Source organism: Allobosea lupini (assembly GCF_900109525.1).
GTDB classification, from domain to species: Bacteria; Pseudomonadota; Alphaproteobacteria; order Rhizobiales; family Beijerinckiaceae; genus Allobosea; species Allobosea lupini.
On sequence record NZ_FOAN01000001.1, the window covers coordinates 779,553 to 888,567 of the forward strand.

A 109,015-nucleotide genomic window follows, 5' to 3' on the forward strand; every position below is an offset into this window, starting at 1 on the left:
CAGATGTGACCGGTCTCGATCAGATAGGGCACGACCTCGTGCAGCTTGAAGCCGACATAGGCCGATTTGGTCAGGTCCATGCAATCGACGACGCCCGTCTTCAAGGCGTTGTAGGTCTCCGGGATCGGGATCGGCGTCGGATGGGCGCCCAAGCCCGACCAGAGCTCGGTGTGCAGCGGGCTCTGGATGACGCGGATGCGCTTGCCCTTGACGCTGGCGGGGGTGGTCAGCGGCTCCTTGGCGAGGAGATGGCGGGCGCCATAATTGATGAAGCCGAGCACGACGAAGCCTTGCGCCTCGTATTTGCGCTTGAGCTCCTCGCCGAGCGGCCCGGCCAGCACGCGCTTTAGATGGGCGCGGTCACGGAAGAGGAAAGGCAGATCGAGTAGCTGGCCGTCCGGCACCCAGGATGACAGCGCCGAGATCGTGAACAGCGAGGCCTGGACCGAGCCGAGACGCAAGCCCTCGGCGACCTCCTTCTCGCCGCCGAGCGCGGCATTGGGGACGACGCGCAGGTCGAAGCGGCCGGCAGCGCTCTGCGCGAGCTTCTCGGTGACACGGCGCCAGATCTTCGTCTCCGGCTTGTCCTCGCCGAGCAGCGAGGCGACCGTGACCGGCCGGCCGGCGGCGACGGCGCGGCCCGCGAGGATGGCTGGTGCCGCGATCGAGGCGGCAGTGAAAGCGCGGCGGGTCAAAGCCATCGGAACAACTCCTTGTAGGGCAGAGGTAGCGACGGCCAGGCCGCCACCGCAAGACAGAGGACGAAGAGCGCGACGAGCAGGCTCGCCAGCAAGGGCAGCACTGCGCGGAACACCGCGGCCGGCGACAAGCGCATGATGCCGCTGACGACAAAGACGAGGATGCCGAGCGGCGGCGTCAGCCCGTGGATCATCAGATTGACCACCAGCACGACGCCGAACTGGATCGGATCGAGCCCGGCGGCGATGGCCGCCGGCAGCAGCAGGGGTGCCAGCAGCAGGATCGCGGCGCCGATATCGAGGAACAGGCCGGCGATCAGCAGGACGAGATTGGAAAGCAGCATCACCGCGAGCGGCCCACCGCCCAGCGCGGTCACCAGTCCGGCCATCTGCTCGGAGACGCGATCGACCGCGAGAAGGAAGGCGAAGGGCGCGGAGGCACCGATCAGCAAGCCGACAGCCGCCGCCTCCCCCGCCGCCTTCCGCAAGGAGGCCAGCACGGTCGCGCCGTTCAGGCTGCGCAGCAGCAGGCAGGCGACGAACGCATAGGCGACGGCGAGCGCCGAAGCCTCGGTCACCGTGACCACGCCGAAGCGGATGCCGACCACGACGACGATGCCTAGCCCGATCGCCGGCAGCGCCCCGACAAAGGACCGTGCGCGCTCCGCGCCGCTAGCGCGGGGAGCGGAATCGACGACGCCGCGCACGCTGAGATGGATGCCGATGGCGAGCGCCGCAGTCAGGACCGCGCCAGCGACGAAGCCGCCGACCAGCAAGGAGCCGACCGAGAGATTGGTCGCCGCCGCCAGGATCAGGAACGCGATCGAGGGCGGGATGATGTTGTCCAGCATCGAGACGCCCGCGACGATCGCCGCCGCATTGGCCGGCGGATAGCCGCGCGCGACCAGAGCCGGCGCCATCACCTTGGCGCCGAAGGCGGCATTGGCGACCGAAGAACCGGAGGCGCCCGAAAACAACACGCTTGCAACCAGCGCAGTCTGGGCCAATCCGGCCCGAAGGTGCCCGACCAGCGCGGCGGCAAAGCGCACCAGCCGCTCTGCGAGACCGCCCGCGGTTAGCAATTCGCCCGCGAGCAGGAAGAACGGGATCGCCAGCAGCAGAAACTTCGAGACGCCCGCCACCGTGTTCTGGACGATGGCCGGTTCCGGCAGCAGGCCGCCGAAGGCGCCCGAGAGTGAGACGCCAGCGAGGAGCGCAAAGGGCAGTGGCGCACCGAGCAGGAGGCCTGCTGCTGCGGCAAGCCCGGCAACCAGGCTCGGCGTTGCTATGAAAAGGCCGGTCGCGCTGTTCGCCAGCCCATAGAGACCTGCACCGATCACGAGCGCACCGAGCGCCGCCGGCCAGGACTGCGTCAGTGCCGCCCGCCAGAGCACGACGACGAGCGTCAGCCCCCCACCCACCGCAAAGGTCGCAAAGCGCAGGCTTTCGGGCAGTCCGAGCACGGTCGAGGTGCCGCCGACGAGCGCCGCGACGCTGGCGCCGCCCAGCGCCAGCACCAGCGCGCCATGGACGGCGATCGCTTCCGCCAGAATGGCGGCGACGCGTCGCCCCGCCGCGGGCAACAGGCTGACGACGACGTCGAGCCGCATGGCGAGCGCGCTGGTCGCCGCGAGCGGCGCGCCGACCGCGACCAGGGCGACATTGAGCCAGATCGCGAGCTCGTCCGACCAGACGAGGCCGTCTCCGAGCAGATAACGGCGCGCAACCGCGGCCATCACCACAAGGAAAAGCACGGCGAGGATCGCCGCGCCCAGCCATTCCAGCAGGGTGACGAGTACGGCCAGCCCACGCTCACTCATCAGACGAGCGGAGGATCGGGGCAGCGCAGCGGCCATGGCAGCGCCCGGCACCTTGATCAGCGCAAGGGCGAGAAATGCGTCGGCCGCAGGATCCGGCTGCGCATCTCGAGAACGTAAGGGGCTGTCTTGGCGCGGAAGACCTGCCAGCGCGGATCGGCCTCCATCGCGGCGCGTCGGCGCTCGCGATCGCCGGCATCCTCGAAGCGCCACATGTGCACGACCTCGTTGACGACGCCCGTGTCGGTGGTGAACCAGCCGATCAGATGGCCGAGATGCGAGATCTGCAGCTCCATCCCCTCGGCGACATAAAGGTCGAGATAGTCGCGCACATGGGCGGGCTTGATGGCGTAGGTGCGCTCGTCGAGGATCATCCCAATCCCTCATGGCAAACGGCAAGAACCGCATAGCGGCGAGCGATCAGTAGCCGTCTTCATGGCAAAGCCCAACCGGCGCGACTTCGGCGCAGCCTGCGATCGGCGCATGACGGCGGCGCGGCGCGCCCGGCAACGAAGGGGCTTCGCACGGCGCCCGCGTCTCGGAGAAGAATGAACTGCAAGCCGGCCACCAAGAGCAATATCTTGCTTTTTTGGGCAACCCGGGCGCTCAGCCGCCATGCAGATAAAGATCGGTCGCCACATCGCCGCGATAGCGCGCTTCGGCCAGCACGAACCCGGCTTGTCGCAGCAGGTGCACCGAGGCGCCGTTGTCCGGGTCGACAGTGGCCCTCACTGGCGTGATGCCGCGCTCCGCGGCGAAGGCGACGAGGCCAGCGAGCAGCTCCGAGCCTAGACCCCGGCGCCAGCTGGCGCGTCTCAGCCCGTATATCACCTCCTGTGTACCATCGCCCGGACGGGCGAACCCGGCCCAGCCGATCAAATCGCCACCAGCGCGCTCGACCACCGCGCCGGTGCCATAGCCGAAGCGTTCGAGATTAGCGGCCGAGCGCTCGATCCAGAGCGCAGCGACATCAGGCGCAAGCGGCTGGCGATCGTCGACGAAGCGATGAACCTCCGGGTCGGCAAAGAGGTCGACGAGCAAGGGCGCATCTGCGGCGACGAAGGGGCGCACGACGAGACGCGCCGTCACGAGCTGGGATCGATGGATCATACGCCCAACAGGACAGCCCGGCCGAGATTCTGGCGAGGATGGAAGTGCGGCATGGCTGCTTTGGGGCGACAATCCGGCCGCGAAAGTGGGAGAGCTGCGCTGTCTCGAGGAGTCAGCGGTCAGTCTTCTCGGCAGCGCTTTCGAGAATCCTGACAGTCTCTTCCAGTCTTTCCTTCACGCCGAGCTGGAAGTCCTTGCGGAAGGCGATGATCGTGTCTGGGGGCTGGCCCTTGAAGGTGTAGACGACGCTGACCTGGTCGGGATTGACGTAGACCGGCTTGCCGTCGCTGGGCGAGGTGAACTTGCAGAGTTTTGGCACGGGGTCTCTCCGGGACGACCGAACGATTCACCGGAGCCTAGCAAAAAACGGAGGCCCCGCCCCCTCGGCGGAAGCGGGGCCTGCAGTATCAGCGCGCGATGCGGGGGCGTCCGCCGCAGAACTGCTGCTCGACCGCACGCTCGTAGCCGAGCTCGCGGTCATAGACCATGACGGTGCGCGTCAGGCAGTCGCCATCCTGCACCAGCCCGGTGTTGATGAGCCGGCCGTTGGGATCGGCGACGACGGTCGGGCCGCAGGCCGCTGCTGCGGACGCGAGGCCGAGGGCGACGATGAACTTCGCGGTACGGGTCATGGCAGCCGCTCACATATAGAGGCCGCGGCCGCAGCGGCGCACGCGCCGGTTCTCGTAGTAGCCGGTGTAGCGGTTGAACACCCGCACCGTCTTGTAGAGGCAGTACTTGCCGTCGTTGCGGCCGTCGTAATAGGTCCGGCCGGTATCCAGGTCGACGCCAAGGAATTCGTCCTTGCCCTTCTTGCCCTGGGCGAAGGCCGGAGCGGCCGCGAGGCTGAGAGCAGCGAACCCTGCTGCGGCGATGGCGATCTTGAGCATGGCATTTCTCCTGTCTTGCGGCGGAAATATGTCCAGCACCGCCGGCGAGGCTTGCGTCGGTCAGTGCGGTTTTCGCGCGCGCCCCGCATGTTTATCCATGGTGAGCAGCCGGATCGGCAGGCAGATCACCGTTCTTCCCCCATGAACGCATAGCAGATGAGCTTGCGGCTTTGCTACCCGCAACACGCCGCAATCTGGCCACGATTAGGCCACGAGCCAGGACCCATGGTTTCGCGAGACGTCGATGCCTTCCCCGCAGCGCGGCGCCGGCCATGGCCTAAGCTGGACGTGAAGGGATTGGAGCGGGTACCGGGAATCGAACCCGGGTATTCAGCTTGGAAGGCTGCTGCTCTACCATTGAGCTACACCCGCGTCGGCCGCCAAATTCCGCATCAGGCCGGTCAGTGTCAACCCATTCCGGCGAAGAAGATGGTCTCATCCACCTGAGGCGTGCGCGCGCAAGCTCACGTATCGCTCAAGGCACGCTGGCCGAGCCAGATTGCCGCGCCGGTGAACAGGCCAAGCGCCGCCCCGCCGACGAGCGTGCCGAAGGCCAGCGCGCCGGCCGCAGCCACGGCCGTGCTGAAAAGCGCAATTCCCATCGTCATTCTCCCCAACGGAAAATTAGCCAGGCCGCGCCCCACGGCAGCCCCCATTTGGGGGAGGAAGAGCCGATTTCGAGTCCCGTTGAACGAAAAGTGAGCGGCGATTCCCCCCAAATGGGGGGCGAAGGAGCCCCTCGAGCCTGATACCCATCAGCCGCAGGGGAACCTCATGTCCAACCTCGACGAGTTCTGCTGCCCGTTCAGGGCCGAGATTATTTCGGCGATGCCGCGACCGTTGGTCATGCTGATCCACGGCATGGGCATGTTGGCCCTGCTATTTCTCGAGTTCTGATCCGCCGCCGCGCGTTCGCCGCCGCCGCGACATGATGCCCGGCGCCGCCCTGCCGCCACTTCAGCGTTTGGCCATCTCGATATCGGGGATCGTCGGTCCGCTGGCGCCACGCTCGCCTTCCACGATGGGCGGCGATGGATTCCGCGAGATCCGCAGCGCGATATAGATCGCGACCGCGACAGAGAGCGTGACGAGATAGATCAGCATGCCCTGCGGCCCCCTGAGCTGCATCAGCAAGGTCGCGGCCAGCGGCCCGATCGCCGAGCCGGTGCCCCAGAGGAAGAGGAGCTGGGCCGAAAGCCCGACGGCCTGGTCGCGTCCCATGCGGAAATAGGCGTGCGTGACCGCGACCGTATAGAGCGGGATGCTGCAGCCGCCGATCAGGGCGAACAGACCGAAGAGCCAGATGCGGCCATGGGCGGCGTCGACCTCCAGCAGTGTCGCGAGCCCGGCCGCGGCCACCGCGACGATGCTGGTGGCGACCAGCATGATCAGGCGGCTGGCGACCCGGTCCGCCAGCAGGCTCATCGGCCATTGCAGAAGCAGCGCGCCGATCTGGATGCCGGCGGTGAGCAGGATGGTGGCCCGCAGGTCGAGGCCGGAGAGAATGCCGTAGGCGGGGGCGACGCTGGTCAACGGGCCGCCGACCATGCCGACATAGAGGCAGCCGACCACCGCGGCCGGCGCCTGCTGCCACAGCGTCCGCAGGCCGACCGAGACGATTTCGCTCGATTCGGGGCCCCTCGCCCGCGTCAGCGCCACTGGGATCAATGCGATCGAGAAGGCCATGCTGGCGAACAGGAAGACGTCCTGAGACTGGATCGCGACATAGCCGATGCCGATCTGCGAGCCGATCAGCGCGACGCGGTTGAGGATCTGGTAGATGCCGAAGACGCGGCCGCGCTGCGACCGGTTGGCCTGCCCGCTGATCCAGCTCTCGATGCAGATGCCGTGGCCGGCCGCCGCCAGCCCCATGACCAGGCGCGAAATCCCCCACCAGGCTTCCGGCAGCAAGGGAAAGCTCAGCGTCGAGACCGCCTGGAGCGCGGCAAACACGGCAAAGCCACGGATGTGGCCGACGCGGCGGACGAGCGAGGGATTGACGAAGCAGCCGATCAGGAACCCAAGCGAATAGGCCGAGGCGACGAGGCCGATCAGCAGCGGCGGCTGTTTCGCGATCGCCATCTGCAGCGGCACGACCGTGTTCACGATCGTCCCGGCGACCTGCAGGATCAATGCGCCTGCAACGATGGCGCCGAGCGCGGCGACAGAACCGCCCCCTTGGGTCTTTGCTGTCACTGCACCGTCATACCCGAATAGCCGATCCGCCGAGGCTATCAGCTCGCCCGGATTCGGGGAAGGCAGAGTATCCGCCACTCTCGCCGCGTAGGCGAGCTGCGGCGGCGGATGCGGCAGAAAGATGAAGAATGGAAGGAAGACAGCTCTCAAAGAGCAAGGTGGTGGGGGAAGCAGTTTTCCAAAACAGCTTAGACCAAGCTCTTAGCGAAAGGTGTGGACGACACGTTGGCTTTTGGCGTGAAAGGGCTTTTTCGCGCCGCGCTCGCACCCTCCCCTCATTTCCCTCGGGCACTGATCCCGTCTCGCCCCAGGTCGCAGGAGAAAGCCACCATGGAGAGGCCGATTACGTTGTCTGCGCCGATGGTGCGCGCGCTCTTTGAAGGGCGGAAGAGGCAGATGCGGCGGGTCTTGCCTGGGGCGGCGGCGCTGACCTTGCTGGGCTTGCGCCCAGCGCCGGCCCGCTTGCCACCATGAGTGGCCATCTTGATTACCTCAATTGAAGTTCAAGCAGCAACCAACACCAACCTTAACGTGAGTTACGTTAGGTTATTCATTGAAAGCAGCTATGGACGGAGGGGCGTCAATAAGACCACTTTTGTCAACGATTGCAATGCATTCCTGCTTATGCCCCGCATCCGCCCAGGCCGCGTCTCGTCGTACTTACAATTCAAGTGACCCCAACCTGCGACGCAGCGCAAGGCCAGCATACAGTCACCAGTGGAACGGCCGTTTGACCACTCCGTCGAACCCATCCAGGTACTGCACGGCCGGGATACAAAGGAATGGCGGCTGCACGCGCGGCGGCGTCTGCTGATCTTGCCAAGTTCGGAGTAATGGTAGCCCTGCCCTATCAGGGCCGGGCTTCTGCCGCCTCGGCGCTGGTACATCAGCAGTCGGCACGCAAGGCTACTTCTGCGGGTTCGCCCCTCGCAGCAGTTCCTGGAGCCGCTTTGCATCCTCCGGTGAAAGCTTCTCGCCGAAAATTACGAACGGCGGAGTAACCGATGCGCCGCTTGCGGCGTCCTTCTTCTTCGCAAGCAAGACGGTCTTGCCCGACGCCGGCGCAAACTTGATCGTGATCTGGTTTCCCCGCGTCCCGTTGGTTGTCCGCTCGTTCTGGAAAAGTCCGGAAAGCGGAAACCCTGCAGACTCCCCGGCCGCAGCCTCGATCTTCAGAGTCGACTTGTTCTCTGACGAAGCTGATATGTTGAAGGTAACAGTCGCTTCTGAAACGCCGAGACCGATCTTTTCCCGATTTCTGTAGTGGTCTCTTACCCGGTGAAGGCTTCGGGCCACATCGAACACAGCATCTTCAAGCGTGATCGAATTCGGGTCAGCGACCTGTGCTGGCGAGTGCCCGCAACCTGCCAATGGCAGCGCTAGGCCGCCCAAAACGACGATCTTCGGAAACATATTGCGCCCCCACAGCACAACCTTAGCGCCTAATTGCAGCACACCTGCAATCTAAACGCAATCGAAGAAATGGAGTACATCGAGGAAGCTACGTCATCGCTTGAGCAAAGCTTTGCTCAATGTAACTGCCACGAGAGGCTGCGGAACTGCTGATTCCAGGACCGAAAACGAACGCCTATTCCCGCACCTTGTCATCAGGTGCGGGGAATTCGCCAAAAAAAATGAGGTAAATCAATGCCCAAAGGCAAGGTGGTGGGGGAAGCAGGACTCGAACCTGCGAAGGCATAGCCAGCGGATTTACAGTCCGCCCCCTTTGCCGCTCGGGACATTCCCCCGCCTTGCCGCAGGCCAACCCGAGAGCTGGCCGCAACCGCCTGTTTCACTTTTGTGAAGGGCGGCAGGCGCGGGCGGACTTATGAGGAGAGGGCCGCCGCCTGTCAACGCCAAAAAGCATTCGCCGACAGCAATCGTCGCGGCGCCCACTCAATCCTGCGGCCAAGCAGCACGATGGCGCCTGCGCCAGTCCAGCGCAGCAGGCACGAAGGCCTGGAACGGCGTTTTTCCGGCCGCTCGATCGCGTCGGCGAGCTCGGGCGGGGGATGAATCAGGCTGCGCACGCCATGGCGATGCACCCAGACCGGCAATTCCCCCTGCCGGGCGAACATGGCGATGACCTGCCTGACCAGCTCGCTACGCAGCGCCCGCGAACTGCCGACGGGCCGCGCCACCACGCAGAAGCGCGCGAATGGATTTGGATGGTCCCCCTCGCCCTCCAGGCAGAAGATGACGCCGCAACGATCCGGCCGCGCCTCGTCCGGCATGGCGTCGATGCGCCGCCACAGGCAGAACCAGCACCGGCAGATCTCCGGCCGCGTCGCATGGATGCCGCAGCCGTTGCCTGTGTTGTGGCGGCACATGATGCCAGCCGGCTTGCCGACCTCGGGATCGACGATGTGCAGCACCTCGCAGCAGGCGACGCAGTCGCCGCAATCGCGTCCAGGCACGAGATGGTTGAGCGTCCGGCCGGAGCGCATCGTGCCGGCCTGCGAACTCTCCGCGATGGCGCGCCTCCCGGGCAGCGACGAACGGCCGAATCTAGCGCGGATCATGACCTGTCGGAAGCGAGACCTCGGGCCCGCTCCAGCACGAAGGCGGCGCGCGTCTCGACATCGGCGCGCGGCAGTTCGACCAGCTCATAGCCATGGTCGCGATAGGCCGCCGTGACCGCCTCATGGGTGCGCTCGGCCTCGGCAAAGTCCTGCTTGCGCTCGGCATCCTGCGCGTAGATCTCGCGCCAGGGCGGTGCGACGAAGACAATGCGGGCGTAGCGGAAGGCACGGGCCGCGCGCTCGACATGCTCCGGCACCGGCAGCCCGCACAGCCGCAGATAGCCAATGCTGTCGGGCACGCCGCGATCGAAGAAGACCGGAGCCATCCCCGCCTGCGCTTCGGCATGGGAGCGCAGGTCGAAATTCAGCATCAGCTCGGCGAACAAGGCCCGGTCGCGCCAGGGCAAGGCCGGCCCATCGATGGCAAGCTGGTCGCGGATGATCGCCCGCCCGGCTTCAGGGGCGATCATGTGGCCTGCCGCAGCCAGCGCCGTCAGCAGAGTGGTCTTGCCGGCCCCCGGCCCGCCGGTCAGGACAAACAGGCGTCGATCCGTCTTCGTCATCGGCATTGTTCCCCGTACATGAATGCGTTGAAAATCCCGCCTCCCCGCCTTCGGGCTGGCCAAGCCGGCCGCGCCATGGCAGGGCATGGCGTCACCTTTCCGGAGCCATGATGTCCGCCCCGCCCCGCCCCCGTTTCCAGAATCGCCGCGGCCGTCCGGACCGGGACGGCCCGCCGCCGCACCGGCCCGGCGAGATCGACGAGGCGATCCTCTATGGCGCCCATCCCGTGATCGAGGCGCTGCGCAACCCGCGCCGACGCTTCCGCAAGCTGCTCGCCACCGAGAATGCACTGAAGCGCCTGAGCGAGGAGATCGGCGAATTGCCGATCCAGCCGGAAATGGTCCGGCCGTCGCAGATCGACCGGCTGTTGACGCCCGACGCGGTGCATCAGGGGCTCTATCTCGTCTGCGATCCCCTGCCCTCGCCCGATCTGGGTAGCCTGCCGGACGATGCGATCGTCCTGGCGCTCGACCAGATCACCGACCCGCATAATGTCGGGGCGATCCTGCGCTCGGCCGCTGCCTTCGCGGTCGCCGCAGTGATCGTCACGATCCGCCATTCGCCGGCGGCGACGGGCGTGCTGGCGAAATCGGCCTCCGGCGCCCTGGAGCATGTGCCGCTGGTCGCGGTGAAGAATCTGGGGGATGCGCTCGACAAGCTGGGCGAGCGCGGTTTCCTGCGGCTCGGCTTCGATTCGGAAGGGGAGATCTCGCTCGACGAGGTCCCGCTGCGCCGTCCCCTGGTACTGGTGATGGGCGCCGAGGGCAAAGGCCTGCGCCAGCGCTCGCGCGAGCTTTGCGACCATCTCGCCCGGCTCGACATGCCCGGCGCGATCAAGAGCCTCAACGTCTCGAACGCGACCGCGATCGCACTCTACGCCGCGACACGGCGCTAGAGCCGGATTCGTCTCTCAATTTGAATTAGAGCATTGGACCGAAACGTTGAAACCACTTTTCGGACCAATCGGCTGCGACGCCGTTGATCCGCCCCTCAGCGCCGCGCCACGCGGCCGTCGCTGCTGAAGCGCATGACCCGGACCACCGGCTGCCCCTGCCGCGTCTCGATCCGATACAGCAACGGATCGGCCGCCGGGGGACGTGCGATGCCGATCGCGACGGGAATCGAGCGCTCCTTGTCCGGGGGCGGCTCGCTTGCCTCCGGCAGTACGACCACGACCCGCTGATCGCCGGATCCGCCGTAGAAGCCGGGATAGCCGGCGCCGTAGACGCCCACGCGGCCGCGACGGCCGTAGCTGGACTTCGCGACCGGCCGCATCGGTGAAAGGCGCGGCGCCGGAGCGGAAAATCCGCCACTGACCGGCACTGCGCCGAAACCTGGAGCAGCCACGGCCGAAGACGCGGCGACGCATAGTCCCGCGAGCACGATACCCAGAGGAATTCCGGAGCGAACTTTCATCGCCACCTCCCCTTCCTGCGTTCACCGCCGACACGGGGCGACATGGTTAGCGAAAGGTTAGCGGCTTGCGCCCGGCAAGGCGAGTCATGATCGGGTGGGAGCCGAGCCGCCCGTGCCGAATGCTCAATCCTTCGTCTTACGCCTTTCGGTGCAAGACCAAGTGCTCGGTTGAAGATTGCCAGGGGTGGACGCATTCCTAGCCGATCAAACTTGGCTTTTCAAAGGCCTTTTGTCCTGAGTCGGCGTTGGCGCCGACTCCAAGCGAAGAACCGCCTGAAAGGCGGCACGAGGGCGCAGCAGATGGTCTGTAGCGCCTGGGGGAACGAAAAACGGGAGCGCTTCATGAGCATGGCACACGCATCGGCGGCCGCAGGGCCACGGCCGATGAGCAGGGAGGAGAAGAAGGTCATTCTGGCCTCCTCGCTGGGCACGGTCTTCGAATGGTACGATTTCTACCTCTACGGTTCGCTCGCCGTGATGATCGGCGCGCATTTCTTCTCGGCCTTCGATGCCAACACGCGCGCCATCTTCGCTCTGCTCGCCTTCGCCGCCGGCTTCCTCGTGCGCCCGTTCGGCGCGCTGTTCTTCGGCCGGCTCGGTGACCTGATCGGCCGCAAATACACCTTCCTCGTCACCATCCTGATCATGGGCGCCTCGACCTTCCTGGTCGGCCTGCTTCCGAGCTACAACAGCATCGGCTGGATCGCGCCGGTGATCCTGATCGCGCTGCGCATGCTGCAGGGCCTGGCGCTGGGCGGCGAATATGGCGGCGCGGCGGTCTATGTCGCCGAGCACGCTCCCCCGGGGCGGCGCGGCTTCTATACCTCCTTCATCCAGACCACGGCGACGCTCGGCCTGCTGCTGTCGCTGATCGTCATCCTGGGCATCCGCACCACCATGGGCGAGGCCGAGTTCGCCGCCTGGGGCTGGCGCATTCCGTTCCTCGCCTCGATCCTGCTGCTCGCGATCTCGGTCTACATCCGGCTCCAGATGCAGGAATCGCCGGCCTTCCAGAAGATGAAGGAAGAAGGCACGGGGTCGAAGGCGCCGCTGTCTGAGGCCTTCGGCCAGTGGAAGAACGCCAAGATCGCGCTGCTCGCGCTGTTCGGCCTCACCGCCGGCCAGGCTGTCGTCTGGTACACCGGCCAGTTCTACGCCCTGTTCTTCATCCAGAGCATCCTCAAGGTCGATCTCTACACGGCCAACGTGCTGATCGCCTGGTCGCTGATCATCGGCACCGCCGGCTTCGTCATCTTCGGCTCGCTGTCCGACAGGATCGGCCGCAAGCCGATCATCCTGGCCGGCTGCCTGATCGCGGCGCTGACCTATTTCCCGCTGTTCGGCGCGCTGACCAAGGCGGCGAACCCGGGCCTCGCCGCAGCGCATGAGAACGTCAAGGTCCAGGTCGTCGCCGATCCCGCCACCTGCGGCTCGGTCTTCGATCCGGTCGGCGTGCGCACCTTCACCCAGCCTTGCGACATCGCTCGCCGCACGCTGGCCACGCAGGCGATCGTCTACACCCAGGCCCCGGCCCCGGCCGGCACGCCTGCCAAGGTTACGGTCAACGGCAAGGACCTGGCGATCGATGCGACCTTCGCAGCGAACCTCGCCAAGGAGGCGGTCGCGGCCGGCTACCCGGCTGCAGGCGACGCCCGCATCGTCAAGACCGGCTTCCTGAGTGCCCTGTTCGGCGCGCAGTCGCTGACGGTCATCGCGATCCTGACCGTGCTCGTCATCTATGTGACGATGGTCTACGGCCCGATCGCGGCGGCGCTGGTCGAGCTCTTCCCGACCCGCATCCGCTACACCGGCATGTCGCTGCCCTACCATATCGGCAATGGCTGGTTCGGCGGCCTCCTCCCGGCGACCTCGTTCGCCATGGTGGCCGGCACCGGCGACATCTACTACGGCCTCTGGTACCCGATCGTGATCGCGATGATGACCTTCGTCATCGGCATGCTCTTCGTGCCCGAGACCAAGGATCGCGACATCCTGACACACGACAACGACTGATCCCCCAAGCCGGGATCGGCCACCCGACCTTTGAACCCCGCCCGCGAGGGCGGGGTTTTTCGTTGGACAGCGCGAGCCGAGTGATCATCCTGGATGGGCGGCAAGCGCTGCATCGATCGATCTGGAACCGGATACTTCCAGCTGCCCTAACTGGAGGATCCCGATATCGAAAACCCGCCGCATCAAGTCGAATCGAATTCTTCGAGCCCGTCGTGAATCAACATAGAGCAAAGCGACTGTTGTCGAGCACCTGAATATCGGCGGCTCATTGCTCAACGCAAGATGAGCTTGCCACGGCAGACCGTCACAATCTGATATTAACTCGCTTGGGCTAGCTTCTGCTGTCGCGAGGCAGGGTGGGAGCGCTTGATCATGCCTGAAACCGAATCCGGGCATCGTTGACGACGATCGCGATGGACCTTGCGACCCTCTGGTACCTGACGATCGGAACGCTGCTCGTCGCAGCGGCCATGACCCTGTGGGAGCGGCAGGCGCACGCCCGGCGATCGCGGGAACTCGGCATCTGGACGGCTGCCTATGTCGTCTTCGCCCTGGGCTGCCTCCTCGCCATGTCCCGGACCCTGCTGCCCGGTGTGTCCGGCCCCGCGCTAACCAATGTTGTCATGCTCCTCGGCTACCTTCTGGTCCTGCACGGGGTTCTGCTGCTCGATGGCCGATCCCTGCGGCCCGCTCTCGCCGCGGGCTTCCTCGTCGCGATCGGCGCGGCATGGTTCACCGCCGGCGCCGGCTGGGCGAGCCTGCTCTGGAACCATGCAAGCGCATTCCCCATCGCTGTTCTGTCTGCCCTGACCGCCCTCGCCTTGTTCCGCAGTCCGATGGCGCAGGGATTGCGCTCCCGTCCGCTTGCGGTCGTCGTCTTCGCCTGTCACGGGCTGACCTATGCGGTCCGCAGCTTCGTCGTGCCGGTCCTCGTCTCGGCTCACGGCGACAGCGTTCTGCCCATCGTTGCCAAGCTGACGATGTACGAGGCCGTGCTGTTCACGATGACGATGCCCATGTCCCTGATCGCCCTCGTGCGCGAGGAGGACCGGGCCCGGCTCCTGAAGAATGTGCGCACCGACTTTCTGACCGGCCTCAACAACCGGCAAGGCTTCTTCGAGCTCGGTCCCGAGTGTTTGCGCCGCGATGGCGAGAAGGCGTCGCATGCACTGCTCGCCTTCGATCTCGACCACTTCAAGGCGATCAACGACACCCATGGGCACGATGTCGGCGATCAGGTGCTGAAGCTGTTCGCCGGAATCGCACGAGACGCGGCGGGCCACAAGGCCGTTTGTGCCCGACTCGGCGGCGAGGAGTTCGCGCTGCTGCTGCCAGGCGCAAGCGTCGACGAAGCCCGAAAGATCGCAGAGGCCATCACCTGGCGCTTCACGGAGGCGGCGGCGCGCAGCGACGGTCTCGCCATGGCCGCCACTGTCAGCGTCGGGCTGGTGGAGACGATCGCCGATCGGGTCGACCTCTCCGAGCTGCTGGCCGCCGCTGACCGCGCCCTCTACAAGGCCAAGCTGCTCGGGCGCAACCGCATCGAGCTTGCGGAACCCGTGAGGATCGCAGCCGCCGCGTGAGCCTCAGAAACGCTCCGCGAGCCCCTCGGACGTCACGCTGCCATCACACCGGCAGCACCGTGACCGGCGTTCCCAGCGCGACGCGGGCGTAAAGGTGGATGATGTCCTGGTTGATCATCCGGATGCAGCCCGAGGAGACATTGGTACCGACGGTATAGGGCTCGGTCGTGCCGTGGATGCGGTAGCCGAGATCGCGCCCCTCGCCGAAGAGATAGAGGGTGCGGGCTCCGAGCGGGCTCTTCGGCCCGCCGCGGACGCCGGGGCCGCGCGACGTCGGTTCGAGCTGGGCCCTGATCTGCGGGTCGCGATCGATCATCTCCTGCGGCGGCACCCAGTCGGGCCAGTCGCGCTTCATGTTGATCTTCGCCTGGCCCGTCCAGCCGAAGCCCTCACGGCCGACGCCGACGCCATAGCGCGTCGCGACGCCCTGCGATTCGACGAAATAGAGATGGTAGGAGCCGGGATCGACGACGATCGAGCCCGGCGGCTCCGGCCGGCGGAACTCGACCGTCTGGCGCAGATAACGCGGCTCGATGCTCTGGTAGTCGATCGCCGGTACCGCAAAGCGCTCGCCCGGATATTCCACATAGACTTGCGCATAATTCGGGCGTGCCAGCGTGCGCGTCAGGCTGGGTCCTCTCGGAGCGGCGATCTCCGGCAGCGCCACGATGCTGCCCCCTCCGCCGCAGCCGGCGAGACCGGGGGCAAGGAGCGACAGGGACGACATGGTAAAGGATCGGCGGCTCAGCATGGGCACATCTCAGACAAGGCTTTTGCAAAAGCATCGACTTAGATGGTTACGAGCCGGTGAATGCCGGGGCGTGAGTTTCCGCCGCGCTTGAGAATCGCCTCTCGGCGTCCCTTGAGGGCGTGGTCTCTGGAGCGGTCGCCGATGGCGGGGGCGTACGTCGGGCCGAGAGCGGTGCCACCGCGAACATGGCCTTGGGGGATGCGCCGGCGATCGTGGCGGAGCCGGCCAGCTCACCGCCGGCCTTGCCCTCGCCTCCCCGGCCTGATACCGCAGCGCACAGGGCCGGCGTAGCACAGCGGTAGTGCAGCGGTTTTGTAAACCGAAGGTCGGGAGTTCGATCCTCTCCGCCGGCACCATCCGACTTCGGTGGCCTGTCGCTTGCTTGCCATGCCGCCGCGACGACGAGGACGACCGGAGCCCACCGAGCGATGACCTCTGCCGACCAGCGCGACCACTTGCTCGCTCTCGCGCAACGCTGCGAGCGCACCGGCCGCCCCGACCGCAATCTCGACGCCGACATCTACGAGGCGCTTGGCTTCACCGTGCGGCGCAAGCCGACCACCCTGCTCGCCCCGCGCACGCCGCCCGGCGGCATCTACCAGCAGGGCTCGCTCTGGAAGGCGATCGGCCGGATCAGCGCCGAGATCGACGTCGCGGTCGGCGTCATCCGGCAGAAGGCCCCGGACTGGAACTGGAGCCTGCAATCGGTTGCGACCGAGGAGCAGACCTATGAAGCGCTGGTCGCCGGCTGTTCCGGCCAGGGCGCGCTCGCCTCGCTCGCGCTCTGCGCCGCCCTGCTCAAGGCGTTCGCGCGCGGCCGCTCCGATCAGCCCCCGACCCAGGGCGAGCGCTGAAACCATCCCGATTTCAAGGGCAAGGCCGATCTGGCGAAGAGATCGAATCAACCCGCCCCGGCAAAGCCGCACAGAGACGACAAACTCACGGACAATTGACCCGAGGCAACCAAACGCCGGTTGAAGGCGTTGTTTGCCCAGTTAGTTTGACGCTCGGGCGAGCAATGCCCAGGGCACGAATCCGGCTGGCGGGGCGCCATCCGGGAGAGGTCGTGCCCTTCTCGTTGTTGGAGCCTGATCGATGGCCCGTTTCGAAGCCTCGCGCCGCACTGTCATGGCGGGCGCCGGCGCGCTCGCTGCAGCTGCCGCGCTCGACCTGCCCGCCGGCATCGCGCCGGCCCACGCGCAAGGAGCGTCCGTGAACCAGAACCCGGGTTTCTACCGCTACAAGGTCGGCGACATCACCGTCACCGCCCTGAACGACGGCTTCGCCAAGCGCCCGCTCGAAGGCTTCGTGCGCAATGCCGAGCTCGCGGACGTCAAGAAGGCGATGGAGCAGGCGTATCTGCCGAGCGACGCCCTCTCGATCACCTTCACCACGCTGGCGCTGCAGATCGGCGACAAGATCACCCTGATCGACACTGGTAACGGCGATTCCGGCGCGCCGACCTCGGGCGCCTGGATGAAGAACTTCCAGGCTGCCGGGCTCGACCCGAAGAATGTCTCGACCGTGGTCTTCAGCCATTTCCACGGCGACCACATCAACGGCTTCCGGCTGAAAGACGGCACCGCCGTGTTCCCGAACGCCGAAGTGATGGTGCCGGCGGCCGAATGGGCCTTCTGGATGGACGACGCCAAGATGAATGCCGCGCCCGAGGCGATGAAGGGTGCCTTCGCCGGCGTGCGCCGCGTTTTCGGCCCGGTCGCCAAGGATGTGAAGCAATACGAGGCGGGCAAGGAGATCGTCCCGGGCGTGACCGCGATCGCCGCCCCCGGCCATACCCCCGGCCATACCGTCTTCGCCGTCTCCTCCGGCAGCGGCAAGCTGATGGTGCTGTCCGACACCACCAACCACCCGGCCCTGTTCGTGCGCAATCCCGACTGGTCGGCGGTGTTCGACATGGACGGGCCGCAGGCCGCCGCCACCCGCCGCAAGCTGCTCGACATGGCCGTCGCCGACAAGATGCAGGTCTGCTTCTACCACGCCCCCTTCCCCGCCACCGGCCATATCGCCAAGGCGGGCAACGGCTTCGAGCTCGTACCGGTGCAGTGGAGCAGCGCGATCTGAGACCCTCGCGCTTCCGCTGGGAAAGGCCGGGGCATGCGCCCCGGCCTTTCTTTTTGCGGCGTGCTCGCCGGGCGGCTCGCGATCCTGTCCGCGGCCATGCTAGACCGGTCGCAGCCATGCCTGCCGGATACCAGCGATGACCGAGCGCTTTACCGCCATCTCCTTCGTCGCCAGCGAGACGCCCGAGGCCGAGGCCGCGCGCGCCAAGCTGGTCGAGCGCTATGGCGATGCCGATCCGGCCGAGGCCGAGGTCGTCGTCGCTCTCGGCGGCGACGGCCTGATGCTGCAGACGCTCCATCGCTTCATGGGCACGGCCAAGCCGATCTACGGCATGAATCGCGGCTCGGTCGGCTTCCTGATGAACGAGTTCCGCGAGCGCGGGCTGCGCCAGAAGCTCGAGGCGGCGCATCGCAGCGTCGTCCATCCGCTGGTGATGACGGCGGTCGACTGCAACGGCAAGCGCATCGAGGCGCGCGCGATCAACGAGGTCTCGCTGTTCCGCCGCTCATACCAGGCGGCCAAGCTGCGCATTTCCGTCGACGGGCAGGTGCGCCTGTCCGAGCTCGTCGCCGACGGCGTGCTGCTCGCGACCCCGGCCGGCTCGACCGCCTACAATCTCTCCGCCAATGGCCCGATCCTGCCGCTCGACGCGCCGCTCCTGGCGCTAACCCCGCTCTCGCCGTTCCGGCCCAGGCGCTGGCGTGGCGCATTGCTGCCCGACCATGCCCGGGTGACGATCGCGGTTCTGGAGGCCGAAAAGCGGCCGGTCAGCGCCGTCGCCGACCATACCCAGATCGACAACGTCATCTCGGTGCAGATCGCGATCGACCGCTCGCTCGATCTCGTCATGATGCACGACCCCGGCCACAGCCTGGACGAGCGCATCCTGCGCGAGCAGTTCGGGTATTGAGGCGCAGCGGAGGCCGCTCGTAGCGGCAATACCTGTCCCCGCCGGCACCCGTCAGGGCTCTGCGCCTTCGCGACATTCGCGAATTTTAACGGGGACAAGCTACGAAAGGCCTCTTGAACAAAACAGGAACATCATTGATAGTGCCGGCACGGACCGCTAGGGTCCGCATCCGGTCATTCGGCCGGGTTCGTGATGAAGTGCGCAGGAAACGGAGCCTGTCATGGCTGGTAGCGTCAACAAGGTCATTCTGGTCGGCAATCTCGGGCGCGACCCCGAGGTGCGGCGCCTCGGCAGCGGCGAGCCGGTGGTCAATCTGCGGATAGCCACCTCGGAAACCTGGCGCGACAAGCAGTCGGGCGAGCGCAAGGAGCGCACCGAGTGGCACTCCGTGGTGATCTTCAACGAGAACCTCGCCAAGGTCGCCGAGCAGTATCTGAAGAAGGGCTCGAAGATCTACATCGAGGGCCAGCTGCAGACCCGCAAATGGCAGGACCAGCAGGGCGTCGAGAAGTACACGACCGAGATCGTGCTGCAGCGTTTCCGCGGTGAGCTCACCATCCTCGACAGCCGCGGCCAGGGCGGCGACGAGTTCGGCGGCGGCAGCGGTGGCTATGGCGACGAGGGATCGTCGGGTGGCAGCTCCTTCGGCCGGTCGAGCCCGGTCGGTGGCGGTTCGCGCCAGCCGGCGATGGCAAGCGGCGGTGGCAGCAGCGGCGGTTCGCGCTCGTCGAGCCATCTCGACGACGACATCCCGTTCTAGAGCGGATCCGACCAGATTGAAGCAATCTGGTCGGATCCGCTCTAACTGTAAGATTAAGCCCCCGCGGGCAGCCGGGCGATCCGGCCTGTGCTGTGCCGTACTCGTCCGGGACAGGCGCAAGCCTGATCCGATGCGATCACAATCACATAGATCATCATCGCGTTCTGCCGGGCGCGATGATGGTTTATGTGCGCAGGTTGAACACGACCGACAGGAAGCGGACGGTCGGCGTCAGCAGCCGCTCGTGGCCATGGACGAAATTGGCATCGAAGACGAGCGTATCGCCGGGGCGCAGCTCCATCGAGGCGTCGGCATAGCGGTAGACCATCGCGCCTTCGAGCATATGCATGAACTCGATCCCGGTGTGCTGGAAGCCCGGGTGGTCCGCCGCCTCGCTGGTCAGCGTCACCAGATAGGGCTCGATGTATTTCTCGCCCGAGAGCAGGTGGCCGAGCAGTTCGTAGCTCAGGCCGGCGCGCTGGCCGCGTCGCTGCACGGCGATACCCTGCCCTGCACGCACGAGCGAATAGTCGGCCTGCTGGTTATAGGAAGCGAACAGCCGCGCGACCGGCACCTTGAGCGCTGCCGCGATCGAGACCAGCGTCGTGAAGGACGGCGTGGCCGAACCGCGCTCGATCTTGGAGAGCATGCCGTTCGACAGCCTGGCCGCCTCGGCCAGCTGGTTGGCGGCCATGCTGAGACTCAATCGCAGGCTCCTGATTTCCTGGCCGACCGCCGCTGCCAGGGCCTGGCCACCCTGCCCGCCTTCTGGCTCCTGGTTGGTTGATGGACCCCCGCCGGTCGCCGCTAGGCCGGCTCGCGTCATCATCGAGAGCGCGCCACGCCTGACACGCTTTCCGTCCGGCGGTTTGCCGTCGCGCTTGCGATCGACCAAAGTAGAACCTCCCAGCCTTCGCGCATCGGTTTCGAGCCCGCATTGCCGCCATCGGGCGGCGTGTCCGCACCTGTCCGGGTCGCCACATTTTCATGAGATGAAAATATTTGCCAGCGCGTTGACAAGCCGCGGGCGCGACAGAACAATCCCTGCAACGAGCGATAATAAACATCGTGAGGGGATCATGATCAATAAGCACAAATTCACGACTATTCTTGTCTGCGCCGCTTTTTCGAGCGTGTTCGCCGGAGCATCACAAGCAAAAGACCTGCGCATCGCCACCGAGGGAACCTATGCGCCGTGGAGCTTCGTCGACGCCGGCGGCAAGCTGACGGGTTGGGACGTCGATATCGCCAACGCCCTGTGCGAGGCGATGAAGGCCAAGTGCACGATCATGGCGCAGGAATGGGACGGCATCATACCCGGCCTCAACGCCAGGAAATACGACCTGATCGTCGCCAGCATGGGCGTCACCGAAAAGCGCAAGCAGCAGGTCGCCTTCTCCAAGAAATACAAGAACACGGCGAGCCAGTTCGTCGGGAAGAAGGATGCGCCCGCCGACACCAGCCCCGACGCGCTCAAGGGCAAGCGCATCGGCGTCCAGCGCGGCAGCATCCAGGATGCCTATCTGACCGCGACCTATCCGAAATCGGAGATCGTGCGCTACGACAAGACCACCGATGTCGAGCTCGACCTCATCGCCGGCCGCGTCGACCTGCTGCTCGCCAACAAGGTGACCTCGATGCTCGGCTTCCTGAAGCGGCCGGAAGCGGCGAGCTTCGCGCTCGTCGGCCCGGAATACACCGGCGGCCTGCTGGGCGAAGGCAACGCCATCGCCCTGCGCAAGGACGACGCCAAGCTGCTCGAGGAGGTCAATGCCGCCATCGATACGCTGATCGCCAACGGCACCTATGACAGCATCACCAGGAAGTATTTCGACTTCAAGCTGATGTGAATCGACACGCTGTGCCGAAGGCGGGCCCGGGCTGCCTTCGGCTGGGAAGAACGAGACCGACTCGATGATCACCTTTGCGACACTCGGCCCGAGCGGCACCAACCATGAGCTCGTGACCAGGGAATACATCAAGTTCCACGAGATTCCCGACAGCGAGATCGTGCTGGTGCCCGATTTCGACATGGCGACAAGCGGGCTGATGCGGGGCGACTATGATTTCGTCGTCCAATGCGCCGTCCACCCCGACACGCCGCCGACGCTCGGCACGCATTTCCACAAGGTCTTCGCGGTCGACAGCTTCATCTCCCGCAGCAAGGAGTTGGCGGTGCTGACTCGCTCGGAGGTCGAGCAGCCGAAATCGATCGGCCTGCTGGCGCCGGCGACCGAGAGCTATATCGACATCGGCCGCTGGGAGACGCGCGTCTCGGATCCTTCGCTGCCGATCATCTTCCAGAACCTGCTCGCGGGGAAGTACGACTCGGCGCTGGTCTATCTCGAATATGCCGAGCAGTATCCTGACCGCGTCCGCGTCGACGAGATCCTCGGCTCGCCCGACGATGTCTGGATCGTCTATGCGGACGAGCGGACCTCCGGCGGCAAGCTCCAGGCCTGGCGGGACGGGCCTGTCCGCGAGCTGATCCGCCAGAAGGTCGCGAGCCGCGCCGCCGAGGATGCGGGAGCCGCGCTGCCATGACGCTGGCCTGGCTCTCCGGCTATGGGCTGCAACTGCTTTACGGAGCGGGGGTGACATTGTCGGTCGCCGCGGTGGCGCTGCTGTTCGGAACGGCCTTCGGCCTGTCGCTCGGCGCGCTCAAGACCTATGGCAGCAGGCCGTTTCGCTATGTCGCGGAAGCCTATACCGCGATCGTCAGGGGCGTGCCCGACCTGATCGTCATCTACCTCATCTATTTCGGCGGCACGATCGCCCTCACCCGGCTGACCGGGCACTATGTCGACATCAACGGCTTCGCCGCCGGCGTGGCGGCGCTGGCCTTCATCTTCGCGGCCTATGCCAGCGACATCTTCCGCAGCGCGATCAGGCAGGTCCCGCGCGGACAGTCGGAGGCGGCGCATGCGCTCGGCCTGCCGCGGAGCGTCACCTTCTTCAAGGTGGTGCTGCCGCTGGCCTGGCGGATCGCGCTGCCGGGCTTCGGCAATCTTTCGATCATCCTGATCAAGCAGACCTCGCTCATCTCGGTGATCGGGCTGGAGGAACTGCTCAGGGCCTCCGCCGTCGTTTCCGGCGCGACGCGAGAACCGTTCTTCGTCTACGCCGTCGCCGCGCTGCTCTATCTCGCCATCACCAGCACCGCGTCCTGGGGCCTGCACCGCGCCCGTATCCGCTCCAATCGTGGCTTTGCCTGAGCGATCCCATGCTTGACCTCCAGATCATGGCCGAGGCTTTCCCGAACCTGCTCCAGGGCGTCGGGCTGACGGGCAGGCTTGCCATCCTCATCCTGATCTTCGGCATGGTGATCGCGATACCGCTGGCCTATGCGCGCAATGCGCACTCGGCCTGGCTGCATGGGCCGGCGAGCGCCTACATCTTCGTCATTCGCGGCGTCCCGTCGCTGCTGCAGGTCTTCCTGGTCTATTACGGGCTCGGGCAGTTCGAATTCATCCGGAGTTCGGCGCTCTGGCCGATCTTCCGCGACCCGTTCTGGTGCGTGATCATCGCGCTCGGGCTGAACTCAGCCGCCTATACCGCCGAGATCATCGCCGGCGCGCTCAGGCTCGTGCCGAAGGGGCTCAACGAAGCGGCGCGGGCGCTCGGCCTGTCCTGGTTCCAGACGCAGCGCAAGATCATTATCCCGCTCGCGGCCCGCCTCGCCCTGCCCGCCTATGAGAACGAGATCATCCTGACGGTGAAGGCGACCTCGCTGGCGAGCACCATCACCCTGCTGGACCTCACCGGCGCGGCCCGGCTGGAGGTGTCGAACACCTTCGCGCCCTATGAGGTCTTCCTCACCGCCGGCGCGATCTATTTCTGCATCACGACGACGCTGAGCTGGCTGCTGCGCAAGCTCGAGCAGCGCCTGTCGATCGAGAACCGCGGCGTCGCGCAGAAGGCGCGGGAGCTTCGGCTCGGCGCGGCGGCGCACGCCTGAGAGCCGACCCGCGGTCGATCCTCACACCGGCACCGCGCCGTGCACCTTGATCTCCTTCAGGACGAGGTTGGTGCGGACATGCGCGATGCCTGGCAGCCTGAACAGGAAATTGTCCAGGAACTCGTTGTAGGCGTCCTTGTCGCGGCAAACGATATGCAGGTGGTAATCCGCCTCGCCCGTGGTCGCGAAGCACTCCAGCACCTCCGGCCGCTCGGCCACGCGTGAGATGAAGGTCGCGACGTGGTCGGCCTCGTGCCGCACCAGCCCGACATGCACGATCGCGCTGAAGGCGAGCCCCGCTTTGCCCGGATCGACGATCGCGCGGTAGCTCGCGATCACGCCCGCCTCCTCCAGCGCCCGCACGCGCCGCCAGCAGGCGGACGCCGACATGCCGGCGCGCTCGGCCAGATCCTGGTTCGAGATGCGGGCGTCGCCCTGCAGCAGAGCGACGAGCTTGCGATCCTGATCGGTGAGTTGCATCTGGCGGGGCTCCGGAAGGATCATCCTGTCAGGCGGCCATTCTCGGTGAAATCGACCGATCGAGCAACCAATTCCGGCAAACAAGACAGATCTTTCCAGAGCAGGCGGCCTAGACTCGCCGCGAGAATTGCCGGGAGGTCCGCGCCATGAATGCCATCACGCCGATCGGCCCGCTCTTCGACTACGCGCTGGGCGATCGCTACACCCGCAGCAGCGGCCGTGTCTTCCTGACCGGCACGCAGGCGCTGGTGCGGATCGCGCTCGATCAGGCCCGGCGCGACCGCGCCGCCGGGCTCGATACGGCGGGCTTCATCTCAGGCTATCGCGGCTCCCCGCTCGGCGGCGTCGACCTCGAACTCTGGCGCTCCAGCGATCTCCTGAAGCAGCACGGCATCGAGTTCCTGCCGGCGGTCAACGAGGACCTCGCCGCCACTGCCGTTCTCGGCTCGCAGCAGGTCGAGACCAATCCGGACCGGACGGTGCAGGGCGTCTTCGGCCTCTGGTACGGCAAAGGGCCCGGCGTCGATCGTGCCGGCGATGCGCTCAAGCACGGCAACGCCTATGGCTCCTCGCCGCATGGCGGCGTGCTGGTCGTCGCCGGCGACGATCATGGCTGCGTCTCCTCATCGATGCCGCATCAATCCGACGTCGCCTTCATGGCCTGGTTCATGCCGACGCTGAACCCGGCTTCGATCGCCGAATACCTCGCCTTCGGCGAGTACGGCTACGCGCTGTCGCGCTATTCCGGCATGTGGGTCGGCTTCAAGGCGATCTCGGAGACGGTCGAGAGCGGCCAGTCGGTCGAATTGCCGGCGCCGCGCCGGTTCAACGATCCCGACTACACGCCGCCGGCCACCGGGCTGCACTATCGCTGGCCGGATCTGCCGGGTCCCCAGATCGAGGAGCGCATGGAGGCCAAGAAGATGGCGGTCTTCGCCTTCGCCGAGGCGAACCCGATCGACCGGCGCATCTACGACATCCCCGACGCCTCCTTCGGCATCGTCACCACCGGCAAGGCGCATCTCGACCTGATGGAGGCGCTGCGCCTGCTCGGCCTCGACGAAGCGGCCTGCCGCAGCCACGGCATCGACATCTACAAGGTCGGCATGGTCTGGCCGCTGGCGCGCCGGGCGGCGCTGGAATTCGTGCGCGGCAAGGCGGAGATCCTCGTCGTCGAGGAAAAGCGCGGCATCATCGAGAGCCAGCTCAAGGAGTATTTCTACGACTATCCCGGCCACAAGCCGCATTCGATGGTCGGCAAGCGCGACGAGGACGGCCATCGCCTGATCTCCTGGATCGGCGAGCTGTCGCCGCGCCTGCTCGCGCCGATCGTGGCGAAACGCCTGGACGCGCTGTTCCCGGATCTGCGCCTTGCCGAGCGGGCCGCGGCGCTCGCGCCCGAAGCCAGCCGGCTGATCCAGGTGCCGGGCGCGACGCGGACGCCGTATTTCTGCTCCGGCTGCCCGCACAACTCGTCGACCAAGGTGCCGGAGGGCTCGAAGGCGCTGGCCGGGATCGGTTGCCATTTCATGGCGAGCTGGATGGACCGCGAGACCAGCTCGCTGATCCAGATGGGCGGCGAAGGCGTCAACTGGGCGGCGTCGTCGCTGTTCACCGGCAAGGGCCACATCTTCCAGAACCTCGGCGAAGGCACCTATTACCATTCCGGCTCGATGGCGATCCGCCAGGCGATCGCGGCGAAAGCCAACATCACCTACAAGATCCTGTTCAACGACGCCGTCGCCATGACCGGCGGCCAGCCCGTGGACGGGCCAATCAGCGTACACGCCATCGCGCAGGAGGTCCGCGCCGAGGGTGTCGAGCGGATCGCGCTGGTTTCGGACGCGCCGGAGAAGTTCGCGCCGAGCAGCCTCCCCCATGGCGTGACGATCCATCACCGCCGCGAACTCGATGCGGTCCAGCGCGAATTGCGCGAGATCAAGGGCGTCTCGGTCCTGATCTACGAGCAGACCTGCGCCACCGAAAAGCGCCGCCGGCGCAAGCGCGGCACGATGGTCGATCCCCAGCGCTTCGCGGTCATCAACGACCTCGTCTGCGAGGGCTGCGGCGACTGTTCGGTGGCGTCGAACTGCCTGAGCGTCGAGCCGAAGGAGACGCCCTTCGGCCGCAAGCGGCAGATCAACCTCTCCAACTGCAACAAGGACTTTTCCTGCCTCGACGGCTTCTGCCCGAGCTTCGTTACGGTCGAAGGCGCCACTCGCCGCAAGCGGCAGGCGAGCGCGGACGACTTCGCCGGGCGGGCGGCGGCGTTGCCTGAACCGGCTCTGCCGGCGCTCGACAGGCCCTATGACCTGCTCGTCACCGGCGTCGGCGGTACCGGCGTCGTCACGGTCGGCGCGCTGATCGCGATGGCTGCGCATCTCGAAGGCAAAGGCAGCTCGGTGCTCGATTTCACCGGCTTCGCCCAGAAATTCGGGCCGGTGCTCTCCTTCATGCGGATCGCCGCTACGCCCGAGGCGATAAACCAGGTCCGCATCGACGCCGGCGCGGCCGACGCGCTGATCGGCTGCGATATCGTGGTGTCGTCCTCGCCCAAGGCCTCGGCGACGTATCGCGCCGGCATGCGCGCTGTCGTCAACCTGGCGGAGATGCCAACCGGCGACATCGTGCGCCAGCGCGACGCCGACCTCGCGACGCGCCGCCGGCTGAAGGCGATCGAGGCGGCGATGGGCGCCGACAACGTCCGCGCCATCGATGCCAATGCCCTCGCCGAGACGCTGTTCGGCGATGCCGTCTTCGCCAACATCGTCATGCTCGGCCATGCCTGGCAGCAGGGGCTGGTTCCGGTCGGGCTGGAGGCGCTTCACCGCGCCATCACGCTCAACGGGGTCGCGGTCGAGCGCAACCGGCAGGCCTTTGCCGCCGGCCGGCTCGCAGCCGCCGACCCGGCAGCCTTCGCGCCGGCACCTGTCGCCGTCGAGACGGAAGGCCTCGATGCGGTGATCACCCGCCGCGAGCGCTTCCTCGCCGACTACCAGGACGAGGCCTGGGCGCGGCGCTACCGGGCTGCTGTCGACAAGGTCCGCGCCGCCGAGCGGCCGTTCGGCAGCGAAGCGCTGACGCTGGCCGTCGCCCGCTCGCTGTTCAAGCTGATGTCCTACAAGGACGAATACGAGGTCGCGCGGCTGCACATGCAAACCGGCTTCCTCGACGAGCTGAAACAGCGCTTCGAGGGCGACTTCACGGTGAACTACCATCTCGCCCCGCCCTTCCTCGGCGGCGAGAAGGATGCGCGCGGACGCCCGCTGAAGCGCCGCTTCGGCCAGTGGATCCAGACGCCGCTGCGGCTGCTGGCCCGGCTCAAGACCCTGCGCGGCACCGCTTTCGACCCGTTCGGCTACACGGCGGAGCGCAAGATGGAGCGCGCGCTGATCGGCTGGTACGAGGGGCTGATCGACGAGCTGCTGGCACGGCTCCCGGCCCGGGGGCCGGACGCCCTGGCAACGATCGCCGCCTTGCCGATGGATATTCGCGGCTATGGCCCGGTCAAGGATGCCGCCGTGGAACGGGTCAAGGCCGCGGCGGAGCAGCGGCTGAACGAGCTTTCGGCGGCAGCAGCGAAGGAAGCCGCCTGAGCGCCATGCGGCAAACCCTACGGCACATCGCCTTCGAAGCGCACGCCGAGCGAGCCGAGCGCGCGCCAGTAATCCGGATAGGTCTTCGCCACGCAGCCGGGATCGAGGATGGTCACGCCGCCGATCTTCAACCCGGCCAGCGCGAAGCTCATGGCGATGCGGTGGTCGGCGAAGGTGTCGATCTCGGCCGGCAGCGTCTGGCCGGCCAGCGCCGGATCGGAGGCCACCAGCAGGTCGTCGCCCTCCTCGACACCGAGTCCGGTGCGAATCCGCGACAGGCCCTGCGCCAGCGCGGCGACCCGGTCGCATTCCTTGACGCGCAGATTGGCGATGCCGGTGAAGCGCACCGGCGTCCGGTTGAAGGCGGCGAGCACGGCGAGCGTCGGCACCGCATCCTGCATCTGTGAGCCGTCGATCTCAGCCGGCAGGTTGGGGAACGCGGCGATCAGCTCATGCGCCCTGGCGTCGGGCTGGGTGAAGGCGGAAGCCGGCACGCCGAGGTCGATCGCGCCGCCGGTCAGCACCTCCGCCGCCCAGAGATAGGTCGCGGCCGAAGCGTCCGGCTCGATCAGGTAGTCGGTCGCAGCGTAGCCGGTCGGGGCGATCCGCCAGCCGCCGCTCGCCGGCTCGGAGACTTCGGCGCCGAAGGCGCGCATCGTCGCCAGCGTCAGGTCGACATAGCCGCGCGCGCCGATCTCCTGCCCGGTCAGGACGACATCGACGGGGTTGCGCGCGCAGGCGCCTGCCATCAGCAGCGCCGAGACATATTGGCTGGAGAGCCCGCCATCGACCTCGACCAGCCCGCCTTCGAATCCGCCCTGCCCCTGGATGGTGACTGGCGGGCAGCCGCTCGGCGCGCTGATCGCAACGCCGAGCCGGGTCAACGCCTCGACCAAAGGCAGGATCGGCCGCTTGCGCATATGCTCGTCGCCATCGACGACGACCGTGCCGTCGACCAAAGCCGCTGCCGCCGTCAGGAAGCGGGTCGCGGTGCCGGCATTGCCGAGGAAGAGCGGTCCGGCCGGCGCCTTGAGCCGCCCGTCGCTGGTGACGATGAAGCTGGTCGCGTCGGGCTCGTCGATCGCGACGCCCATGTCGCGCAGCGCCTGCGCCATATAGCGGGTGTCGTCGCTCTTCAGCGCGCCGCTGAGCCGGCTGGTGCCCTTCGCCAGAGCCGCGACCAGCAGCGCCCGATTGGTGATCGATTTCGAGCCGGGCGGCATCACGCGGCCGGTCAGGGCGGCCGTCGTCGGCAGGATGGTGAGTTTGCTCAGGGCGGGTTGGGTCATGGCAGGCTCGCGGCTCGGTCGCGAGGGTCTTAGACCGTGCCGCCGCCTAGCGGAAGCCGCGTCCGCGGGCCTTCAGCCCTTCGCCAGCCCGAACCCGCCGACCGGCTGCGTGACGACATGGCTGTCGAAACCGGCGATGATCGGCCTGGCCTTGGCGATCGCCGCCTGCACCGCCGGCAGAGCGAGCGAAGCCTTGTGGCTTTCTTCCTTGTCCCAGACTTCGGTCACCCAAATCGCATCGGCATCGCCGGGATCGCGAGCGACGATGTAGCTCAGGCAGCCAGGCATGGTGCCGCTGCTCTCGAGGATGTAGCCGATCAGCGCCTCGCGCTCGCCGGGCGTGGCCCGCATCTTCCCGATCAATCCGTACATGGCAGGCACCTCCTCGAGTCCGGCCGCAGCCTGCCCTCCGGCCTGATACGGCGCAATCAGCCGTCCTGACTGGACCTGTCAGCAGTGCAGGCTCAACCAAGCGTGCCTAGCGCCCGCAAGGCCTTCAGCGTCTCGCGCAGGCCGCGATGCAACGGCTTGTCCTTGCGCAGGACGAGGCCGAGCGTGCGATGCACCCGCGGCGTCAGGGCGCGCACCACCAGCCCGTCGTTCTCGCCATACACTGCCATGCCCGGGAGGATGGCGCAGCCGAGGCCGGCGCCGACCAGCCGCTTGATCGCCTCGACGCTGCCGAGCGACATCACCGGTTTCAGCGTCACGCCGGCTCGGGCGAACCATTCGTCGGCGATGCGGCGGGTGATGCCGCCCGGCTCGAACAGCAGCACCGGCAGGCGCGCCATCGCCTCGGGCGTCAATCGCGCCGGCAACTCCATGCCGGGCGGCGCGATCACGGCGAATTCGTCCTCCAGCAGCGGCGTGACGTCCAGAGCGCGACCTGCGGCCGGCAGCGAGACCAGGCCGATATCGATCTGATTGTCCTCGATCGCCTTGACGATGTCGGAGGTGTTGCCGGTGCTGACCGTGATTTCCAGTGTCGGGTGTTGCTGGCGCAATTCGCGCAGTACCGGCGGCAGCAGGAAGATGCAGGCGGTGGCGCCGGTGCCGATCCGCACGCGGCCCATCGCCCCGGTCGCATGGCGCGCCATCGCCTCTTGCGCGGCCGCCACCGCCGCCTCGATCCTTCCGGCATGGTCGAGCAGTTCCGTCCCCGCCGCGGTCGGCTGTGCCCGGCGCCCGACCCGCTCGATCAGCACCGTGCCGAGGCGGCGCTCCAGTTCACGGATCTGCAGGCTGACCGCCGGCTGGCTCAGGCCCAGTCGCTCGGCCGCCGCCGAGAAACTGCCGAGCGCGATCACCTGGCGGAAGCTGTCGAGCTGGTCGAGGCGAAGATCGCGCATCTCAAAGAATTTCTCATGCTCTGCATAACTTCGAGAAGCTTCATTTATGGCACGGCAAAGCGCAAGATCGCCGTGATGACAAGAATCGACTCCTCCCCCTCCACGCCACCCGTCGTCGTCCGCGACACGGAAGAAGCCGACATGGCTGCGATCCAGGCGATCTACAGCCATCATGTCCTAACCGGCCTCGCCAGCTTCGAGGAGACGCCGCCGAGCGTCGCGGAGATGCTAGCGCGTCGGCGGGCGGTGCTGGCACTCAGCCTGCCCTATCTCGCTGCCGAGCAGGGCGGCCGGATCGTCGGATACAGTTATGCCAGCAGCTACCGGCCCCGCCCGGCCTACCGCCACACGATCGAGGATTCGGTCTATGTCGCCGAGGGACAGGCCGGGCGCGGCATCGGCGGCGCTCTGCTCGCGGCACTGATCGCCCGCTGCGAGGCCGGCCCGTGGCGGCAGATGCTGGCGGTGATCGGCGACAGCGGCAATGCCGCCTCGATCGCCCTGCATCGCCGTTTCGGCTTCGAGCCAGTCGGCACCTTGCGCTCGGCCGGCTTCAAGTTCGGCCGCTGGGTCGACACTGTCCTGATGCAGCGCAGCCTCGGGCCGGGAGACCAGACGTTGCCACAGCCATGGACGGCCGGATCGGCCGGGTGATCTCCCGCAGCACCGTCTTCTGCCTCGGGCTGGCGCAGCTCATTTCCTGGGGCGTGTCCTATTATCTCGTCGGCGCCTTCGGCGAGCGGATCGCAGGCGAGCTCGGCTGGTCGCAGGCGATCATCCATGGCGGGCTCTCGGCCGGCCTGCTGGTGATGGGTTTGACCTCGGGCGCGGTCGGCCGCCTGATCGACCGCCATGGCGGCCGCACGGTGATGTGCCTGGGATCGCTCCTGACAGCCGCCGGCTGCCTCGGCCTCGCCTTCGCCCATACTATCGCGGCCTATTACGCCGCCTGGCTCTGCCTCGGCCTCGCCATGCGGCTCAGCCTCTATGACGCCGCCTTTGCGGCGCTGGCTCGGATCGGCGGCAGCGCAGCGCGCCGGCCGATCGCCCAGATCACCCTGCTCGGGGGCCTGGCCTCGACCGTGTTCTGGCCGCTCGGCCATGTGCTCGCCGAGCAATTCGGCTGGCGCGGCGCCCTCATCGCCTATGCCGGCTTCGCGCTGCTCACCTTGTCGCTGCACCTGACCTTGCCCACTGTCTCCGCGCGGCCTTCGTCTGACGCGGCTGCCGCGAAGCCCGTCGTCACGCTCAGCCCGGCCGACACGCGCTTCGCCGGCCTGCTCTACGCGTTGATCGTCACCTTCGCCGGCGTGCTCAACGCCGGCATGTCCGCCCATATGATCGGCATCCTCGCCGGGCTCGGACTGCCCGCCGCGGCCGCGGTCTGGATCGGCGCGACCCGCGGCATCGGCCAGTCGCTGGCGCGGCTCGGCGAGGTGCTGTTCGGGGCGAAGACCAGCCCGTTCGACCTCAACCTCGTCGCCTGCCTGGTCCTGCCGCTGTGCTTCGTTGTCGGGCTCGCCGGCGGGGCGAGCGCCATCGCGGCACTCGCCTTCGCCTTCTGCTACGGCGCCGGCAACGGTGTGCTGACGATCACGCGCGGCACGCTGCCCCTGATGCTGTTCGATCCGAAGAGCTATGGCGCCTATGTCGGGCGTTTGCTGGCGCCGGGCTTTTTCCTCTCGGCCGCCTCGCCGCTCGCCTATGCCCTGCTAATCGAGCGCTATGGCGCTGCGGCAGCGCTGATCCTGTCGGGAACGCTGGCGCTGGCCATGCTGGTCTCGGCCATCCTGCTCAGAGCGCGCTTCCACAGCCTGCCACGCTCCTGACAATCTCTGTCAGCACACCTCGCAGGAACAATGCGGCAACATCGGCGGCTGCGTGCTACTCATGCCCGCCTCCCGCCCGGCTGCACTGGCACGAGCCGGCGATTGCCCTATCTCTACGGCTTAGCCCGAACCGGACACCACCATGGCCCGCAAGACCACGCTCGCCGAACAGGCCGCGACGCTGGAAGACATGTTCGACCGCAAGTCCGCACAGGACTCGGCGGCCGATCGGAACGCCCGCGTCATCTCGGTGCGCGGCGCGCGCGAGCACAATCTCAAGAATGTCGATCTCGCGATTCCGCGCGACAAGCTGGTGGTGTTCACCGGCCTCTCCGGCTCGGGCAAGTCCTCGCTCGCCTTCGACACGATCTATGCGGAGGGCCAGCGCCGCTATGTCGAGTCGCTCTCGGCCTATGCCCGCCAGTTCCTCGAGATGATGCAGAAGCCCGATGTCGACCAGATCGACGGGCTCTCGCCGGCGATCTCGATCGAGCAGAAGACGACCTCGAAGAATCCGCGCTCGACCGTCGGCACCGTCACCGAGATCCACGACTATATGCGCCTGCTCTGGGCGCGCGCCGGCATCCCCTATTCGCCGGCGACCGGCCTGCCGATCGAGAGCCAGACCGTGCAGCAGATGGTCGACCGCCTGGTCGAGCTGCCGGAGAAGACCCGCGGCTACCTGCTGGCGCCGGTGGTGCGCGGCCGCAAGGGCGAGTTCCGCAAGGAGATGGCCGACTGGCTGAAGCGCGGCTTCCAGCGCGTCAAGGTCAATGGCGAGTTCTACGAGATCCCGGACGCGCCGGCGCTCGACAAGAAGTTCAAGCACGACATCGACGTGGTGGTCGACCGCATCGTCATCCGGCCCGATCTCGGCGCCCGCCTCGCCGACTCGCTGGAGCAGGCGCTCGACCTCGCCGACGGTATCGCGGTCTTCGAATATGCCGACGAGAAGGAGGAGAACGGCGAGGCCAAGCGCGTCACCTTCTCCTCGAAATTCGCCTGCCCGGTCTCCGGCTTCACCATCCCCGAGATCGAGCCGCGCCTGTTCTCGTTCAACAACCCGTTCGGCGCCTGCCCGGCCTGCGACGGCCTCGGCCACGAGATGCGGATCGATCCCGAGATGATCGTCCCGGATCATTCGCTCAGCCTGAAGAAGGGCGCGATCGCGCCCTGGGCCAAGTCGACCTCGCCCTATTACGGCCAGACGCTCGACGCGCTCGCCAGGCATTTCGGCTTCTCGACCACCAAGCCCTGGAGCGAGCTGCCGCAGAGCGCCCGCGACGCCATCCTGTTCGGCACCGGCACCGAGGCCGTGCGCATGGCCTACAACGACGGCCTGCGCGCCTATGAGGTGAAGAAGCCCTTCGAGGGCGTGATCACCAATATGGAGCGGCGCTGGAAGGAGACCGAGAGCGACTGGGCCCGCGAGGAGATCGGCCGCTTCATGTCGGAGACGCCGTGCGCGGCGTGCAACGGCTTTAGGCTCAAGCCCGAGGCGCTGGCGGTCAAGATCGACATGCGCCATATCGGCGAGATCTCGCAGCTCTCGGTCAAGGACGCGCTCGCCTGGGTCAGCGCCCTGCCCTCGCGCCTGTCGGCGAAGCAGAACGAGATCGCCCCGCGCATCCTCAAGGAGATCCGCGACCGGCTGACCTTCCTGCTCGATGTCGGCCTGGAATACCTGACGCTGGCGCGCGGCTCGCGCACGCTGTCAGGCGGCGAGAGCCAGCGCATCCGCCTCGCCAGCCAGATCGGTTCGGGCCTCACCGGCGTGCTCTATGTGCTGGACGAGCCCTCGATCGGCCTGCACCAGCGCGACAATGAGCGCCTGCTCGGCACGCTGCGCCGCCTGCGCGACCTCGGCAACACCGTGATCGTGGTCGAGCATGACGAGGACGCGATCCTCACCGCCGACTATGTCGTCGATGTCGGCCCCGGCGCCGGCATCCATGGCGGCGAGATCGTCTCGAAGGGCACCCCGCAGGACATCCTCGCCGACCCGAACTCGCTCACCGGCAAATACCTCACCGGCGAGATGAGCGTCCCTGTCCCTGCCAAGCGCCGCAAGCCGCAGAAGGGCCGGAGCCTGAAGATCGTCGGCGCCCGCGGCAACAACCTCAAGGACGTCACGGTCGACATCCCGCTCGGCCTGTTCACCTGCATCACCGGCGTGTCGGGCGGCGGCAAGTCGACGCTGGTCATCGACACGCTCTACAAGGCGATCGCGCGCAAGCTCAACGGCTCGATCGAGCACCCTGCCCCGCATGACCGCATCGAGGGCATGGAGCATCTCGACAAGGTCATTGACATCGACCAGTCGCCGATCGGCCGCACCCCGCGCTCGAACCCGGCGACCTATACCGGCGCCTTCACGCCGACCCGCGAATGGTTCGCCGGCCTGCCCGAGGCCAAGGCGCGCGGCTACCAGGCCGGCCGCTTCTCGTTCAACGTCAAGGGCGGCCGCTGCGAGGCCTGCCAGGGCGACGGCGTCATCAAGATCGAGATGCACTTCCTGCCCGACGTCTACGTCACCTGCGATGTCTGCAAGGGCAAGCGCTATGACCGCGAAACGCTCGAGGTGAAATACCGCGACCGCTCGATCGCCGACGTGCTCGACATGACGGTCGAGGAGGCCAAGGACCTGTTCAAGGCCGTGCCCTCGATCCGCGACAAGATGGTGACGCTCGCGCGCGTCGGGCTCGACTATGTCAAGGTCGGCCAGCAGGCGACGACGCTCTCGGGCGGCGAGGCGCAGCGCGTCAAGCTCTCCAAGGAGCTCTCAAAGCGCGCCACCGGCCGCACCCTCTACATCCTCGACGAACCGACCACCGGCCTGCACTTCCACGACGTCGCCAAGCTGATGGAGGTGCTGCACGAACTGGTCGAGCAGGGCAATTCCGTGGTGGTGATCGAGCACAATCTCGAAGTGATCAAGACCGCCGACTGGATCATCGACATGGGCCCCGAAGGCGGCGACGGCGGCGGCGAAGTCGTGGCGCAAGGCACGCCGGAAGATGTGGTGCGGATCGGCAAAGGCCACACCGCGCGCTTCCTCAAGGAGGTGCTGGAGCGGCGGCCGTTGAAGGGCAAGGGGGCAAGGCAGGCGGCGGAATAAAGCTTTGAGCAGATACGAGGAATTCGCTGCCAACGCCTTATGTAAAATAGAAATTCAGGTCAACGCTAAAACAACATTGTTTACCAAGTCAGTTACCGTGTCATCCGCTTGAGATTGTACTACGACAACGCTTGATGGATGCGCGGCGATATTCCGGCGGTCTAATTTATCTTTCAAAATTTTAAATATATTGGAATTGAACAATCCCGCACTACTACAAATCGCTATGACCTCTGACTCTTTCAGATCATCCAAAAAATTATCGTAGCTACCAACAATGATGCCAACCTTTTTTGGGTACCGCTTGATTATGGCGGCATTAAAAGCTGCAAGCCGAGACGGATCTTTTAAGATCCAGTCCAGTAAATGAGCATACGTCAGATTCCAAACCATAACGATGCACGCGCGAAAAGCCTCGGCGCGGTAACATTTAAGCGCCTCAAAAAGGAACGCCCGTTCGTTTATGTTCGGGATTTTTGCCGGAAGGTCAGTAAGAATTTTGCTGACTGCGACTACACTATGATGAACCCCGTATCGTTTGTCTAAGTCGACGCGCACCCCTCTTTCCAATTTATAGCCACCTTTGGCCTTCATGAGCTCCTTGTAGCTCACCATCCGAGGCAAGTATTTTGAGACTCCCGGATCGGCCAAATGCAACTCTTCGAAGCAACGCCGTATGGCAGAATTGTCAAAAATTTCGCGCTTGGCATTGACGTGCAAATGCCAAGCAAAAATCTTGATCCTACCTCGTGGAGACAGCTGCTGAAAATCTGAAACTTGGCTTACGAGTTCAGACAGCTCCATTTTTACCCAACTTCTGTACGTAGTCCAATCCGATATGGTTGATTTCGTACTCGCCGGCATCGTTCTTCGCGAAGAATTTCTTCGACTTAAGGTCGCGCAACGGCTGCCAAAAATCTGGAATATTGATCGACCACCCCATTGAACGGAAACACGTATAGATATGACCGGCAGTCACACCATCCGTGCCTCGATTCTCCTTCAACCAAGCAGCAGCGATTAGATACTTTTTAGCTTGGCTTCCGGCATCCTTCCCCGCCGCGAAAGTCTGCAACGAAACAGGTGAGTTCATATCAATCTCGACGATATCCGGCGCCTTGGGGGCTTTACGCGGGCGCGATACCTTCGGCGCGGCAGGAGCCGCATCGATGATTTCGGACCGGTCATCTTCGTCATCGACCTGTTCTTCGTCGACTGGATCACCGCCATTTAATGCCGGAGCTGCCATCGGAATGCGCTTGACGATGGTATGTGTCGCAGGACGAAGCGCGTTCGTAATTGCCTGCGTGATTTGCTCAATGTTGCCATCAGCAATCTCAGCATCGACCATAACGAAGCGGATGCGTGACGTACCGCCCTGTTTAACCGGAGCCTTTGCCATTACACCCCCAGGCTGTTGAAACCGCCCATCCGGCATACTTGAACGACTTTATCTGTACCCAGCTCAACCACAAGGGGCAATGTTTCCTTTCTGTTCCTCCATCTAGCTAAAGCCTCAGGATTTTTGTGGACAGCGCGAATGAGCTGAATTTCTTGGGGCACTCGCAGACTAAGGCAACGGCCGCGTTGGCTCCGGATCAAAACGAGGAATGTCAGCAAACCAACGACTGTGAGCTTCGAAATAGGTGGCTATCGCTAGTCCGATCTCCGCGTTGTGATCGGGGTTCGGTTTTGCCGCGCTTCCCTCTGGAAACCACATCCCTGCACCGCGCTTGACATGCGTCACCTCATCGTCGGTCGCTCCAAGGAATGCGGCTGCCAGCCCCACCTCCGATCGCGTCCTTGCCGATAGCAACCGGCCTATGCCGCGATCCAACAGTCGCTTTGGCAAGGTATCGACTAACTCGGTCGTCAAAGGTCCGCACAGCCCTTCCTCGTTGAGCACGGTGGTCATACCCATCGGCTCCCACGCATGTTTGGGGCTCTGATCTGAAACGATCAGGTGAAGCACCGCCACATAAGGAAACCCAGCTTTCAAAAGCTGCCCCGCTTGGGAAAACCCCATCTCATTCGGCGACTTCCCTTGCCGTTGAAAGCTGGCGCGAATGACTTTGATTTCCGCCGCGATCACCCTGCTCAAAAGCAACTCGTCGCCTTCGTAAGGGATAATCAGAAGATCGATATCGCCCGGATTATTGACCTCAGGGAGAACCCGATTTGTCGGAACGGCGATTGCAGCATAGACCCCGCTGTCACGCGGCATAACGTTGAAATAATCCGGCTGGAGCGAGCAGTAGACCAAGCCAAACAACTTGCGCTGCAAGATCAACGAAGCGGTCATAAGCTTCTCTTCCCGCTTCAGCGCGTCAGTGCGGGATGCGAGCACGCCGATTGAGCCAGACTTACGATACCAGCCGCGCGATACCGTCCGGTAGCGATCAGGCCCAGCGATCGGATCCACGTGCTTTGTCACGGCAGGACGATCTGTGAGCGGCGAAAGTGATGTCAAGACTTACGTGGATGAGCGCGGGAAACCCCTCTCCCGAATGGGAGAGGGGCAGGGGTGAGGGCCTGCCGCCGGTAGTTGGGGCAAAACGGTTGCCGCTGCACCTTCTGCGGATACGGCAGGCCCTCATCCGGCGCTCCGCGCCACCTTCTCCCATCCGGGAGAAGGCAAGAGGCGTCGCGGCTCCCTCGCCTTCCCGTCATGCTCGGGCTTGTCGCGAGCACCCACGCCTTGCGACGCGCATGGCCGGCGCCGGCCCGCGAAACGCCGCTCGCCCGGTCGTTCCGGCGCGAAGACGTGGATGGTCGGGACAAGCCCGACCATGACGGGAGCGAACTTATCCCCGCCCCCAAAACCTCCCGTATAATCCCTTCGCCCATCACCCATACGGGGCGGCCGTCCGGAGGTATGCCAGAGGCTGGGTGAGGGTCGGCGCCTGCGGGCGGGGGTTACGCCCCGCTCCCGGGAGGCTTCGGGGCACCGCCCTGGGGGCAATACGACCCCTGTGCGAGGAGCTCGCTAGATGGACGGCCCGCCAGGCGCCGCCCTGTTCACATGCCGGCGCGACCACCCGTTGAGGGGCACTGGCGCCGGCAGGAGCGGGACGACCGGCAGGCCAACCGCAGAAGCGCGGCCCGAAGACTGAAAGAGCCGAAGGCGGAGCGCCACGGGGCGTGCGGATGGGGACCATCCGCGCCGCTTCCTGGCTTAACGGAAGCGGATGCTACTCAACGCGCCTCGCGGCGCTCCGCCAGCCCCGTATTTTGACGCGCCCGCAGGCAGGCCTGCGGGCGGGATTTGGCGCGCGCCTTCCTTCTCCCCTCGGGGGAGAAGGTGGCGGCGCGAAGCGCTGACGGATGAGGGCCTCCATGCAGGGCGAGCGGCAAGCATCTCACCCGGTCGTACCGCCCTCATCCCCCTGCCGGGACCTTCTCCCCCGAAGGGAGAAGGCAGAGGCCTTGCGTCAGCGGCCGAAGGCCCGGCGCAGGACCGCTTCGTTCTCTTCCTGCCGCTTCCTGTCCTCGTCGGCCCGCCGGGTCTCCTCCTCCAGCGCCCGCTTCTGGGCGACCTCCCGCGCGCGGCGGTCTTCGAGGGCCTTGGCCCGGGCCAGTCTTGCTTGACCCTGCCCGTCCAGCTGCCAGAGCCCGGCGAGATTGGCGCCGGCAGCGGCGATGCCGGCCAGCAGGACGGCGATCTGGAGCCGCTGGAAGAGCGGGAGCGTCCGCGGATCGTCGCCCATGGCCATGACCTGCGCGGGGCGGCGGGGCGAGCCGTTGGGGACGATGCCGATCGCCTTCCCCGCCGGCCGGTCGCGGAAGGCGAGCCACCGGCGCGTCACCGCCTGGCGCAGCTGCTGGCGATCGGCCGCGACCAGCTCGTGGTGGAGCGCGACCTGCACGGTGTCGCCATGGGGAATGAAGTTGCCGTTCCAGCCGGGGCCGCGCAGCCAGAACGATTTTACGTGGAGCATGGCGTCGTAGAACCGCCGGGAGACCACGATCACGGTGACGTCGGCATGGAGCGCGCGCCGGTACATCAGCGTCGAGCCGCTGGAGAACAGCCAGACGGGATTGAACAGCCTGGTGACGATATCGGCCCTCTCGACGGCCTGCACCTCGTGCCAGGGGATCAGGACCTGCCTGACCCAGCGGTGCTGAATGCCGGCCGGCGAGAGGGTGAAGACCGGCTTGCCGGGGCGGTAGCGCGCCCGCAGCGCCACCACGATGACGCCGAGGCCCAGCGCCAGGGCCAGGGCGATGAAGGCAAAGTGGCCTCGCGACGCAGGCTTGTCGTCGGCATCGGCGAGGACGAGCAGGGCGAGCCCGATGACGATCAGCAGCAGGCCGGTCGGCAGCAGCCGGGCGACGCTGGTCGTCATGCGGTATTCCAGCGTCCTGCGGAGATCCTGACCCTCGTCGTCCACGGCTGCCCCCGGCTGCGACAATGAGCGCGAGCCGCCCCATGCCGGCGGAGCAGCCCCGCCACACTGGCCGAACGCGTCGGCGCCGGCAAGGAGGGCCGGGGCGGCGGGCGCGGGGCCGCAGGAGGAGCCAGCCGCGCCCTTGCGTCGCACGGCTTTGTGAGGGTCTTGTTTACGCCTTGTTAAACCCGGCACTTTCATCCCTGCGATGCAAACAGGAGATGACCCAATGATCAGACTGGCCCCTCTGGCGGCACTCAGCCTTCTTTCGGCAACGGCTTCGGCTTTCGCCGCCCCGGCACAGCCGCTCGGCCAGTTCAAGCAGTGGAATGCGGCTGCCTATGACAATGCGAATGGCAAGCGTTGCTATATCGTCTCCTCGCCGAGCGCCGAGACACCTGCGACGTTGCGTCATGGTGACGTGTTCTTCTTCGTTCAGACCGCGCCGAACGCGCAAGCCCGCACCGAGTCGAGCTTCCAGACCGGCTATGATTTCGCCAAGGATTCGACCGTCACCGTGACGATCGGCGACGAGACGTTCCGCATGCTGACCTCGGGCAACAATGCCTGGCTGCAGCGGCTGGAGCGCGAGGGCGAGCTGCTCGCGGCGATGAAGGCCGGCGACGAGATGGTGCTGGCGGCGCGCTCGGCCCGCGGCAACGAGACCAGCTACACCTTCTCGCTCGACGGCGTGACCGCGGCGTCGCGGCTGCTGGAGCGCTGCGGCTGACGCGCGGCTACAGGACGCCGTGGCGCTCGAAGACCGAGCGCAGGCTGTTGCCGGCGAGCAGCTCCTCGCGGGTCGTGTCCTCGGCCTCGATCTTGGCCAGCGCCCGCCGGATCGCCTCGGGCGCGATCGCGCGGGGCACGATGACGACGCCGTCGACGTCGCCGAAGATGAAATCGCCCGGCGCGACGCGGGCGCCGCCGAGCTCGACAGGCTCGTCGGCGGCCATCATCTCGGCCCGGCCCTTGGTGTCGAGAGGGCCGATGCCGCCATGGAAGACCGGGAAGCCGAGCTCGCGGATGCGGCGGACATCGCGCACCAGCCCATCGGTGAGGCAGCCGGCGGCGCCTCTCACCATCGAGGCGGTGGTGAGCAGTTCGCCCCAGGGCGCGATCCGGTCGGTCGGCCCGTCGCAGGCGAGCACCGGGATCTCGCCGGGCTCGAGGCTGTCGATCAGGTCCATCTCGAGGGCGTAAGGGTTATGGCCCTCGGGGAGATGGTAGCGTTTCATGTAAAGCCCGGTACGGGCAAAGCCGCAGAGCACGCTGGCCTCGTCGAGCGGGCGCACGAAGGGCTTCACCGCCTGGTCGGGATGGCCGAGTTCATCGAGCACATCGGAGAGCACCGCTGCATAGAGCCGGCCCTTCAGCTCGGCGAGATCGAGTTCCCTGGCCAGATCCGGCATGCGCGCTTCCCCTCTCCTCATTATGGGGGAAGCTTCCGGGCGCGGCGGCGGCGGGTCAAGCCGTCGCCGCTGCGTGGAGCGCGGTACAGCGCTGCGATTCAGGAGCGGGGCGAGAGGAGCGCCGCACGCAACAGCAGATAGAGCAACAGCCCGTTGAGCAGGTGCCAGCCCCAGTGCAGCCCGAGCGGCAGCGCGCCGCACAGGACGGAGTCGAGCGAGCGGAAGGTCAGCGATAGAGCGAAGACGAGGCCGGCGACGGCCATACGCCCCCCCGTGGCAGCATCTCCGCGGCCCCTCGCCGCAAGCGCCACACCAAAGAGGCCGATGAGAAAGCCGGCATAACCGGCCGAACCGCGCATGCCGGCCGGCAGCAATGGCGCAACGCCGGAGGCAAGGCCGAAGCAGGCGCCGAGGAAGAGCAGCGCGCCGATCGCCGCCAGCAATGGCGACAGTCCGAGGAACCGGTTGAGCGCCAGCCCGAAATAGCAGAGCGCGAAAAGCTGGATCGGCACGACATCGGCCAGCAGCGTCCAGCGCTGCGGCATGGTGTGGAACAGGAAGGAGCCGACGCCGATGATCCCGACCAGTATCGTCAGCGCTTCGACCGGCCGGTCGCGACGACCCTGCCGGCGCAGCATGAGGAATGCAGCCAGCGCGGCAAGCAGGAAGGCGGCATTGCTGATCGCATTGAGCGGCTCGGCCCAGAAGGCTCCGCTCAGCCGTTCGCAATAGCCCACGCCCTGCATGCCCTGTCCCGCGCCCGCTCGAATCGTCGAATCATGCCACCGACCTCATGCCGACGCATGACACGAGCCGGCCGAACCGGGCGGAATTTTCTTCGAATCCAGCCATGGTGAATAGCGCGTTACGCAGCCCCCGGGCTTGGCAACCGATATTGCAGCGCAAACTGCATGGCCCATCGCACCGATTCTGCATAGATCAGCGCCATATCCCGAGCGGACGCCAGCGCGCGCCAGTGAACGCCTAAAATTTAGGCCAAATTTTCACTGTTCTGACAAAATCGTTAAGCGCTCTGCGCGGGTCTGGCGCCGTTTCCAAACGATCTCTTAATTCGCCATGCGTCTAAAGCATAACAGAGCTGACGCCGCGCACCTGTGAGAGGCACCCTGATCGCTCTATATGCAGTGCACAACGAATTCATCGCTGTCGGGGCTAAGCCCCGCAAAACCAAAAGGTTATCACCATGTTCCTGACCATGATCGCTGCCAAGATTCGCGCCTATCTTCGCTATCGCGAGACCGTCCGCGAGCTGTCCCGCCTCACCGACCGTGAGCTCGACGATCTCGGCCTGTCGCGCTCGGACATCCAGTACGTCGCCCGCACCCACGCGGCCTGATTTCTGACCGCCTGGGTTAGACGAGTAGTTTCTCCTAGACTCCGCGTTCCTCCCCTCGGGGTCTGGTCGAAGAGCGAATGCCCGCTTCCGAGCGGGCATTTTGCGTTTCTGGGTCTGGATTCAGCCCAGCGCCCTTGACCTTCCGCGCTGCCGCGGACACATCGCGACCATGACAATCGCACCCATCCACGTCGTCGGCGGCGGCCTCGCCGGTTCGGAAGCCACCTGGCAGATCGCTGAGGCCGGCGTTCCGGTCGTCCTGCACGAAATGCGTCCGGTGCGCGGCACCGACGCCCACAAGACGGAAGGGCTCGCCGAACTGGTCTGCTCCAACTCCTTCCGCTCGGACGATTCGTCCTCCAACGCCGTCGGCCAACTGCATTGGGAGATGCGCCGGCTCGGCTCGCTGATCATGGCGAAGGGTGACACCCACCAGGTTCCGGCCGGCGGGGCGCTCGCGGTCGACCGCGACGGTTTCTCGCAGGCCGTCACCGCGGCACTGGAAGCCCATCCGAATGTCACGATTGAACGTGGCGAGATCGCCGGCCTGCCACCGGCCGATTGGGACAAGGTCATTGTCGCGACCGGCCCGTTGACCTCGCCGGCGCTGGCGGAGGGCATCCGCTCACTCACCGGCACGGGGGAGCTCGCCTTCTTCGACGCGATCGCACCGATCGTCCATTTCGACTCGATCGACATGGACGTCGCCTGGTTCCAGTCGCGCTATGACAAGGCGGGCCCGGGCGGCACCGGCGCCGACTACATCAACTGCCCGCTCGACCGCGACCGGTACGAGGCCTTCATCGACGCGCTGCTCGCGGCGGAGAAGACCGAGTTCAAGGAGTGGGAGGGCACGCCCTATTTCGACGGCTGCCTGCCGATCGAGGTGATGGCCGAGCGCGGCCGCGAGACGCTGCGCTGGGGGCCGATGAAGCCGGTCGGCCTGACCAACAAGCACAATCCGACGGTGAAGGCCTATGCCGTCGTCCAGCTCCGCCAGGACAATGCGCTGGGCACGCTGTTCAACATGACGGGCTTCCAGACCAAGCTGAAATACGGAGAGCAGGCGGCGATCTTCCGGATGATCCCCGGGCTGGAGAATGCCGAGTTCGCCCGGCTCGGCGGCATCCACCGCAACACCTATCTCAACTCGCCGGAACTGCTCGATCCGCAATTGCGGCTGAAGGCCGATCCGCGTCTGCGCTTCGCCGGGCAGATCACCGGCTGCGAGGGCTATGTCGAGAGCGCCGCGATCGGGCTGCTGACGGGCAGGCTCGCCGCGGCCGAGCGGCTCGGCCTGCCGCTGGAGCTGCCACCAGCGACGACGGCGCTGGGCGCGCTGGTCAACCACATCACCGGGGGTCATATCGTCACCATCGACGAAGGCCCGCGCTCCTTCCAGCCGATGAACATCAATTTCGGCCTGTTCCCGCATATCGAGGGCGTCGCGACCACGGGTCCGGACGGCAAGCGCCTGAAGGGCCCGGCCAAGAGCCTCGCCCGCAAGCAGGCGCTGACGGCGCGGGCGAAGATCGAGATGGATGGGTGGGTTGGGGCTAAGAGCGTCGAGGCGGCGGAATAACTGCCGTCATTCTCGGGCGGAGCGAAGCGCAGACCCGAGAATCTCATGACAAGAAGGCACCGATCAGAGCCTCCTTCTGCCTGAGATGCTCGGGTCAAGCCCGAGCATGACGCGCTGCTCTGCTACGCCCGTGCCGCACGCCACAGCGTCCATTGCCGCCGGAGCGGCGAAAGGCCGATGATGGTGCGGTAGGGATCGTAGCTGCGCCGCTCCATTTGCCGGAGATAGGGCTCGACCAACGCAACGGGGAGGAAGGCTGGCCTGATCGCGGCCGGCACGGTGGCGGAGAGGTCGTTGAGCTTGCGCAGATGGATGCGCGCCAGCGCCCGCATCTCCTTCAGCGAATAGGTCAGGCCCGGCCCGCCGCGGCCACGCACGATGTCCTCGCGGGTGACGCCGTTGCGGCCGAGCAGATCGGCCGGGAGATAAACCTGTCCGCGCGCCGCATGCCAGGGGAAGGCGCGCATCAGCCCGCAGAGCGCATAGGCGACGCCGGCATGGCCGGCGGCTGTCGCGCCGCCGGGATCGCGGCCTTGGCCCAGCACGAGGGACGCAAGCCGGATCAGCGCACTCGAGGTTTCGCCAGCATAGCCTTCGAGGTCGGAGAGCGCGGGCATAGGGTCGTCATAGAGATCGAAGACGCGCGCCTCGACCAGGCCTGAAAGCGGGGCGATCGGCAGGCGAAAGCGCCTGACGGTGTCAAGCAAAGCCTGCGCGACCGGGTGCCCCGACACGGGCGCGTCCGAACCGGCCTCGAGCACATCGCGCCACCATTGCAGGCGGACCTCGCCCGGCAACGGCTCGCTGACCTGCTCGCGCACGCGGGCGATCTCATGACTGAAGGCATAGAGCGCGAACAGGCCGGGCCGCAGCGCCTCGGGCGCATAAAGCGAGGCGATATAGCGGTCGGGATCGTGCTCCCGGACCAGCGCCAGGCAATGGCCATAGGCCTGGGAGAGCGGGGCCGGCGCAGTGCCGGCACGGTCCTCGGTTCTCGTGGTCATGCGCCCTCCCCGCTCCCGCCGTCACGCGGGTCGAAGCGGCGGCAGTCTAGGCTCAGGCAGCGGCCTTGGCTACGCGGGAGCGACATGGCTGGTTGGATTTGATCGCCGACTAGTCGACCGCGATCAGCGCTGCGGCAACGCGCCGCTCCTCGCCGACGAGGACGTTGTAGGTGCGTGCCGCGGCCGGCGTCGCCATCGCCTCGACGGTGATGCCGGCGGCCTTGAACGGATCACGCAGCGCGGGCGGCAGGAAGGCGATGTCATGGCCGATGCCGAGGATCAGGAAATCGATCGTTTCGGCCTCGTCGAGAACCGGCTGCAGGCTCTCCAGCGTGACCTGCGCGAAGGATGTGACCGGCCAGATTCGGATGCCGGACGGCGTCGCCAGGATCGAGCCGCGGTGGCTCATCCCGGCGAAGCGGAAGCCGCCGGCGCCGAAGGCGTCGAGCTGGTAGCGGCCGGGTACGAAGCCGTCGAAGCGACGCTCCATGACTACCTCTCGCGGTTGCCGACAAAGCGCGTCGTCCCGGGCGACCGGAGGGAGACCCGAAACCCATTCCGGAACCTTGATCGGTGAGGCTCAGGAATGGATCCCGGCTCTGCGCGGCTACGCCGCCCCGGCCGGGATGACTTGCGCCATATGCGAATAAACGACAGGCCCTCAGACCCGCGCCTTGGCCTCGGCCAGTTCCTCGCTCTGGTCGAGGCGGCCGGCGCGCACGTCGAGATAGAGCAGCACCGGTGTCGAGACGAACATCGCCGAATAGGTGCAGACCATCACGCCGAACAGCATGACCAATGCGAAGCCCTCGATCGCCGTACCACCGAAGAAGACCAGCGCGATCAGCGCCAGGATCGTGGTGGTCGAGGTGATGGCGGTGCGCGACAGCGTCGAGTTGACGGACAGGTCGAGCAGCTCCGGGATCGGCATGGTCTTGTAGCGGCGCAGCAATTCGCGCGTCCGATCGAACACCACGACGGTCTCGTTGAGCGAGTAGCCGACGATGGTCAGGATCGCCGCGATCGAGGTCAGGTTGAATTCGAGCTGCGTGATCAGGAAGAAGCCCATGGTCAGCACGATGTCGTGCATGGTGCCGACGATCGCGCCGATGGCGAGCTGCATCTCGAAGCGGAACCAGAGATAGACCAGGACGCCGATGATCGCGAGCACGACGCCGAGCGTGCCGGCCTGGACCAGTTCGCCCGAGACGCGCGGACCGACGGTCTCGACGCGGCGGAACTCGTAGGCGTCGGCGAAGGCGGCCCGCGCCTTGGTCACCACCGCCTGCTGCGCGACCTCGCCGCCGGGCTGGAGCGCAAAGCGCATGGAGAGGTCACCGGCATTGCCGAATTCCTGGACCTCGACCTCGCCGAAGCCGAAGCTGTTGGCGGTCTGGCGGACCTGCGCGATGTCGGGCTTGCCGCTCTTGGCCTGCATCTCCATCAGCGTGCCGCCGCGGAAATCGATGCCGAAATTGAGGCCGACCGTCAGGAACAGCACCAGCACCAGCACCGAATAGGCAGCCGAGAACGGATAGGCGAGACGGCGCCAGTGGACGATGCGGAACTTGGTGTTGTCGGGAACGATGCGAAGCAGGCGCATGGTCTGTTATCTCCTGGCCTGCGGGATCAGAACGGAAGGGCCTTCGGCCGCGCCCAGCGATACCAGAGCGCAATCAGCATGCGCGTCAGCGTCACCGCGGTGATGACCGTGGTCAGGATGCCCAGGATGAAGACGACGGCAAAGCCGCGCACCGGGCCGGAGCCGAGCGCGAACAGCGCGACCGCGGCGATCAGCATGGTGACGTTGGAGTCGATGATCGTCGCGAAGGCACGCGTGAAGCCCGCTTCCAGCGCCGAGACCAGCGATCTGCCGAGATGCGATTCCTCGCGCATGCGTTCGTAGATCAGCACGTTCGAATCGACCGCCGTGCCGATGGTGAGCACGATTCCGGCGATGCCAGGCAGGGTCATGGTGGCGCCCAGCAGCGACATCAGGCCGAGGATCAGGCAGACGTGCACGAGCAGCGCGATGCTGGCGATGATGCCGAACAGCCCGTAATTGCCGATCATGTAGAGGATGACCAGCACGGTCGCGATGATCGTCGCCATCTTGCCGGCCTGGATCGAGTCCTGGCCGAGGCCGGGGCCGACGGTGCGCTCCTCGACGATCGTCATCTTCGCCGGCAGGGCGCCGGCGCGCAGCAGAATGGCGAGGTTGTTGACGGCCTCGACCGTGAAGTTGCCGGAGATCTGGCCGGAGCCGCCGGTGATCGGCGACTGGATGACCGGGGCCGAAATCACCTTGTTGTCGAGCACGATGGCGAGCTGGCGGCCGAGATTCTCGGTGGTCGCCTGGCCGAAGCGCTGGGCCCCGCGGATGTTGAAGCGGAAATTGACGATCGGCTGGCTGGTGCGCTGATCGAAAGCCGGCTGGGCGTCGATCAGATCTTCGCCCTCGACGATGACCTGACGGCTGATCGGGATCGGCTGGCCACCCTGGTCCTGCGAGGGCAGCATGTCGACATCGCCGGCATTCGCATCCGCGACCATGCGGAACTGCAGCTTGGCGGTCTCGCCGAGGATCTGCTTCAGGCGCTGCGGGTCCTGCAGACCCGGTACCTGGACCAGGATGCGGTCGAGGCCCTGGCGCTGGATGTTCGGCTCGGTGGTGCCGAGCGCGTCGACGCGGCGGCGCAGCACTTCCATCGCCTGCTCGACGGCGCGGCGGATACGCTCGTTCGCGCCGGCCTCGGTGACGCTAAGCTGGATCAGGCCGTCGGGGTTCTCGTTGACCTCGATCGACTGGTTGCCGGAGGGTCCGAAGGCGCCGAAGGTGCCGATCGGCTGGGCGAGCTCGCGCAGCTTCGGCATCAGCTTGGCGCGGTCGGCCGCGTCGGGAACCCGCAGTTGCACGCCGCGCGGGGTCAGGCCGATGCCGCCCTGCAGGCCGACGCGCTCCTCGCGCAGGATGCGGCGGACGTCGTCGCGCAGCTGAGTGACCTGGCTGCGGATCAGGTCGGCGCGGTCGATCTCGAGCAGGACGTGCGAGCCGCCCTGCAGATCGAGGCCGAGCGTCATCGCATGGATCGGCAGCAGGAAGCGCGGGATCCAGGCCGGAGCGCCTTGCTCGATCGCCTTGCGGGTCTCGGGCGAGAACAGGTTCGGCACGGCGAGCCCGCAGCCGAAGACCAGCACGAGCAGAACGAGAATGACCTTGCGGGCCTGGAGACGAAGCATCTGTATGAACAGCCTTGTTGGCGGGCGCGGCGTCTAGCCGCGCCTCACGGCCTTCAGCTCTTGACCGGCTCGCCCTTGGCGCGCACGTCCGAAACCATGCCCTTGAGGATGCGCACGCGCACGCCGTCGGCGATCTCGGCCTCGAGCTCGGCGTCGTCGATCACCTTCGAGACCTTGGCGATGATGCCGCCCGAGGTGACGATCGTGTCGCCGCGGCGCACGTTCTTGATCATCTCCTGATGCGACTTCACCCGCTTCTGCTGCGGCCTGATGATCAGGAACCACATGATGATGAAGATCAGGACGAACGGAACCAGCGACATCAGCACGTCGTTGGTGCCGCCGCCTCCAAGGCCCTGGGCAAAAGCGGGGGTGATCACGGGAAGGCTCCTTCACGTCGCCGCCGATTGACGGCCGGCCGGCGCGGGGGTTGCAAAATCGCGCGGACTATAGCCAGCGATGTCATGAAATCAATCGAAAGCGACCGGTCCTGCGACCGTTCTCCCAGCTAAGCGCTCCCTGCTCTGCGCGCAATGGCCTTGCCTTCACGAGCAGAGCGGAGTTATGAGCGTACCGTACCGTTCGGTACGCCATGTTAGCGGACCCGCTGCGATGACCGACACCGCCCCCGACCAGACGCTCGCCACCCTGCTGCGCATCGCCGACGCGCTGGAGCGCCTCGCGCCGCCCGCCAAGCGCACGCCCGATCTCTCCGCTGCCGACGCCTTCGTCTGGCATGCCGCCGGCCATGAACTTGCTCCGGTCGCCAAGGTGAACCGCGTCGCGCTGGGGCTGCTGCGCGGCGTCGACCGGGTGCGCGATACGCTGGCCGAGAACACCGAGCGCTTCGCCCGCGGCCTGCCGGCCAACAACGTCCTGCTCTGGGGGGCGCGCGGCATGGGCAAATCGTCGCTGGTCAAGGCGGTGCATGCCGACACCAACAAGCGACTGCCGCCTGGCGCCCTCCCCCTCAAGCTGATCGAGATCCACCGCGAGGACATCGAGAGCCTGCCGGTGCTGATGGGGCTGCTCAAGGCCGATCCGCATCCCGCCATCGTCTTCTGCGACGACCTCTCCTTCGACGGGCAGGACACCTCCTACAAGTCGCTGAAGGCGGCCCTGGACGGCGGCGTAGAGGGGCGCCCGGAGAACGTCGTGTTCTACGCGACCTCGAATCGCCGGCATCTGCTGGCGCGCGAGATGGTCGAGAACGAGCGCTCGACCTCGATCAATCCTGGTGAGGCGGTGGAAGAAAAGGTCTCGCTGTCGGACCGGTTCGGCCTCTGGCTCGGCTTCCACAAGTGCAGCCAGGACGAGTACCTTTCGATGATCGAAGGCTATGTCGGCCATTTCGGCCTGACGATCGAGCCGGAGCAGTTGCGGCGCGAGGCGCTGGAATGGGCGACGACGCGCGGCTCGCGCTCCGGGCGTACGGCCTGGCAGTACATCCAGGACCTGGCGGGGCGGCTGGAAACGAAGCTGGAGGGGTGACAGGGCGTCATTCTCGGACGGAGCGAAGTGTAGATCCGAGAACCTCATGACGAGAAAGGCGCCAACCAGAGCCCGTCCTGCCTGAGATAATCGGGTCAAGCCCGAGCATGACGCATCGAAAAAAGAAAAGCGGGGCGGCCTTTCCTGGGACCGCCCCGCCTGGTTTCGACCGGTGGGGTCTCGCAATTGCCGGTCGAAGTCTGACCGGGACTAGTTGCTGCTGAGATAGGGCATCGGATCGACCGGGGTCGAACCCTTGCGCAGCTCGAAGTGCAGCTGCGGCGAGTTGACGTTGCCGGACTGACCGGACTTGGCGACGACCTGGCCGCGCTTGACCGTCTCGCCACGCTTGACGTTGAGCTCGCCGTTGTGGGCGTAGGCCGAGACATAGCCGTTCGGGTGGCGGATCAGCACGAGATTGCCATAGCCCTTGAGCTCGCTGCCGGCATAGGCGACGACGCCGCCCTCAGCCGCCTTGACCGGCGTGCCTTCGGGAACCGCGATGTTGATGCCCTCATTGCCGCCCTTGCCGGCATAGCCGGTGATGACGCGGCCACGGGCCGGCCAGCGGAACTCGGCGCCGGACGAAGCGGGTTCCTCGGCCTTGGGCAGGCTCGCAGTGGTCTGCGGCTCGGCGGCCTTCGGCTCAGGAGCAACCACCTTCGGCTGCACGGTGACCTTGTCGGCCGGCGCGCTGGCGACAACCGGAGCGGCAGTCTTCGGCTTGGCCGGCTGAGCGACAGGAGCCGGGGCCGGCGCCGGCAGCGCCGCGGCCTTGGTCTCGTTGCCGGCCTTTGCGGCGGCCTTGGCCTTGGCCTCGGCGGCGAAGCGGGCACGGGCCTCGCCCATGCGCTTGGCATCGGCGGCGGCTTTTTCCTTGGCCTCGGCGGCAGCCTGCGCTTTCGCCTGGGCAGCCTGTGCCCGGGTATCGACGGCCGCGACCTTCGGGGCAGCCGCGGACACGGCCGGCGCGGAGGCTATCGGACGCGACACCGGCGGCGGAGCAGAGCGCGGTTGCTCGAAACGGTTATCGCTCGGCGCCGGCTGGCGCGCGGCGGTCTGCGAGCCGCCGCCATTGTAGACGGGGACGACGATGCGCGAACCCGGCGTGACTTCGCCGCGGAGGCCATTAGCCTGCATCAGCGCCGAACGCGGCACGCCGTAGCGACCCGCGATCACGTCGAGCGTTTCGCCATGGGCGACGACGATCGGGGTGCCGCCCTGGGGGCTCCAGCCGGCGGCCGAACCCGGCGCGCTCGGAGCGGGGGCGGATTGCGGCGCGGGACGGGCAGCGACCGAAGCGGTCGGTGGCGCCAGAGGCTGGCTGCGCACGCTCGGATTGCCGGCGGCGGAGGCCGTCTCATAGGACTGGCTCGGACCGTTGCGGCCGATCGAGCCTGTCGTGGCCGGATCGCGCTGGGGGGCCGGGGCCTGAGCGGTCTTGAAGGGATTGCCGAAAGGCGCCTCGGTGAAGCGCATGGCCTCCGAGGAGCAGGCGCCCAGGCCGGCCGCAAGGGCGCAGACCGACACGGCGCGAACCACGGATTTCGACACGGCCAGCTCGACTTGCTTACGCATGGACTCTGCACTCGCGAACGACGCAACTCTACGGTCCGCATTAAAGAGCCGGTTAGGTTAAGAAGGCGTTTCGCTACTGACAGGTCAGGTGAATTTTCGAAGGCAGCCGCAATCTCCCTGACGGTGGCGCGCCCGTCATGGTCGGGCTTGTCCCGACCATCCACGCCTTCGCCTGATGGATCGAATGCCGTGTTCAAGACGTGGATGCTCGCCACAAGGGCGAGCATGACGGACTGGATCAGAGTGACGCCTGCAAGGAATCTACAGCGCCTGCGACAGCCCCGGCGCCAGCGGCGGGATGCGCATGATCGCGCCGAGCGCGTGATCGAAGCCGTCCTCGCTGCGGGTGACCACGACGAGCCGCCCTGCCCCCTCGACGCGCAGCGCCCCGACGAGGCGCCCGCCGATCTCCAGCCGGGCAAGCAGCGCCTCCGGTACCGTCTGCATCACGCCGTTGACCAGGATGCGCTCGAAGCGACCGAGCGTACGATCGGGCTGCAAGCCGTCGGCATGGCGCAGCTCGACCAGCTGCGCGAAGCCACCACCGGTGAGGCGCTCATGCGCGGCGAGTGCGAGCGTGCGATAGCGCTCCAGCGAGACGACCTTGCCCCCCATCGCCGCGAGCAGCGCCGCGACATAGCCCGATCCGGATCCGACCTCGAGCACCCGGCAATCGGGCTTCATCTCGAGCGCGCCGACCAGCGCGGCGACCGTGTGCGGCGCAGTCATGGTCTGGCCGCAGGGGAGCGGCACCGAGACGTCCTGGCGGGCGAGATCGGCGAAGCGCGAGGGCGCGAAATGCTCGCGCGGCACGCGCTCCATCGCCCGGAGCAAGGCGAGGTCGCGCACGCCGCGCGCGCGCAACGACAACAGGAAAGCGACGGTACGTTCGCTCTCGCTGCTGGCGCCCTCGTCGGTCATCCCTCCCGCCCTCAGGCGAAGAGTTGTGCAAAGCGCGTCATCGTCGGCTCATGCGTCAGGTCGAGCTCGAGCGGCGTCACCGAGATCTTCTTCTCGGCGAGGGCGCGCAGGTCGGTGCCGTTGGCCGGCTCGTGCTTCCCGCGCTGGAAGGCGATCCAGTAATAGGGATTGCCGCGCCCGTCGCGCCGCGGCTCCAGCCGCATCAGCTCCTGGTCTCGCCGGCCCTGCGCCGTCACCGCCACGCCAACGACCTCGGCCGGGGGCACGTTCGGGAAGTTGAGGTTGAACAGGATCCCCTCGGGAATCCCCTCCTCCAGCAGCCGGCGGATGATGCCGGGCGCATGCTGCAGGGCGCAGTCCCAGATGATTTGGGTGCGGTCGCCCGCCATATAGGCCTGGCTCACCGCGATCGAGGGAATGCCGAGCAGCGTGCCTTCCATGGCGGCGGCGATGGTGCCGGAATAGGTCACGTCCTCGGCGACGTTCTGGCCGCGGTTGACGCCGGAGAGCACGAGATCGGGCTTCATCTCGGCCATGACCGAGCGCACCGCCATGATCACGCAATCGGTCGGCGTGCCCTGGACGGCGAAGCGCTTCTCCTCGATCTGGCGCAGGCGCAGCGGGTTCGACAGCGAGAGCGAATGCGCCACGCCCGACTGGTCGGTCTCGGGCGCGACTACCCAGACATCGTCGGAGAGCTGGGCCGCGATCTGCTCGAGGACGGCGAGGCCCTCGGCATGGATGCCGTCGTCATTGGTCACCAGGATGCGCATGGGCTCAGGCCGCCTTCTTGATGCGGGTGACCCCGCGCATATAGGGAACCAGCACGTCCGGCACGGTGATCGAGCCGTCGGCGTTCTGGTAGTTTTCCATCACCGCGATCAAGGCGCGGCCGACCGCCGTGCCCGAGCCGTTGAGGGTATGGACGAAGAACGGGCCCTTGCCGTCCTTGGTCTTGTAGCGGGCATTCATGCGACGCGCCTGGAAATCGCCGCAGACCGAGCAGGACGAGATCTCGCGATAGGTCTTCTGGCCGGGCAGCCAGACCTCGATGTCGTAGGTCTTCTGCGAGGCGAAGCCCATGTCGCCGGTGCACAAAGTCATGACGCGATAATGCAGGTCGAGCTTCTTCAGCACGTTCTCGGCGCAAGACAGCATGCGCTCATGCTCCTCGCGCGACTTATCCGGCGCGGTGATCGAGACGAGCTCGACCTTCTCGAACTGGTGCTGGCGCAGCATGCCGCGCGTATCGCGCCCGGCCGAGCCGGCCTCGGAGCGGAAACAAGGGGTCAGCGCGGTATAGCGGCGCGGCAGCTCCTCTTCGGAGACGATCATGTCCGCAACGAAATTCGTCAACGTCACCTCGGACGTCGAGATCAGCCAATGCCCCGTAGTGGTCCGGAACAGGTCTTCTTCGAACTTCGGCAGTTGACCAACCCCGTAGACCGCCGAGTCTCGCACCAGCAGAGGCGGATTGACCTCAGTATAGCCGTGTTCCTCCGTGTGCGTGTCGAGCATGAACTGCCCGATGGCGCGCGACAGCCTGGCGATCTGGCGTTCCAGCACGACGAACCGCGAGCCGGAGAGCTTCGCCGCGGTCTCGAAGTCCATCTGGCCGAGCGCCTCGCCGAGCTCGTAATGCTCCTTCGGCTGGTTGACGCCAACGAGGCGCTTGCCAGTCTCTTCCGGCTTCGTGCCATGGGCATGCAGCAGGACATTGCCGTGCTCGTCGGCCCCTTCCGGCACCTCGTCGAGCGGCGTGTTCGGAATCGCGGCGAGCTGGGCGTTCAGCGCCTCGACTGCGGCCTTCTCCTCGGCTTCCAGCGCCGGCACCTGCTCCTTCAGCGCGGCGACCTCGGCCTTGAGCTGTTCGGCCAAAGCGAGGTCCTTCTGGCCCATCGCCTTGCCGATCTCCTTGGAGAGGGCGTTGCGACGCTCCTGCGCGGCCTGTGCCTTGCTGATCGCGGCCCGGCGCTGGTCGTCGAGCGCCAGCAGCGACGACGACAGTTTCTCAAGCCCGCGCCGCTGCAAGCCCCGATCGAACGCCTCAGCGTTCTCGCGAATCCATCTGATGTCGTACATCGCTCAAGCCGATCCGTTGTGGAATCGGCTGATGCTCTAGAGCATGCCGCGCCGGCACGGAAGCGCTGCGTCGCCGTGGGCGGGTGCGGGCGAGACAGAGACAGGTTTGCGCGGGATCCCCTCTCCCGGATGGGAGAGGGGTAGGGGTGAGGGACCGCCGCCTGTTGCTGGGGCGAGGCGGCCGCCGTTACGCCGTCTGAGGATAGGGCAGGCCCTCATCCCTGCCCTTCTCCCACACGGGAGAAGGGTTCCCCGCGCCTTACCTGTTACCGGGCCTTCAGTAAGGCGGCTCCTGATGGACGAGCTTGCCGTCGATCAGCAGGCGCTTGATCGCCGCCTGTCCGGAGCTCGACACGGCCGCGACGATTTCGAGCCGCTTGCGCTCGGTCGTCTCGATGGGGCGGCCGGTGCCTTCGGGCACGAAATAGCTTTCGAGGCCATAGCTGACGCGGATGGCACGGCGGCCGGCATTGCAATCGGGATCGCCGTCGGCATTGGCGACGCAGGCGCCGGCCGAGGCGACCTTGCCCACGATCACGGTCTCGCCGGCCCCAGCAGCCGGACGGGCGAGATAGACGCCTTTCGCCTCGGCGAGCCCATCGGCCCCGGGCGCGACGCGGACGAAGACCGTCTGGTTGCGCTCGAAGCTCTTGTCGCCGTCGAGCCTGGAGAGATCGAGCGTGCTGATCTTGTAGCCGAGGATGACATAGTCGCCGCGAAACAGGTCGCGCGGGTCGACGGGCGCCGTCGCGAGCCTGATCTCGGTGCCGGAGCGCAGGATGCCGGCGCGCGACTCGACCATGGCAAGGATCAGCGCACAAAGCAGGACAATGGCGGCGAGCCCGCGCCAGAGCGGCGAGACGCGGCCGGTAAAGGCATCGGCGGACGGCAGGCGGATCACGGCGTGGCCTCCACCGGCTTGCTGAATTTGGCGAGGAGCCGGCGCATCCCGCTGGCGATCGCGATGAGGGCCGCGCCGCCGACCAGGAAGAACAGCGACTGGTCGAGCAAGGTGCCGATGGTCTGCCAGAGCAGAGTCACGATCGCGATGGCGAACAGCAGCGAGCCGGCGATGCTGAGCCGGCGCACGCCGCCACCCGCACCGGCGACGACGAGGCCTATCGCGATCGAGAGAATCAATGCCGCCACGACGATCTTGCCAGCCATGCTGACCGCGCCGCCGCTCCAGAACAGCACCGGTACCAGCAGCGACATCACGAGCGCCGCTGCCAGCGGCCAGGCGAAGCGGCGCTCGCGCGCCAGCAGGCCGAGGCCGATCACCGCCGGCAGCGCCAGCGCATAGGCGACATAGTTCAGCGAATGCGCCGTTCCCGCCTTCGCCTCGCTCGGATCGAGGATGCGGATCAGCTCGACATTGAGCGACAGGATCAGCCCGATCAGCCCCCAGGGCAGGAAGGCGGTGAGCAGGCCCGGCCCGCCCCGGTCGAGCGCCAGCGCGCCGAGCGCGACGAACAACGCGGAGACGGCGAGCCCATAGGCGAGCAGGCCGTAGTCGAAGCGCAGGAAGGCCGGCTGGCCCGGCAGTGTCGCGAACCAGCCGAGCAGCGCCAGCGCCGCGACATGATGGACGAGGCGGTTGTGGCGGGTCGCGGCCAGCCAGAGCGCCGGCAGGAAGGGCAGCCAGAACAGCAGGTGCGCCCTGCTCTCGCCCTCGTCCCAGCGACCGCCGGCCCAGCAGCCGATCCCGACGATGGCAATGACGAGCGCCCCGTTCGAGCGCAGCAAAAAGGCGACGATCAGCGCGCCGAGCGCGACCAGCAGCGCCCCGCCCGGCCAGTCGGTCGGCAGATGATACATCTGGCCGACGAGCGCGACGCCGGCAGCGAAGATCAGCGTGCCGCAGGTCGCGGCGGCGTCCGCGCCGCCTGTCGAACCGCGACTTTCCAGCCGGGCCGAGATGCCGAGCGCGCCGGCGAGGCCGAGCAGGATCATGACGAGCTTGGCGATGCGGGGGATCTCGTCCCAGTTCGCCGCGACGAAGGCGGAAACGCTGGAGGCGATCAGCAGGCCGCCGAACAGGCCGATCAGGGCCGGCAGCTTGAAGCCGCCGCCCTCCTGCGCCAGCGAACGGCGGATGGTCGCGGCGCTTTCGGGACTGACCAGCCCCTCTCCCACCCAGCGACCCAGATCGGCTTCGAGCCGTTTGCGATAGGAACCCGTCAGCATGCGCGCTTATTTGGCACGGGCTGACGGGTTTTGGCGAGATAGCCTGTCTTAGGCCGCCTTGACCTTGCGCTTCCGCGCAAGATCGGGCGGCGTCGCCTCCTCGACCAGCGCCGCGACCACGGCGTCGAGGCTCATCACCGTCTGGGCCTGGCTGCCGAGGCGGCGCACGGTCACGGTCTTCTCCTCGGCCTCGCGCTTGCCGACGGCGAGGATGACCGGGACCTTGGCCAGCGAGTGCTCGCGCACCTTGTAGCTGATCTTCTCGTTGCGCAGGTCGGCGCGGGCGCGCAGGCCGGCCGAGAGCAGCGCCATGGTGACCTCCTCGCCATAGGCGTCCGCCTCCGAGGTGATCGGTGCGACCACGATCTGCTCGGGCGCCAGCCAGAGCGGGAAATGCCCGGCATGGTGCTCGATCAGGATGCCGACGAAGCGCTCCAGCGAGCCGCAGATGGCGCGATGGACCATGACCGGCTGCTTCTTCTCGCCGTCCGAGCCGATATAGAAGGCGCCGAAGCGCTCCGGCAGATTGAAGTCGACCTGCGTCGTGCCGCATTGCCAGTCGCGGCCGATGGCGTCGCGCAGGACATACTCGAACTTCGGCCCGTAGAAGGCACCCTCACCCGGGTTGATCTCCGTCGTGATCCGGTTGCCGGACTGCTTCGCGATCCTCTCCAGCACCCTGGTCATGACGTCTTCGGCATGGTCCCAGACCGCATCGGAGCCGACCCGTTTCTCGGGGCGCGTCGAGAGCTTGATGACGAGATCGTCGGTAAAGCCGAAATCCTCGTAGACCGACAGGATCAGATCATTGATCGCCAGGCACTCGGCGGCGAGCTGCTCCTCGGTGCAGAAGATGTGCGCGTCGTCCTGCGTGAAGCCGCGCACGCGCATCAGCCCATGCAGCGCGCCGGACGGCTCGTAGCGGTGGACATTGCCGAACTCGGCCAGCCGGATCGGCAGGTCGCGATAGCTCTTGAGGCCGTGCTTGAAGATCTGGACATGGCCCGGGCAGTTCATCGGCTTAAGCGCGAAGACCTTCTGGTCGCGCGTCGGATCGTTCGGGTTCTCGAAGGCCGAAGCCGACTTCACCGCGAACATGTTGTCCTGGTACCAGCCCCAATGGCCCGAGGTCTCCCAGAGCGACTTGTCGAGCACCTGCGGGGCGTTGACCTCCTCGTAGTCGGCGGCGAGCCGCCGGCGCATATAGGTCAGCACCTCCTGGAACAGCCGCCAGCCCTTAGAGTGCCAGAAGACGACACCCGGCCCCTCCTCCTGGAAATGGAACAGGTCCATCTCGCGGCCGATCCGGCGATGGTCGCGCTTCTCGGCCTCCTCGATCTGCTTGAGATGGGCGTCGAGCTCCTCCTGCCGGGCGAAGGCGGTGCCGTAGATGCGCGTCAGCATCGGGTTCTTGCTATCGCCGCGCCAATAGGCGCCGGCCACCTTCATCAGCTTGAAGGCGTTGCCGACCTTGCCGACCGAGGTCATGTGCGGGCCGCGGCAGAGGTCGATCCAATCGCCCTGCGCATACATCTTCAGCGTCTGGTCTTCCGGAATCGCATCGACCAGCTCGACCTTGAAGGCCTCGCCCTTGTCGCGGAAGAAGGCCTTGGCCTTGTCGCGGCTCCAGATCTCCTTGGTGAAGGGTTTGTCGCGCGCGATGATCTCGCGCATCTTCTTCTCGATCGGCGCGAAATCCTCCGGCGAGAACGGCTCGTTGCGGAAGAAATCATAGAAGAAGCCGTTCTCGATCACCGGGCCGATCGTCACCTGCGTGCCGGGATAGAGCTCCTGCACAGCTTCGGCGAGGACATGGGCGCAGTCGTGCCGGATCAATTCCAGCGCGCGCGGATCCTCGCGGTTGAGGAACTCGATCTTCGCGTCGGCGGTGATCGGATCGGCGAGGTCGACGACCACGCCGTCGAGCGCCATCGCGACCGTGCGCTTCAGGAGAGAGGGCGAAATGCCGCCGGCGAGTTCCCTGCCGGTGATGCCGGACGGGAATTCGCGCTGCGCGCCATCGGGAAATGTCAGGGAGATCGTCATCGATCGGCTCCTGCTCACTCGGGGATACAAGCCCCGTAAGCCAAGGCCGGCTGCATGAATGAGCGGGGCGACGCGGCCTGCAGCCGGTTCGGCACGCGCGCCGGGGAGGCCTATACGAGCGGGAAGGTGCAGGCAATCGGCGAATGGCTCTTCCCTCGGAAGCTGTCGGTTTCGTCATGTTCCGGTCAGGTCGCAGCAAGCCAGGCTCACCCAGCATCGCGGCCTCGCCCAATCGGAGCCGACAGCCATGCCTCGCCACCTCGTTCTGACTATCGCCCTCGTTGCGCTCATACCCGCGGCGGCCCTGGCGCAGACACCCGGTCGTACGGCGATCCGCAACGCCTGCGCTGCCGATTTCCAGAAGCATTGTCCAGGCATCCAGCCCGGCGGCGGCCGCCTCGCCGCCTGCTTCAAGGAGAAACAGGCGGCCTTCTCCGCCGATTGCGTGGCGACGCTGCAGATCGCCAGGTCTCAGCGTCGCTCGAACTGATCACCTTCGTCCGCCGCTGCCACCGGCGGCGCGTTGACCCCGCGCCAGCGGCCATAGGCCCAGGGCTTGTACCAGGCTCCCTCCGGCGGCAGCTCCTCGCAGACGATGTCGATCCCCGAGGTGCCGAGCGGCGTGCAGCGGCAGATGCGGGCGAAGCCGACCCAGCCGCCGGCCCAGAGCCCGTGCCGCTGGATCGCCTCGTCGGTATATTCCGAGCAGGACGGCCAGTGCCGGCACTGCCGGCCGATCAGCAGTGAGAAGCTGAGTTGGTAGCCGCGGATCAGCAGATGGGCGCCTCGGCGCGGCAGGCGCAAAAACGCCTGTCGCCATGAAAGGCTTTTTTCAGCATGTTTAGGCAAGTATGACTCAGGCAAACGCTGCCGGCTCCCTCCAGCCAAACTTATATCGCCCCTCTTCGATCCCGCCTTCCCAGATTCTGGTCATGATGCGCGCACGCTTCCTTGCCTCCGCCACCGCCCTCTGCGGGCCGCTGCTCGCGCTCGCCCTGACTACGCCCGCGGCGGCACAGCAGCGAGCCTATCTGATCTGGCTCGACGCCGCCAAAATCGACGTCGCCAAGGTGATGGGCCTGCCTCCGGCACAGAACTCGCCGGAGCATCGCGCCGAGTTCGAGAAGGTGCTCGCCCTCTCCTCCGCCCGCACACCGGAGCGCGAGAAGCAGGCGATCGCCGACCAGTACCAGACGTTCAATGCCTTCCTGAAAGGCATGGACCACAACTATATCGACGGCACCCATCGCGAGACACGGCTCTTGATGCGCGAGGCGCAGGTCGAGCTCGCCATCCTGCTGAAGAGCGTCAACCGCCTGACCAGCCGCATCCGGCCGTTCCAGATGTGGAACAAGGTCAGGGTCAAGCCCTGCCCCGGCGGACGGCCGGAAGGAACCTCCTTCCCCTCGGCCCATGCCGCGACCGCAGCGCTCTATGCCACGCTGCTCTCGGACGCCGTCCCCGAACTCGCCGACAAGTTCGAGGAGCGGGTGAAAAGCTATGACGAAAGCCGTCTCATCTGCGGCTTCCACTACCCCACCGACCTGGAAGCCGGCGACAAGATCGGCCGCGTCGTCGCCAAGGCACTGTTGGCCGAGAAGGCTTTCAAGGTCCGCTATGACGAGACGAAACCGGAAATCCGCCAGGCGTTCGGGCTGAAATAACCTTCAGCCTGCCACAGTCTCGCGCCGCTTCGCCTCGATCTGGCCGATCGCGTCGACCACCGCGTCGAAGGTCAGCATGGTCGAGGCGTGGCGCGCCTTGAAGTCGCGCACCGGCACGAGCACGGACAGGTCCGCCCATTTACCGCTGGGTGGTTCAGCGCCGTCCTTCAGGATCGCGCGGGCCTGCTCGCGGACCTCGCGCAATTCGGCGGCAGTCGAGCCGACGACATGGCGCGCCATGATCGAGGACGAAGCCTGGCCGAGAGCGCAGGCGCGGACATCGTGGCCGAAGCCGGTGACGACATCCTCGTCCATCGTCAGGTCGATCGTGACCGTCGAGCCGCAGAGGCGCGAATGGGCGGTCGCCGTCGCATCGGGCACCGGCAGGCGCTCGAGCAGCGGGATGTTTCCTGCCAATTCCAGGATTCGCTTGTTGTAGACATCGTTCAGCATGTGCGAGCCCATGCGGGGGTGGATCGACCCGCCTTCCACCCCAATATAGAAAGGACCCTCCCAGATGGGGAGGGCCGTCTCGCCGCAGCAGTCGACGAATTGATCCATCCCCGCCTTCCGCACGTAGGAGGGCGAGACAACAGAACGGAAGGCACCACATGGACGCCGTGGTTAAGTCCTTATCCGCGGACCAGGCCCTGCGCCCGGCCGCAGACACCTTTCTCGTCAGAAAGCCGACGCGGGAAGAAGCCGAGGAAGCGGTGCGCACCCTGATTCTCTGGGCCGGCGACGATCCTTCGCGCGAAGGCCTGCTCGAGACACCCGGCCGCGTCGCCAAGGCCTATCGCGAACTCTACAAGGGCTACGACGAGGACCCCGAGGAGATTCTCGAACGGGTTTTCGAGGAGGTCGACGGCTACAGGGACATGGTCCTCGTCCGCGACATCCCGTTCTACTCGCATTGCGAGCACCACATGGTGCCCTTCGTCGGTAAGGTCCATATCGGCTACTATCCGAACGGCGGCGTGGTCGGCCTGTCGAAACTGGCCCGCGTCGTCGAGGTCTATGCACGCCGCCTGCAGACGCAGGAGACGATGACGGCGCAGATCGCCCAGGCGATCGAGCGGACGCTCAAACCAGGCGGCGTCGCCGTCCTCGTCGAGGCCGAGCACATGTGCATGTCGATGCGCGGCGTACAGAAGCAGGGCTCGTCGACGATGACGACGCAGTACACCGGCCGCTTCCGCGATCCGGCCGAGCAGGTGCGCTTCTTTACCATGGTGAAGTCGCCGGGGCTGTGAGCCCACGACCTGCGCTCCGACGCGTCATGCTCGGGCTTGCCTCGCGCATCTCGGAAACCAGTATCTTCTGGCCTTGAGATTCCCGGGCCGGCGCTTCACGCCGCCCGACAATGACGGCTCACGTTACCTGCCGTATATGCGAGACGTCACCGTCAGGATTCCAACATGACTGCCTTCCCCACCCTTTCAGCCAAAGCCGAGATCGAAGAGGGCACGGTCCTTGCTCCCAAGTTCGACCGCGACGGCCTCGTCACCTGCGTTACCACCGACGCTGTGACCGGCGAGGTGCTGATGGTCGCGCATATGAACGCCGAATCGCTGCGCCTCAGCATCGAAACGGGCGAAGCCTGGTACTGGTCGCGCTCGCGTCAGGCGCTCTGGCGCAAGGGCGAGACCTCCGGGCAGTTGCAGAGCATCGTCGAAATGCGGATCGACTGCGATCAGGACGCGATCTGGATCAAGGTCAATGTCGGCGGCGACGGCGGCTGCTGCCACACCGGTCGCCACAGCTGCTTCTATCGGGTTAAGCCGGTCGGCACCGCGGCCGACGGACCACTGACCATCTGAACCCGGACTGCCTGCTTCGTTGGCAATCCTTTCACCAAGCTTTCATGTTTCCTTCAAAAGCGACTGATAGCCGCCTAGGGTCCCGGCGCCGTTCATCTTTCGCTCATCGGCTGGCGCGATCCTGAAGTCCTCCCGCGGAGGGATCGCGCCGATGAGACTGGAGAACATCGCCAGACGGGCCTTTGGATTGGGCGGCGGCGGAGCTGCGATGAACGATCTCGTTTCCCGACCCGCCGCGCGCCTCAGCCGGCCGCGGATCGGCCTTGCCCTCGGCGGCGGCGCTGCGCGCGGCTGGGCGCATATCGGCGTCCTCGATGTTCTCACCGAGGCGGGCTACGCGCCCGAAGTGATCGCCGGCACCTCGATCGGCGCGGTCGTCGGCGGCTGCTACGCCGCCGACAAGCTCGAGCAATTGCGCGAATTTGCACTTGGCCTGACCAAGCGCCGCGTCGTCGGGTTGATGGATTTCCATCTCGGCGGCGCCGGGCTGATCGCCGGCGGCCGGCTGAAGCGCCTGCTGGAACGAGATCTCGCCGGCCTGCAGATCAGCGATCTCAGGCAGACTTACGCCGCCGTCGCAACCGAACTCGGCACCGGCCATGAGATCTGGCTGACCCGCGGCTCGCTGGTCGACGCGCTGCGCGCCTCCTACGCGCTGCCCGGCGTATTCGACCCGGTGAAGCTTGGCGGCCGCTGGCTGATGGATGGCGCGCTGGTCAATCCGGTGCCGGTCACGGTGGCGCGCGCGCTCGGTGCCGACGTCGTGCTCTGCGTCAACCTGAACAGCGACATGACCGGCCGCGGCACGGTGATCCAGTCCTACGGCGCCGATCCGGACCCGGAGCCCGTGGTCGAGCAGCGCCCGGCGACCGGCTGGTTCGGCGGCGTGCGCGAGCGCATGCGCGGCATCGTCGGCAAGGCCAATCACGAGCAGCAGCCGGGCCTCGCCGGCGTGATGATCGACGCCTTCAACATCACCCAGGACCGAATCTCGCGCTCGCGTCTCGCAGGCGATCCACCGGATGTGATGATCGGCCCCAAGCTCGGCCGCGTCGGCCTGTTCGACTTCCACCGCGCCGACGAAGCGATCGCGCTCGGCCGGCAGGCGGCGGAACGCGCGCTGGACGAGATCGCCGCGATCGTCGCGGCCAATCACCTGCCGCTGAACTAGACGCGAAGGGCCGATTTAACGCCCGTTTCCGTCATGGTCGGGCTTGTCCCGACCATCCACGTCTTCGCCTTAGTGATCCAAGGCGGAATTCAAGGCGTGGATGCTCGCCACAAGGGCGAGCATGACGGGGGTGAAGCCTCACGCCATCGCGATATAGTCGCGCATCGCCCGGCTCTCGGCCTCGATCTCGGCGACCCGATGCTTGACCACGTCGCCGATCGAGACGATGCCGGCGACCCGACCGTTGTCGACCACCGGCACATGCCGGAAGCGGCCTGACGTCATGATCTCCATCAGATCGTCGACGCTGGTATCAGGCCGGCAGGTCACGACCTTGGCGGTCATGGCGCGCGACACCGGCGTCTCCAGCGCCGCGGCGCCATCGGTGCCCAAGGCCTTGATGATGTCGCGCTCCGACAGGATGCCGAGCAGGCTGCCATCGGCGCCGGTCACGACCACCGCGCCGATCCGCTTCTCCGCCAGGGTCCGCGCTGCCTCGCCAAGCGTCCGGTGGGGCTGCACCGAGATCACCTCTGCGCCCTTGTTGCCGAGAATATGAACGACGTTCATCGACTCCTCCTCCAGCGATAGCGGCACCGTTGACCGGCGCTCATTTGATGGGTTCGACGGCAGCAGCGCCGGAACGCGGATCGTTGCGTCCGCGATACGACGCCAGCTTGGACTCGTTCGACTGTGAGCGAAGTCTGAGGCGACGGCAAGGCGTTCCCGGCAGGAAAACTGCCCGCTCCGGTTGCAATCAGCGCCGCACCGGCCCGCGATCGAGCAGCGGGAACAGCAGAAGCCCGGCGAGGAAGCCGCCGATATGCGCCTCCCAGGCGATGCTGGTTTCCTCGCCGAGAATCGGCACCAGCCCGGCACCGAACAGGATGTTGGTGACGAACCAGATCACCACGAACAGCATGGCCCGCGAATTGCGCCAGAGGCCGCCCAGCGGCTCGGCCGGAATCGCACGCACCACCTCGTCGTGGCCAAGCCCGCCGAAATGCACGCCCGGGGAGAACACGAAGCGGATCGCCGCCGCCGTCGCGCCCGAGACACCGGCCGAAGCGCCGACCAGCGGCAGGACGTCGAGTTCGCGCGACCACCAGTGCAGCAGGGCGCCGGCGATCGTGGACACGGCCATCAGCAACAGGAAACGCCCGGCCCCGAGCCGGCGTGCGACCGGACTGCCGAAGGCGGCCAGCCAGACGACGTTCGAGACCAGATGCAGCCATGAACCGTGCAGCAGCCCATAGCTGAGCAGCGTCCAGAGCTGGCCGCCGCCATCGGCCAGCAGCAGGCGGACCAATTGCAGGCGCTGGACGAAATCGGGCGTACCGGAGGTGCCGAGCGAGCGGGCGATCTCCTCCAGGCGCTCCGGCGCGAACCAGAGCGTCAAGCGCGCCGGCACGAAGGAGAGCCACGAGACGAGCAGGAAATCGTCGCGCTCGCTGAGCAGCTCGCGCGCCCCCTGGATCAGCGCCAGGGCCGCGATCAGCCAGACGACGACGCCGGGCAGGTTGAAGACCGGCTCGCGCGCTGGCGAGCCATATGGATCGTCTGGGTTCGCCGACATCGCGCCCTCACTGGAGCATGGGCCCTCGGCAGGCAACAGAAAAGGGGAGAGCGCGCGCTCTCCCCTCTCCTCCCCGGCCGGTCACGCCCCCGCGCCCCCGCCTTTTCCAGTGAGCCCGGACGCATCGTGCGGGCTCGAATTCGACAGGGGATTTATGCGGCATTTTAGGGATCTTCCACAAGCTTAACCGTTGCTTAACCTTAACGACCCCTGCCGCCTCCCCCTGTCCGGGTCGCGTGGCAAGACGGCATGCGGGCTGCGTCCTGCCGATTCGCAAGGGCCCGACCGTCCCCAGCTCGAACGAAAGCGATCCGATTTGACACGCATTCGCACGATCAGGGACAGCGCAGACCGGACTGGACACGACATGAAGAATCCGAGCACCCGCCTGGTTTTCGACTACTGGGACATGCTGCGCGGCGAACGGAGCGCCCCCGAACGGGGCGAGATCGAGCCGGGCGCGCTGCGCCATGCGCTGGCAGACACCTTCGTGCTGGAGAACGAGCCGATCGGGCCGGTCTTCCGCCTGGCCGGAACGCGGCTCTGCGCCTTGTTCGGGCGCGAACTGCGCGGGCGAGCCTTCACGGCGCTCTGGCCCGATGTCGAGGCTCAAGGCGACATGCGCCGCCTGGTCCAGACCGTGATGGACGAGACTGCGGGCGCCGTCGCCGGGCTTTCGGCCCAGACGCAGAGCGGCGCGAGCGTCCATCTCGAGCTGCTGCTGCTGCCCCTGCGCTATCGCGGGCGGACCCATGCCCGCATCCTCGGCGCGTTCTCACCGGCGTTGTCGCCGGAATGGCTCGGCCTCGACACACTCGAATCGATGCGGATGATCTCCCTCAGGATGATCTGGCCCGATGCGCGCACGCAGCGCCCGACCGAAGCCGCGGCCCAGGACAAGCGGCCGAAGCTGATGCTCCTGCCCGGTGGACGTGTGTGAGAACGCTCTAACGTGCTCTTAACCCGCGAGCCGGTAGCATCGCTCTGGTAGAAACAGAGTTTGCAATGCTCACGGCGCCCCAAAATCCAAAGACGGGCTCGGTCCCGGTCGAGCGCCGGCGCCATCAGCGCATGAAAGTCGTCCTGCTTGGACGCTACATGCTGCCCAACCGCATGGAATATCCCTGCCAGACCACCGACATCTCGCCGGGCGGCCTGCACATGGTCGCGCCGGCCAAGCCGATGATCGGTGACCGCGTCATCGTCTATCTGGAGCATCTCGGGCGAATCGAGGGCACGGCAGTACGCACCACCCCCGCCGGCTTCGCGATGACCATCACCGCGACAAGCCGCAAGCGCGAGAAGTTCACCGCACAGCTGACCTGGCTCGCCAATCGCGACGAACTCGGCCTGCCCGAGGATCGGCGCCACGAGCGCATCATCCCGCGCAACCCGCGCTGCATCATCACCCAGGAAGACGGTAGCGAGCATGCGGTCCGGCTGATCGACATCTCGCTCTCGGGCGCGGCCTTCGCCAGCGACCACCAGTTCGAGATGGGCACGGCGATCCGGCTCGGCAGCACCGCGGGGATGATCGTGCGCCGCTTCGACGGCGGCTACGCCGCCCAGTTCCGCATGCCCCTCTCGGCCGACGTGCTCGACGAGAATCTCGAGCTCTGAGCGCGGACCAGCGCTTCTTTCCTTTCAGCCGAACCTTTAAGACAATCCAGGCAGCGCCTCTCGCGTTCACGCGGGCCGCGCAGCGGCTCGCCATGGCTCGCTGCTCGACAGATTCACGATAGAAGAAGTATCCGCGAATCGCCTCCTCGCATGTGGGAGAACGGTGCGGATGAAGGTCCGCCTCGCTGCAGAAGGCGCGACGCCAGCCGCCTCTCCCTGGCGCAGATGGAATCTCTCGCACCTGCCCGCGCTCAAGCCGGGAAAGAGGCCGGCCTGGCCTCTCTTCGCGGCCGGGCGCGGCAATCCTTGATCATGTGTTACCGGGCTTGCCTGCAGGGTTAACAGACTGGATGGTTAAGAAACCCCATAGTTAATATTCTCCGACATATGCGCTGTGAATTCTCACTTCCGGTTTTATACATGATTTTCTGTAAGTACTTTGATCTTCAATAGGCTCGATTTCAGTAAAATTGTGCGCTTTCATTTCAAGCGATCTCTACAGCCCAAGAGCATTGTCGGCCCCGGGACAGGAAAGGGGACGTCATGTTTTCGGGTTCTCGGGGATTTCGCGGCCTGGCCGCTGCTACCATCATCGCCCTCGCCGGCGTGACCGGCGCTGAGGCGCAGCAGAATGGCGGCCTGCCGGTCGCCAGCGCGCCAATCGTCGCCGGCGGCGACGCACGGGCGCCATATGCCTGGGTCGACTTCTGCAAGCGCATGCCGAGCGAATGCGCAGTCGATACCCGCGAAGCCGAGCAGATCGAGCTGACGGCCAAGACCTGGAAGCTGATCGTCGCCGCCAACGTCAAGGCCAACCGCGATATCGAGGCTATCACCGATCAGGAACATTGGGGCGTGGTCGACCGCTGGGACATCCCGACCGACGGCAAGGGCGATTGCGAGGATTACGTCCTCCTGAAGCGCCAGCGCCTCGCCGAGGCCGGCCTGCCGCGCCGTGCCATGCGCGTCACCGTCGTGATCGACGAGGAGAATGCCGGCCATGCCGTGCTAATGATCCGCACCGATCGCGGCGACTTCATCCTCGACAACAAGCGCAACGCGATCCTGCCGTGGAGCCAGACCGGCTACACCTACGTCAAGCGCGAATCCCAGGCCCGTACCGGCTGGGCCTCGCTCGGCGGCCTCTCGACCTCGACGGTTGCGTCGCTGCGCTGAACCAGGCAACGCGTCGGGCGGGGACGAAACCCGGCGCGAATACCAGATCGGCGAAGTCGAGACGGGCTTCGCCACCAGACGACGAGTCCGGTCACGTCCCCACCCACCCGTCCCCGACCGGGCATCGTCCAGGGCCGGCTCCTTCCCCGGGAGCCGGCCCGCTTCTTTTTCGAGGTTAGCGGAACCGCGGCGCAGAACGGACGGTCAATCGATCCGCTTCATGCCTTTGGCGAACTGCTTCCAGCGCTCGGAATAGCCGGCGGCGGAGGCGCGCAGCCCCGCAGCTGCGGCTTCGTCGAGGGTGCGGACCGCGCGCGCCGGCGAGCCGACGATCAGCGAATTGTCCGCGAATTCCTTGCCCTCGGTCACCAGCGCGTTGGCGCCGACCAGACAGTTGCGGCCGATCTTCACATGGTTGAGCACGGTGGCACCCATGCCGATCAGGCTGTTCTCGCCGATGATGCAGCCGTGCAGGATGGCGCGGTGGCCGATGGTGCAGCCGGCACCGATCCTGAGCGGCGCGCCCATGTCGGTATGGAGCACGCAGCCTTCCTGGATATTGGAGGCTTCGCCGATCTCGATCCACTCATTGTCGCCGCGCAGCACGGCGCCGAACCAGATCCCGACATCGCGGGCGAGCCGGACACGGCCGATGACATGGGCGTCTGGCGCCAGCCACCACTGCCCTTCCGGCGGCGTCTCGGGCGCGGTTCCGTCGAGCGAATAGAGCGGCATGGCGTATCCTCCAGGGCTTTTCAGCCCGAGGATTGCAGGGCGAGCACCCTGGCCGTCAAGCAGCGCCGATCATCATCAGCAGGTCGAGCACGACCCGGCCGCTGATCAGGCTCCAGAGCGAGGCGATCATGCTCGCCGCCATCACGAAGAAGAAGGGCCGTCCCTCGATCTTCCGTCCGCGCACGGTGTTGCGCAGGATCAGGAAGGGCGCGCTGAAGACGACGACCGGCACGCTCGCCACGGCACGGACACCGCCGCCCTGCAGCAGTTCGAAGCCGGCGCGCTTGTGCGTGAACAATTCGAAGGCACTGGCCAGCAGGCCGGCGAAGGCGAAGCCAAGAACCAGTGATTTCAAGGCTTCGACGGCAGAGGGTTCAAGCGTCACAGACGTGGCTTCCAGCGGATGCCGGCGAACCATGACGCAAGGACGATCGCTGCGAAAGCGAAGCTTTAACCTTTGGTTAACCACGCCGACTCCGACATGGTTTACGGGGTGTTAAGGCCGCTCTGTTTCAGTTTCCAGACAGGGCCGCGCGTCGGCCCCGGAGACGGATCCGATGAGCCTCTACGCGCCCGACCAGACCCAGCCGCTCGCCAACGCCACCGATGTCGCAGCGCTGATCCGCAATCATCTCAGGCGCCGCCCCGCGCCGGCCCAACCGCGCGGCGACCGGGCTCTGCTGCGGCTTGCTGGCGCGATCGTCGTGCTCGGCCTGGCCGGCACCGGGCTTGCCCTGTTTGCCACCCGCCCCGATCCCGACGCCGGCACCGAGTTGCAGGCGTCGCGGGTCGGCGAGGTCGTGCTGGCGATCCCGGAGAACCTGACCGGCGCCGATGGCGAGGATGGACGCCTCGTCGGCATGGCGCGCCTGCGACTGGACTGGCCAAGCCTCGGGCCGGTGATGCCCGACACCAGGCACCGCCTGCTGGTGACATTGAGCCCGCCGGACAAGGTCAACGAGCCGGCGACGCAGCTCTCGACCTATGCCCGCTTCCTGACGCCGACGGTCTGGTCCAATCCGGGCGGGCTGGTCGTGCGCGGCTTCCGCAAGGGCTCGCCCTACGAGGGCGACGAGCTCTATGTCTCTGTGCCGGATGCGCGCGGCTTTGCGGCGCGTTGCCCGGTCGAGACCGCCCAGAGCGGCCTCGACGAGCCTTGCCGCGTGACCTTCCGCCATCGCGGCGTCGATGTGAACATCCGCTTCCCGCGCGCGATCGTGGCCGACTGGCAGATCATGCTCGGCGGCGTGCGCCGCACGATCGACGGGCTGATGCGCTGAGCGCCTGAACCCTCAATCCTCGAGATCGACGTCGAGGATCGCCATGGTGAAGTTGAACGAGCGGTCGCCGTCCTCGTCGTCGACATGGATGATGCCGATGAACTCGTCGGCCAGGTAGACCTCGGCCGAATCGGTCTTCTTCAGCCGCGCGCGCACGCTGATATTGTGGTTGGCGAAGGTGCGACGGAGATAGGCTTCGAGCTTGGCGAGTTCGGTCTTGTCCACGATGACGATCCTTATGTGTGGCGCGGACGGATGCCACGCGTGAGCGCTAAGGGCAAGGACGAAGGCGTTTCCGCCAACAACGCATGGCTCCTGCGCTTCGCGGCGCTGACGCGACATCATTGCCTGTGCCAAGCTTCGCTTCCCCCGCCCGAGGATGGATTCCCCGATGAAGCCCTGGTTGCCCGCCGCGCTCGACTATGTCGCAAGCTGGCTTGAATTCCAGCGCCGCTTCCATGACCAGCCCGGTTGCGCCGTCGCGATCGCGGATGGCGGCGAGATCGTGCTGGAAGCCGCCTTCGGCAGCGCCGACCTCTCGACCGGCGAGGTGCTGACGCCGCGCCATGGCTTCCGCATCGCCTCGCACTCCAAGAGCTTCACCGCCGCGGGCATCCTGCGCCTCGTCGAACAGGGGCGCCTGCGCCTCGACGACAAGGCCGGTGCCTATGTCGAGAACCTGCACCCCGACGTCGCGGCGGTGACGCTGACCCAGCTTCTCTCCAACAGCGCCGGCCTCCTGCGGGACGGCGTCGACTCTGGCCAGTTCTTCGATCGCAAGCCCTATCTGCGCAAGGACGAGCTGCTCGCCGATCTCGCCCGGCCGCCGGTCTTTCCGGCCTCGCAGCGCCTGAAATACTCCAATCACGGCTTCGGCCTGCTCGGCCTCGTCATCGAGGCGGTGACGGGAGAGGCTTACGCCGACTGGATCGCCCGCGAGATCGTTGCACCCGCGGGACTGAAGGAGACCCGGCCGGACATCACGCTGTGGAACGGGCCGATGGCGAAGGGCCACAGCGGCAAGCTGCCGCTCGGCCGGCGCGTGGTGATCCCGGCCGACAATCCCGGTAACGCGATGGTGTCGGCCGCCGGCTTCGTCGCGACCGCGGCCGACATCGCTCGCTATATCGCCCAGCTCTCGCCGACGGCCGAGCGCAGCGTGCTGTCAGGGCTCAGCCGCCGCGAGATGACGCGCCGGCTCTGGCCCGATGCCGAAAGCAGCCTCGGCCGGCATTACGGACTCGGCACGATCTCCGGCGGCGGCGATGGCTGGGACTGGGTCGGCCATTCCGGCGGTTTCCAGGGCTTCATCACCCGCACCGCCACCTTGCCGGAACAGGGTCTCACCATATCCGTCCTGACCAACGCCATCGACGGCCTCGCCCATCCCTGGCTCGACGGCGTGATCCAGATCTTCCGGACCTTCGCCGAGCACGGCGCGCCGACGCCGGCGACCGAGCGTTGGCGCAAGCGCCTCTGGACGATCTGGGGCGCCGGCGACCTCGTCCCGGTCGACGGCAAGGTGCTGATGGCCAATCCTGCGCTGTTCAATCCCTTTTTCGACGTCTGCGAGATCGTGCTGGAGAGCGAGGACCAGGGCCGGATCGTCAAGGCCTCGGCCTTCGCCAGCCCGGGCGAGCCGGCCCGCCTTGTCCGCAATGCTGCAGGCGAGATCGAGGAAGCCTGGCTCGGCGCCGCGCAGGCGATCGGCGAAGAGGCGCTGAAGGCCGAGATGCTGGAGCGGTATGGGAGTTGAAGCACCTGCTTCCCTTCTCCGCTTCCGGCAGAAGGTGGCCAGAAGGGCCGGATGAGGGGTCGCTCAGGGCTTTCCGTCATGCTCGCCCTTGTGGCGAGCATCCACGTCTTGACCACCGCCTTGCAGACGAGAAGACGTGGATGGTCGGGATAAACCCGACCATGACGATGAAGCGCGAGCCCCCTCTCCCTAAGCCTCTCACGTGGGGGAGACGGAATCTGCCGCGCCCTTCAGCCGGCTATGAGCCTCACCTCACATAGTGCAGCTTTTCAAACCGCCGGCGGAAGGCGGTGACGTCGCGGGCGATCGCATCGTCCGGGCGCGCGCCCGACAATCCGTCGGCGATGTAGCCGGCAAGCTCCGGCATGTGCTCGGGCTTCATGCCGAAGCGGACGATCTCGGGCGTGCCGAGCCTGAGGCCGTTGACGTCGCCTTCGACCTCCGCGATCGGCAGGCCGATGCCGCAGCTCAGGATGTTGACGGCGCGCAGCCGCTTCGCCGCGGCCTGCCCACCGCCATAGGACGCCGCCTCGATCGCGAACTGGTGCGAGGTCGTCGTGCCGCGATCGCGGGCGAACACCGGCACCTGCCGCTCGACAAGAGCCTCTGCCAGCGCCTTCGCCGTCGCCGCCATCATCGCGGCGTAGTCGCGGCCGAACTCCTGCCAGTCCATCATGGTGATCGCCAGCGCCGCCGATTTCGCCGCGTCGAAATTGGCGGTCAGGCCTGGATAGGCGATGGCGTCGAGCCTCTCGGCAAGATCGGCATCGTTGGTGACGATCAGGCCGGAGGGCGGCCCGCCCAGGCTCTTATAGGTGCTCATCGTCATCACATGAGCGCCCTCTTCCAGCGGCTGCTGCCAGCCATGGCCCGCGATCATGCCGGAGAGATGGGCCGCGTCGAACAGCACGATCGCGCCGACCTCGTCGGCGATGGCGCGGATCTCGCGGATCGGGTGTGGAAACAGGTTGAGGCTGCCGCCGATGCTGATCACCTTGGGCCGAAGCCGCCGCGCATCCGCGTGCAGCTTCTCGACATCGACCGTGTAGCCGTCGGCATCGATGGGTGCGGGATAGGTGACGACGCCGTAGAGCCCGGCGGCGCCGGCGCCGTGATGGGTGACATGGCCGCCGATCGCGGGCGGCGGCGCGATCACGACATCGCCGGGCTTAGCCGCCGCCATGAAGACGTAGAGATTGGCGATCGCACCGGAAGGTACGCGGATCTCGGCATAGGATGCGCCGAAGACCTGCGCTGCAAGCTCGGCCGCCATCACCTCGATCTGCTCGATCGCCTCGAGGCCCATCTCGTATTTGTCGCCGGGATAGCCTAGCGAGGGCCGCGTGCCGAGCCCCTGCCCCAGCACCGCCTCGGCCCGCGGGTTCATCACATTGGTCGCCGGGTTGAGGTTGACGCAGTCACGCTCGTGGATGGTGCGGTTCTCGGCGACGAGGTTGGCGAGCCGCATCTCGCGAGCTCCGCGGTCCTCACCGGCAACCTCTCCGGCGATCCGCAGCACATAGTCCTCGCTCGCCACCGGTACCCAATCGCGCCGCGCCAGTTTCACCGTCATCGCCGTCCCCGCAGAGTGTTGTTTCGTGCGGCCATTGCAGCGATTTGCCGGCGCCGATGCAAACCAGTTATCGTCGCCGGAAGGCCTAGAAAATCTAGGCCTGCAACGTCGTTTCGCCCATGCCCGTCAGACCACCGCGTCCACACCTGCCGCCGCTCAACGCGCTGCGCGCCTTCGAGGCCGCGGCGCGGCTCGGCAGCTTCTCGCGGGCGGCCGACGAGATCGGGGTGACGCAAGGCGCCATCGCCCAGCAGGTGCGTCATCTCGAAGCCTTTCTGGGCCTGACATTGTTCCGGCGGCTACCGCAGGGCGTCGCGCTGACGGAAGCGGCGCAGGAAGCCAGGCCGCGGCTCAGCGCCGCCTTCGATGCGCTCGCGCTGACGGTGCAGGACCTCAAGGCGAGCCATGCCGGCCGGGCGCTCGCCATCGCCGCCCTGCCCTGCATCGCCCAACTCTGGCTGTCGCCGCGCCTGCCGGCGCTGCAACAGGCCTTTCCGGGCCTGGCCATCTCGATCAGCGCGATGGAAGACCCGCCGACGGGCCGGTACGACAATTTCGACCTGGCGCTGTTCTATCTCGCCAGGCCGCCGGCCGACGCGCTCGCGCTTGGCGAGGACCGCCTGTTCCCGGTCTGCGCTCCAGCGCTCGCCCACAAGCTGCGGACACCGGCCGATCTCGCCGGCCAGACTCTGCTGCACGACGCTGTCTGGCGCGACGATTGGGCGCGCTGGCTGCGTCATGCCGGCGCCGGCGACATCGATCCCGGCCGCGGCCCATCCTATTCGCTCTATGCGCTGGCGCTCGACGCGGCGCTCGGTGGCGCCGGTGTCCTCATCGGCCGCGGGAGCCTCATTGCGCCCAATCTCGCCGACGGGCGGCTGGTTGCGCCCTTCACCGATGAGCTTCCCAGCGGTGACCGGCTTACCATGCTGTTCCCACCGGCCGGCAAGCCGCATCCGCGGCGGGCCGAAATCGTTGCCTGGCTGGAGGCCAGCGGCTCAACGAAAAAGGGCGGCTCGTGAGAGCCGCCCTTCGGATCGATATCGGCAGGGGCCGATACAGAAATCAGCGCTTCGAGAACTGGAAGCTGCGGCGGGCCTTGGCCTTGCCGAACTTCTTGCGCTCGACCACGCGCGAGTCGCGGGTCAGGAAGCCTTCCTTCTTGAGCGGGCCGCGCAGCTCGGGCTCGTAGAAGGTCAGAGCCTTGGAGATGCCGTGGCGGACCGCGCCGGCCTGGCCGGAGAGGCCGCCGCCCTTGACCGTGACGATCACGTCGTACTGGGTCATGCGATCGACCAGCATGAGCGGCTGCTGCAGGATCAGGCGCAGCACCGGACGGGCGAAGTAGACTTCCTGGTCACGGGTGTTGACCGTGATCTTGCCGGAACCCGGCTTGATCCAGACGCGGGCGATGGCGTTCTTGCGCTTGCCGGTGGCATAGGCGCGGCCCTGCGCATCGACCTTCTTGACGTGGACGGGAGCCTCGGGCTGGACGCCCTTGGCGACCTGACCGAGCTGCTCGAGAGACTGGAGAACCTCGGCCATCGTCAGACCCTCGCGTTCTTGCGGTTGAGCGCCGCGACGTCGAGCGCCTCGGGCGACTGGGCGGCATGGGGATGCTCAGAGCCCTTGTAGACGCGCAGATTGCCGAGGATCTGGCGGAAGAGCGGGCCGCGCGGCAGCATGCGCTCGACAGCCTTCTCGACGATGCGCTCCGGGAAGCGACCTTCGAGAATGAACTTGGCGGAGCGCTCCTTGATGCCGCCGGCATAGCCGGTGTGATGGTAATAGATCTTCTGGTCGCGCTTGCGACCGGTCAGCACCACCTTGTCGGCGTTGATGACGATGATGTTGTCGCCGCAGTCGACATGCGGGGTGTAGGCGGCCTTGTGCTTGCCGCGCAGACGCATCGCCACCAGGGAGGCGAGACGGCCGACGACGAGCCCGGAGGCGTCGATCACAACCCACTTCTTCTCGACATCGGCGGGCTTGAGCGAGATGGTCTTCATCGCGGCACCCTTCGGCTGCTTGAAAAAAGGACAAGCCGCCGGCAGGCCGGCGGCGGTGTGGGGGCTGGATAGGCGGCTACCCCAGCAATGTCAAGCGAAGATAATACGGCGCCTTGGCCAAAAACGCATTGTTTTCAGTGCAATGGAAGAAACGGTATCTGGATACCGCAATCGGATGAAAACTTGCGCAACCCGTTACGGCGCGCCAGCATGAATTCCCGCAACCCGGAGGAACGCCATGCCAGCTCCAGCAATCCGTCATCTTGCCGGCGCCGCGTTTGTTCGCGCTTCCGCTCGCCTTCGCGCAGCCGGCCACCGCCGAAGTCCATGTGCTCAGTTCCGGCGGCTTCACCGCTGCCTACAAGGACCTCGTCGCCGGCTGCGAGGTGAAGCTCGGCGAGAAGGTCGTCAGCGCCTATGGCGCCTCGATGGGAGCCGCCCCCGACGCGATCCCGAACCGGCTGGCGCGCGGCGAGCCGGCCGATGTGGTGATCCTGGCGGCCGACGCCTTCGAGAAGCTGGTCGAGGACGGCAAGGGCGCGGCTGGAACCCGCGTCGACCTCGCCCGCTCGGCGATCGGCCTATCGGTCAAAGCCGGGGCGCCCAAGCCGGATATCTCAACGGTCGAGGCACTGAAGAAGACGTTGATGGAAGCGAAGTCGATCGCCTATTCGGCAAGCGCCAGCGGCACCTATCTGTCCGAAGAGCTCTTTCCGAAGCTCGACCCCAGCGGCCAGGTGATGGCCAAGGCGAAGAAGATCTTCTCCGAACGCGTCGGCACGATCGTCGCCCGCGGCGAGGCCGAGCTCGGATTCCAGCAGGTCAGCGAATTGCTGCCGATCGAAGGGCTCGATTTCGTCGGCACGCTGCCGGAGGAGGTCCAGCGCGTGACGGTCTTCTCGGCCGGCCTCGCGGCCGGCGCCAAGCAGCCGGAGGCGGCAAAGAAGCTGATCGCCTGCCTCGGCTCGGCGGAAGCGGCACCGGCGATCCGCAAGACCGGGCTCGACCCGATCCCGGCAAAATAGCCGGGCTAGCGCTCGGCCGGGATCGAATAGGTCCCGGTCGCGTGGCAGACCATCTCGGCCTCGCCTTGCGAATAGAGACAGACTTCGCCGACGGCGAGGCGCTTGCCGAGCTTGAGCAGCTTCGCCTCGCCGATCAGCGCCGACTGGCCGGGCTTGCGCAGGAAGTTGTAGTTGAGGCTGGTCGTCACCGCGAGCGCGACCGGGCCGATCTGGGCGAGGATCGCGACATAGAGCGCAAGATCAGCCAGCGCCATCATGGTCGGGCCGGAGATGGTGCCGCCGGGCCGCAAATGCTTCTCATGGTAGTCGCAGCGCATGCGCGCGGCGAGCGGCCCGACCTCCTCGACGAAATAGGTGCGCCCGCCATAGTGAAGCTGCGGGAAGACCTGATCGAGATAGGCCTCGATCTCGGCGGCGCTCATGCGGGTCGTCATCGTGCGGAAAACCGGGGTCTGATCGGGCGTTGATCCCCTTGCAGCACGGGCCCAGCCTTCCGACAATAGGACAAACAGCGAAAGGCCTGTCGCCATGAACGCCCATGCCAAAGCGCAGATCCTGTTGCGCGAGGATGCCGACGGCATCGCGACGCTGACCCTCAACCGGCCCGAGGCACGCAATCCGCTGAGCGAGGCGATGCTGGCGGCGCTGGCAGAGACGCTCGCCGCGATCGCGAACGACCGCAGCATCCGCGCCGTGGTGCTGGCCGCTGCCGGCCCGGTGTTCTCGGCTGGGCACGACCTCAAGGAGATGAGCGCGCGCCGGGCCGACCCCGATCGTGGCCGCGCCTACTTCGCCGACATCCTCGGGCGCTGCTCGGGCGCGATGCAGCAGATCACCGCCCTGCCCCAGCCGGTGATCGCCGCCGTCGAAGGCACGGCGACCGCCGCCGGCTGCCAGCTCGTCGCGAGCTGCGATCTTGCCGTCGCCGGCGAAGCTGCGCGCTTCTGCACGCCGGGCGTCCATATCGGCCTGTTCTGCTCGACGCCGATGGTCGCGCTCTCGCGCAATCTTTCCGCCAAGCACGCGATGGAAATGCTGCTGCTCGGCGAGATGGTGCCGGCGCAGGAAGCTGCCCGCATGGGCCTCGTCAACCGCGTCGTGCCGGCGGGCGAGGCGCTTGACGAAGCCAGGCGGCTGGCCGCGGTCATCGCCTCGAAATCGGCGGCGACGGTCAAGGTCGGCAAGCGCGCCTTCTACGAGCAGCGCGAGATGGGGCTGAAGGCGGCCTATGACAACGCTTCTGCGGTGATGGTCGAGAACATGCTGGCGCGCGGTGCGGAAGAAGGCATCGGCGCTTTCATGGAGAAGCGTCAGCCGGTGTGGGAGAGCTGAGGCTCCAAGCGATCCATCCCGTCATTCCGGCCGAAGCGTAGCGGCGGCCCGGAATCCATCGTAGAGCAGCGTGTCCTTCGATGGATTCCGGAGTGACCTTTGGTCTTCCGGAATGACGAGCTTTCCGACCAGTGCATCGAGACCAGAGCAGACATGAACCACGACGCCTATCCCGACAGCCTAATCCGCGAGATCCTGAAAAGCGTGAAGACGATCGCGCTGGTCGGCGCCTCCGCCAACGAGGCGCGGCCGAGCTGGATCGTCACCAAATACCTGCTCGATCGCGACTATGACGTGATCCCGGTCAATCCCGGCCTCGCCGGGCAGACGCTGCTGGGCAAGACGGTCTACGGCTCGCTGAAGGACATCCCCCGGCCGGTCGACATGGTCGAGATCTTCCGCAACTCGGAGGCGGCCGGACCACTCACCGACGAGGCGCTCGGTCTCGACCCGCTGCCCAAGGTGATCTGGATGCAGCTCTCGGTGCGCAATGACGAGGCCGCGGCCAAGGCCGAGGCCAGGGGCGTCACCGTGATCATGAACCGCTGCCCGAAGATCGAATATGGCCGGCTCTCCGGCGAGATCGGCTGGCAGGGCATCAATTCGCGCATCCTCTCGGCGAAGAAGCCGGTGCTCGCCGGCAAGGGTTTCCAGAAGCTGACGATCAACCGGCCGGGGACGTAACACCTGCTCCACAGAGCCGCTTGATCGCAAGCATCTCGGCCTTCACTCTTCGGGTCGTCCCGGGCGACCGAAGGGAGACCCGGGACCCATTCCGGAACCTCTCTCGGATAGGCTCAGGAATGGATCCCGGATCGGCGCGGCTGCGCCGCTTGTCCGGGATGACCGCGATAGGGTGAGCCGTCTACGGAGAAGGCCGATGCCACCTCTCGATCGCCGCACCGTCCTGCTCGCCGGGCTCGCCAGCGCGCTCGGCACCGGCGGCGCCCGCGCTGCCTTCCCTCAACGGCCGATCCAGCTCGTCGTGCCCTTCGCGCCGGCTGGGGGTACCGATATCGCGGCGCGCCGGCTCGGCGAGACCCTGGCGAGACAGCTCGGCCAGTCGGTGATCATCGACAACCGGCCGGGCGCCAACGGCATCGTCGCCGGGCAGGCCGTGGTCAAGGCACCGGCAGACGGCCATACGCTCCTCGTCGCGACCGCGGCCAGCTTCGCCGCCGCCCCGGCGCTCGGCCAAAAACTGCCCTATGACGTCGCCTACGATTTCGCGCCGGTCGGCATGCTCGGTCTGTTTCCGCTGGTGCTGAACGTCTCGCCGACCCTGCCGGTCAATTCGCTCGCCGAGTTCGTCGCTTATGCGAAGCAGCGGCCGGGCCAGCTCAACTTCGCCTCGGCGGGAGTCGGCGGCACCAACCACCTCGTCTTCGAAATGATCATGCAGGCGGCCGGCCTCAAGCTGGCTCATGTGCCCTATCGCGGCGCCGGACTCGCCGCGGCCGACCTGATGTCGGGCCAGGTCCAGGTGATGATCGACAGCCTCGCCGCCAGCCTGGGGAACATACAGGCCGGCAAGCTGAAGGCACTCGCCGTCACCACCGATGCACGTCAGCCGCAACTGCCAGAGTTGCCGACGCTCAGGGAACAGGGCGTCGACCTGATCTATCCCGGCTGGGCTTCGATCGTCGCGCCGGCCGGCATCGAGCCGGGTACGCTGCACATCCTCAACACCGCAATCAACGCGGCGATGGCCGATGCCGAGCTCGTCGCGCGCTATCGCGAGCTGGTGATAGAGCCGGTTGCCTGGAGCCCGCAGGAGACCGGCGCCTTCATGGCACGCGACCGCGCCATCCTGACCGAGCTGGTCGCGAAGACCGGGATCAGGCTGACCGAATAGGCGGAGAAAAAGCATGCGTCGGGAAAGCACGACCTGCTGCATCGCCGGAGGCGGCCCGGCCGGGATGATGCTCGGCTTCCTGCTGGCGCGCGCCGGGGTCGAGGTGACCGTGCTGGAGAAGCACGCCGATTTCCTGCGCGACTTCCGCGGCGACACCATCCATCCCTCGACCATGCAGGTGATGCACGAGCTCGGCCTGCTCGAGGACTTCCTCAAGCTGCCACATGTCCGGGAGGACGATCTCGTCGCCCGCTTCGGAGCTGAGGACATCACCGTCGCCGATTTCAGCCATTTGCCGGTCAAGGCGCCGTTCATCGCCTTCATGCCGCAATGGGACTTTCTCGATTTCCTCGCCGATCACGGCCGGGAGTATCCAGAGTTCCGTTTGCTGATGCAGACGAAAGCCGCCGGGCTCATCGAGGAGAACGGGCGCGTTGCGGGGGTGAAGGCGGAAGGACCCGATGGCCCGCTGGAGATCCAGGCCGACCTCGTCGTGGCGGCGGATGGGCGGCGTTCCGATGTCCGCGCCGCAGCAGGCTTCACCGTCACGGAACTGGGCGCGCCGATGGATGTGCTCTGGTTTCGCTTCAGCCGCCGGCCGGATGAACCCGCACAGGCCTTCGGCCAGGTCGCGGCCGGGCGCTTCTTCATCCGGCTCAACCGCGGCGACTATTGGCAATGCGCCTTCGTCATCCCGAAGGGCTCGCTGGAGCAGTTGCAGGCCGCCGGGCTCGATGCCTTCAAGGCAGGGCTCCTCGCGCTCGCGCCGGAGCTGGCCGATCGGACCGGTGAACTGGCCTCTTGGGACGACATCAAGCTGCTCTCGGTCGCGGTCGACCGGCTGGAGCGCTGGTGGCGGCCGGGGCTGATCTGCATTGGAGACGCCGCCCACGCGATGTCGCCGATCGGCGGCGTCGGCATCAACCTGGCGATCCAGGACGCCGTCGCGACCGCCAACCTGCTAGCGCGGCCGCTGCGCGAGAAAACGCTGGCGGATGCCGATCTCGCCGCCGTGCAGAAACGGCGCGAATGGCCGGCCAAGGTCACGCAGGCCGCCCAGATTGCGATTCAGAACCGGGTGATCACGCCGCTGCTGGCGGCGGAGAAGCCGATTGCACCGCCCTGGCCGCTCAGGCTGCTGCAACGTTTTTCGCTGCTGCGACGCCTGCCCGCGCGCATGGTCGGCATGGGTGTCCGCCCGGAGCATGTCGGGCCCGAGCTGAGGCCACGGCGCTGAATTGACGCCTCGCAAGGCGTTCGTTAAATCGAACGAGTCGTCCGAAATCAGAGTTTACGAGGGAGCACGCCATGACCGATCGCGCACCGGGTTTCCATACGCTCGCCGTCCATGCTGGCGCTGCTCCCGACGCAGCCACCGGCGCGCGCGCCACGCCGATCTACCAGACGACGAGCTTCGTGTTCGACGATGTCGACCACGCCGCCTCGCTGTTCGGCCTGCAGGCCTTCGGCAACATCTACACCCGCATCGGCAACCCGACCAACGCGGTGCTGGAAGAGCGCGTCGCTGCGCTGGAGGGCGGCACGGCGGCGCTCGCGGTGGCTTCGGGCCATGCCGCCGAGTTCCTCTGCTTCCACGCGCTGCTGCAGCCGGGCGACGAATTCGTCGCCGCGAAGAAGCTCTATGGCGGCTCGATCAACCAGTTCAACCATTCCTACAAGAACTTCGGCTGGAACGTGATCTGGGCCGATTCCGATGATCTCGACGCCTTCGCCGCCGCTGTGACGCCGAAGACCAAGGCGATCTTCATCGAATCCATCGCCAATCCCGGCGGCGTCATCGTCGACATCGAGGGCATCTCGAAGATCGCGAAGAAGCACAACATCCCGCTGATCGTCGACAACACGATGGCGAGCCCCTATCTGATCCGCCCGTTCGAGCATGGCGCCGACATCGTCGTGCATTCGGCGACGAAGTTCCTGGGCGGCCATGGCAATTCGATCGGCGGCCTGATCGTCGATGGCGGCTCGTTCAACTGGACCGGCGACGAGCGCTACCCGATGCTGTCCAAGCCGCGGCCGGAATATAACGGCATGGTGCTGGGCGAGACCTTCGGCAATTTCGCCTTCGCGATCGCAACCCGCGTGCTCGGCCTGCGCGACATGGGCCCGGCGCTCTCGCCCTTCAATGCCTTCATGATCCTGACCGGCATCGAGACCCTGCCGCTGCGCATGCAGCGCCATTGCGAGAACACGCTCAAGGTGGCGACGCATCTTGCCAAGCACCCGGCGGTCGAGTGGGTGAACTATGCCGGCCTGCCGGACAACAAGTACCACGCCCTCGCCCAGCGCTACTGCCCCAAGGGCGCCGGCGCGGTCTTCACCTTCGGCCTGAAGGGCGGCTATGACGCCGGCGTCCAGCTGGTCTCGAAGCTCTCGCTGTTCTCGCACCTCGCCAATATCGGTGATACGCGCTCGCTGGTGATCCATCCGGCCTCGACCACCCACCGCCAGCTCTCGGACGCGCAGAAGACGGCGTCGGGCGCCGGCCCGGAAGTGGTGCGCCTGTCGATCGGCATCGAGGATGTCGAGGACCTGATCGCCGATCTCGATCAAGCGCTGGCGTAACGGGCGAATGCGTCAGGCCTCCAGCGCCAGACGCAGTTCGACCTCAGCCTCGACATAGTCCCATTCACGCGTGGCCCGCAGCCGCGAGGTCATCGCCCAGAAGTCGGCCTCGTGCTCCGGCGCGAACTCGAACCATGTCAGGAAGTCGAAGCGCTCGTCGAGATCGCGCGAATGGTGCAGGCGGCGGGCCACCGCCGGCAGCGTCGTGAGGCCGATCCGGGTGTGATGCGAGGTTTCCTCGAAGATGGCGCGCCGCTCATCCTGCGCGAGGGCCCACCAGGCCGGCGATTTGCGGATCGGGATCAGTACCGCCTGACTGGCCAACGGCCGCGCCAGAGCCGGTTGGAGTTGCGCGAGCGTCGTCACCTCGGAGCGCGTCGCATAGCGGGCGTTGCTGATCGCGCCCCGCAAACGCCAACTCGCAGCCCCCGCAGGCTCGCCCTCGGTCATGAGCAGCCGCCCGACCTCCGGCAACGGCTCGCCGCAGATCGCGCGGATATCACGCACACGCCATGGCCCGACGTCGCCGCCCGAGAACACCACGATCCTGCTCATCGATAGGCCTCGCCCGAAACCGTCTGCGGACGGCCCGGGACGTCAAGCAAGCGGCGTGCCTGTCGAGAGGCGCGTCACGTGCACCACGCCCATCGCCAGCACGGTGAAGCCCAGCGCCTGATGGGCGAGACCGGCCCAGAGCGGCACCACCAGAAGCAGCGTCACGATGCCGAGCGCGGACTGCGCCAGCACGAGCCCGGCGATGGCGGTCGCGCGCTTGGCCGCGCCGGAGCCCGCCGCGGCGCGGCGCAAACTCAGCATCTGCCAGAGCGCGAAGGCGAACAGGATGTAGGCGCCGATGCGGTGGTTGAACTGCACCAGCGCGACATTGTCGACAAAGTTCTCCCAGACCGGCGTGCCGGCGAAGAGCGTCGAAGCGGCGGGCACCAGCGCCCCGTCCATCAGCGGCCAGGTGTTGAAGGTGAAGCCGGCCTTGGAGCCGGCGACGAGTCCACCGAGTGCGATCTGAACGAAAAGCAAAAAGAGCAGGAGCCAGGCGCCCGCCCTGCCCCAGGCCGGCTCGATGCGACGCAGCGGCGTCAGCCAGGTGGCGAAGGCGATCACGCTGGCGAAGAAGAAGCCGGCGAAGGTCAAATGCAGCGTGAGCTTGACCGGCGCGACCGCGACCATGCCGGGCTGCAAGCCCGAGGCGACCATGATCCAGCCGATCGTGCCCTGCAGGCCAAGTAGCAGGCCCATAGCGAACAGGATCGCGGTCTCACGCCACGGCATCTGGCGCCGCAGCAGGATTACGAGGAAACCGGCGAGGTAGACCAACCCGATGAGACGGCCGAGCTGGCGATGGCCCCATTCCCACCAGTAGATGAATTTGAAGTCGGCGAGCTCCATGCCGGAGTTGAGGAGCTGGAATTGCGGGCTGAGGCGATACTTCTCGAATTCGAGCGCCCATGCGGCATCGGAGAGCGGCGGGATCGCGCCGGTTACGGGGCGCCATTCGGTGATCGAGAGGCCAGAGCCGGTCAACCGCGTCGCGCCGCCGACAACCACCATGACGAAGACGAGGAAGGCGACGGCCCAGAGCCAGCGGCGGATGCCGGCATGGCCGGTGGCGGCCGGAGCGGCAGGCTGATCGAGCGCGATCGTCACGGCGGCGGGACCTCGGGTCGCAGGGGGAAGGCTTGAATACGCTTCACAAGCGCGGCGGCGGGTGACAGATAGTCCGCCGTTGAGACCTGAACAACGCCCGCAATGCCGCAGCCCGGACTGACAATCGCCATGAGGCAGACCCATCGCAAGCTCGTCGGCACGGTCGTAATGATCGTCTTCGTCTGCGTCTACGCGCTCGTCGCCATGGCGCTGGCGCAGGGGCGGATCACCGAGGCCTCGAAGCCGGTGCAGACCATCGCCTATATCGTGCTGGGGCTGATCTGGGTGCTGCCGCTGCTGCCGCTGATCAAATGGATGGAGCGGAAGGACGAGATCTGAGGCTCCCGGCGTCAGTCGACGCTCATCCTCTGCCCCTTGTTCCACAGCAGGAAAGGCAGCCCCGACAGTAGCGCCTTCAGCGCCGCCTCGCTCTGGTGCAGGCCGTTGAGCGAGACGCGCGGCAGCGCGTGCAGGTGGGCGGCATGCCCGGGGAAGAGATGGCCCGGCCGGGTCGCCACGGCGCTCGCGAAGCCCGCTTCCCTGGCCAGAGCGAACTCGCGCGGGCCGGCGGAGGTGGGATCGCCGACCGGGTAGGCGAAGTGGCGCACGGGCGCACCGAGCGCTTCCTCCAGCCAGGCCTTGCTCTCGGCGACCTCGCGGCGTGCTTCCGCTTCGGGATGCTTGGCCAGCATCGGATGGCTGAGCGTATGCGCGCCGATGGTGACGCCAGGCGCGCCGGCGAGCGATCGCAGCGTCTCGGTGGGCAAGCATTCGCGTTCTACCAATGCGATGGCGTCGATGCCACCTTGCCGCGCGAGATCGGAAATCACTGAGAGCAGAATCGCTTCCGGGCCTTTGCGCAGACGCCAGTAGAGTTGGTCGAACGCCTTCTGCTTCTCGGCGTCAGTTCCAGACGGAGCGTCGAAGCGGCCGTCTGGAAGCTCGACCGAGACGCGCGGCAGGGCCCGGATCGCCTCCTCCAGCTCCAGCCACCAGAGCCGGGCCGTGCGCTCGGCAAAGCCGCGCACGGCATAGAGCGTCCAGGGCACACCGTGCTTCGCCAGTACCGGCCAGGCATGGTCGAGATTGTCGCGATAGCCGTCGTCGAAGGTGAGCGCGACGAAGAAGCGGCCGGGCTGCGGATCGACCAACCGGACCAGCGCCTCGTCGAGCGAGACGATCTCGTAGCCCTCGGCCCGGATCAAGGTCAGCGCCCGATCGAGGAAATCGGGCGTGATCTCCAGCAGCCCGTTCGGACGGAAACCGCCGGCGGTTGCCGGGCGGACATGATGCAGCGTCAGGATCGCGCCTTTGCCCTGCGCGAGCCCCCTGCCCCAGCGGTCGGCACCGGTCGCCGCTATGGCCGTGAAGGCGGCTGAAAAAGCCTTGTGGCGCAGGCTCATGCCCCGCATCTCCGAGAGATCGATTCAACCCTTCGCTAACGCTGTTCGGCGAAGCTGTCTTGCAACGTCCGCGACAGTGGCAGGTCCGTTCACAATGCGGGGTTAAGGAAGGCGGCATGTCCGTCGTCGCCGACCGCGCGCCCAGCCCGTCCGCCCCTCCTGCCCTGCGGCGGGAGAATGAGGCGCGCCCTTGGGCCAGGATCGTTGTGAGCGGCGACCTTGCCGCTCTCGAAGCCGATTGGCGCGCGCTCGAAGCTGATGCGCTGGTGACGCCCTATCAAGCCTATGACTGGGTTCGCCCCTTCGTCACGACGATCGGCCGGGCCGAGGAGATGGACTTCCGCTTCGTCCGGATCGAGGACAGCCAGGGCGCGTTGCTCGCTCTGTTCCCGCTGGTGGTCGCCAGGCGCCTCGGCACGCGCTTCGCCGAGTTCATCGGCGGCAAGCACGCCAACTATCACATGGCGCTCTATCGGCCTGATTTCGCCGAAGCGCTCGATGCGACGGCAGCCCAGCAGCTGCTCCGGGAGATCGGCGCGGCGATCGGCGGGATCGACGCGCTGTTCCTGATCAACCAGCCGACCGCCTGGCAGGGCATCGCCAATCCGCCGGCAAGGCTCGCCGCCGGGCAAAGCCCGAGCCGCGCCTACAAGCTGGCGCTCGAACCGGGCGATTGCGACGGCACGCTCCGGCGCTCGATGAGCAAGCATGCCCGTAAGAAGATGACGACGAAGCGCAATCGTTTCGCCGAGTTCGGGCCATCGGAACTGGTCCAGGCCCGCAGCGACGCCGAGATCGAGCGGGTGCTCGACGCCTTTCTGGCGCAGAAGGCGGCCCGCTTCGCGCAGCTGGGCCTGGCCGACCCGTTCGCCACCCCGGCGATCCGCGCGTTCCTGCGTGACGGAGCGCTGGCGCAGGCAGGCCGCTCACCGGCAATCGAGCTCTATTCGCTCGATCTCTCGGGCCGTTCGGTCGCGACCTATGTCGGCGCCGTCCAAGGCAAACGCTTCTCCGGCATGGCGACCTCCTTCGATCTCGGCTCGGAGGCGGCGCGGACCAGTCCCGGCGAGATTCTCCTGATCGAACTGATCAAGCGCAAATGCCGGGCCGGCGTCACCATGTTCGACCTCGGCGTCGGCGAGGCCCGCTACAAGACGACGATCTGCGACGATAGCGACGAACTCGTCGACACCTTCGTCCCGCTGACGGCCAAAGGGCGGGCCTATGCAGGCTACAGCCAGGCGAAGCGCGCGCTGAAGAGGCGGATCAAGGCTTCGCCGTTTGCCCTGAAGACGGCGCAACGCGTCCTCGGGCTGCTGAGGCGCCGCAAGCCGGCAGAGGCGGATGAGTAGGCCGCCTCTTCAATCTCTCACACCGTCTCTCAACGTCTCAAATCCACCGCGCCGAAGTAACGGCGGCTCAGCATCGCCGGCACCATCCTGATCGACAAGATCGCCGGGGCGCTGGCGGAGCGGGACAATCGCTGGCGACCGTGGCGGCGGCAAGATGCGGTGATGCAGGCCTGCCGGGCCAGCAACAGAGCGCCATGTCTGGACATCGGCATATCGCCTGCAAGCGGACACGGCCGCAGAGCGCGATAATCGGCCGGGGTAGCCGGCCAAGACCATCCGTTTTCACACCGGGTTCAACAGCCGCTCCAGGGATCGGACGACGCTCTCGCCCATAGCCGTTCGGGTCTCGATGGTCGCGCTGCCGAGATGCGGGGCGAGCACGACATTGTCCAGCCGCCGCAGGGCCAGCGGCACGTCAGGCTCGTCGGCGAAGACGTCGAGCCCGGCGCTGCCGAGCCGTCCCGATGCCAGCGCTTCGACGAGGGCCGGCTCGTCGACGATCTCGCCGCGCGCGATGTTGACCAGCGTCGCGCCCGGGCCAAGCGCTGCGATGACGTTGCGGTCGACCAGGCCGCGATTGGCCGGCCCGTCACCGAGCGACCGAGCGGAAACGCGTCCTTGGCCCAGGCGCCGCTGCGGACATGGGCATCGGCAGCGACGAGGCGCCGCCGGGCCATCACCATCAACGCAATGGCAAGGTCTCCGACTTCGTCGGCGAGTGCGGTCGAGCTGTTGGTGAGAGGGATACCGCGCTCGGCAAGAGCCTCCGTATCGATCTTGTCCAGCCCGGCGCTGTAGCAGGCGACAAGCTCGAGCGCCGGCAGCCTGGCGAGCAACGCACGATCCAGCCGCGCCTTGCCCGTCGTGGCGATGCCGCGGATGCGGGCACCATGAGAAGAGACGAGTGCCTCGATCTCCGGGGCGTCACCTGGTCCGAGCACGTCGAAGCGCTCCGCCAGCGCCGCGATCGTCGCCGCGGGTACCCCGGACGAAAGAACGAGGATGGTGACGGGCCGCATCAGGCCTTGGCGAGCCAGGCTTCGGCGAGCTGCCAGGCGCCACCGGAATCGAGCACGATGTTCCGGAGTTCCTTGCGCGCGACATGACGCGCCTCGCGGAAGAACAGCCAGGAATAGTAGTCGTTCCTGTTCAGCGCGGTCTGGAGCTCCTTGTAGATCGCCTTGCGTTTGGCCTGCTCGGTCTCCTCGCGGCCCTGGTCGACCAGGCGGAAGACCTCCTCGTCCTTGATCCCGGACCAATTCTGCGCCGCCGTGCGTCCGAAGAACGGGCCGAAAACATGGTCGGGGTCGGCGCGCGGGACATTGACGCGGCCCATCGCCAGTTCGTGCTGCAGGCCGAGCACCTTCGGCACCCAGGCCTGCCGCTCCAGGATCTCGATCTCCATGTTGATCTTGAACGGCTTGAGCTGGGCCTGGACGATCTGCGCGACCTGCGTGTCGGGATCGCGCTGAATGATCGAGAGCTTGCAGGTAAAGCCGTTGGGCTGGCCGCCCTCCTTGAGCAGGGCCTGGACCTTGGCCGGATCGAGCTTCGGCTGCGGCACGCTCGCGTCATAGGACCAGTCGCTCGGCGGCACCCAGGTCGGCGTCACCGCGCCGAAGCCGCGGGTGATGCCCTTCATCAGCACGTTGCGGTCGATGCCGTGGTTGACGGCGGCGCGCAGGTGGGGATTGGCGAAGATGCCCTTCGAGACGTTGAAGGTCAGCCATTGCGCGATGCCCGGAGGCACCGCGACCAGCGTCAGCGCCGGATTTTTCTCGACCTCCTCAAAATCGCGCGGCGTGACGCCGTCGACGAGATGCACCCCGCCCGACTTGACCTCGACCATCTTGACCGCCGTGGTCGGGATGATCCGCAGCGTCACGGCATCGGCATAGGGCAGCCTCTTGCCGTCGGCGCCATCGCGCCAATAGCGCTCGTTGCGGGTAAAGCGGATCTGGCTGCCGCCGACCCATTCCGCGAACTTGTAGGGTCCGGTTCCCACCGGCTGGCGCCCGAAATCCTGCCCGAGCTTCTTCAGCGCCGCCGGCGAACACATCATCCCGGCTTCCACCGCGAGCGAGGCCAGCGCCGCGCCGGAGGGCTGCTTCAGGTTGATCCTGACGACCATCGGCCCGGCCACCTCGGCACCGGCGATATCCGCCAGGTCCGGGGTGCGCGGCGCGGTCGAGTTCGGCGCCACGACGCGAGCGATGTTGAACACCACCGCCTCGGCGTCGAAGGGCTCGCCGTCGTGGAAGACGACGCCCTCGCGCAGCTTGAAGACGACGGATTTCTTGTCTTCCGACCATTGCCAGCTCGTTGCCAGCGAGGGCTGGAGATTGCCCTGTACGTCGAACTTCAGCAGCCCTTCGAACATCTGGATCAGGGCGTAGCGATCCGAGGTCGGCGCATCGCCCATGATCGGGTCGAGGCTCTTCGGCTGCAGGTCCATCGATGCGACGATGGTGCCGCCGCGCACCGGCGCCCCTTGCGCGAAGGCAAGGCCGGGCAGCCCGGCGATGAGACCTGCACCGGACGCGCCCAGCAAAAGATCGCGACGTGAAATCAGGGCCATTGGCGTGATCTCCTCCAAGGCGCTCTTCGTCGGCGCCGACGGAGAAGGCACCTATCAGATATGTTATGAGATAGGCAATTGCTTTTTTGCGCGACCAACGCAGCGCCTGCTTTGACAGCAAGCGAGGATGCCTCTATCGCAGCCTACATTAGATACGCGATGTCTACCCCAGCAATCTCGGCAGCGTCGCATCCTTGTTGACGTCGCCCTCGAGCAAGCTTATCTGATATGTTATGAGTGAGATCACCGCCCTTCAACATGACAAGCAGCGCCTGACCGAAGCGGTGACGCAGTTCGTCATCGACCGGGTCGCCGAGCGCGTCTATCGCGCAGGCGATCAGCTGCCGTCGGAATCCGAGCTCGCCAAACGGCTCAATGTCTCGAAGCCGGTGGTGCGCGAGGCGCTCGGGCGCCTCTCGGCGCTGGGCATCGTCCAGATCCAGCAGGGCAAGGCGACCACGGTGAGGGGGCTTTCGGTTGCCCCGCTCGACCAGTTCCTGCGCCTCGCCGTTCGCGTCACCGACAATGGCCTGCGCGAGGCGGTCGAACTCAGGCGCGCCATCGAGGTCGAAGTCGCGGCGCTGGCTGCCGAGCGGGCGACACCGCTCCAGGTCGAGCCGGTCGAGGTCGCGCTCGAGAAGATGCGCGCCAATATCGACGGCGATTTCGAGCGCTGGCTGCAGGGCGACCTTGCCTTCCATGTCGCCCTGGCGCGCTGCTCCGGCAACGCGCTGCTCGAGCATCTGGTGAGCGCGCTCGTCGACACCATCAAGTTCACCCAACGCGCGCTCGGCATGCAGCGCGACCTGCGCGACCCGGCCGCAACGGTCGCCCGTCATCAAGCCATCGTCGATGCGATCAAGGCCCGCGACCCCGCGGCGGCGCGCATCGCCATGACCACCCATTTCGCGGTGTCCGACGCCGTCATCGCCGAGATCGCCCGCGACCACCGTCGGCTCGATCGCTACTGAGGGATCGCGTCCGTGCTGCCCTATCTGGCCAAGAAGCTCGCGCAGATGCTGCCGGTGGCGTTCTTCGTCACCATCATCGTCTTCGCGCTCACCAACCTGCTGCCGGGCGACCCGACCGTCACCATCCTCGGCGAGCAGGCGAGCCCCGAGCAGCGCGCCGCCGTGCGCATCGAGTATGGTCTCGATCAGCCGGCCCCGGTCCGCTACGTCACCTGGCTCGCCCGCGTCGCGCAGGGCGATTTTGGCCGCTCCTTGCGCACCCGCGAGGATGTCGGCGCGATGCTGGCTGCGCGCATCCCGGTGACGCTCGAGCTCGGCTTCCTCTCGATCCTGATCGCGGTCGCCATCGGCATGCCCGCCGGCATCCTCGCCGCGCGCTTCCGCGGCAGCCTGATCGATGTGGCGGCGAGCCTGATCGCCATGTCCTCCGTCGCGGTGCCCTATTTCTGGATGGGCGTGCTGCTGATCATGCTGTTCTCGCTCAAGCTCGGCTGGCTGCCGCCCTCCGGCCATATCCGCTTACTCGACGATCCCGGCGGCAACCTCACGCTGATGGTGATGCCGGCGCTGACGATCGGCACCGCCTTCGCCGCGCTCGTCATGCGCCAGACCCGCGCCTCGATGCTGCAGGTGCTGTCGATGGACTACATCCGCACCGCAAGGGCCAAGGGCTTGAGCGAACGCCTCGTCCTGGTCCGGCATGCGCTGCGCAATGCGCTGATCCCGATCGTCACCGTCATCGGCCTGCAGATCGGCGCCCTGCTCGGCGGCGCGGTCGTGACCGAGACGGTCTTCGCCCTGCCCGGCCTCGGCCGCATGCTGGTCGATGGCATCTTCCAACGCGACTTCCCGGTCATCCAGGGCGCGATCCTGTTCATCGTCATCGCGGTCTTCGCGGTGAACCTCCTGACCGACCTGCTCTACCGGGCCTTCGACCCGCGCGTGAAGGCGTGAGGCGATGGCGGCCGTGACCGGATCGATGCCCCCCGCCGCCACAGCGACGCAGCGCGCTCCGCGCTCGCCCGGCGCCATCATCCTGCGCCGCATCCTCGGCTCCTGGCAGGGTCGCTTCGGCACGATCGTGCTCGCCATCATCGTCGCGCTCGGGCTGCTCGCGCCCTGGCTCTCGCCCTATTCGCCGGTCGACATCGACCCGGAGGCCTTCTCGATGCCGCCGAGCGCGGCGCACTGGTTCGGCACCGACGAGATCGGCCGCGACGTCCTTTCGCGCGTGCTGCATGGCGCCACCGTCTCTCTCCAGGTCGTGATCTTCGCAATCGGGCTCGCGCTGATCGCAGGCTCGCTGCTCGGGCTGGTCTCCGGCTGGCTCGGCGGGCGCTGGGACGCGCTGATCATGCGGATCATGGACGCCTTTCTCGCCTTCCCGCTGCTGGTGCTGGCGCTCTCGATCGTCGCCGTGCTCGGCCCCGACCTCGTCAATGCGATGCTCGCCATCGCCATCACCAAGATGCCCGGCTTCGCCCGATTGGTGCGGGCCGAAGTGCTGTCCCTGCGCGAGGCCGATTATGTCGTGGCGGCGCAGGCAGCCGGCGCGCGGCCTTTGCGCATCCTGTTCAAGCACATCTGGCCGAACGTCTCCGGCAACGTCATCGTCTACGGCTCGCTCTCCGCCTCGCAGGCGCTGATCACCGAAAGCGCCCTCTCCTTCCTCGGCCTCGGCGTGCAGCCGCCGACGCCGAGCTGGGGCTACATGGTCGCGACCGGCATCCAGTTCTACCAGTCCTGGTGGATGAGCTTCTTTCCCGGGCTCGCCATCTTCCTGACCGTGCTCGCGCTGAATTTCCTCGGTGACGCGGTGCGCGACGCCTTCGACGCAAGGCTCGGCGACAGCCATGGCTGAGCCCGCACGCCTCCAGGTCGACCTGACGGGGCGCCGGGTGCTCGTCACGGGTGCGACGCAGGGCATTGGGCTCGCCATCGCGACCTCGCTCGCGCACTCCGGCGCCATCATCTGCCTCAACGGCCCCGCGGCAGGCAATGAGCTCGACGGCGCCTGCCTCGCGGCGTCGGCGGCGCTCGGCATCGCCGCCGACCTGAGCCGGCCTGCGCAGGTCGAGCGCCTGATCGCCGAAACGACCGAGCGGCTCGGCGGGATCGACATCCTCGTGCTCAACGCCGCCCTGCAGGAACGGGCCCCCTGGCATGGTTTCGAGCGTGCCGCTCTCGACCGGCAATGGGAGCTCAACCTCGCTGCCAACTACCGGCTGATGCAGGCCTTCGTCCCTGCCATGGCGGAGCGCGGCTTCGGCCGGCTGATCGCGATCGGCTCGATCCAGCAGGTCAAGGAGCACCCGCAGATGCTCGCCTACGCCGCGAGCAAGGCGGCGCTGGAGAGCATGGTCCGCAGCATCGCCCGCCAGGTCGCCGCCAACGGCGTCACCTGCAACGTGCTGGCGCCGGGCGCGATCGCGACCGCGCGCAATCGCGAGGCGCTGGCCGACCCCGTCTATCGCGAGGCGGTGCTCGCCCGCATCCCGGCGAACCGCCTGGGCACACCGGAGGATTGTGCCGAAGTCGCGCTGTTCCTGGCCTCCGACGCCGCCCGCTACATCACCGGCACGACGCTCTTCGTCGATGGCGGCATGCATCTTTGAGGGAGTGAACAGGCCGATGAAGATCGTCGACATGAGGGTGCGCTGCGTGGCGATCCCGCTCAACGCGCAGCTTCGCCACAACACCGGGGTCCATCCCGGCTATTTCCTGCGCACCATCCTCGAACTGGTCACCGACGAGGGTCTCGTCGGCCTGGGCGAGGTCGGCGGCGGCGACCAGCGCGGTGCGCTGATGAAGCTGAAGCCGCGCATCATCGGCATGGACCCGTTCCATCTCGAGCTGATCAAGCTGAAGACACTCAGGGCGATCTATTACCTCTCCAACGCCCGGCTCTATGCCGCGATCGAGATGGCCTGCCTCGACATCCAGGGCAAGGCGCTCGGCCGTCCGCTCTGCGACCTCCTCGGCGGGCCGGTTCGCGACCGCATCCCGATGATCGCCTATCTGTTCTGGCGCTATGACCGGCCGGGCGGCGGCCATGACGAGCATCCGCAGGACATGGCCGATCTCTGCCAGGAATTGCACGAGACGCTCGGCGTCAAGGCGATGAAGCTGAAAGCCGGCGTGCTCTCGCCCGAGATCGAGGCCGCGGCGGTCGAAGCCTGCCGTGAGCGCATGGGACCGGATTTCGGCCTGCGCATCGACCCTAACGGCGTCTGGTCGGTGCCGACGGCAATCCGCATCGGCCAGCGGCTGGAGGCCGTCGGCATGGAATATTTCGAGGACCCCGCCTGGGGGCTCGAAGGGAATGCCGCGGTGCGCAAGGCGGTGCGCATCCCGATCGCCACCAACATGTACCCCGCCAAGTTTGACGATCTCGGCCCGGCGATCCGTTTGGGAGCGGTCGATATCGTGCTGACCGACATCCACTACTGGGAAGGCCCGCGCGGCGTGAAGGACCTCGCCGCGATCTGCCGCACCTTCGCGCTCGGCGTCGCCATGCATTCGGGCGCCGAATTCGGCATCGAGCTCGCCGCCATGCTGCATACCGCCGCGACCATCCCCGAGATGAGCTTCTCCGGCGACGCGCACTACCACTACCTGACCGACGACATCATCGAGGGCGGGCTGATGAAATACGAAGGGGGCGCCATCCGCGTGCCGACGGGGCCGGGTCTCGGGGTCGCGCTCGACGAGGACAAGATGCGCCACTACGGCGCGCTCTACGAGGAGAAGGGCGACTACTACGCCCGCTTCCACCAGGACCCGTACCGCCCCGACTGGCATCCGGTCGTCGGCGGACTTTGAGAGGTCGCCTCGCGATCTCGTCGATCCGCAGAAGCGCTCATCACGCCCCGATCACGCCGGCAACCATCAGGAACGACGCATGTTCGACATCCCCACGATCAACCGTCCCGCCAAGACGCTTCTCGACGGACTCGCCGGCATCGGCACGGCCACCGCGTCGAGCGAACTCTACAAGATGGGCATCCGGAACCCGTTCATCGCGGGAGCCGTGCCGCACTCGCGCGGCAAGGCCATCGCCGGCCCCGCCCTCACGCTGCAATTCATGCCGAAACGCGAAGATCTCTACGGCGACGACGAATACGCCGATCGCGAGAAGCAGCTTCACAGGCACGCGCTGTATCATGTCGAGGCCGGCGACGTCGTCGTCGTCGATGCCCGCGGCGACATGCAGAGCGGGATCTTCGGCGAGATGATGCTGACCTATTTCGCCGGCAAGGGCGGCGCTGGCATGGTCATCGACGGGGTGATCCGCGATGCGGCGAAGGCGTTCGCGCTCGACATCGGCTACTGGATGCGCGGCACTTCGCCGAACTTCCACACCCAGACGACGCTGATGCCGCATGCGGTCAACGTGCCGATCGCCTGTGGCGGGACTTATGTCAGGCCGGGCGACATCATCGTCGCCGACGATGACGGGGCGATCTGCGTCCCCATCGCCTATGCGGAGAGGCTGCTCGAGGCCGGCAGCCATCATGCCGAATGGGAGGATTTCTCCCGTATCATGCTGTCGAAGGGCGGGGATCTTCGGCGCTATTATCCGCTCGCTCAGGATGCCGAAGCCGAATACCTGGCGTGGAAGGCGGAGCAGCAGCACGACTGAGGTTGCGCGCTGCCTTTCGACATGCAGGGGCTCTGGGCTAGGCGGAGCTTGGGGCTTTGCTGCCCGGAAGCGGAGACCGGAGCTCCGCTGATTGGAATTGGCTCCAAGCTCCAGACTGCCGCGGTGCTCGCAATGGCCGGCGCCGCCGCCTAGCCCTCTGTGGTAGCCGCCCGGGCGAGCAGGAGCAAAGCCAGAGCAGCGACACCGGAGAGTGCGACCAGCACGGCCGCACTCGCCGAAAGCCCGGCACGTTCCATCATGACGGCGAATGCAAGCGGCGCCGCGGCGCGGATAGCGAGGCCTGGCGCGGACAATTTGCCGAGCATGGCGCCATAGCCGGCGGGGCCGAAAAGCTGGAGCGGTACGGTGCCGCGTACGATCGAGCTCAAGCCCATGCTGACGCCGTACGCGATGGCGAACAGGCCGGCGAACGCAGCGGTGCCACCACCAAAAACCAGCAGAACGAACCCGAGCGGCATGAGGGCGCCGGAGACCCAAGCCGTGGTCACCGGAGGCACATTGGTACCGAAGAGCATCTCGATGAGCCGCCCGGTCACCTGAGATGGGCCGACCATGGCTCCGAATGTGACCGCGAGCGCCGCGCTGAAGCCGAAGCCCTGCAGCAGCGCCAGCATGTGAACCGACATGGCCGAGACGACGAAGCCCTGCAGCGAGAAGGCGACAGCCAACAGGACGAAGGCGCGTCGGCGAGAGGCCCCGGCGAGATAGCCGCCGGCAGCCGTCGCATCGGTCGGTCGAGAGGGCTTTGCGGCGTGCATCGACAGGCCGCGAGGCAGCAGCAAGGCGTGCAAAGGCAGGGCCAGGAGCAGGTAGCCCATGGCATAGATCTGATAGATCGCGCGCCAGTCCGCCTCTGCCAGCAACGCGGTCGTGAGCGGCCAGAACAACGTCGAGGCGAAGCCGCCGATCAGCGTCAGCTTGCTGATCGCGCGCCGGGCATTCGCGCCATGAGCCTGCGTGAGAGCCGTAAAGGCGGCGTCATAGAGAACCAGCGTCGAGACGACCTCAAGGGCGATCATCGCCGCGTAATAGCTGATCAGCCCTTCCGCCTTGGACAGGGCAAAGAGCGACAGGCTCGCCAGCACGCAGCCGATGCTCATCATCCGGCGCGTGCCGTATATGTCGATCAGGCGCCCGGCCAAAGGGGCGGCAAAGCCACCAGCGAGCAGTCCGAGCGCAAAGCCGCCATAGGTCCATTCGGGCGCCCAACCAAAGCTCTTCGTGATCTCAGGCGCAAGGACCGCGAATGCGTAATAAAGCGCGCCGTAGCCGGCGACCTGGGTTACGCCGAGAGCCAGGATGAGCCCGATCCCCGCGATGGGGTCCGGGCTCGCTTGCGAATGGACAGGAGTCGTCATTGCGCTTGAGCGGTCTCGCCGATCTTCGATGAGCTGCCGCAGCCGCAACCGGTCTTGCCCTGCGCCTTGGCCGAGGCGTCGTCGGCACAGCAGGCGTCTATGCTGCTCGGAGCCGGACCGCCACAACACCCGCCTGCGCTTTCGGGCGCGGTCGTGCACACGCCGGTTTCGGGCAGGACGAGTTGGACAGCGTCAGCCGCGGCCACGTCGCCGGCGATTGCGGCGACGACCGAACGGACCTGTTCATAGCCGGTCAGCATCAGGAAGGTCGGCGCGCGGCCATAGCTTTTGATGCCGACCGTATAGAAGCCGGGTTCGGGATGGGCCAATTCGCGGTGACCATGCGGGGGCACCGAGCCGCAGGAATGCAGGTTGGGATCGATCATCGGCCCGAGTGCCCTGGCGCTCTCCAGCCAAGGATCCAGCTCGATGCGCAGCTCGCGGGTCAAGGAGAAGTCAGGACGCTGGCCCGTGCAGACGACGATCCGATCGACGGCTGAGACCGTGCGAAGACCGTCAGGCGTCTCGCCGTCGAGTGCGAGCTGACCATTCACCTCCCGCACGGCAGTGGCCGCAAAACTGGTCACGAGCTCGATGCTGCCCGCTTCGACGAGCTGCCGCAGCCTCCGGCCGAGGTCGCCGCGGGCGGCGAGCTGGTCGTTGGCGCCGCCGCCATAGACGCGGGACAGGTTGTTGCTGCGCGTCAGCCAGATCGCCCTGGCAGCGGGTCCGGTGGTGGCGAGCTCAGCCAGGTCGAGCAGCACGTTGGCCGCAGAATGGCCGGCGCCGACAACGACAGTGGTACGCCCGGCATAGGTTGCGCGGTCTCGGCCGAGCACATCGGGAATGCTGTAGGCGATCCGATCGGCAAGGCCCTCCTCGCCTTCCGCCGCCACGCCACCCGCGCCGAGCGGGTTCGGCGACGTCCACGTTCCCGAGGCGTCGATCACCGCCCGCGCGAGCTCACGGCGGACGCGGCCGTCGCTGTCGACGACAGTGAGCTGGAACGGGCGCAACTCGCGGTCACGGCTGACGACCTTGTCGACGCCTCGCCGCCCGATCGCCTTTATCCGTGCGCCATACTCGATAACCGGCGCCAGCTCGGGCGTTTGCGATAGCGGAGCAAGATAGGCGCTGACGAGGTCGCTGCCGGTCGGATAGGCCGCCTCATCCGGCGCCTGCCATCCCGCCTTCTCCAGCAACGCGCGACCTGCCGGATCGACATTGTACGCCCATGGCGAGAACAGCCGAACATGGCCCCAATCGCTGACGCTCGCACCGGCTGCCGCGCCGGCCTCGTAGACCTTTACGGGAAGACCGCGCGCAACGAGGTTGGCAGCGGCGGCGAGGCCCACCGGACCAGCGCCAATGACGGCGATCGGTAGCTCCAACATGATTGCATCTCCTGTTATTCTAGAAGGATGGAATTATTGGGCAAATGAAAAGGCGGCTTATGCGGCCTGATTGGAGGTAGAGCAGGCTTCGTCAACACAGCACTCGTCCGCGAGGAAGCCCACGAGAGCGGCCATCGCGGGATATTCGGCCCGGCAGATCAAGGTCGTGGCCTGCCGCTCCTGCGAGACCAGACCGTTCTGCACGAGACGCTGCATGTGGTGCGAGAGGGTCGAGGCGGGAATGCCCAGACGCTCCTGCACCTGATTGACCGGGAGACCGCTGTGGCCAGCGCGGACCAGTACCCGGTAGAGCTTGAGGCGGGTCGGATTGCCGAGCGCCTCAAGCTGATTTGCCACTTCTTCGACTTTCATGGAAATAGATTGCGCCGCTCGACGCAAGCTGTCAATCGATATTTCCAAAATTCTCGAATTACTCGGCAGCCTGGACCTTCCTGACGCTATCGCCGCGCTCATACCAGCCCTTCGAGCCGTTCACGATCCACACCACGGTCAGCATCACGGGAACCTCGATCAGCACGCCAACGACCGTGGCAAGCGCTGCTCCAGAGTTGAAGCCGAACAGGCTGATCGCGGCCGCCACGGCGAGCTCGAAGAAGTTGGAGGCGCCAATGAGGGCGGATGGTCCAGCGACGCAGTGCTGCTCGCCGGCAATCCGGTTCAGCAGATAGGCGAGGCCGGCATTGAAATAGACCTGGATGAGGATCGGCACGGCCAGGAGCGCGATCACCATCGGCTGCGCCAGGATCTGCTCGCCCTGGAAGCCGAACAGCAGCACGAGCGTCGCAAGGAGCGCAACGAGCGAGGCGGGACCAAGCCTGCCGAGCAGGCGGTCCAGCGCTGCCTGCCCGCCATTCGCCAGAACGCGGCTGCGAACGAGCTGAGCGACGATCACAGGAATGACGATGTAGAGGACGACCGAGAGAACCAGCGTTCCCCATGGCACCGTGATCGCCGACAGGCCGAGCAACAGGCCGACGATCGGAGCGAAGGCGACGACCATGATCGCGTCGTTGAGCGCGACCTGGCTCAGCGTGAAATGCGGCTCGCCCTTCGTCAGGTTCGACCAGACGAAGACCATTGCGGTGCAGGGCGCCGCGGCGAGGATGATGAGCCCGGCGATGTAGCTGCTGATCTGCTCGGCGGGCAGCCACGGACGGAACAGCCAGGCGATGAAGAACCAGCCCAAAGCCGCCATCGAGAAGGGCTTGACCGCCCAGTTGATGAAGAGCGTGACGCCGATGCCGCGCCAGTGCCGGCCGACCTGTCCGAGAGCCGCGAAGTCGATCTTCAGCAGCATGGGAATGACCATCAGCCAGATCAGCACCGCGACCGGCAGGTTAACCTTGGCGATCTCCGCCGCGCCGATGGCCTGAAAGACACCGGGCATGACGTGGCCGAGCCCGATGCCGACGACGATGCACATGGCGACCCACAGGGTCAGGTAGCGTTCGAAGGTGGACATTGGCGCCTCAGGCGGGAGTGATGGGTTGACCGGCGGCGTCGACGACAAGTTCGCCGTCTTCCTTGCGGAATGCGCCGAGCTGCGGCGGCAACAGGGGCAGCACGGCCTCGGAGGGGCGACAGAGCCTCACACCTTTTGGCGAGACGACGAGCGGCCGGTTGATGAGAATTGGGTTGGCCTCGACGGCAGCGAGCAAGGCATCGTCGGAAAGATCGGGGGCATCCAGGCCGAGCTCGGCAAAGGGCGTGCCCTTCTCCCGCAGGATGTCTCGCACCGTCAGCTCCGCACGGGCCAGGAGCTGGAGCAGCAGCGCCCTTGACGGAGGTGTTCTCAGGTACTCGATCACATGCGGCTCGACACCTGCATTGCGGATCAGGCCGAGCGTGTTCCGCGACGTCCCACACGCCGGATTGTGATAGATGATGACGTCCATCACGCCATCTCCGGGCGACGGCCAGTCGTGCCTTCGAGCGCACCGATTTGCCTGATCCGCTGCGCCAGCGCCATCTCGTCAAGGCTGGCGACCGGCAGCGACAGCAGCACATTGATGCGGTTGCGCAGATAGCGCAGCGCCGTCACGAAGGCGCGCTCACGCTCGATCTCGCTGCCCTCAACGTGCGAGGGATCTTCGATTCCCCAATGCGCGGTGATCGGCCGGCCCGGCCAAAGCGGGCAAGCTTCGCCGGCCGCCTGGTCGCAGACGGTGACGACCATGTCCATCACGGGAGCGCCGGGGGCGGCGAACACGTCCCATGTTTTCGAAGACAGTCCAGTGGTCGGAATGCCCTCCGCCTCCAGGACTTTGATAGCCATGGGCTTCGGACCAGGGCCGCCTTCGCTGCCGGCGGAAAAAGCGCGGAAGCGCCCCTCTCCGAGATGGTTCAGCAGCGCCTCGGCCATGATCGAGCGCGCTGAATTATGGGTGCATAGAAACAGCACGTTGTGGACGCGATCAGGCATCGGTCGTGACCTTGGCAGGTTGGCAGCAGGGGGTGAGCTCGGCGAGCAGAGGAGCGCAGATTTCCGGGCGACCGCCGCAGCAATCCTTGAGGAGGAAGGCGACGACCGAACGTAGGGCGTCGAGATCCGCCCGGTAGACGATCGAGCGGCTGAAGCGCTCGGAACGAACGAGCCCGGCGCGACTGAGGATCGCAAGATGCGAGGACATCGTATTGTGCGGGACATCCAGGCGCCGCGCGACTTCACCGGCGGGCAGACCCTCCGGCTCCGCCGTTACCAGCAGGCGAAACACGTCGAGGCGGGTACCCTGCGCCATCGCGGCGAGAGCGAGGATGACTTGCTCGTTTTCCATATGTCGAGACTTATCGATATATCGGGATCGACGCAAGGCTCAGTTGCGGTATCGGACCAGCAGCCCAATATCCGAGCCCCTCGTCAGAGTGGCGCCGGTCCAGAGTTTCCAGCACAACGGTTTCGGTCGCGCTGGTATGGAGCGCTTCTCAGGTCGCCGAGCCCTAATGCGACAATAGCTCACGCAACAAGCTCGACCGCCATGTCGCCAGTCACGCGAACGATGCCGATCTCCGTCGCAAGGCAATGACCGCGCTCATCCCAAAGCTGGCGCGGGTGGCGCATGCCGTCGTCACGACGGGAACGGAAGACCGGCCGTTCCTCGAGCGGTCGGCAGCCAGGTGACAGGCCCCTCTCTGCGAATGCACCGAGGGCGCGACAGGCAACCCTTCAGACAATGTTTTTGCCGACGGCGTTGTCCGCCTTCAGGCCGGCGCCGGCTCCTTGTCGGGCATGGCCACCTCGATCGTCTCCGGCGCATCGACCATGACGAGTGCGATCGCGGCTCCGGTCAGGTCGGTGAGGCGATAGGCAGCCTCGACCGCATGGCCGTTGCCGACATGGCCGGCCATGACCAGCGCGCCCTGAGCACGGCCGAGCAGCGGCGCCAGCGCCTCCGCCTCATCGGTCGAGGTGGCGGCGACCAGCACCCAGTCATAGGTCTCGCAGAGCGCATCGAGCGCGACGTCGACGATGTCGGATGCCGCCAGCACGGCCGCCCGCCCGGCCCGGCCCGGCGCGATCTCGTGCAGACGCGAATCCGGCTCGCGCGTGATGATGTCGGAGAACATCGCCTCGCCGGCGAGCAGCTCGGAGAAGCCAGCCCGATCGCGGGAATCGCTGGCGAGGTCGACCAGGATGCAGCGGCTGCGCTCGGAGAGAAGCAGCGCCAGCGCCCGCGGCAAAGCCTCGCCGGGCTCTGCCCCGTCCAGCACCACGACGAGCGGCGCATGGCCTTCGCTCGGCTTGTTGATGCAGGCCGCGAGATCGGCGGCCGCCGACTCAGGGTCGGCGACATCGAGATGAAGCTGGCCGACACGCCCGCCATGGGTCAGAAGGCCGGCAATACGCTCGCGGCGCGCCGGCGCCGCCTTCGCGGCGCCCTGCTCATCCTCTTCCGACGCCTCCATCTGCGGCTCGGCACGTGCCCGCATCTTGCGGCGCGGCGCGTCCTCGGCGGGCGCCGGGGTTCCGCCATTCAGAAGCTCGCGCGAGACGACCGCCGCCAGCGTGACCAGGAAGGTCGCAAGCGTCGCGACGACCATGGTCGGCAGCTTCTTCGGGAAGGAAGGAGCGGTCGGCTCGACGGCGCGGGAGATGACGCGGGCATCGGCCGGGGTCGCGTTCTGCGCGTCGCGGGCGAGCGCCTCGCGATAGCGCAGCATGTACTGTTCGAGCTGCTCGCGCTGGGTACGGGCCTCGCGCTCGAGCGCGCGCAGCTGGACCTCGTCGTCATTGGCGCCGGAGGCGGTCTTCTTCTGGCCGTCGAGGGCGGCGGTGACGCTCTCGACGCGCTGGCCGGCGATCTTGGCCTCGTTCTCAAGCGTGCGCACGGCGCGCTCGGCGGCAGCGCGGATCTGGCCTTCGAGATCGGCGAGCTGAGCGTTCAACTCCTTGATGCGCGGGTGCTCCGACAGGAGGTTGCGCGATTCGAGCGCGATCTGGGCGCGCAGGTTGACGCGCTGCTCGACCAGCCGGCGGACGAGCTCATTGTTGGCGACATCCGGAATCTCGAAAGTGCGGCCGGCCTTGATGGCGTCGCGGATGATCGAGGCCTTGGCTTGCGACTCGGCCTGCTGGTTGCGCGCAGCGGAGAGCTGCGTCGACAGATCGGCGAGCTGCTGGGCGGTGATCGTGGTGTTGTTGGCGCCGACGAGCAGGCCGTGGCGGGAGCGGAATTCCTCGACCTTGGCCTCGGATTCAGCCAGTTTCCTGCGCAGCGGCTCGATCGTGGTCGAAAGCCAGGACGAGGCGCTGCGCGCGGTGTCCTGCTTGGCCGCCTCCTCCATGTCGAGATAAGCGGCGGCGATCTCATTGGCGCCCTTGGCGGCGAGCGCCGGGTCCTGCGAGGTGAACTCGACCGCGACGATGCGCGAGCGCCCGACCGGGAAGACCAGGAGCCGGTCGTAGTACTTCTCCAGCACCCGCTCCTCCGGCGAGCGATCGGCCGGATGGGCGCCGATGCCGAGCAGCACGCCGACCTTCTTCAGCGCGCCGAGCGCGCCGGCTCCGGAGTCGAATTCGGGATTGCCGACAAGGCCGATGCGCTTGATCGCCTCGCGCGCCAGATCCCGCGACATGATGACCTGGACCTGGCTCTGCACGCCCTCGGCATCGAATTGCTGGCCGGAATTGTCGGAGGACTGGCCCGGCCGCGTGTAGTAGCTGTCGCGGCTCTGCAGCAGAAGCTGGGCCTGGCCGGTATAGCGCGGCGGGATGACGTTGACCGCGGCGAAGGACAAGCCCAACGCCGCCAATGTCGGCCCGATGATCCAAAGCTTCTTCGCCTTGATCGCGGCCCAGAGAGCCGGCAAGTCGAGCAGGTCGGAGCGGCTCTCGCCGGCGGCCGCAACGGTATCGTAGCGAGCGGTCATGAGGCTTCCATTCACGCAGAACTCTTGTGCCCCTGGGGGAGCACGTCACCTCATCTGAGCGCATTAAGGTTATTGGCGGGTTAAAGCGGCGCGGCGCCGGAATACATCCCGCGCCCCGGCGCTCAGCCTTTGTTAACCATGTCGGCCTAATCCTAGAGACAGATTCTGAAGGGTTCGCCGGTGATGATGAGTAGACATCCCGTCTGTCTGGCGCTTGCCGCTGCGCTCGCAGTGGCCGGCTGCGCGCCGCGCATCGAAGCGCCTGAATTCGCCGTCGAGCGGACTGCGCCCTACCAGCTCGCCAGCGGCGACAAGCTGCGCGTCATCGTGTTCGGGCAGGACAACCTCTCCAACATCTATGCCGTCGACGGCTCCGGCCGCATCTCCATGCCGCTGATCGGCGCGGTCGAGGCGCAGGGGCGCTCGACGCAGCAGCTCGAGCGCGCGATCGAAGCACGCCTGCGCGCCGGCTATCTGCGCGAGCCAAAGGTCTCGGTCGAGGTCGACGCCTACCGGCCGTTCTTCGTGCTCGGAGAGGTCACCAATTCCGGCCAGTTCCCGTTCGTCAACGGCATGACGATGCAGACCGCGGTGGCGATTGCCGGCGGCTTCACGCCGCGCGGCCAGCGCAACTATGCCGAGGTCACCCGCCTGATGGACGGCCAACTCGTCACCGGCACGGTGCCGATCACCTATCCGGTCCGGCCCGGCGACACGATCGTGATCAAGGAACGCTGGTTCTGACCGGCTCTCCCCGGGATACCGCCATCATGCCCGCTGCGGCCGGCTCTGCTCCGCTCAAGATCCTGCATGTCTTCCGCGCACCGCTCGGCGGGCTCTTCCGGCATGTGCTCGACCTCGCCCGTGGCCAGATCGCGCGCGGCCATGCCGTCGGCATCTTCTGCGATTCGACCACGGGCGGCGCCCGCGCCGATCAGGTCTTCGCCGAGCTCGCACCGCAGCTTTCGCTCGGCGTCACTCGCGTGCCGATGTCGCGCTATCCGAGCCTCACCGATCTGCGTGCGCAGATCTCGCAGGTCTCGATCCGCGATCGGATCGCGCCGCAGATCGTGCACGCGCACGGCTCCAAGGGCGGCGTCTACGCTCGCCTGCCGGCGCTGGTCTCGCCCCGCCGACGCTACATCACCGCCTATACGCCGCATGGCGGCAGCTTCAACTACAAGCCCGGCAGCGCCGAGCACCGCGTCTATATGACGATCGAGCGCCTGCTCGAGCGGGCGACCGACATGTTCCTGTTCGAGAGCGCCTTCATCGCAGGCCGCTTCGAGGCCCATGTCGGGCACAAGCCGCGCACCGACCATCGCGTCGTGCTGAACGGCATCTCGGAAGCCGAATTCGAGCCGATCGACCATGCCGACGCCGCGTTCGACCTCGTCTATCTCGGCGAACTGCGCTCGGCCAAGGGCGTCGACACGCTGATCGAGGCGCTCGCGCTGTTGAAGCGCTACGACAGGTTGACGCCGCGCATCCTGATCGTCGGCTCCGGCCCGGACGAGGCGCTGCTACGGCAGATGACCGTCGAGCAAGGCGTCGCGAGCCAATGCGTGTTCGAGCCGCCGGGGCCGATCCGCGCCGCGCTCGCCAAGGCGCATGTCATGGTGATCCCGTCCCGGGCGGAATCGCTGCCCTATGTGATCCTGGAAGCGGCCGCGGCGGCGCAGCCGCTGATCGCGACCGATGTCGGCGGCATCAAAGAGATCTACGGCCCCAGGCATGCCGACCGTCTGATCTCCGCCAACGAGCCGACCATCCTGGCCGATGCGATCCGCAAGGCCCTGGCGACACCGGAGGCGGAACGGCTGGCCGAGGCCGCCGACCTCGCACTGCACGTCAGGGCCAATTTCTGCCTGAATGCGATGATCGACGGCGTCCTCGACGCCTATCGGGCCGCGCTCGCCAAGCGCGGCGGCTGATCGGCTGCCCCAAGATTTTGCAGCCGAGCAGAGCCCCGGGGCCGGCATCGATCGAGGGTAGAATATCCTTCTCCATTGGCGCATCCTGCCTCCGCAGCGCGCGAGACGACGCCGCCGCGAGGGAGGACATGATGGGCAAGCAGGAACGGTCCCTGGGCGAACTCTATGGCGACGATCCCGAGCGCGGCGACGCGCTGGCCTTCGGCCGCCGGACCGGCGCCTCGCGCCGCGGCTTCCTCGGCGGCGCCGGGCTCGCGGCGATGGGTGCAGCTGTCGGCGGCGCGATCCCGTTCTCGGACCAGATGCCGGCCGGGCTGATTCCCGTCGCACTGGCGCAGGGCATACCGCCCGCCTCCGCCGTCCCGTCCGCGGCCCCGGCGACCGCCACGCCGAAGGGCCCGGAATTTCTCAATTTCCCCGGCAAGGCCAAGGGCCTTGTCCTGCTCGGCGACCGGCCGCTCGTCGCCGAAACGCCCGAGCACATGCTCGACGACGATACCACGCCGATCGAGAAGTTCTTCGTCCGCAACAACGGCCAGACGCCCGAGCCTTTCACCGAGGGCGACGCCTGGGAATTGACCATCGATGGCGAGGTCAACACGCCGCTGACGATCAAGCTCGGCGAGCTCAAGCAGACGTTCACGCACAAGACCTTCCGCACGGTGCTGGAATGCGGCGGCAATGGCCGCTCGTTCTTCCAGCCGCAGGCACGCGGCAACCAGTGGACCAATGGCGGCGCCGGCTGCGCCGAATGGACCGGCGTACCGCTCGCCGACGTGCTGCAGAGCGCCGGCCTGAAGTCGACCGCCGTCCACACCGCCAATTACGGCGCCGATCAGCACCTATCCGGTGATGCGAGCAAGGATGCGATCTCGCGCGGCGTGCCGATCGCGGCGGCGCTGGAGCCGCATGCGCTGCTGGTCTGGGCGATGAACGGCCAGCCGCTGCCTGCCATCCATGGCGGGCCGCTGCGGGTGATCATTCCCGGCTTCCCGGCCTCGGTCTCGCATAAATGGCTGAAGCGGATCGCGATCCGCGACAAGGTGCATGACGGCCAGGGCATGGGTGGCACCTCGTACTCCGTCGCGATCAAGCCGATGATCCCCGGCGGCAAGACCGACGACTCCAACATGCGCACCATGACCGACATGCCGGTGCGCGGCATCATCACCAATCCGGCCAACGGCACGCGCCTGGCAGCCGGCACACGCAGGCTCGCGCTGCGCGGCGCCGCCTGGGACGGGCATGAGGGCGTCTCGCGCGTCGATGTCTCGATCGATTTCGGCGCGACCTGGCAGCCGGCCAAGGCGGCCGAACCGCGCAACCGCTATGATTGGCGGCGCTGGACCGCCGAGGTCGAGCTGCCGTCCGACGGCTATTACGAGCTTTGGGTCCGCGCCACCGACAGCAAGGGCCGGGCGCAGCCGCATGTCGCCGGCGGCTGGAACCCGCAGGGCTACGGCGCCAACCCGATGCACCGGGTCGCGGTACTGGTCGGTTGAACGCCGTGATCGCACGCATCGGCCGCGCCGGGCTCATGCTCGGCGCGGGCCTGCTGCTCGCCACGTCGATGGCGCTGGCGCAGGCCCCTGCTCCGTCGGAGGAGACGCCGGAGATGTTTCCGGCCGGGCCGAACCGCGACGAGGCCTTCTATGCCTGCGTCGCCTGCCACAATTTCAAGCTGGTCGCGGCACAGGCGATGAGCCGCGAGAAATGGGGCGAGACGCTCGACTGGATGGTGACCAAGCACAACATGCCGGCCCTCCCTGCGGAGGAGCGCGGCAAGGTGCTCGACTATCTCGCCGAGGTCTTTCCGACCAAGGCGCCGGCCCAGCAGGGCGGATGGAAGAACCCGTTCCTGAACTGAGGCGACGCCTTCCGGTCAGAAGAGCTTGAGCGCGACCACTCCGGCGACGACCAGCGCGATGCCGAGCCAGCCGGCCGGGCGGATGCGCTGGCCGAAGGCGAGCGCGCCGACGACGGCGGTCAGCACAAGGCCGACGCCACCCCAGACGGCGTAGGCCACCGAGAGGTCCATGCCGCGGATCGCCTGCGCCAGGGCGGCGAAGGCGCCGACGACGCAGAGCACGCCGAGGGCGCCGACGAGCCGGCGCTTCAGCCCGTCGGAGATCTTGAGCAGGCTGGTGCCGATCACTTCGAGGATGACGGCAAGTCCGAGCCAGGCGAGCGCGAAGGCTTGCGCGGAGGCAGCGAAGGTCACACCAGCCTCCGCTCATCCTCCCTGGGGGCCGCAGGGTCGGCGTCATGACCGACGCCGCGTTCCAGCAGCACGATGCCGCCGATGATCAGGGCCAGCGCCAGGATGCGCGGGAGCGTCAGATGCTCGGCGAAGAAGGCATGGCCGATCAGGGCGATGCCGACGATGCCGAGGCCTTCCCAGACCGCATAGGCGACGGCCATGGGAATGACCCGCAGGGCGACGCTGAGCAGGGCGAAGGACAGTCCGATCAGCACGAGCGGCAGCACCGCGACGAGGACCGGGCCCGCGACGAAGGCCTTGAGAGCCGACGTCGCAAGCAGCTCCACGGCGATGGCCGCGAGCAGGATCAACCAATGAAAAGACATAAGTCACACAGGGGCGCTGGCCCGGGGCGCAGGCGCCGCGGGTGCGGCGTCTGCGGGGTGCGCATCGTTAGCGTTCAAAAGACGATGTTCGAGATGAAGGGAGCGCTCAGGCTTTCGCCGAAGGCCAGCACATCGCCCAAGCCCAAATCACCGGAAATACCCGTGGGCAAGGTCAATGAAATATGTGCTTCTCAGACACTCATCGCGGCGTTAAGTGCCTGAATCTAAGCTTTTTGTCAACTCGACCGCGACTTTCTGTGCCTTCGACACTATTTTCGTGGCCGCGAAACACTCGGCTAATACCTTGAAGGCCCGAGTGAAAATCGACCTTTCGATAGGTCCGAAAAAAGATGCCCCGACGATGCGGTTTCAGCCGTCTTCGATGGGCTCAAATCGCCTCAAATCCCGATCGCTTCCGCAGAGTCCGATTAAGTCTTCCGAGAGCAATTTGCGCTAGGTGACGAGAGCTTTCAGCGCGGCGGGCGAGCCCGCATTCCCTGCGCGAGGACTGGACGAGATGGGCGCTTTCGACGTTCGCGACCTGATCAAGGCGGATTCAACCGGCCCCGCATCTGCAGGCGGAGCATCGGAGGGCACGCGGACCTTCCATCCGCTGGCCGAACGCATCGCCGCGATGCCGGTCAAGCAGACGCTGTCGCCGGTGCTGATCGAGGGGCTGGTGCGCCTCGCCGACATGCTGGTGATCCTCGGCGTCGGCGGGCTGGTCTTCGCCTTCTACGTCGCCGGCAAGGTCGACTACGCCCTGCCCTACCAGGTCACGGTGCCGCTGGTGGCGGTCGGCGCACTCGCCGTCTTCCAGGCGCTCCACCTCTACCATGTCAGCGCGTTGCGCAATTTCATCGGCATCGCGGTACGGGTCGCAGCCGGCTGGACGATCCTGTTCCTGCTGGCGCTGGCCGGCTTCTTCTTCCTCAAGGTCGGTGACCAGGTCTCGCGCGTCTGGCTCGCCGCCTTCTATGCCGTCGGCCTCGTACTGCTGCTGGCCGAGCGGCTGACAGCCTCGCTGATCGTCCTTCGGCTCACCCGGATGGGCCGGCTCGAACGTCGCACAGCGATCGTCGGCGGCGGCCCCGCCGGCGAGGAGCTGATCAAGGCGCTGGAGGCCCAGCGCGACACGGGGCTGCGCGTCTGCGGCGTCTTCGACGACCGCAATGACGATCGCTCGCCCGATCTCGTCGCCGGCTACCCCAAGCTCGGCACGATCGACGATCTCGTCGAGTTCGCGCGCCGCACCAAGCTCGACCTCGTGATCTTCACCCTGCCGATCTCGGCCGAGGCGCGGCTGCTCGCCATGCTGCGCAAGCTCTGGGTGCTGCCGATCGATATCCGGCTCTCGGCCCATATGTCGAAGCTGCGCTTCCGGCCGCGCTCTTATTCCTATATCGGCGCGGTCCCCGTGCTCGACGTGTTCGACCGACCGATCGCCGACTGGGACATCGTCGTCAAATGGGTGTTCGACAAGGTCGTCGGCACGCTGGCGCTGATCGCGCTGTCGCCGCTGATGATCGCGACCGCGATCGCCGTCAGGCTCGACTCGAAGGGTCCGATCCTGTTCCGGCAGAAGCGCTACGGCTTCAACAACGAGATGATCGAGGTGCTGAAGTTCCGCTCGCTCTATCACGATATGAGCGATTTTGCCGCCGCCAAGCAGGTCACCAAGGACGATCCGCGCGTCACCCGCGTCGGTCGCTTCATTCGCAAGACCTCGATCGACGAGTTGCCGCAGCTGCTCAACGTCGTGTTCAAGGGCAATCTCTCGCTGGTCGGCCCGCGCCCCCACGCGATCCACGCGACCGCATCGAACCGCGCCTATGAGCAGGTCGTCGACGGTTACTTCGCCCGCCACAAGGTCAAGCCCGGCATCACCGGCTGGGCGCAGGTCCATGGCTGGCGCGGCGAGACCGACACCGAGGACAAGATCCAGCGCCGCGTCGAGCATGATCTCTATTACATCGAGAACTGGTCGGTGCTGCTCGACCTCTACATCCTGATCAAGACGCCGTTCTCGCTGATGACCAAGAACGAGAACGCCTATTGAGCACGCTGGCGCACGACCCGGGGCTCGGCCGGCGCCTCCGGATTTCCCACGCCGCGCTGCAGCGCGGCGCGCTCTGGCTGCTGACCGCCTCCAGCTGGGTCGCGATCATCGAGCCCTCGCCCTATGAGATCGCCTTCCTGCTGGTCCTGGCGGTGTTCGTGCTCACCGGTCTGCGCCTGTCGCGGGCGCTGCTGCCGCTGGCGCTGCTGCTGCTCGGCTTCAATCTCGGCGGCGCCATCTCGCTGATCCCCTGGATGAACGATCCGGATG

At 66.7% G+C, this 109,015-nt stretch carries 114 protein-coding genes, 3 tRNA genes and 1 pseudogene (2 of these 118 only partly in view); 52 read left to right on the top strand and 66 right to left on the bottom strand.

What is annotated here, in order from left to right:
- The 9 genes from BMZ21_RS03765 to BMZ21_RS30220 form a co-directional block, all read right to left on the bottom strand.
- On the bottom strand, positions 1-701 hold the 5' portion of the coding sequence (locus BMZ21_RS03765) for a TRAP transporter substrate-binding protein (RefSeq protein ID WP_091829854.1). Its footprint begins 283 nt before the window's first position; 701 of the gene's 984 nt are visible here — the first part of the coding sequence; the start codon lies at positions 699-701; its stop codon lies beyond the left edge, outside the window.
- Positions 692-2,518, bottom strand: a complete 1,827-nt coding sequence (locus tag BMZ21_RS03770) for a TRAP transporter large permease (RefSeq protein ID WP_244543681.1) — start codon at positions 2,516-2,518, stop codon at positions 692-694. Before BMZ21_RS03770 ends, BMZ21_RS03765 begins: the two co-directional genes overlap by 10 nt.
- A 56-nt stretch (positions 2,519-2,574) precedes the next feature.
- On the bottom strand, positions 2,575-2,889 hold the full coding sequence (locus BMZ21_RS03775; RefSeq protein ID WP_091829858.1) for an NIPSNAP family protein: 315 nt from the start codon (positions 2,887-2,889) through the stop codon (positions 2,575-2,577).
- A 232-nt stretch (positions 2,890-3,121) separates the two neighbouring features.
- Positions 3,122-3,604: a GNAT family N-acetyltransferase gene (locus BMZ21_RS03780; protein WP_167561514.1), complete on the bottom strand. Its 483-nt coding sequence runs from the start codon at positions 3,602-3,604 to the stop codon at positions 3,122-3,124.
- A gap of 133 nt (positions 3,605-3,737) precedes the next feature.
- Positions 3,738-3,944, bottom strand: coding sequence for a hypothetical protein (locus tag BMZ21_RS03785; protein WP_091829862.1), 207 nt, complete (start codon positions 3,942-3,944; stop codon positions 3,738-3,740).
- Between the two features lie 88 nt (positions 3,945-4,032).
- The gene (locus BMZ21_RS03790) at positions 4,033-4,257 is read right to left on the bottom strand and encodes a hypothetical protein (RefSeq protein ID WP_091829864.1); all 225 of its coding nucleotides are present in this window, start codon (positions 4,255-4,257) and stop codon (positions 4,033-4,035) included.
- A gap of 9 nt (positions 4,258-4,266) precedes the next feature.
- Complete coding sequence (locus tag BMZ21_RS03795) at positions 4,267-4,515, bottom strand: hypothetical protein (protein WP_091829866.1); 249 nt, start codon at positions 4,513-4,515, stop codon at positions 4,267-4,269.
- A gap of 298 nt (positions 4,516-4,813) precedes the next feature.
- A tRNA-Gly gene (locus BMZ21_RS03800) sits at positions 4,814-4,887 on the bottom strand.
- 92 nt (positions 4,888-4,979) lie between these two features.
- The gene (locus tag BMZ21_RS30220; RefSeq protein WP_158673215.1) at positions 4,980-5,117 is read right to left on the bottom strand and encodes a hypothetical protein; all 138 of its coding nucleotides are present in this window, start codon (positions 5,115-5,117) and stop codon (positions 4,980-4,982) included.
- A 172-nt stretch (positions 5,118-5,289) separates the two neighbouring features.
- Here BMZ21_RS30220 and BMZ21_RS30950 point away from each other — a divergent pair, with 172 nt between their 5' ends.
- Positions 5,290-5,412, top strand: coding sequence for a hypothetical protein (locus BMZ21_RS30950; RefSeq protein WP_280141463.1), 123 nt, complete (start codon positions 5,290-5,292; stop codon positions 5,410-5,412).
- Positions 5,413-5,472: 60 nt separating this feature from the next.
- Here the strand turns inward: BMZ21_RS30950 and BMZ21_RS03805 are convergent, their stop codons facing one another.
- The 5 genes from BMZ21_RS03805 to BMZ21_RS03825 form a co-directional block, all read right to left on the bottom strand.
- Positions 5,473-6,711 carry an MFS transporter gene (locus BMZ21_RS03805; RefSeq protein ID WP_167561515.1) on the bottom strand — a complete coding sequence of 413 codons (1,239 nt, stop codon included), beginning with the start codon at positions 6,709-6,711 and terminating at the stop codon, positions 5,473-5,475.
- Positions 6,712-7,617: 906 nt separating this feature from the next.
- Positions 7,618-8,124: a hypothetical protein gene (locus BMZ21_RS03810; RefSeq protein ID WP_143079642.1), complete on the bottom strand. Its 507-nt coding sequence runs from the start codon at positions 8,122-8,124 to the stop codon at positions 7,618-7,620.
- A gap of 250 nt (positions 8,125-8,374) precedes the next feature.
- Positions 8,375-8,459, bottom strand: a tRNA-Tyr gene (locus BMZ21_RS03815).
- Between the two features lie 102 nt (positions 8,460-8,561).
- Entirely contained in the window at positions 8,562-9,158 is a 597-nt protein-coding gene (locus BMZ21_RS03820) for a YkgJ family cysteine cluster protein (protein ID WP_143079643.1), read from the bottom strand.
- Positions 9,159-9,229: 71 nt separating this feature from the next.
- Positions 9,230-9,796: an AAA family ATPase gene (locus BMZ21_RS03825; RefSeq protein WP_091830585.1), complete on the bottom strand. Its 567-nt coding sequence runs from the start codon at positions 9,794-9,796 to the stop codon at positions 9,230-9,232.
- A 107-nt stretch (positions 9,797-9,903) separates the two neighbouring features.
- On the opposite strand from BMZ21_RS03825, the gene rlmB reads away from it, so the two are divergent.
- The gene (rlmB, locus tag BMZ21_RS03830) at positions 9,904-10,692 is read left to right on the top strand and encodes a 23S rRNA (guanosine(2251)-2'-O)-methyltransferase RlmB (protein ID WP_091829874.1); all 789 of its coding nucleotides are present in this window, start codon (positions 9,904-9,906) and stop codon (positions 10,690-10,692) included.
- Between the two features lie 95 nt (positions 10,693-10,787).
- Here the strand turns inward: rlmB and BMZ21_RS03835 are convergent, their stop codons facing one another.
- Positions 10,788-11,213: a hypothetical protein gene (locus BMZ21_RS03835; protein ID WP_143079644.1), complete on the bottom strand. Its 426-nt coding sequence runs from the start codon at positions 11,211-11,213 to the stop codon at positions 10,788-10,790.
- A gap of 342 nt (positions 11,214-11,555) precedes the next feature.
- Between BMZ21_RS03835 and BMZ21_RS03840 the strand changes: the two genes are divergently transcribed.
- Together BMZ21_RS03840 and BMZ21_RS03845 are read left to right on the top strand one after the other, a co-directional pair.
- Complete coding sequence (locus tag BMZ21_RS03840) at positions 11,556-13,226, top strand: MFS transporter (RefSeq protein WP_244543683.1); 1,671 nt, start codon at positions 11,556-11,558, stop codon at positions 13,224-13,226.
- A gap of 413 nt (positions 13,227-13,639) precedes the next feature.
- On the top strand, positions 13,640-14,809 hold the full coding sequence (locus tag BMZ21_RS03845; RefSeq protein ID WP_091829880.1) for a GGDEF domain-containing protein: 1,170 nt from the start codon (positions 13,640-13,642) through the stop codon (positions 14,807-14,809).
- Positions 14,810-14,852: 43 nt separating this feature from the next.
- Here BMZ21_RS03845 and BMZ21_RS03850 read toward each other — a convergent pair whose 3' ends face one another.
- Positions 14,853-15,536 (bottom strand): L,D-transpeptidase, encoded by a 684-nt coding sequence (locus tag BMZ21_RS03850; RefSeq protein ID WP_091829882.1) that lies wholly within the window; start codon positions 15,534-15,536, stop codon positions 14,853-14,855.
- 305 nt (positions 15,537-15,841) lie between these two features.
- Here BMZ21_RS03850 and BMZ21_RS03855 point away from each other — a divergent pair.
- The 5 genes from BMZ21_RS03855 (at position 15,842) to ssb (ending at position 19,312) form a co-directional block, all read left to right on the top strand.
- A tRNA-Thr gene (locus BMZ21_RS03855) sits at positions 15,842-15,916 on the top strand.
- A 72-nt stretch (positions 15,917-15,988) separates the two neighbouring features.
- Entirely contained in the window at positions 15,989-16,414 is a 426-nt protein-coding gene (locus BMZ21_RS03860) for a hypothetical protein (protein ID WP_091829884.1), read from the top strand.
- A gap of 241 nt (positions 16,415-16,655) precedes the next feature.
- Positions 16,656-17,642: an MBL fold metallo-hydrolase gene (locus tag BMZ21_RS03865; RefSeq protein ID WP_091829885.1), complete on the top strand. Its 987-nt coding sequence runs from the start codon at positions 16,656-16,658 to the stop codon at positions 17,640-17,642.
- Between the two features lie 136 nt (positions 17,643-17,778).
- A complete protein-coding gene (locus BMZ21_RS03870; RefSeq protein ID WP_091829887.1) occupies positions 17,779-18,552 on the top strand; it encodes an NAD kinase in 774 nt (257 codons plus the stop codon).
- A gap of 220 nt (positions 18,553-18,772) precedes the next feature.
- Positions 18,773-19,312 carry a single-stranded DNA-binding protein gene (gene ssb / locus BMZ21_RS03875; RefSeq protein ID WP_091829889.1) on the top strand — a complete coding sequence of 180 codons (540 nt, stop codon included), beginning with the start codon at positions 18,773-18,775 and terminating at the stop codon, positions 19,310-19,312.
- 184 nt (positions 19,313-19,496) lie between these two features.
- Here ssb and BMZ21_RS03880 read toward each other — a convergent pair whose 3' ends face one another.
- Complete coding sequence (locus tag BMZ21_RS03880; RefSeq protein WP_342029022.1) at positions 19,497-20,141, bottom strand: helix-turn-helix domain-containing protein; 645 nt, start codon at positions 20,139-20,141, stop codon at positions 19,497-19,499.
- A gap of 250 nt (positions 20,142-20,391) precedes the next feature.
- On the opposite strand from BMZ21_RS03880, the gene BMZ21_RS03885 reads away from it, so the two are divergent.
- The 4 genes from BMZ21_RS03885 to BMZ21_RS03900 all read left to right on the top strand — a co-directional run bounded on the left by BMZ21_RS03885 (position 20,392) and on the right by BMZ21_RS03900 (position 23,270).
- Positions 20,392-21,162 carry a transporter substrate-binding domain-containing protein gene (locus BMZ21_RS03885; protein WP_091829894.1) on the top strand — a complete coding sequence of 257 codons (771 nt, stop codon included), beginning with the start codon at positions 20,392-20,394 and terminating at the stop codon, positions 21,160-21,162.
- Between the two features lie 64 nt (positions 21,163-21,226).
- Entirely contained in the window at positions 21,227-21,856 is a 630-nt protein-coding gene (locus tag BMZ21_RS03890) for a hypothetical protein (protein ID WP_091829897.1), read from the top strand.
- Positions 21,853-22,527, top strand: a complete 675-nt coding sequence (locus BMZ21_RS03895) for an ABC transporter permease (protein ID WP_199777322.1) — start codon at positions 21,853-21,855, stop codon at positions 22,525-22,527. Before BMZ21_RS03890 ends, BMZ21_RS03895 begins: the two co-directional genes overlap by 4 nt.
- Before the next feature lie 8 nt (positions 22,528-22,535).
- On the top strand, positions 22,536-23,270 hold the full coding sequence (locus tag BMZ21_RS03900) for an ABC transporter permease (RefSeq protein WP_091829899.1): 735 nt from the start codon (positions 22,536-22,538) through the stop codon (positions 23,268-23,270).
- A 21-nt stretch (positions 23,271-23,291) separates the two neighbouring features.
- On the opposite strand, the gene BMZ21_RS03905 is transcribed toward BMZ21_RS03900, so the two are convergent.
- A complete protein-coding gene (locus BMZ21_RS03905) occupies positions 23,292-23,750 on the bottom strand; it encodes an Lrp/AsnC family transcriptional regulator (RefSeq protein WP_091830589.1) in 459 nt (152 codons plus the stop codon).
- Between the two features lie 146 nt (positions 23,751-23,896).
- Between BMZ21_RS03905 and BMZ21_RS03910 the strand changes: the two genes are divergently transcribed.
- Positions 23,897-27,346 (top strand): indolepyruvate ferredoxin oxidoreductase family protein, encoded by a 3,450-nt coding sequence (locus BMZ21_RS03910; RefSeq protein ID WP_091829902.1) that lies wholly within the window; start codon positions 23,897-23,899, stop codon positions 27,344-27,346.
- Positions 27,347-27,363: 17 nt separating this feature from the next.
- On the opposite strand, the gene BMZ21_RS03915 is transcribed toward BMZ21_RS03910, so the two are convergent.
- The 3 genes from BMZ21_RS03915 to BMZ21_RS03925 all read right to left on the bottom strand — a co-directional run bounded on the left by BMZ21_RS03915 (position 27,364) and on the right by BMZ21_RS03925 (position 29,984).
- Entirely contained in the window at positions 27,364-28,635 is a 1,272-nt protein-coding gene (locus BMZ21_RS03915; protein ID WP_091829904.1) for a 3-phosphoshikimate 1-carboxyvinyltransferase, read from the bottom strand.
- A gap of 72 nt (positions 28,636-28,707) precedes the next feature.
- Positions 28,708-29,007: a putative quinol monooxygenase gene (locus BMZ21_RS03920; protein ID WP_091829906.1), complete on the bottom strand. Its 300-nt coding sequence runs from the start codon at positions 29,005-29,007 to the stop codon at positions 28,708-28,710.
- Between the two features lie 92 nt (positions 29,008-29,099).
- Entirely contained in the window at positions 29,100-29,984 is an 885-nt protein-coding gene (locus BMZ21_RS03925; protein ID WP_091829908.1) for a LysR family transcriptional regulator, read from the bottom strand.
- Between the two features lie 75 nt (positions 29,985-30,059).
- Here BMZ21_RS03925 and BMZ21_RS03930 point away from each other — a divergent pair, with 75 nt between their 5' ends.
- From BMZ21_RS03930 to uvrA, 3 genes are all read left to right on the top strand, one after another.
- A complete protein-coding gene (locus BMZ21_RS03930) occupies positions 30,060-30,638 on the top strand; it encodes a GNAT family N-acetyltransferase (RefSeq protein WP_091830591.1) in 579 nt (192 codons plus the stop codon).
- A complete protein-coding gene (locus BMZ21_RS03935) occupies positions 30,635-31,813 on the top strand; it encodes an MFS transporter (protein WP_091830594.1) in 1,179 nt (392 codons plus the stop codon). The genes BMZ21_RS03930 and BMZ21_RS03935 overlap by 4 nt, the downstream gene beginning before the upstream one ends.
- 190 nt (positions 31,814-32,003) lie before the next feature.
- Complete coding sequence (gene uvrA / locus BMZ21_RS03940) at positions 32,004-34,931, top strand: excinuclease ABC subunit UvrA (RefSeq protein ID WP_244543710.1); 2,928 nt, start codon at positions 32,004-32,006, stop codon at positions 34,929-34,931.
- 54 nt (positions 34,932-34,985) lie between these two features.
- Here uvrA and BMZ21_RS29835 read toward each other — a convergent pair whose 3' ends face one another.
- The 4 genes from BMZ21_RS29835 to BMZ21_RS03955 form a co-directional block, all read right to left on the bottom strand.
- Positions 34,986-35,735 (bottom strand): hypothetical protein, encoded by a 750-nt coding sequence (locus BMZ21_RS29835; RefSeq protein WP_143079645.1) that lies wholly within the window; start codon positions 35,733-35,735, stop codon positions 34,986-34,988.
- Positions 35,722-36,333 (bottom strand): hypothetical protein, encoded by a 612-nt coding sequence (locus BMZ21_RS03945; protein ID WP_091829912.1) that lies wholly within the window; start codon positions 36,331-36,333, stop codon positions 35,722-35,724. The genes BMZ21_RS29835 and BMZ21_RS03945 overlap by 14 nt, the downstream gene beginning before the upstream one ends.
- A 168-nt stretch (positions 36,334-36,501) precedes the next feature.
- Positions 36,502-37,365: a hypothetical protein gene (locus BMZ21_RS03950; RefSeq protein WP_143079646.1), complete on the bottom strand. Its 864-nt coding sequence runs from the start codon at positions 37,363-37,365 to the stop codon at positions 36,502-36,504.
- 997 nt (positions 37,366-38,362) lie between these two features.
- Positions 38,363-39,277 (bottom strand): cell envelope integrity TolA family protein, encoded by a 915-nt coding sequence (locus BMZ21_RS03955; protein WP_091829916.1) that lies wholly within the window; start codon positions 39,275-39,277, stop codon positions 38,363-38,365.
- Positions 39,278-39,548: 271 nt separating this feature from the next.
- Between BMZ21_RS03955 and BMZ21_RS03960 the strand changes: the two genes are divergently transcribed.
- A complete protein-coding gene (locus BMZ21_RS03960) occupies positions 39,549-40,049 on the top strand; it encodes an invasion associated locus B family protein (protein ID WP_091829918.1) in 501 nt (166 codons plus the stop codon).
- 7 nt (positions 40,050-40,056) lie between these two features.
- On the opposite strand, the gene BMZ21_RS03965 is transcribed toward BMZ21_RS03960, so the two are convergent.
- Together BMZ21_RS03965 and BMZ21_RS03970 are read right to left on the bottom strand one after the other, a co-directional pair.
- Positions 40,057-40,731, bottom strand: coding sequence for an RraA family protein (locus BMZ21_RS03965; RefSeq protein WP_091829920.1), 675 nt, complete (start codon positions 40,729-40,731; stop codon positions 40,057-40,059).
- A gap of 98 nt (positions 40,732-40,829) precedes the next feature.
- Positions 40,830-41,477 (bottom strand): ceramidase domain-containing protein, encoded by a 648-nt coding sequence (locus BMZ21_RS03970; protein WP_091829923.1) that lies wholly within the window; start codon positions 41,475-41,477, stop codon positions 40,830-40,832.
- A 458-nt stretch (positions 41,478-41,935) separates the two neighbouring features.
- Between BMZ21_RS03970 and BMZ21_RS03975 the strand changes: the two genes are divergently transcribed.
- Both BMZ21_RS03975 and trmFO read left to right on the top strand, forming a co-directional pair.
- Positions 41,936-42,088, top strand: coding sequence for a DUF1127 domain-containing protein (locus BMZ21_RS03975; RefSeq protein WP_091829925.1), 153 nt, complete (start codon positions 41,936-41,938; stop codon positions 42,086-42,088).
- Between the two features lie 169 nt (positions 42,089-42,257).
- Positions 42,258-43,670: a methylenetetrahydrofolate--tRNA-(uracil(54)-C(5))-methyltransferase (FADH(2)-oxidizing) TrmFO gene (trmFO, locus tag BMZ21_RS03980; RefSeq protein ID WP_091829927.1), complete on the top strand. Its 1,413-nt coding sequence runs from the start codon at positions 42,258-42,260 to the stop codon at positions 43,668-43,670.
- 122 nt (positions 43,671-43,792) lie between these two features.
- Here the strand turns inward: trmFO and BMZ21_RS03985 are convergent, their stop codons facing one another.
- The 5 genes from BMZ21_RS03985 to yajC form a co-directional block, all read right to left on the bottom strand.
- Positions 43,793-44,674, bottom strand: a complete 882-nt coding sequence (locus BMZ21_RS03985; RefSeq protein ID WP_091829929.1) for a phytoene/squalene synthase family protein — start codon at positions 44,672-44,674, stop codon at positions 43,793-43,795.
- Between the two features lie 109 nt (positions 44,675-44,783).
- The gene (locus BMZ21_RS03990; protein ID WP_091829931.1) at positions 44,784-45,164 is read right to left on the bottom strand and encodes an Mth938-like domain-containing protein; all 381 of its coding nucleotides are present in this window, start codon (positions 45,162-45,164) and stop codon (positions 44,784-44,786) included.
- A 171-nt stretch (positions 45,165-45,335) separates the two neighbouring features.
- Positions 45,336-46,277 (bottom strand): protein translocase subunit SecF, encoded by a 942-nt coding sequence (secF, locus tag BMZ21_RS03995; RefSeq protein WP_091829933.1) that lies wholly within the window; start codon positions 46,275-46,277, stop codon positions 45,336-45,338.
- 26 nt (positions 46,278-46,303) lie between these two features.
- Positions 46,304-47,914 (bottom strand): protein translocase subunit SecD, encoded by a 1,611-nt coding sequence (secD, locus tag BMZ21_RS04000; protein ID WP_091829935.1) that lies wholly within the window; start codon positions 47,912-47,914, stop codon positions 46,304-46,306.
- 53 nt (positions 47,915-47,967) lie between these two features.
- The gene (gene yajC / locus BMZ21_RS04005) at positions 47,968-48,237 is read right to left on the bottom strand and encodes a preprotein translocase subunit YajC (RefSeq protein ID WP_091830596.1); all 270 of its coding nucleotides are present in this window, start codon (positions 48,235-48,237) and stop codon (positions 47,968-47,970) included.
- Between the two features lie 289 nt (positions 48,238-48,526).
- Between yajC and BMZ21_RS04010 the strand changes: the two genes are divergently transcribed.
- Positions 48,527-49,405: an ATP-binding protein gene (locus tag BMZ21_RS04010; RefSeq protein WP_091829937.1), complete on the top strand. Its 879-nt coding sequence runs from the start codon at positions 48,527-48,529 to the stop codon at positions 49,403-49,405.
- A gap of 210 nt (positions 49,406-49,615) precedes the next feature.
- On the opposite strand, the gene BMZ21_RS04015 is transcribed toward BMZ21_RS04010, so the two are convergent.
- From BMZ21_RS04015 to thrS, 7 genes are all read right to left on the bottom strand, one after another.
- Complete coding sequence (locus tag BMZ21_RS04015; RefSeq protein WP_091829939.1) at positions 49,616-50,983, bottom strand: LysM peptidoglycan-binding domain-containing M23 family metallopeptidase; 1,368 nt, start codon at positions 50,981-50,983, stop codon at positions 49,616-49,618.
- A 261-nt stretch (positions 50,984-51,244) separates the two neighbouring features.
- Positions 51,245-51,904, bottom strand: a complete 660-nt coding sequence (locus BMZ21_RS04020; protein ID WP_091829941.1) for a protein-L-isoaspartate O-methyltransferase family protein — start codon at positions 51,902-51,904, stop codon at positions 51,245-51,247.
- A gap of 11 nt (positions 51,905-51,915) precedes the next feature.
- Entirely contained in the window at positions 51,916-52,677 is a 762-nt protein-coding gene (surE, locus tag BMZ21_RS04025; protein ID WP_091829943.1) for a 5'/3'-nucleotidase SurE, read from the bottom strand.
- 4 nt (positions 52,678-52,681) lie between these two features.
- Positions 52,682-53,986 carry a serine--tRNA ligase gene (gene serS, locus BMZ21_RS04030; RefSeq protein ID WP_091829945.1) on the bottom strand — a complete coding sequence of 435 codons (1,305 nt, stop codon included), beginning with the start codon at positions 53,984-53,986 and terminating at the stop codon, positions 52,682-52,684.
- Positions 53,987-54,263: 277 nt separating this feature from the next.
- Positions 54,264-54,887 carry a GDYXXLXY domain-containing protein gene (locus BMZ21_RS04035; protein WP_091829947.1) on the bottom strand — a complete coding sequence of 208 codons (624 nt, stop codon included), beginning with the start codon at positions 54,885-54,887 and terminating at the stop codon, positions 54,264-54,266.
- On the bottom strand, positions 54,884-56,173 hold the full coding sequence (locus tag BMZ21_RS04040) for a DUF2157 domain-containing protein (RefSeq protein ID WP_091829948.1): 1,290 nt from the start codon (positions 56,171-56,173) through the stop codon (positions 54,884-54,886). The genes BMZ21_RS04035 and BMZ21_RS04040 overlap by 4 nt, the downstream gene beginning before the upstream one ends.
- Before the next feature lie 48 nt (positions 56,174-56,221).
- Positions 56,222-58,219, bottom strand: a complete 1,998-nt coding sequence (gene thrS, locus BMZ21_RS04045; RefSeq protein WP_091829950.1) for a threonine--tRNA ligase — start codon at positions 58,217-58,219, stop codon at positions 56,222-56,224.
- A gap of 247 nt (positions 58,220-58,466) precedes the next feature.
- On the opposite strand from thrS, the gene BMZ21_RS04050 reads away from it, so the two are divergent.
- The gene (locus BMZ21_RS04050) at positions 58,467-58,709 is read left to right on the top strand and encodes a cysteine rich repeat-containing protein (RefSeq protein ID WP_091829952.1); all 243 of its coding nucleotides are present in this window, start codon (positions 58,467-58,469) and stop codon (positions 58,707-58,709) included.
- On the opposite strand, the gene yidD is transcribed toward BMZ21_RS04050, so the two are convergent.
- Positions 58,691-59,023, bottom strand: a complete 333-nt coding sequence (gene yidD, locus BMZ21_RS04055; RefSeq protein WP_091829954.1) for a membrane protein insertion efficiency factor YidD — start codon at positions 59,021-59,023, stop codon at positions 58,691-58,693. The two genes, BMZ21_RS04050 and yidD, sit on opposite strands and share 19 nt — an antisense overlap.
- A gap of 128 nt (positions 59,024-59,151) precedes the next feature.
- Here yidD and BMZ21_RS04060 point away from each other — a divergent pair, with 128 nt between their 5' ends.
- On the top strand, positions 59,152-59,883 hold the full coding sequence (locus BMZ21_RS04060; protein ID WP_167561517.1) for a phosphatase PAP2 family protein: 732 nt from the start codon (positions 59,152-59,154) through the stop codon (positions 59,881-59,883).
- 3 nt (positions 59,884-59,886) lie between these two features.
- Here BMZ21_RS04060 and BMZ21_RS04065 read toward each other — a convergent pair whose 3' ends face one another.
- Positions 59,887-60,336: an iron-sulfur cluster assembly scaffold protein gene (locus BMZ21_RS04065; RefSeq protein WP_091830598.1), complete on the bottom strand. Its 450-nt coding sequence runs from the start codon at positions 60,334-60,336 to the stop codon at positions 59,887-59,889.
- 158 nt (positions 60,337-60,494) lie between these two features.
- On the opposite strand from BMZ21_RS04065, the gene folE reads away from it, so the two are divergent.
- The 3 genes from folE (at position 60,495) to BMZ21_RS04080 (ending at position 62,874) form a co-directional block, all read left to right on the top strand.
- On the top strand, positions 60,495-61,136 hold the full coding sequence (folE, locus tag BMZ21_RS04070) for a GTP cyclohydrolase I FolE (protein ID WP_091829958.1): 642 nt from the start codon (positions 60,495-60,497) through the stop codon (positions 61,134-61,136).
- A gap of 165 nt (positions 61,137-61,301) precedes the next feature.
- Positions 61,302-61,703, top strand: a complete 402-nt coding sequence (gene hisI, locus BMZ21_RS04075) for a phosphoribosyl-AMP cyclohydrolase (RefSeq protein WP_091829960.1) — start codon at positions 61,302-61,304, stop codon at positions 61,701-61,703.
- 208 nt (positions 61,704-61,911) lie between these two features.
- Positions 61,912-62,874: a patatin-like phospholipase family protein gene (locus BMZ21_RS04080; protein WP_244543684.1), complete on the top strand. Its 963-nt coding sequence runs from the start codon at positions 61,912-61,914 to the stop codon at positions 62,872-62,874.
- A 138-nt stretch (positions 62,875-63,012) separates the two neighbouring features.
- On the opposite strand, the gene BMZ21_RS04085 is transcribed toward BMZ21_RS04080, so the two are convergent.
- Together BMZ21_RS04085 and BMZ21_RS04090 are read right to left on the bottom strand one after the other, a co-directional pair.
- Entirely contained in the window at positions 63,013-63,444 is a 432-nt protein-coding gene (locus tag BMZ21_RS04085; protein ID WP_091829964.1) for a CBS domain-containing protein, read from the bottom strand.
- A 187-nt stretch (positions 63,445-63,631) separates the two neighbouring features.
- Positions 63,632-64,450, bottom strand: coding sequence for a rhomboid family intramembrane serine protease (locus tag BMZ21_RS04090; RefSeq protein WP_091829965.1), 819 nt, complete (start codon positions 64,448-64,450; stop codon positions 63,632-63,634).
- Between the two features lie 367 nt (positions 64,451-64,817).
- On the opposite strand from BMZ21_RS04090, the gene BMZ21_RS04095 reads away from it, so the two are divergent.
- From BMZ21_RS04095 to BMZ21_RS04105, 3 genes are all read left to right on the top strand, one after another.
- Positions 64,818-65,390 (top strand): PAS domain-containing protein, encoded by a 573-nt coding sequence (locus BMZ21_RS04095; protein WP_091829967.1) that lies wholly within the window; start codon positions 64,818-64,820, stop codon positions 65,388-65,390.
- Between the two features lie 65 nt (positions 65,391-65,455).
- On the top strand, positions 65,456-66,070 hold the full coding sequence (locus tag BMZ21_RS04100) for a PilZ domain-containing protein (RefSeq protein ID WP_091829969.1): 615 nt from the start codon (positions 65,456-65,458) through the stop codon (positions 66,068-66,070).
- 543 nt (positions 66,071-66,613) lie between these two features.
- On the top strand, positions 66,614-67,246 hold the full coding sequence (locus tag BMZ21_RS04105; RefSeq protein WP_091829971.1) for a transglutaminase-like cysteine peptidase: 633 nt from the start codon (positions 66,614-66,616) through the stop codon (positions 67,244-67,246).
- A 204-nt stretch (positions 67,247-67,450) separates the two neighbouring features.
- On the opposite strand, the gene BMZ21_RS04110 is transcribed toward BMZ21_RS04105, so the two are convergent.
- Positions 67,451-67,981, bottom strand: a complete 531-nt coding sequence (locus tag BMZ21_RS04110) for a gamma carbonic anhydrase family protein (protein ID WP_091829973.1) — start codon at positions 67,979-67,981, stop codon at positions 67,451-67,453.
- A 55-nt stretch (positions 67,982-68,036) separates the two neighbouring features.
- Positions 68,037-68,366 (bottom strand): DUF6949 family protein, encoded by a 330-nt coding sequence (locus BMZ21_RS04115; protein WP_091829975.1) that lies wholly within the window; start codon positions 68,364-68,366, stop codon positions 68,037-68,039.
- A 172-nt stretch (positions 68,367-68,538) separates the two neighbouring features.
- Between BMZ21_RS04115 and BMZ21_RS04120 the strand changes: the two genes are divergently transcribed.
- A complete protein-coding gene (locus BMZ21_RS04120) occupies positions 68,539-69,261 on the top strand; it encodes a hypothetical protein (protein WP_091829977.1) in 723 nt (240 codons plus the stop codon).
- A gap of 12 nt (positions 69,262-69,273) precedes the next feature.
- Here the strand turns inward: BMZ21_RS04120 and BMZ21_RS04125 are convergent, their stop codons facing one another.
- Positions 69,274-69,486, bottom strand: a complete 213-nt coding sequence (locus tag BMZ21_RS04125; RefSeq protein ID WP_057192263.1) for a DUF3126 family protein — start codon at positions 69,484-69,486, stop codon at positions 69,274-69,276.
- 166 nt (positions 69,487-69,652) lie between these two features.
- Between BMZ21_RS04125 and BMZ21_RS04130 the strand changes: the two genes are divergently transcribed.
- Positions 69,653-71,017: a serine hydrolase domain-containing protein gene (locus tag BMZ21_RS04130; protein ID WP_091829979.1), complete on the top strand. Its 1,365-nt coding sequence runs from the start codon at positions 69,653-69,655 to the stop codon at positions 71,015-71,017.
- Positions 71,018-71,264: 247 nt separating this feature from the next.
- On the opposite strand, the gene BMZ21_RS04135 is transcribed toward BMZ21_RS04130, so the two are convergent.
- The gene (locus tag BMZ21_RS04135; protein ID WP_091829981.1) at positions 71,265-72,590 is read right to left on the bottom strand and encodes a serine hydroxymethyltransferase; all 1,326 of its coding nucleotides are present in this window, start codon (positions 72,588-72,590) and stop codon (positions 71,265-71,267) included.
- 119 nt (positions 72,591-72,709) lie between these two features.
- Here BMZ21_RS04135 and BMZ21_RS04140 point away from each other — a divergent pair, with 119 nt between their 5' ends.
- Positions 72,710-73,612, top strand: coding sequence for a LysR substrate-binding domain-containing protein (locus BMZ21_RS04140; RefSeq protein ID WP_091829983.1), 903 nt, complete (start codon positions 72,710-72,712; stop codon positions 73,610-73,612).
- Between the two features lie 43 nt (positions 73,613-73,655).
- On the opposite strand, the gene rpsI is transcribed toward BMZ21_RS04140, so the two are convergent.
- The gene (gene rpsI, locus BMZ21_RS04145) at positions 73,656-74,135 is read right to left on the bottom strand and encodes a 30S ribosomal protein S9 (protein ID WP_091829985.1); all 480 of its coding nucleotides are present in this window, start codon (positions 74,133-74,135) and stop codon (positions 73,656-73,658) included.
- Between the two features lie 2 nt (positions 74,136-74,137).
- The gene (gene rplM, locus BMZ21_RS04150; RefSeq protein WP_091829987.1) at positions 74,138-74,599 is read right to left on the bottom strand and encodes a 50S ribosomal protein L13; all 462 of its coding nucleotides are present in this window, start codon (positions 74,597-74,599) and stop codon (positions 74,138-74,140) included.
- A gap of 278 nt (positions 74,600-74,877) precedes the next feature.
- Between rplM and BMZ21_RS04155 the strand changes: the two genes are divergently transcribed.
- Positions 74,878-75,624, top strand: a complete 747-nt coding sequence (locus BMZ21_RS04155; protein ID WP_244543685.1) for a substrate-binding domain-containing protein — start codon at positions 74,878-74,880, stop codon at positions 75,622-75,624.
- Between the two features lie 5 nt (positions 75,625-75,629).
- Here BMZ21_RS04155 and BMZ21_RS04160 read toward each other — a convergent pair whose 3' ends face one another.
- Positions 75,630-76,046 carry a PaaI family thioesterase gene (locus BMZ21_RS04160; protein ID WP_091830600.1) on the bottom strand — a complete coding sequence of 139 codons (417 nt, stop codon included), beginning with the start codon at positions 76,044-76,046 and terminating at the stop codon, positions 75,630-75,632.
- 106 nt (positions 76,047-76,152) lie between these two features.
- Between BMZ21_RS04160 and BMZ21_RS04165 the strand changes: the two genes are divergently transcribed.
- The 5 genes from BMZ21_RS04165 to BMZ21_RS04185 all read left to right on the top strand — a co-directional run bounded on the left by BMZ21_RS04165 (position 76,153) and on the right by BMZ21_RS04185 (position 81,397).
- Positions 76,153-76,956, top strand: a complete 804-nt coding sequence (locus BMZ21_RS04165) for an enoyl-CoA hydratase (protein ID WP_091829991.1) — start codon at positions 76,153-76,155, stop codon at positions 76,954-76,956.
- A gap of 153 nt (positions 76,957-77,109) precedes the next feature.
- Complete coding sequence (locus tag BMZ21_RS04170) at positions 77,110-77,640, top strand: CoA-binding protein (RefSeq protein WP_091829993.1); 531 nt, start codon at positions 77,110-77,112, stop codon at positions 77,638-77,640.
- A gap of 196 nt (positions 77,641-77,836) precedes the next feature.
- Entirely contained in the window at positions 77,837-78,811 is a 975-nt protein-coding gene (locus BMZ21_RS04175) for a Bug family tripartite tricarboxylate transporter substrate binding protein (protein WP_091829996.1), read from the top strand.
- Positions 78,812-78,824: 13 nt separating this feature from the next.
- Positions 78,825-80,048, top strand: coding sequence for an FAD-dependent oxidoreductase (locus BMZ21_RS04180; RefSeq protein ID WP_091829998.1), 1,224 nt, complete (start codon positions 78,825-78,827; stop codon positions 80,046-80,048).
- 71 nt (positions 80,049-80,119) lie between these two features.
- Positions 80,120-81,397, top strand: a complete 1,278-nt coding sequence (locus BMZ21_RS04185; protein ID WP_091830000.1) for an O-acetylhomoserine aminocarboxypropyltransferase — start codon at positions 80,120-80,122, stop codon at positions 81,395-81,397.
- A gap of 12 nt (positions 81,398-81,409) precedes the next feature.
- On the opposite strand, the gene BMZ21_RS04190 is transcribed toward BMZ21_RS04185, so the two are convergent.
- Together BMZ21_RS04190 and BMZ21_RS04195 are read right to left on the bottom strand one after the other, a co-directional pair.
- Positions 81,410-81,952 carry a chlorite dismutase family protein gene (locus BMZ21_RS04190; RefSeq protein ID WP_091830002.1) on the bottom strand — a complete coding sequence of 181 codons (543 nt, stop codon included), beginning with the start codon at positions 81,950-81,952 and terminating at the stop codon, positions 81,410-81,412.
- A 42-nt stretch (positions 81,953-81,994) separates the two neighbouring features.
- Positions 81,995-83,059: a COX15/CtaA family protein gene (locus BMZ21_RS04195; RefSeq protein WP_244543686.1), complete on the bottom strand. Its 1,065-nt coding sequence runs from the start codon at positions 83,057-83,059 to the stop codon at positions 81,995-81,997.
- Between the two features lie 129 nt (positions 83,060-83,188).
- Between BMZ21_RS04195 and BMZ21_RS04200 the strand changes: the two genes are divergently transcribed.
- Positions 83,189-83,398, top strand: a complete 210-nt coding sequence (locus tag BMZ21_RS04200; protein ID WP_091830006.1) for a DUF2842 domain-containing protein — start codon at positions 83,189-83,191, stop codon at positions 83,396-83,398.
- Between the two features lie 11 nt (positions 83,399-83,409).
- Here the strand turns inward: BMZ21_RS04200 and BMZ21_RS04205 are convergent, their stop codons facing one another.
- Positions 83,410-84,471, bottom strand: a complete 1,062-nt coding sequence (locus BMZ21_RS04205) for a polysaccharide deacetylase family protein (RefSeq protein WP_091830008.1) — start codon at positions 84,469-84,471, stop codon at positions 83,410-83,412.
- A gap of 107 nt (positions 84,472-84,578) precedes the next feature.
- Between BMZ21_RS04205 and BMZ21_RS04210 the strand changes: the two genes are divergently transcribed.
- Positions 84,579-85,814 (top strand): GNAT family N-acetyltransferase, encoded by a 1,236-nt coding sequence (locus BMZ21_RS04210; RefSeq protein WP_091830010.1) that lies wholly within the window; start codon positions 84,579-84,581, stop codon positions 85,812-85,814.
- A 282-nt stretch (positions 85,815-86,096) separates the two neighbouring features.
- Here the strand turns inward: BMZ21_RS04210 and BMZ21_RS30740 are convergent, their stop codons facing one another.
- The 3 genes and pseudogenes from BMZ21_RS30740 to BMZ21_RS04220 all read right to left on the bottom strand — a co-directional run bounded on the left by BMZ21_RS30740 (position 86,097) and on the right by BMZ21_RS04220 (position 88,392).
- Complete coding sequence (locus BMZ21_RS30740; RefSeq protein ID WP_342029023.1) at positions 86,097-86,441, bottom strand: NAD(P)-dependent oxidoreductase; 345 nt, start codon at positions 86,439-86,441, stop codon at positions 86,097-86,099.
- Positions 86,405-86,833: pseudogene (locus BMZ21_RS30745) on the bottom strand (Rossmann-fold NAD(P)-binding domain-containing protein); the annotation flags it as partial. The pseudogene BMZ21_RS30745 and the gene BMZ21_RS30740, both read right to left, overlap by 37 nt.
- Entirely contained in the window at positions 86,833-88,392 is a 1,560-nt protein-coding gene (locus tag BMZ21_RS04220; protein ID WP_091830013.1) for an ABC transporter substrate-binding protein, read from the bottom strand. The gene BMZ21_RS04220 and the pseudogene BMZ21_RS30745, both read right to left, overlap by 1 nt.
- Before the next feature lie 233 nt (positions 88,393-88,625).
- Here BMZ21_RS04220 and BMZ21_RS04225 point away from each other — a divergent pair, with 233 nt between their 5' ends.
- From BMZ21_RS04225 to BMZ21_RS04250, 6 genes are all read left to right on the top strand, one after another.
- The gene (locus BMZ21_RS04225; protein WP_091830015.1) at positions 88,626-89,363 is read left to right on the top strand and encodes a FadR/GntR family transcriptional regulator; all 738 of its coding nucleotides are present in this window, start codon (positions 88,626-88,628) and stop codon (positions 89,361-89,363) included.
- 12 nt (positions 89,364-89,375) lie between these two features.
- A complete protein-coding gene (locus BMZ21_RS04230; protein ID WP_208862211.1) occupies positions 89,376-90,317 on the top strand; it encodes an ABC transporter permease in 942 nt (313 codons plus the stop codon).
- A gap of 4 nt (positions 90,318-90,321) precedes the next feature.
- Positions 90,322-91,224: an ABC transporter permease gene (locus tag BMZ21_RS04235; RefSeq protein ID WP_208862212.1), complete on the top strand. Its 903-nt coding sequence runs from the start codon at positions 90,322-90,324 to the stop codon at positions 91,222-91,224.
- Positions 91,217-91,978 (top strand): SDR family NAD(P)-dependent oxidoreductase, encoded by a 762-nt coding sequence (locus BMZ21_RS04240; protein WP_091830017.1) that lies wholly within the window; start codon positions 91,217-91,219, stop codon positions 91,976-91,978. The genes BMZ21_RS04235 and BMZ21_RS04240 overlap by 8 nt, the downstream gene beginning before the upstream one ends.
- A gap of 16 nt (positions 91,979-91,994) precedes the next feature.
- Positions 91,995-93,185: an enolase C-terminal domain-like protein gene (locus tag BMZ21_RS04245; protein WP_091830019.1), complete on the top strand. Its 1,191-nt coding sequence runs from the start codon at positions 91,995-91,997 to the stop codon at positions 93,183-93,185.
- Between the two features lie 79 nt (positions 93,186-93,264).
- Entirely contained in the window at positions 93,265-94,005 is a 741-nt protein-coding gene (locus tag BMZ21_RS04250; protein WP_091830021.1) for a ribonuclease activity regulator RraA, read from the top strand.
- A 149-nt stretch (positions 94,006-94,154) separates the two neighbouring features.
- Here the strand turns inward: BMZ21_RS04250 and BMZ21_RS04255 are convergent, their stop codons facing one another.
- From BMZ21_RS04255 to BMZ21_RS04290, 8 genes are all read right to left on the bottom strand, one after another.
- Positions 94,155-95,384, bottom strand: coding sequence for an MFS transporter (locus BMZ21_RS04255; protein WP_091830023.1), 1,230 nt, complete (start codon positions 95,382-95,384; stop codon positions 94,155-94,157).
- On the bottom strand, positions 95,381-96,778 hold the full coding sequence (locus BMZ21_RS04260) for an FAD-dependent oxidoreductase (protein ID WP_091830025.1): 1,398 nt from the start codon (positions 96,776-96,778) through the stop codon (positions 95,381-95,383). The genes BMZ21_RS04255 and BMZ21_RS04260 overlap by 4 nt, the downstream gene beginning before the upstream one ends.
- Positions 96,779-96,835: 57 nt before the next feature.
- A complete protein-coding gene (locus tag BMZ21_RS04265; protein ID WP_091830027.1) occupies positions 96,836-97,150 on the bottom strand; it encodes an ArsR/SmtB family transcription factor in 315 nt (104 codons plus the stop codon).
- 58 nt (positions 97,151-97,208) lie between these two features.
- Positions 97,209-98,261: an ACR3 family arsenite efflux transporter gene (gene arsB / locus BMZ21_RS04270; protein ID WP_091830029.1), complete on the bottom strand. Its 1,053-nt coding sequence runs from the start codon at positions 98,259-98,261 to the stop codon at positions 97,209-97,211.
- Between the two features lie 7 nt (positions 98,262-98,268).
- Positions 98,269-98,694 carry an arsenate reductase (glutaredoxin) gene (gene arsC, locus BMZ21_RS04275; RefSeq protein ID WP_091830031.1) on the bottom strand — a complete coding sequence of 142 codons (426 nt, stop codon included), beginning with the start codon at positions 98,692-98,694 and terminating at the stop codon, positions 98,269-98,271.
- Positions 98,694-99,221: an arsenate reductase ArsC gene (locus BMZ21_RS04280; protein WP_091830032.1), complete on the bottom strand. Its 528-nt coding sequence runs from the start codon at positions 99,219-99,221 to the stop codon at positions 98,694-98,696. The genes arsC and BMZ21_RS04280 overlap by 1 nt, the downstream gene beginning before the upstream one ends.
- A complete protein-coding gene (locus BMZ21_RS04285; RefSeq protein ID WP_091830034.1) occupies positions 99,214-99,573 on the bottom strand; it encodes an ArsR/SmtB family transcription factor in 360 nt (119 codons plus the stop codon). Before BMZ21_RS04285 ends, BMZ21_RS04280 begins: the two co-directional genes overlap by 8 nt.
- Positions 99,574-99,997: 424 nt before the next feature.
- Complete coding sequence (locus BMZ21_RS04290) at positions 99,998-102,166, bottom strand: GumC family protein (RefSeq protein ID WP_091830036.1); 2,169 nt, start codon at positions 102,164-102,166, stop codon at positions 99,998-100,000.
- A 186-nt stretch (positions 102,167-102,352) separates the two neighbouring features.
- Here BMZ21_RS04290 and BMZ21_RS04295 point away from each other — a divergent pair, with 186 nt between their 5' ends.
- The 4 genes from BMZ21_RS04295 to BMZ21_RS04310 all read left to right on the top strand — a co-directional run bounded on the left by BMZ21_RS04295 (position 102,353) and on the right by BMZ21_RS04310 (position 105,967).
- Positions 102,353-102,910, top strand: coding sequence for a polysaccharide biosynthesis/export family protein (locus BMZ21_RS04295; protein ID WP_091830606.1), 558 nt, complete (start codon positions 102,353-102,355; stop codon positions 102,908-102,910).
- 26 nt (positions 102,911-102,936) lie between these two features.
- Positions 102,937-104,100 (top strand): glycosyltransferase family 4 protein, encoded by a 1,164-nt coding sequence (locus BMZ21_RS04300; RefSeq protein WP_091830038.1) that lies wholly within the window; start codon positions 102,937-102,939, stop codon positions 104,098-104,100.
- A gap of 131 nt (positions 104,101-104,231) precedes the next feature.
- Entirely contained in the window at positions 104,232-105,602 is a 1,371-nt protein-coding gene (locus BMZ21_RS04305; protein ID WP_091830609.1) for a sulfite oxidase, read from the top strand.
- A 5-nt stretch (positions 105,603-105,607) separates the two neighbouring features.
- Positions 105,608-105,967, top strand: a complete 360-nt coding sequence (locus BMZ21_RS04310; RefSeq protein WP_244543688.1) for a hypothetical protein — start codon at positions 105,608-105,610, stop codon at positions 105,965-105,967.
- A gap of 15 nt (positions 105,968-105,982) precedes the next feature.
- On the opposite strand, the gene mdtI is transcribed toward BMZ21_RS04310, so the two are convergent.
- Both mdtI and BMZ21_RS04320 read right to left on the bottom strand, forming a co-directional pair.
- A complete protein-coding gene (gene mdtI, locus BMZ21_RS04315; protein ID WP_091830040.1) occupies positions 105,983-106,321 on the bottom strand; it encodes a multidrug/spermidine efflux SMR transporter subunit MdtI in 339 nt (112 codons plus the stop codon).
- Positions 106,318-106,686 (bottom strand): DMT family transporter, encoded by a 369-nt coding sequence (locus BMZ21_RS04320; RefSeq protein ID WP_091830042.1) that lies wholly within the window; start codon positions 106,684-106,686, stop codon positions 106,318-106,320. The genes mdtI and BMZ21_RS04320 overlap by 4 nt, the downstream gene beginning before the upstream one ends.
- Positions 106,687-107,203: 517 nt before the next feature.
- Between BMZ21_RS04320 and BMZ21_RS04325 the strand changes: the two genes are divergently transcribed.
- Both BMZ21_RS04325 and BMZ21_RS04330 read left to right on the top strand, forming a co-directional pair.
- Positions 107,204-108,745 carry an undecaprenyl-phosphate glucose phosphotransferase gene (locus BMZ21_RS04325; RefSeq protein WP_091830044.1) on the top strand — a complete coding sequence of 514 codons (1,542 nt, stop codon included), beginning with the start codon at positions 107,204-107,206 and terminating at the stop codon, positions 108,743-108,745.
- Positions 108,742-109,015, top strand: the 5' portion of a protein-coding gene (locus tag BMZ21_RS04330; protein WP_091830046.1) for an O-antigen ligase family protein. The gene runs 959 nt beyond the window's last position; the window shows 274 of its 1,233 coding nt (coding positions 1-274); it begins with the start codon at positions 108,742-108,744; its stop codon lies beyond the right edge, outside the window. Before BMZ21_RS04325 ends, BMZ21_RS04330 begins: the two co-directional genes overlap by 4 nt.

What these genes read in the sequence shown, in the direction of transcription:
- BMZ21_RS03770 (WP_244543681.1), bottom strand. Translation starts at nt 2,518, where the DNA reads ATGAGTGAGCGTGGGCTGGCCGTACTCGTCACCCTGCTGGAATGGCTG.
- BMZ21_RS03775 (WP_091829858.1), bottom strand. Translation starts at nt 2,889, where the DNA reads ATGATCCTCGACGAGCGCACCTACGCCATCAAGCCCGCCCATGTGCGC.
- BMZ21_RS03790 (WP_091829864.1), bottom strand. Translation starts at nt 4,257, where the DNA reads ATGACCCGTACCGCGAAGTTCATCGTCGCCCTCGGCCTCGCGTCCGCA.
- BMZ21_RS03795 (WP_091829866.1), bottom strand. Translation starts at nt 4,515, where the DNA reads ATGCTCAAGATCGCCATCGCCGCAGCAGGGTTCGCTGCTCTCAGCCTC.
- BMZ21_RS30220 (WP_158673215.1), bottom strand. Translation starts at nt 5,117, where the DNA reads ATGGGAATTGCGCTTTTCAGCACGGCCGTGGCTGCGGCCGGCGCGCTG.
- BMZ21_RS30950 (WP_280141463.1), top strand. Translation starts at nt 5,290, where the DNA reads ATGTCCAACCTCGACGAGTTCTGCTGCCCGTTCAGGGCCGAGATTATT.
- BMZ21_RS03810 (WP_143079642.1), bottom strand. Translation starts at nt 8,124, where the DNA reads ATGTTTCCGAAGATCGTCGTTTTGGGCGGCCTAGCGCTGCCATTGGCA.
- BMZ21_RS03820 (WP_143079643.1), bottom strand. Translation starts at nt 9,158, where the DNA reads ATGCGCTCCGGCCGGACGCTCAACCATCTCGTGCCTGGACGCGATTGC.
- BMZ21_RS03825 (WP_091830585.1), bottom strand. Translation starts at nt 9,796, where the DNA reads ATGACGAAGACGGATCGACGCCTGTTTGTCCTGACCGGCGGGCCGGGG.
- rlmB (WP_091829874.1), top strand. Translation starts at nt 9,904, where the DNA reads ATGATGTCCGCCCCGCCCCGCCCCCGTTTCCAGAATCGCCGCGGCCGT.
- BMZ21_RS03835 (WP_143079644.1), bottom strand. Translation starts at nt 11,213, where the DNA reads ATGAAAGTTCGCTCCGGAATTCCTCTGGGTATCGTGCTCGCGGGACTA.
- BMZ21_RS03840 (WP_244543683.1), top strand. Translation starts at nt 11,556, where the DNA reads ATGAGCATGGCACACGCATCGGCGGCCGCAGGGCCACGGCCGATGAGC.
- BMZ21_RS03845 (WP_091829880.1), top strand. Translation starts at nt 13,640, where the DNA reads ATGGACCTTGCGACCCTCTGGTACCTGACGATCGGAACGCTGCTCGTC.
- BMZ21_RS03850 (WP_091829882.1), bottom strand. Translation starts at nt 15,536, where the DNA reads ATGTCGTCCCTGTCGCTCCTTGCCCCCGGTCTCGCCGGCTGCGGCGGA.
- BMZ21_RS03860 (WP_091829884.1), top strand. Translation starts at nt 15,989, where the DNA reads ATGACCTCTGCCGACCAGCGCGACCACTTGCTCGCTCTCGCGCAACGC.
- BMZ21_RS03865 (WP_091829885.1), top strand. Translation starts at nt 16,656, where the DNA reads ATGGCCCGTTTCGAAGCCTCGCGCCGCACTGTCATGGCGGGCGCCGGC.
- BMZ21_RS03870 (WP_091829887.1), top strand. Translation starts at nt 17,779, where the DNA reads ATGACCGAGCGCTTTACCGCCATCTCCTTCGTCGCCAGCGAGACGCCC.
- ssb (WP_091829889.1), top strand. Translation starts at nt 18,773, where the DNA reads ATGGCTGGTAGCGTCAACAAGGTCATTCTGGTCGGCAATCTCGGGCGC.
- BMZ21_RS03880 (WP_342029022.1), bottom strand. Translation starts at nt 20,141, where the DNA reads ATGATGACGCGAGCCGGCCTAGCGGCGACCGGCGGGGGTCCATCAACC.
- BMZ21_RS03885 (WP_091829894.1), top strand. Translation starts at nt 20,392, where the DNA reads ATGATCAATAAGCACAAATTCACGACTATTCTTGTCTGCGCCGCTTTT.
- BMZ21_RS03890 (WP_091829897.1), top strand. Translation starts at nt 21,227, where the DNA reads ATGATCACCTTTGCGACACTCGGCCCGAGCGGCACCAACCATGAGCTC.
- BMZ21_RS03895 (WP_199777322.1), top strand. Translation starts at nt 21,853, where the DNA reads ATGACGCTGGCCTGGCTCTCCGGCTATGGGCTGCAACTGCTTTACGGA.
- BMZ21_RS03900 (WP_091829899.1), top strand. Translation starts at nt 22,536, where the DNA reads ATGCTTGACCTCCAGATCATGGCCGAGGCTTTCCCGAACCTGCTCCAG.
- BMZ21_RS03905 (WP_091830589.1), bottom strand. Translation starts at nt 23,750, where the DNA reads ATGCAACTCACCGATCAGGATCGCAAGCTCGTCGCTCTGCTGCAGGGC.
- BMZ21_RS03910 (WP_091829902.1), top strand. Translation starts at nt 23,897, where the DNA reads ATGAATGCCATCACGCCGATCGGCCCGCTCTTCGACTACGCGCTGGGC.
- BMZ21_RS03915 (WP_091829904.1), bottom strand. Translation starts at nt 28,635, where the DNA reads ATGACCCAACCCGCCCTGAGCAAACTCACCATCCTGCCGACGACGGCC.
- BMZ21_RS03920 (WP_091829906.1), bottom strand. Translation starts at nt 29,007, where the DNA reads ATGTACGGATTGATCGGGAAGATGCGGGCCACGCCCGGCGAGCGCGAG.
- BMZ21_RS03925 (WP_091829908.1), bottom strand. Translation starts at nt 29,984, where the DNA reads ATGCGCGATCTTCGCCTCGACCAGCTCGACAGCTTCCGCCAGGTGATC.
- BMZ21_RS03930 (WP_091830591.1), top strand. Translation starts at nt 30,060, where the DNA reads ATGACAAGAATCGACTCCTCCCCCTCCACGCCACCCGTCGTCGTCCGC.
- uvrA (WP_244543710.1), top strand. Translation starts at nt 32,004, where the DNA reads ATGTTCGACCGCAAGTCCGCACAGGACTCGGCGGCCGATCGGAACGCC.
- BMZ21_RS29835 (WP_143079645.1), bottom strand. Translation starts at nt 35,735, where the DNA reads ATGGAGCTGTCTGAACTCGTAAGCCAAGTTTCAGATTTTCAGCAGCTG.
- BMZ21_RS03945 (WP_091829912.1), bottom strand. Translation starts at nt 36,333, where the DNA reads ATGGCAAAGGCTCCGGTTAAACAGGGCGGTACGTCACGCATCCGCTTC.
- BMZ21_RS03955 (WP_091829916.1), bottom strand. Translation starts at nt 39,277, where the DNA reads ATGACGACCAGCGTCGCCCGGCTGCTGCCGACCGGCCTGCTGCTGATC.
- BMZ21_RS03960 (WP_091829918.1), top strand. Translation starts at nt 39,549, where the DNA reads ATGATCAGACTGGCCCCTCTGGCGGCACTCAGCCTTCTTTCGGCAACG.
- BMZ21_RS03965 (WP_091829920.1), bottom strand. Translation starts at nt 40,731, where the DNA reads ATGCCGGATCTGGCCAGGGAACTCGATCTCGCCGAGCTGAAGGGCCGG.
- BMZ21_RS03970 (WP_091829923.1), bottom strand. Translation starts at nt 41,477, where the DNA reads ATGCAGGGCGTGGGCTATTGCGAACGGCTGAGCGGAGCCTTCTGGGCC.
- BMZ21_RS03975 (WP_091829925.1), top strand. Translation starts at nt 41,936, where the DNA reads ATGTTCCTGACCATGATCGCTGCCAAGATTCGCGCCTATCTTCGCTAT.
- trmFO (WP_091829927.1), top strand. Translation starts at nt 42,258, where the DNA reads ATGACAATCGCACCCATCCACGTCGTCGGCGGCGGCCTCGCCGGTTCG.
- BMZ21_RS03985 (WP_091829929.1), bottom strand. Translation starts at nt 44,674, where the DNA reads ATGACCACGAGAACCGAGGACCGTGCCGGCACTGCGCCGGCCCCGCTC.
- BMZ21_RS03990 (WP_091829931.1), bottom strand. Translation starts at nt 45,164, where the DNA reads ATGGAGCGTCGCTTCGACGGCTTCGTACCCGGCCGCTACCAGCTCGAC.
- secF (WP_091829933.1), bottom strand. Translation starts at nt 46,277, where the DNA reads ATGCGCCTGCTTCGCATCGTTCCCGACAACACCAAGTTCCGCATCGTC.
- secD (WP_091829935.1), bottom strand. Translation starts at nt 47,914, where the DNA reads ATGCTTCGTCTCCAGGCCCGCAAGGTCATTCTCGTTCTGCTCGTGCTG.
- yajC (WP_091830596.1), bottom strand. Translation starts at nt 48,237, where the DNA reads ATGTCGCTGGTTCCGTTCGTCCTGATCTTCATCATCATGTGGTTCCTG.
- BMZ21_RS04010 (WP_091829937.1), top strand. Translation starts at nt 48,527, where the DNA reads ATGACCGACACCGCCCCCGACCAGACGCTCGCCACCCTGCTGCGCATC.
- BMZ21_RS04015 (WP_091829939.1), bottom strand. Translation starts at nt 50,983, where the DNA reads ATGCGTAAGCAAGTCGAGCTGGCCGTGTCGAAATCCGTGGTTCGCGCC.
- BMZ21_RS04020 (WP_091829941.1), bottom strand. Translation starts at nt 51,904, where the DNA reads ATGACCGACGAGGGCGCCAGCAGCGAGAGCGAACGTACCGTCGCTTTC.
- surE (WP_091829943.1), bottom strand. Translation starts at nt 52,677, where the DNA reads ATGCGCATCCTGGTGACCAATGACGACGGCATCCATGCCGAGGGCCTC.
- serS (WP_091829945.1), bottom strand. Translation starts at nt 53,986, where the DNA reads ATGTACGACATCAGATGGATTCGCGAGAACGCTGAGGCGTTCGATCGG.
- BMZ21_RS04040 (WP_091829948.1), bottom strand. Translation starts at nt 56,173, where the DNA reads ATGCTGACGGGTTCCTATCGCAAACGGCTCGAAGCCGATCTGGGTCGC.
- thrS (WP_091829950.1), bottom strand. Translation starts at nt 58,219, where the DNA reads ATGACGATCTCCCTGACATTTCCCGATGGCGCGCAGCGCGAATTCCCG.
- BMZ21_RS04050 (WP_091829952.1), top strand. Translation starts at nt 58,467, where the DNA reads ATGCCTCGCCACCTCGTTCTGACTATCGCCCTCGTTGCGCTCATACCC.
- BMZ21_RS04060 (WP_167561517.1), top strand. Translation starts at nt 59,152, where the DNA reads ATGATGCGCGCACGCTTCCTTGCCTCCGCCACCGCCCTCTGCGGGCCG.
- BMZ21_RS04065 (WP_091830598.1), bottom strand. Translation starts at nt 60,336, where the DNA reads ATGCTGAACGATGTCTACAACAAGCGAATCCTGGAATTGGCAGGAAAC.
- folE (WP_091829958.1), top strand. Translation starts at nt 60,495, where the DNA reads ATGGACGCCGTGGTTAAGTCCTTATCCGCGGACCAGGCCCTGCGCCCG.
- hisI (WP_091829960.1), top strand. Translation starts at nt 61,302, where the DNA reads ATGACTGCCTTCCCCACCCTTTCAGCCAAAGCCGAGATCGAAGAGGGC.
- BMZ21_RS04080 (WP_244543684.1), top strand. Translation starts at nt 61,912, where the DNA reads ATGAACGATCTCGTTTCCCGACCCGCCGCGCGCCTCAGCCGGCCGCGG.
- BMZ21_RS04085 (WP_091829964.1), bottom strand. Translation starts at nt 63,444, where the DNA reads ATGAACGTCGTTCATATTCTCGGCAACAAGGGCGCAGAGGTGATCTCG.
- BMZ21_RS04090 (WP_091829965.1), bottom strand. Translation starts at nt 64,450, where the DNA reads ATGTCGGCGAACCCAGACGATCCATATGGCTCGCCAGCGCGCGAGCCG.
- BMZ21_RS04095 (WP_091829967.1), top strand. Translation starts at nt 64,818, where the DNA reads ATGAAGAATCCGAGCACCCGCCTGGTTTTCGACTACTGGGACATGCTG.
- BMZ21_RS04100 (WP_091829969.1), top strand. Translation starts at nt 65,456, where the DNA reads ATGCTCACGGCGCCCCAAAATCCAAAGACGGGCTCGGTCCCGGTCGAG.
- BMZ21_RS04105 (WP_091829971.1), top strand. Translation starts at nt 66,614, where the DNA reads ATGTTTTCGGGTTCTCGGGGATTTCGCGGCCTGGCCGCTGCTACCATC.
- BMZ21_RS04110 (WP_091829973.1), bottom strand. Translation starts at nt 67,981, where the DNA reads ATGCCGCTCTATTCGCTCGACGGAACCGCGCCCGAGACGCCGCCGGAA.
- BMZ21_RS04120 (WP_091829977.1), top strand. Translation starts at nt 68,539, where the DNA reads ATGAGCCTCTACGCGCCCGACCAGACCCAGCCGCTCGCCAACGCCACC.
- BMZ21_RS04130 (WP_091829979.1), top strand. Translation starts at nt 69,653, where the DNA reads ATGAAGCCCTGGTTGCCCGCCGCGCTCGACTATGTCGCAAGCTGGCTT.
- BMZ21_RS04135 (WP_091829981.1), bottom strand. Translation starts at nt 72,590, where the DNA reads ATGACGGTGAAACTGGCGCGGCGCGATTGGGTACCGGTGGCGAGCGAG.
- BMZ21_RS04140 (WP_091829983.1), top strand. Translation starts at nt 72,710, where the DNA reads ATGCCCGTCAGACCACCGCGTCCACACCTGCCGCCGCTCAACGCGCTG.
- rpsI (WP_091829985.1), bottom strand. Translation starts at nt 74,135, where the DNA reads ATGGCCGAGGTTCTCCAGTCTCTCGAGCAGCTCGGTCAGGTCGCCAAG.
- rplM (WP_091829987.1), bottom strand. Translation starts at nt 74,599, where the DNA reads ATGAAGACCATCTCGCTCAAGCCCGCCGATGTCGAGAAGAAGTGGGTT.
- BMZ21_RS04160 (WP_091830600.1), bottom strand. Translation starts at nt 76,046, where the DNA reads ATGAGCGCCGCCGAGATCGAGGCCTATCTCGATCAGGTCTTCCCGCAG.
- BMZ21_RS04165 (WP_091829991.1), top strand. Translation starts at nt 76,153, where the DNA reads ATGAACGCCCATGCCAAAGCGCAGATCCTGTTGCGCGAGGATGCCGAC.
- BMZ21_RS04170 (WP_091829993.1), top strand. Translation starts at nt 77,110, where the DNA reads ATGAACCACGACGCCTATCCCGACAGCCTAATCCGCGAGATCCTGAAA.
- BMZ21_RS04175 (WP_091829996.1), top strand. Translation starts at nt 77,837, where the DNA reads ATGCCACCTCTCGATCGCCGCACCGTCCTGCTCGCCGGGCTCGCCAGC.
- BMZ21_RS04180 (WP_091829998.1), top strand. Translation starts at nt 78,825, where the DNA reads ATGCGTCGGGAAAGCACGACCTGCTGCATCGCCGGAGGCGGCCCGGCC.
- BMZ21_RS04185 (WP_091830000.1), top strand. Translation starts at nt 80,120, where the DNA reads ATGACCGATCGCGCACCGGGTTTCCATACGCTCGCCGTCCATGCTGGC.
- BMZ21_RS04190 (WP_091830002.1), bottom strand. Translation starts at nt 81,952, where the DNA reads ATGAGCAGGATCGTGGTGTTCTCGGGCGGCGACGTCGGGCCATGGCGT.
- BMZ21_RS04200 (WP_091830006.1), top strand. Translation starts at nt 83,189, where the DNA reads ATGAGGCAGACCCATCGCAAGCTCGTCGGCACGGTCGTAATGATCGTC.
- BMZ21_RS04205 (WP_091830008.1), bottom strand. Translation starts at nt 84,471, where the DNA reads ATGCGGGGCATGAGCCTGCGCCACAAGGCTTTTTCAGCCGCCTTCACG.
- BMZ21_RS04210 (WP_091830010.1), top strand. Translation starts at nt 84,579, where the DNA reads ATGTCCGTCGTCGCCGACCGCGCGCCCAGCCCGTCCGCCCCTCCTGCC.
- BMZ21_RS04220 (WP_091830013.1), bottom strand. Translation starts at nt 88,392, where the DNA reads ATGGCCCTGATTTCACGTCGCGATCTTTTGCTGGGCGCGTCCGGTGCA.
- BMZ21_RS04225 (WP_091830015.1), top strand. Translation starts at nt 88,626, where the DNA reads ATGAGTGAGATCACCGCCCTTCAACATGACAAGCAGCGCCTGACCGAA.
- BMZ21_RS04235 (WP_208862212.1), top strand. Translation starts at nt 90,322, where the DNA reads ATGGCGGCCGTGACCGGATCGATGCCCCCCGCCGCCACAGCGACGCAG.
- BMZ21_RS04240 (WP_091830017.1), top strand. Translation starts at nt 91,217, where the DNA reads ATGGCTGAGCCCGCACGCCTCCAGGTCGACCTGACGGGGCGCCGGGTG.
- BMZ21_RS04245 (WP_091830019.1), top strand. Translation starts at nt 91,995, where the DNA reads ATGAAGATCGTCGACATGAGGGTGCGCTGCGTGGCGATCCCGCTCAAC.
- BMZ21_RS04250 (WP_091830021.1), top strand. Translation starts at nt 93,265, where the DNA reads ATGTTCGACATCCCCACGATCAACCGTCCCGCCAAGACGCTTCTCGAC.
- BMZ21_RS04255 (WP_091830023.1), bottom strand. Translation starts at nt 95,384, where the DNA reads ATGACGACTCCTGTCCATTCGCAAGCGAGCCCGGACCCCATCGCGGGG.
- BMZ21_RS04260 (WP_091830025.1), bottom strand. Translation starts at nt 96,778, where the DNA reads ATGTTGGAGCTACCGATCGCCGTCATTGGCGCTGGTCCGGTGGGCCTC.
- BMZ21_RS04265 (WP_091830027.1), bottom strand. Translation starts at nt 97,150, where the DNA reads ATGAAAGTCGAAGAAGTGGCAAATCAGCTTGAGGCGCTCGGCAATCCG.
- arsB (WP_091830029.1), bottom strand. Translation starts at nt 98,261, where the DNA reads ATGTCCACCTTCGAACGCTACCTGACCCTGTGGGTCGCCATGTGCATC.
- arsC (WP_091830031.1), bottom strand. Translation starts at nt 98,694, where the DNA reads ATGGACGTCATCATCTATCACAATCCGGCGTGTGGGACGTCGCGGAAC.
- BMZ21_RS04280 (WP_091830032.1), bottom strand. Translation starts at nt 99,221, where the DNA reads ATGCCTGATCGCGTCCACAACGTGCTGTTTCTATGCACCCATAATTCA.
- BMZ21_RS04285 (WP_091830034.1), bottom strand. Translation starts at nt 99,573, where the DNA reads ATGGAAAACGAGCAAGTCATCCTCGCTCTCGCCGCGATGGCGCAGGGT.
- BMZ21_RS04290 (WP_091830036.1), bottom strand. Translation starts at nt 102,166, where the DNA reads ATGACCGCTCGCTACGATACCGTTGCGGCCGCCGGCGAGAGCCGCTCC.
- BMZ21_RS04295 (WP_091830606.1), top strand. Translation starts at nt 102,353, where the DNA reads ATGAGTAGACATCCCGTCTGTCTGGCGCTTGCCGCTGCGCTCGCAGTG.
- BMZ21_RS04300 (WP_091830038.1), top strand. Translation starts at nt 102,937, where the DNA reads ATGCCCGCTGCGGCCGGCTCTGCTCCGCTCAAGATCCTGCATGTCTTC.
- BMZ21_RS04305 (WP_091830609.1), top strand. Translation starts at nt 104,232, where the DNA reads ATGGGCAAGCAGGAACGGTCCCTGGGCGAACTCTATGGCGACGATCCC.
- BMZ21_RS04320 (WP_091830042.1), bottom strand. Translation starts at nt 106,686, where the DNA reads ATGTCTTTTCATTGGTTGATCCTGCTCGCGGCCATCGCCGTGGAGCTG.
- BMZ21_RS04325 (WP_091830044.1), top strand. Translation starts at nt 107,204, where the DNA reads ATGGGCGCTTTCGACGTTCGCGACCTGATCAAGGCGGATTCAACCGGC.